The organism is Adlercreutzia mucosicola DSM 19490 (genome assembly GCF_000422625.1).
GTDB classification, from domain to species: domain Bacteria; phylum Actinomycetota; class Coriobacteriia; order Coriobacteriales; family Eggerthellaceae; genus Adlercreutzia; species Adlercreutzia mucosicola.
This window is the reverse complement of record NZ_AUGK01000003.1, coordinates 115,344-229,819: the sequence shown is the minus strand read 5'-3', so window position 1 is coordinate 229,819 and position 114,476 is coordinate 115,344. Positions and strand designations below refer to the sequence as shown.

The window sequence follows — 114,476 nt, the reverse complement described above, 5'->3', positions numbered from 1 at the left end:
CGGGGTCGCGGTCCAGAGTGCGCAGCACCATCTCGGAGGAACCGAGCAGCTCGATGATCTCCTCGCGGGTCTCGGCCAGGCCAAGCGCGCGCACGAGCAGAGTCGCGGGTTGCTTGCGCTTGCGATCGATGCGCACGGAAAGCAGGTCGCGCTTGTCGGTCTCGAATTCCAGCCACGCACCGCGGGAAGGGATGACCTTCGCGTTGTAGATGGTCTTGTCGGAGGTCTTGTCACGCTCGGCGGCGAAGTACACGCCCGGGCTACGGACGAGCTGGGACACCACGACGCGCTCGGTACCATTAATAATGAAGGTGCCGCGAGGGGTCATGAGCGGGAAGTCGCCCATGAACACCTCCTGCTCCTTGATCTCGCCGGTCTCACGGTTGATGAAGCGGATCTCGACGAAGAGCGGCGCCTGGTAGGTGACGTCCTTCTCCTTGCATTCATCCACCGTGTACTTGGGCTCGCCGAACTCATGCTTGCCGAACTCGACACACATGTCCCCGGTGTTGTTCTCAATGGGGCACACGTCGGCGAAGGCCTGGGCCAAACCTTCGTTCTTGAACCAATCGAAGCTTTCCGTCTGGATAGCGATCAGATTGGGGACGTCCATAACGTCCGGAATCTTCGCGAAGCTTCGGCGATCCCTGTAAAGGCTGGTGGGAGCGGATTTTTTTCCTTGAGCCACGAGGCTGTTCCTCCTTCACGTCCATCGCAAATCTGAAAAAAGTTGCAATTCGCTAAAATACTATTGCGCGATGGCCGAGTCAAGAAAAATTTTTAGCAGCTATGGAAATTGTCTGGAAAATGCCCCTGGAACGGGGCGTTGTTCGCCCGCGCCGCGGAGCGTCCCGGAAAGCTTCCCGGCTGCGCCTTCGACGGCTATCCTGTGGTACCATGCAGCAACAGCGGCGCACGAGGGGGCCGCGCTTCGTCTACCCCTAAAGGCAGATCATGGTTGGAAGTCCTACAGTGAGCAATGCCCGGAAAACGGCCCGACTTTTCGCGGCCATCTTCCTGTGCGCCATCGGTACCACCCTGCTCAGCCTATGGTTCTTCCGCTTCTATGCCGAAATCGACGGAGGGCGCTCGCCCCATTCCCTTTTCGTCGTTATGGCCAGCATCTTCGTCATAGCGGCCGGACCGCGCCTCGTGGCATCATTCACTGCGAAACATCTCGCCTACCTGAGCCTCATCGGCATCTTCATCGGCGCCTTCCTCGCCGTCGCGGTGCCCACCTGGGCCCCGGTGGGGAGCGGCATCACGGCCATCGCGGGCACGTTTCTCGAGATATTCGTGTACAAATCGCTCCTCTCCCTCTCCAATGTCGCTATGCGGAAGGTGTTCGTCACAGCGACCGTGGGAGGCATCTTCACCGGCTCCGTTCTCCCCTTCGACGCCCCCACGGCGCTGTTCGCCGCATCGGTGTGCATGGCCCTCGCCGTCGCCCTCGCCGCTTCCCACCTCGATCCCGATCCTGCGACGGGCGAGGGCCGCTTTGCCCTCTCCGTGCATGTTCGTCGACAGATCATCTTGCGGGCCCGACCGGCCGCAGGCCTCATCGTGCTGGCCTTTGTAGCGCACCTCGCCTCGGCCAACGCCATGCCCCTGGGGCCCGGCCTCACCGGAGGGGCCTACCTCGCCGCCCTGGCCCTGTTGTGGCTGAGCGCCATCGCCCACGACGATACGAGCCACATATCCCTCATCCGCTGCCTCGTGCTTATTTCCGCTGTCGTGTGTGCCATGCGCCTGTCCGGCAGCTTCGGCGCCGAGGCAGTGGCGTTCGTGGAAACCGCCCTGGGCATTATCGTGTGGACGGGCATCATCGTCGTCGCGCTCGATCTGGCCACCTACGCCGAAATTCCGTTCTCTACCATCATGGGCGGCGTGTACCTGCTGCTCACGGGCCCGGCGGCCCTCATCTACCTGGTGAGCCTGGCCGCCCCCTCCCTGCCCGCGATGCTCTCCTCCAGCCTCGCCGATGCCGTCATCATCTGCCTTTTGGTGTTCTGCGGCCTCTACCTGCTCAACGAGCAGAGCCTCGACGACTTGTTCTGGGGCGCGCACGACGACGAGGGCAAAACCTCGAACGATGGCGAGGCCCTCCCCGCGACCGACGAAGGAGAAGCCTCCGCCACCTTCCACAACCTCGACTTGTCGGCGTCTCCCTCCGCGACCGCTTCCGAGTGCGAAACCGTCGACGCCATCGCCCGCCTGGCCGCCGAAGCGCAGCTGACGGCCCGGGAGCAAGAGGTGCTCGGACTGCTTGCCGAGGGAAGAAGCGCACCGTTCATCGCCGAGTACCTCTCCATCGAGCGCAGCACGGCGAAGACCCACGTGGCCCGCATTTACGCGAAGCTCGGCGTGCACACCCGTCAGGAGCTCATTTCCCTCGTTCTTAGCGCGAAGGGCCTTGAAGCCACCGAGCACTAACGAGGCACCCCGTCCGTCGTTGGGGTAAAACCCCTGGTCATCGCTGCGCATACACCCATTGGTATGACAGGTCCGCGAGGGAAATTTCCGGCATAAATCAATCCAAAGGCAGGTTTTCCGCCCTCCCGGCGTGGCCTATCGTTCTCTTACCGCCGCAACGCCTTGCCCGAGGGAACGGAGGCGCGGCGCGTGAAACGCCATCAATTGAGGAGGATGACATGACCATGGAGAACCAGCCGTCTATTTCCCGCCGAGGACTGCTCAAATGGGCCGGCGCCGGGTCGATTGCCCTGGCTGCGGCCGGCGCCCTCTCCGCTTGCGCCCCTGCCCAGAGCAAGCTTGCGAGCACCCAGGGCGAAGCAGAAGAGGGAGCCGACTCGGGCCTGCAGGAGCGCTACGCCGACCTGCCTGTTGAGGAGTCGAGCGCCTATGCCGTCGTCGTGGGCGGCGGCGCCGGCGGTCTTCTGGCCGCCTACAAGCTGGCCAAGGAGGGCAAGAAGCCCCTGCTGCTGGAGAAGGGGCCGTCGTGCGCCTCGTCCAACCTGGCGAACCTGTCCGGCCCGGCCGCCTGCAACACCTCGAACCAGAAGGCCAGCGGCATCACCATCGCCACCGAGCGGGCGCTGTACGACCACTACGTGGAATGGGCCCGCGGCTCGGCCAACACCAAGCTGCTGAAGAACCTGCTGTCCAACAGCACCGAGGCTTTCGAGAGCCTCGTCGATTGCGGCCTGCACTTCTACAACTACGTGGAGTACACCGGCGACCCGCAGTACGGCGAATCGCTGAAGTGGGCGCCCCTGCACAACTTCGTGGAAGTGGGCGAGGAGCGCATCCAGCCCATCGTGAGCGCCGTCGAGGCCATGGGCGGCTCGTTCATCTACAACTGCGAGGCCACCGAGGTTGTGCTTGAAGACGGCGTCGTCGCCGGCGTGAAGGCCATCCGCGACAACAACACGGTGCTGTCCATCGCCACCAAGGCGGTGTTCTTGGCCACGGGCGGCTTCGGCGCCAACGAGGACATGATCCACGACCGCTTCCTCGGCGTGTCGCTCGTCAACATGGGCACGCCCACGAATTCCGGCGACGGCATCCGCATGGCCGAGGCGGCCGGCGCGGTCTGCGAGAACTACTACGCGCTCATCAGCAACGAGATCTGCGGCGCCAACCAGAAGCACGGCAGCGCCATGTACGACGCCGACTGGAACCTCAACAACGAGAACCTGTGCTTCGCCATCTACGGCGGCCTCATGGTGGACGAGACCGGCGAGCGCTTCATGAACGAGCAGAACATGGCCTTCGACCCGCTGGTGTACAGCGGCCAGGCGGGCTTGAACAACGGCAACTACTACGTGCTCGTCGACGGGGAGTACTACGACGCCTGCGTGGCCGAGGGCGTGTACAAGCACCTGGGCGAGCCCGACTGGAATTTCGGCCGCGAGATGTTCTACCCCGTGCTGAGCCACGCCCCCGAGCAGTTCGAGGCGGCCGTGAGCGAGGGCTGGGCCGTCAAGGGCGACACCATCGCCGAGTGCGCCGAGGCCTTCGGCCTGACGAACCTGGAAGAGACCGTGAAGCGCTACAACGAGTTCTGCCAGAGCAAGGAAGACGCCGACTTCGGCAAGGACCCCATGTTCCTCACCGAGATCAAGGACGGCAAGGGCTACTACTTGTTCGAGTACCAGTCGGCCTACTGGGCCACCGTCGGCGGCATCCGCACCAACGACCGCCTGACCGCGCTCGATGCCGACAACAAGCCCATCGGCGGCCTGTTCATCGGCGGTCTCAACATGGGCAGCGCCTTCTGCCGCCCCTACTACGACATCCCCGGCACCGCCTGCGGCCTCTCCATCGCCTCGGGCGTCACGGGCGCCAAGGAGATCATCCAGTACCTGGAGGCCTAGCATCCCGCGATCATCTCTCTGGCCCCGGCGCGTTTCCTCCCTCCCGCCGGGGCCTCTCCCACACAGGGCCGAGAAGACATCTTCTCGGCCCTGCGTCGCGTTCCGGGACAAAGTGTTGCCCGGCACACACCTTCGTAGAGGCGACCTCCCGGTCGCCCACCCCCGCGAAGAGCCCCAACCTCGCCGGCCCCAACGACTTCGCAACCGAGGGGTGCCGGCGATTGCCTTGACCTTTCCGTTACGTCATGCTGCATACTGCGAGGCGCAGCGCGAAAAGCGCACGGCTGACAGCGGACGGCAACCGACAGACGGAACGAGGATGAGAGTTATGACCACTGAAGACAGCTTCGAGGCCATGAATCGCGAGGGCCTCCAGCAGTTCGAGGAGACCTACGGCACCGAGGCCCGCGAGCGCTACGGCAACGACGCCATCGACGCCTCCAACGAGCGCATGATGAACCTGACCCGGGACGAATGGGACGCCAAAGAGCTGCTGGAAGAGGCCATCAAGGTGCAGCTACGCCTGGCTCGGGCCACCGACGACCCATCAAGCCCCGAGGCGGCCGAGTTGGCGGCCATGCACCGCAAATGGATCACCGTGCACTGGGGCCCCGGCTTCGACACCGCCACCTACCTCGCCCTCGCCCACGGCTACCTCGCCGACCCCCGCTTCACGAAGTACTACGACGATGCCGCAGGCGTTGGCGCCACCGAGTTCCTCGTCCAAGCCGTAGAAGCCGCCAACACGTAAGAACGGTTTAACTTCCCATTTCAAAGTTAAAAGTTTAAATGCAATGGTGTAAAGGGTTAAATCCGCCGCACGAAACGGGCTGGAAAGATGTTTTCCCAGCCCGTTTCCGCATTCTGTCTTATTGGATCGTCGCTTGACGATCTGCAGCCCAGGCAACATCTTGCATCCAGGGTTTCCAGAAAGGACATTCCTGCCAACCGGGTCTGAAACCCATGGACAGCATGTCCATCTCCGTTCGCCCTTCGAGTTGCGCGAACAGGCGGCAGCGCCATGATGTGTCTGGCGCTATCACCTCCAAAAGGCAGCTCAATATCGTGAGCACGCCAAATATACGGTCGCTTTCCACTTTGTAGGGCTCATGCCATCGCGCATCGTTTTTAGCTCGAGGAATCATCGGCCTCGTGCCAAACGGCCGATTCCAGAGCCTGCTGTGATGAGCACATATATTGCGAACGGTATTCAGAGCAACCAGCCATGAGTCGAGCACCGTTGCCGTCACGCCTACTTCGGACGCAATCTCACCTCGTATGTCGCAGGAAGCACCCTTGTACAGCCGGAGCAACAGCCCCATCTCCATGAGGTTGACCATCACCCAATACGGCGGCATGCCGCACTCATCCCCGTACACTTTGCGGAAATGATCCGCGAAGGGCTCCCTTGATCGACCATAGCAATCCATGCACCGCTTGAGAAAGGAAAGGTATTCCTCTTGACTAAGACGAGGAAGCGCCGGCCTTTCCAGGTAGCCGAATACGCCCGTCTTATCGGCAAGATAGTATGCCAATCGCGAGCGCATGAATACTTCAACCCGTTCGATGGCGTCAAGAGTAGTAAGCCGCAACTGCCTGTCGAAGACATACAGGCCCCAAACACGATCGAACGTTGTCCCAGGCCTGAACGAGTCATCTTCGTCCTTGAAAACGTGCCAATATCCACTCAGGCGATAGTAGCCAACGTCTCTCAGATGCTCAATAACAACGGCCCTATCCCCCTCGAGGCTGCGCTGAGCCAGCAGATCGGCCTGTTCTTCCAACGAAAGCCACGGCTTGTCATATCTCATCCCCCGCACCCCCCCAAATAAAAAACCACCCGGTAGTGTGCATGCAAAGCAGAGGCCGACCGGGTTTGCTGGCGCTCATTTTAGCATGAAACCACCCAGAGGAGAGTGACCCACTGACATTTTTCGCATCCTGGCCAGAACAAGAGAGCGCAGGAAGACTTGAGGAAGCAAGATGACCATTGTGCCTAAAGAGCGCCGACGAGCCTTTCTTTCCGGGGGCGGATGGAGTCGGGTATAATGAGGGGCGTTCCGCGGCGGTGCGGGAAGGGGAGCCCGGCCGTGCGGAAGGCGGCAGCGTGCCCGTAGGTGCGGGCAGCGACGATCGCAGCCACCACAGGGGAATGCGCGACAAAACGGTTTGCGGGGAGGGAGCATTCCCATGACGACACGGGAGATTCGGTTTATCGGCGGCTTCGGCCTGTTCCACGGATGGCTCATCGCCTTACTGACCTATACGGGCACAGAACCGCTCGGCGGCCCGGGCATCTTCGCGCCCATCGCGCTGGTGCTGGCGGGCGGCATGGTCTCGGCCGTGGCGTTCATCGCCGTGCCCCAGCGGCACCTCAAGGCGCTCTCGGCGGCGACCGACGCCCTGCTCGTCGCTGCGGCATGCCTCGTGTTGGCCGCCTTCCTCGCCCCGAGCCCCGCCGTCATCCTCGCCTGCTGCGGGGTGTGCGGCCTGCTCTGCGGGGCCCTGCACTGTCTCTACGGCCTGGCATCCCTCGCCTTCCCCAAGCACGACTTCGCCCGCATCATCGCTCTGGCCACCATCGTGGCCTCGGCCATCGCCATCGCCGCCCTGCTCGTCGGCGAGCATCTGGCCGCGTTCTGGCAGGCCCTCGTACTGGTGGCGCTGCCCCTCTCGGCGGCGTTCATCCTGAAGGCCGCGCCCGCAGCAAGCCCCAGCGCAACCCCAAGTCCCGCCGCGACGGCGAAAGTCCGGACCGCCGCCGCGCCCGATGCGCCCGAGAAGGTGCCCGGGCGTTTCCTGCGCCTGCTGCTGGCCATCCTGCTCCTCGGCATCGTGTGCCGCACCTGCGACGTGTTCACGAGCGCCCGCTTCACCGGCCTCACCCTGTCGAGCGTCGCCCTGTTCGTCAGCCACATCGCAGCAGCAGGGCTGCTCATGGCAGCTCTCGGCTTCGCGCGGAAGCACGGCGGCCTGGCCTTCTTCTACCGCCTGGCCCTCCCCTGCGCCGGAGCCGGCTTCGTCATCCTGGCACTGCCCGACGGGGGCGCGAGCGCCTTCTGGGTGGCGGCGGTGCTGCTCGTCGGCGCCGGCTTCGAGGTCATCAACCTGGTGGCCTGGGTGCTCACCGCCTTCGCCGCCCAAGTGTCGGCGCGGCCGGCCCGCTACTTCGGGCTCTACGCCCTCGTCACCTACACGGCCATGTTGGCGGGACGCCTTGTGAACCTGGCCATTCTCCCCTATGCCTCCCATCACGCGGCCTTCCTCGGCCTGGCCTGCATCGTAGCTCTTGTGGTGGTGGCCCTCGTGGTGCTCCCCGAGGACCAGGTATGCCTCTTCGAGGAATCGCTGCGGCTGTCCCAGGAAGAGCGGGCCGAAGGGGCCGTCCACCGCGAGCGCTGCGCCGCCTTCGCCGCCGCTCACGGCCTCACCGAGCGCGAGACCGAGGTGCTGGAGCTGCTCGCCCGCGGACGCACCCTGAAGGTGGTAGCCGAACGGCTGACCATCTCGAAGGGCACCGCCGGCACCCACATCGCCAACATCTACCGCAAGTGCGACGTCCACGCCCAGCAGGATCTCATCGACCTCTTCGAGAAGTTCGCCGGATAACAAAAAGAGGACGCCCCGGGAATGCAGGGGGCGTCCTCCATCCGAAACGGCGCAGGGAGGGGAGTAGCGCCGAAGATCGGCGTTCCCGTCGTTGCGTCAGCAACGACGGAACTTAGATGGCCCGGGCGCAGAAGTTGCCGGCGCGGATGGCGTACTCGATGTTGTAGGGATCGTCGCAGTCGCCCACCGCGTAGGCCTCGATGCCGGAAAGCTCGTCCAACATGGCCTTGTTCGGCAGCATGTCCATGGCCTCGATGACTGTGTCGCAGGCATAGGGGGTCTCGGTGCCCGTGGCCGTCTTCACCGTAGCCACACCGCCGGCAGCGCTCACGAGCTCGGACTCCTGCCACACCTTCATGCCGTGGGCGTACAGGATGGGCAGCGCGAACCGCTTGCACCAGATGGACTGGCCCTTCGCCAGCATGTTGGCGTTCTCCGGCGTGACGATGGTCACGTTCTTGCCCTGCTCCATGAGGTAGGCCGCCACGTCGGTAGCCTGCATGTTGCCGCCCACGATGGTGACGTTCTGGCCGATAGTGTCGGCGGCGTTCACGATGTCGTCGATGGAGATGACATTGGTCTCGCCGTCGCCCTCGAGCCCCAGGCTGTCGCGGGCGCCGCCCAAAGCGAGGATGGCCACGTCGGGCGCCTGCTCCTTGATGAAGGCGGCGTCCACCTCGGTATCGGTCACGATATTCACGCCCTTGCGCTCCAAGTCGGCGCGGCTCCAGACGCTGTAGTCCTCCAGATTCTGGTGCGGGCCCTTGATAGCGGCGGCGAAGCTCAGCATGCCGCCCGTGGAGCTCTTCTTATCGTAGAGCGTCACCGTGTAGCCGCGCTCGGCAGCGATGCGAGCCGCTTCCATGCCGGCAGGACCGGCGCCCACAACCATGACGTTCTTGCTGCCCTCGCCCGCCGGCGGATCGAACCAGCCGGGCATGCCCTTCTCTTCCTGGCCCACGTTGTCGCGAATGGGATCCAGGCGACAGCAGTAGCAGGAGCCGCCGAAGCCCTCGGTGGAGTAGGGGTCGCCCTTCACCGTGTCGTTCCAGCAGTGGCAGCAGCGGGTGCAGGGGCGAATCTCGTCGATCTTCCCTTCCTTCAGCTTGTTCACGTACTGCGGATCCACGGTCAGCGGGCGGTTCATCATCATGAAGTCGCACATGCCGTCGGCGATGGCCTGGTTCATGAAGTCGGGCGCGTGGGCCGGGTCGAGGTAGGTCACGGTGCCCACGGGAATGGACACGGCGTCCTTGAACATCTTCGACAGGTTCAGCATGAGGCCGCAGCCGTCGTGGTTCGCCACGAGCTTGCCCTGGAAGTGGCGGGTGAAGTCGAACTGGCCGCCGAAGCTGGTGGAGCCGATACCGCCGCGGGTGTCGAAGTACAAGTCACCGAGGAACTGCGTGGCGTGCTGCTCCTGAGGCCCGAGGCGCATGTGCAGGCTGGCCACGCCGGCCTTCTCGAGCAACTTCGCGATCTCGATGTTGTCCTCCACGGTGTTGAACTCGGCGTTCTCGCCGATGAGCTGGTCGGACTCGTTGATGGCGTCCATGAGCACCTGGATGGGGAAGTCCTCGCCCACCTCCTCGTGCACGGCGTCGATGACGCGACTGATGAAGCGCACGCGGTTCTCGAAAGTCTGGGAGCCGTACTCGTCGTCGCGGTGGTTACGCGACTTCGAGAAGAACCACTGGGTCTGGTTGTTGCCGGCGCAGTTCAGCTCCCAGGCATCGAAGCCCCAGGCCTTGAACTTCTTGGCGGCCGCCACGTAGGAGTCCACCATGTAGTCGATTTCCTCCAGGGTGAAGTACTGGGCGTCGTGGCCACCGCGGGCCGACACCTCCTTGTAGAAGGCCGAGCCCATGATGTCGGTCTGAGTGCCGCACTTCGCGCCCTCGGCGTGGATGGCGTCGGTGAGCTGGCGCACCTGCTCGTCGGTGAACTCATCGATGTTGGCGTTGATGGCGTTCTTGTAGGGCAGGAAGATGTGGGCGAAGTTCTCCACCCAGATCATCTCGGTGCCGCCGGCCGCCAAGCGCCGGTAGTACTCCACGAAGGCGTCCCAGCCGCCGTTCTCGTAGTTGGAACCGGCCGCGGACTTCACGATGCGGTTGGAGAACTCCATGTTCCCGAGCTTCCAGGGCGACAGCACCTGGGACAGGTCGCCGGAGTTCTGGCGGTAGTCGTAGTCCTGGGGATTCAGCTGTTCGGCGATGGAAACGTAGACGTTGCCCTCGCCGGCGGTTGCGGCGCCCTCGCCCGTGGCGGCCAGGTCGTCAGCGCCCGGCGCGGCGGCCGGCGCCTGCGGGGCGCAACCGACGAGCCCTGCGCCCGCCGCGGCCGCAGCTGCCAAGCCGCTGCCGAGGAGGAAGTTTCGACGTGAAATTCCCGGAGTGCGTGAAGAGGTCATGGTATCCCTTTCTCCCTCTGCGGAGGCGTGCCGCCGGCCGTCCTCTGCGGCGCGGTCGGCCCCTCCCCTCTTGCCTGAGCCGTGGACGGAGCGGTGCGCCCCGCCTCGCGGCGAGAGCCATTGTGGAGCCGGCGCGGCGCGGGCGCATCCCGTCGAGAACTGCAAATTGAGGCCCAGAAGCCATATCATGCGCAGAACATGAGAGAAAGAAATACCTGGTAGAAGCGTCGCTGGCGCACTGAGGCGCAAAAAAGCCCGGGAACGTACCTTCCCAGGCCAAATTTTGCTGTTAAACCAAATTGACACAGGCCTTGTAGGGCGGGGGCTCTGCCCTTGTCGCGGCGGGGGCAGAGCCCCCGCCCTACAGGGGGAACGATATAGCATGTCAATTCTGGCTTAACAGCGGGGCGCCGCCCCCTTGATGCTAGCTCGCAGTGCTTCCTCCTCGCAGCGAAAACGGCCGCACCCGGAGGTGCGGCCGTTGGCTTTCGGGCCCGTTTCGTGCCGGTTAGTTTCCGGCGGCGCGGGCGGCTTCGTAGGCTTCCACGAGCTTCTTGGTCACGTCGTGGGGAGCGGCCTCGTAGCCTTCCAGCTCCAGGGTGTAGGAGCCGGAGCCGCGGGTCATACTCCGCAGGTCCTTGGTGTAGTTGATGACCTCGGCGTAGGGGGCGCGCATCTTGATGATGGTCTCGCCGGCGGCGAACCCGGCGTCGGTGCCCACGATGCGGCCGCGGCGGGTGGAGATGTCGCCCATGATGGTGCCGGCGTACTCTTCGCCCACGGTCACCTCCAGGGTGGCCCAGGGCTCCAGGATGATGGGGTCGGCCTTCTCGCAGCAGGCGCGGAAGCCGATGCGGGCGGCCGTCTTGAAGGCCATCTCGTTGGAGTCCACGGAATGGTAGGAGCCGTCGAACACGGTGCACCGGATGTCCACCATGGGGTAGCCAGCGAGGAAGCCTTCCTCCATGGCCTCGCGCACGCCCTTGTCCACGGCCGGGATGAGGCCGTTGGGGATGGCGCCGCCCTTGATCTCGTCCACGAACTCGTAGCCCTCGCCGGGAATGGGGGCCAGGCGCAGCCAGCAGTCGCCGAACTGGCCGGCGCCGCCGGTCTGCTTCTTGTGACGGCCCTGGGCCTCGGCGCCCTTGGTGATGGTCTCACGATAGGGAATGCGCACGGGCACGAGACGCGCCTCAACCCCGGACTGATCGCGCAGGCGGGCAAGCAGCATGTCCACCTGGGCCTCGCCCATGGCGTGGATGATGGTCTGGTGCGTGTCCTCGTCGCGGGTGATGCGGATGGTGGGATCGGCCTCGGCGGCGCGGGCGAGGAAGGTGCCGAGCTTGTCCTCTTCCTTCTTCGACACCGCCTCGATGGCCACCGGGTACAGCGGCTCGGGCAGGGGCAGCGGCTCGATGGCGATGGTGCCCTCGCAGGACAGGGTATCGCCGGCGCGCACGTCATTCAGCTTCGGCACCACCACGATGTCGCCGGCCTTCGCGCTCTTCACGTCCATGGCCTCTTTGCCCATCATCACTTGGATCTTGCCCAGGCGCTCCTTCTTGCCCGTGCGCCCGCAGACCAGCTCTAGACCGGGCTCCAGGTAGCCGGAGATGACCTTCAGGAAAGTAAGGCGCCCCACGAACGGGTCGGAGACGGTTTTGAAGGCAAAGGCACAGGGAGGCTTCGTCTCGTCGATGCGCACGGTGACGTCGTCGGCCATCTGGAAGCGGCCGTGGCTGCGCGGGTGCGGGAAGTAGGTGCAGATGTCCTCCATGAGCCCCTGCACACCCTGCATGATGATGGTGCTTCCTACGAACACGGGAATGACGAGCTCCTGGGCGATGGCCTTGTCGAGCAGGCTCTCCAGCTCCTCTTGAGTGAGCTGCTCTTCGCCGTCGAGGTACTTCATCATCAGCTCATCGTCGGCCTCGGCCACCAGATCGCACAGCTTATCGCGGGCGATGCGGGCCTCTTCCTGGTACTTCGCCGGCAGGCTTTCCACGTCTTCTACGCGCTCGGCGGTGCCGCCCGGCTCGAAGTAGCGGGCCTTCATGCGGATGATGTCGATGACGCCCGCAAAATCGGGGCCCTGGCCGATGGGAATGGTCACGGCGCCCAAACGCCCGCCAAAGCGCGCGTGCAGCAGGGCCATGGCGGTATCGAAATCGGCCCCTTCGCGGTCGATGTGGTTGATGTACACGGCGCGGGACAGGCGCATGTCCTCGGCCTCGCGCCACAGCTTCCCGGTCATGACCTGGGGACCGTCCACGGCATCCACGACGAACAGAGCCATTTCGGCGGCCTGCATGGTGGCCAGGGTGTCGCCGATGAAATCGGGGTGGCCGGAGGTGTCCAGCACGTTGATCTTGTAGTCCTTGTAGGGGATGGGCGCAATGGAGGTGGAAATAGTGAACTTGCGCTTGATTTCCTCGGGGTCGTAATCGAGATACGACTTGCCGTCATGGGTGGTGCCCATGCGCGGGGTCTTGCCGGAAACGAAGAGCATGGCCTCGGCCAGTGAGGTCTTGCCGGCGCCATCTTGCCCCACAAGGACGATGTTTCTGACGTGTTCGGGAGCCGGAGCTGCCATGAGCGACCACCTGCCTTCCAGATAGAGGGACACCCGCACCCCTTGCGCGGGCACTCCCTGTGCACCGCTCAGGCCCATCGCTTACTGACACACTGACAGCGAGCGGTCGCCTTTGAGCGGCGAACGGCATTTTCGCGTTGGCATCATCTTAGCAAAACCCACGGCTCTCACGACCCACACCCTCACGATATTTTGCCCGCCCCCCCGCCACGGGACGCGAGCGATCTTCCGACGATTTGCCAGCGACTCTGGCACGATTTCCCGGCGGCTGCTTGGTGGCTCTCGAGCGAATTCCGCACGGCGCTCAGTCGGTCATTCCCGAGACATGTTCACGACACCACGATGCTACGCTACACCCCGGCGCCCGCTCTTATACCAGGAGGCCCCATGAGCAAGCTCGTCCTTTTCGGCACCACCGCCTTGGAGTACTACGCCCACGTCCTCAGCCGACCTGCCAACGCCATCGCGCTCGGCGCAACCGACGACCCGTCGACGCTCGCAGCTCTTGCGCCCCTCGCAAGCGGAACAGCCCATATCGGCGCGTGCTTTCCCCATCTCACCGCGCCCTACCACGTCACCGTGTTCTCCGAACGAGAACGCCGCCAAAAGGTGGCCCGGTGCCACGTCGCGCCTCGCTCGCTCCGTGCCGCCCCTTTCTTCCCCATCGCCCACGGCGTCTATGCCCCGTCGCCCGAACTGGCCCTCCTTGAATTCTCGCGAGGCCGAACCATTCCCGAGGTGGCCTACGGGGGAGCCTTGCTGTGCGGCACGTTCGCTCTCTCAGAGAACGGCGGCGCGGCACGATCCGCGCCCCTTGCCACCATCAAGCACCTCGAACAAGCAACCCGAATGTACGCGGATGTCCCCGGCCGCAAAACTCTCCGCGCCGCCCTTCCCTGGATACCGCCGGCAACGGCATCGCCGCGGGAAGCCGCCCTGGCGCTTGCCCTCACCCTCCCCACGTGCTGGGGCGGCTGCGGACTGCCGCAACCTCGCATCAACTATCGTATCGACATCTCCGTTCGCGGCAAGAACCTCGCTCAACGACGCTATTACGTAGCCGATCTCTGCTGGCCAGATCGCCGCATTGCCGTCGAGTACGACAGCGACGAGTTCCATCTCAGCCCGCACCAGCACTACCTTGACACCATGAAGCGCACGACTCTGGAAGAAATGGGGTATCGCGTCATCACCGTGACCCGGCAGCAGCTGAGCGCACCTTCGGAATTCGCAAAAGTCGCCGTGGTCGTTGCCAAGGCGCTGCGTAGGCCGTTGCGCATCCGCACGCAAGACTTCCACGCACGCCAAAGAGCGCTCTGGCGAACCCTCAGGCTCTCCTTCGCCGTTAGCGAACCAGATGAGCGCACGTTTTCCTCGTCGCCCGAGATGGCCCACTCCCCCCAGGGAACCAAACCAGTGTTTTAAGACACACCTTCGAAGAAAAATGGCGTAAATGCCCACTTTGGTTCCCACGACGATGTCGCAAATAAGCAGTTTGGTTCCCTGGAGATGCAAAACGCCAGGTCAGATAATCTGCCATTTGCCCTCTTGGGAACCAAAGTGGGTGTTTGCGACAGAAAACTTCCCGAGCGAGAGCCCCGGCTCGCCCCACCGGCCGTCGCCGGGTGCGGCCCGGGCGGACTGAAGCCCAGCCCCTACGGAGGCGCACGAAGGGTGAAGGGAGGCGCTGCGGAGGGGCAGCGGGCGGTCGCGGGCGGCGGCGGCCGTCGCCGGGCGCGGCCTGGACAGTGGCGGGCAGGCGCGGGCGGCGGCGGGCGCGGAACGGCGCCTTGCAGCTCGCCGGAGCGCACCCGGCGGTCCCTGCCCGGCGGCCGTCGCCGAGGCGCACCCGGCGCTCCCTGCTCCTACAGCTCGGCGATGATGCGGGCGGTGCGGGCGGCGCACTCGGTCTTGGCCTGCTCCAGGTCGATGGTGGGCCACGTGCCGTCGCGGTAGATCACCTGGCCGTCGCACATCGTGAGCACCACATCCGACCCATCGCCGGCATACACGATGTTGTACACCGGGTCGGGAGCGGGACACCACTGGGGACCCGTCGTGTCCAGCACGCACAAATCAGCGCGCATCCCCTCGGCCACCACGCCGCAGTCGGCGCGCCCCTGCGACAGCGCGCCTGCGCGCGTGGCCGCCGTCAGCGCCTGTTGCGGCGTCACCGCCGTGGGATCCAAGTTCGCACCCTTGTAGATGAGCGCCTGCAGGTACAGGTCGTGGAACAGGTTGTGGTTGTTGTTCGATGCCATGCCATCGGAGCCCAAGCACACGTTCATGCCCCGCCGCAGCATCTCAGGGATAGGAGCAAACCCGCTGCCCAGCTTCATGTTGGACGCGGGGTTGTTGGCCACGAACACGCCGCGCGCCTCCAAAATGTCCAGGTCGGCCTCATCCACCCACACGCAGTGGGCCGCCGTCACCGGCACGTCGAAGATACCGATCCGATCGAAGTAGGCCACTGGCGAGAGCCCCCCGTGGCGCTCGCGGCATTCGCGCACTTCCTTCTCGGTCTCGGACAGATGGATGTGCAGCCGCAGGTCGGTGCCGCGCACGATATCCAGAATGTCGCGGCACACTGGCTCGGTGGACAGGTATTCCGAATGAATGTTGTAGTCGATGTGGATACGCCCATCGCCCGCCCCATGCCAGTCGCGCACCAAGGCCTCCATCTGAGCGCAGATGGGGTATTCCGCGTAGGGCTTCTCCTCAAAGGCTACCAGCCCCTCGCACATGTTGGCCTTCATGCCCGCCTCCAGCACCGCGCGGCAGCGCTCCTCCGAAGCGTAGTACATGTCCGAGAAGCTGACCACGCCGTAGCGCGCCATCTCGGCGCAGGCGAGCACGGTGCCCCAATAGCAGTCCTCGGCGGTCATTTTGGCCTCGAAGGGGAAGCACTTCTCTTCCAGCCAGCGCTGCAGGGGCAGGTTCTCGGCGAAACCGCGCAGCAGGGTCATGGGGGAATGGGCATGGGCGTTGTACAGCGCCGGCATGAGCAGCTTGCCACAGCCGTCGTACACCTCGCCGAAGGCAGCGGCCTCCTCAGGGGCCGGAGCCGCATCCCCGACATAGGCGATCATTCCGTCGCGCACACCCACCCACTGATGCGGGCGCACAACTCCCTGCTCGGTCAACAGGTCGATATCGGAGAAGAGCATGGCGAAACCTTTCTGAACTGCAAACGACCTACAAAAAGGGACCGGAGGCCCACACCTCCGGTCCCGGAAACGGTGCGGCCCGCAGACCGCGCCGTTGCGCGCTGGGAGCTGGCCTAGATGTCGGCCAGGGTGAAGTCGCGCTCGCCGTTGAACACGGCCAGGGCATCGGCCACCGTCCAGTCGGCCAGGGTGATGGCGGAGATGGCCTTGGTCAGGCGCACAGCCTCGTCCAGGGAACGCTGATGGATGTTGCGGCCCGTGGCGTTGCCGCAGGCACCGCCCACGTGAATCTGGTCGTAGAGCTGGGTGAGGAAGGTCTCGGCGTCCACCGTGGAGCCGCCCGCGCACACCAGGCCGCAGCGACCGGCAGCAGTGGAGGCGATCTTCAGGGCCTCGGCGGCCGGGGTGCCGTCCTCGGGCTTCGGCGGGTTCACCTTCACGAAGTCGGCGCCGAGGCACAGGGCCACGCCGGCAGCACCGGCGATGAGGTCCGGGTCCTTCTCAGCGGTGACAGCCTTGCCGCGGGGGTAGATCCACAGCACCACGATAAGACCGTTGGCATGGGCCTGGGCGATGAGCTCGCCGGCCTCGGCCATCATGGTGGCCTCGTACTCGCTGCCCAGATAGATGGTGTAGCCGAGGCCCACCACGTTCACGCCGGCCTCCTTCATGGCCAGCACGGCATCCAGATCGTACAGCTGCGGGGAGTAGGGATCCTCCTGCTTGGTGCCCACGAGGTTAGTCTTGGAGTTCATCTTCACGAGGTAGTTGATCTCCGGGTAGTCGGCCGCGTACTGGGCCACCAGGCCGCGCTGGCCGGCGAGCACGCCGCAGACGCCCTCGGAGCCGATCTTGAACAGATGCTCCGGATCCAGGTCGGCGATGTCGATACCCTCGCCGTAGAAGTCCTTGTTCAGGTGCTCGATCTTCTGATCGCAAGCGAACAGCATGAGACGGCCGGTCTCACGCGTGGCCTTCATGTAGTTAGAGATGTACTCGTCACGGGCCTCCGGCATGACGTCGGCGGGCACGCGCACCTGATCGCGGGTGATCTTCGGCATGGAAATCCTCCTATGGGTTGATAACGCTCGTGCCGACCATTGTACAGAAAGGAAGCCTGACCGCCCATTCTTTCACAAAGAAAGCGACGGGGGACCGCCGCGCGAAACACCTCGCGCAGGGCGCCGACGGCCGCATCGGGCGAGGCGGCATCGCGCGCCAGATGCTGCATCCCGCCGTGGGAGCGCGGGATGGCTACTGCTTCGGGTTGGCGGGTTTTTTGGTCATGCGGCTGTACACCACCAGCGCCACAATGGCGATGAGGGCCGTCACCGCGAAGATGACGATGGACTCCGCGATGTTGCCCGACACGAGGCCGGCGGCGGCGTAGGTGGACAGCACGATGCCGGGGATGCGGGCGAAGTTCGAGATGAGTACGAAATTGCGCATGGACATGTGCGTCAGCGGCGTGATGTAGGTGAACACGTCCTTCGGCAGCCCCGGGATGAGGAACAGGATGAACACGATGACGTTGAACTTCTCGGAGGTTTCCCATTCGCGGAACTTGCCCATGTACTTCTCGGGCACCATGGCCTGCACGAACGGCGCGCCCAGCTTGTGCACGAGCACGAAGATGAACGAGCTGGAGATGATGCAGCCGAGCCAGATGATAAGCGCGCCCACCCAGGGGCCGTAGATCATGCCGGCGGCCACCTGCACCACCTCGCCGGGAATGAAGGCCACCACGATCTGCAAAAACTGAATGGCCAGCAGAATGAGGAAGCCCCAGGGGCCGGCGTCGCGGATGTCGGAGGTGACGCGGTCCACCCCGCCGGGCTCGAACAGTTCGTGGATCATGGGCCAAACGGCCACGCACACCACGATCATGATGACGAAAAACGCGATGAGACCCGCGAACTTGAAGATGTTCGCCGCGGGCATCTCGCGGCCGGCGACGGACTTCTCCTGGTGGGCCTTGGCCTCCAGCTTCTGAAGGCGCTTCGAACGGTGGGGGGTTTTGTTGTGAGTATCCATGGCTCCAGTTTAACGGAGCGCCCCGACCAGCGGGGCGCTCTTCAGCAAGTCTTTATCTTAGTGACGGAATTGTAAGGGCGCCTAGTCTTCCTTGCGCGCCTTATCGTATTCCTCCTTGAAGGCGGCGAACATACCGCTGGCTCGCTTGATCTGGCGACCCGTGGCATAGGCGCCGGCGTTCACGGCCTTGCCCGCGGCCTTCGTAGCCCCCGACACGGCGGGTTTCACGGCCTCCACCGTCTCGCGAGCGCGCTCGGCCACCACGGCCGTGGCCTCGCCGGCCTTCGCGGCCAGACCGCCCTCGGCATCCAGATCGGCCACCTCATCGGCCACGAGGATGGCGCCGAGTACCGGCTCCTCTCCCGTCTCGCCGTTCACGGCCAAAGCCGTGCCGATGCCGCGCTTGAAGCCGCGGATGAGCGACCCGGGAATCTCCCTCACGCCGAGCAGCGCGTTGGCCGTGGCACCCTGGGTGACCTGGAGCGTTTCCACCTCGCCGGTTTCCTCGTCGAAGGCGACGTCGCCCACCGAGCCGTACACGGTGCCGTCCTCGCCGATCACCGGCAGGCCGCCCCACAGCACGCAGTCGTCGTAGTTCACGCCGAGGGCCTTGCAAGCGCCCTTATCGGTAGCCTCGGGAGAACGACTCACGACCACGCGGCCATCCACCATGGTATAGCCGCCCAGGGCCACGAACACGTCCTTGCGGCGGAACATCCACAGCAGATCGGGGCGCTTCACGATGAAACCGACGCAGCGGCGCTGGCTGGGATGAAACACACAGTGGCGCACTTTGCCCAGCTTGCTCACGGCTTCGGGCTTCTTGGCCGAGCTTTTGTCGGCAAACACGCGCTTGCCGACCAGCTCGGACATCGAGGTGAGGTTACCGCCCATGAGACTACTTGTCGGCCTTGTGCTTGGCAGCCTTGTCAGCCACCTCTTCGGCCTTCTCCGCCACATCGTCGGCCTTGTCGGCCACGGCATCGGCAGCGGTGGAAACCGCGTCGCTCACGGCATCGTCATCCACGTTCTTGGCCACCTGGTCGGCGATGCGCTGACGGGCAGCTTCGATCTTCTCGCGCAGCTCGTCGCCCTTCTCGTTGATGGTGGGGGAGATGTTGCTGGCGACCTCCTGGATGGATGCGGCCATATCGGCACCGCGGGCAGCGGCCTCGGAGGCGATCTCCTGGCCCTTGGCGGTCACGTTGTTCACCACTTCGGCGCCCTTGCTGGCAGCCTCCTGGTAGATATGCTGGGCGCCGGCCGCAGCCTGGCCGCCCCACTGCTGGGCGTCGCCCAGGATGTCGTTGGCCTTGTCGGCCACCATGGCGCGGGTCTCAGCACCCGGACGCGGCGCGGCCAGCAGGGCTGCGACGGCACCGACGACGCCACCGATCAGAAACATTCCAAATTTGTTGGCCATAACTGCCTCCTTTATCGACGGAATATCAAGTTCGCTCATTATAGGGGGCGCAAGCGGCAAAACCGTCTGCACTTTGCGGTTCTCACCTTACGGTAAACAAGCTGTCAAACATCATCGATGAGGAAAACTCGCATAAAAAACCGTAGCCTGTGCGCAATATGGTCACAGGCTACGGAAACAAGCGGGGTCGAAAGCACGAGCGGTCGCCATAGCGATCCTTGCGAAGGTGCATCGCCGAAAGCGTCTTGGCCTGGGTCGGCCGCGAAACCCCTACCTGGCTCGCAGGTGGCTCGGATGCGAAAAATTGCGTTATCGCGAGCCCTACTTCAACGACGGACCATTTCAGACTCGCGATAACGCAAATTTCCGCACATTCAGATAAACAAACCTCGCGATAACGCAAATTTCCGCACTTGGGGAAGCTCGGCCGCAGCCTAGAACTTGGCGCCGCGGGCGTAAGCCTCGGTCACCAGGGTGTCCATCACCTTGGGCAGGGTGAGTCCGGCGGCCCCGCAGGCCATGGGGAACAGCGAGTGCGGCGTCATGCCCGGGGACACGTCCAGCTCGAAGCAGCGCGCCTGACCGCCGTCCCATACCAGGTCGACACGGCCGAGGTCGCGGGCGCCGTAGGCCCGATACACTTCCAGAGCCGCGCGCTCGATCTCGGCGCGGATGGCCTGGGCCGCGGCCTCGTCGGGCGACAGGGACGCGGGGCGCACGGGGCAGAAGAACTCCACGGCGTCATCGGCCATGCGGGCCGCTGCGTCGAAGAACTCCCCCTCGCGGGCCACGATCTCCACGGGCGGCAGGGCATAGGCGTCCCAGCCGGTGCCGAGCACCGCCACGGACACCTCCACGCCATCGACCCACTGCTCAATGTTCACGGCCTCGTCGAAGGACAGGGCATCGAGCACGGCCTCGCCCAGCTCGTCCTGGGAGCTCACCTTATGCACGCCGAGCGCGCTGCCGCCGTGGGCCGGCTTCACGCAGACGGGATAGCCGCCGATCACGCGGTCGGCCACCATGTCCAGCGCTGTGGCAGCGCCCATAGACTTGAAGGCGTCCTTGGCCAGGTACACGCCCTGAGGCCAGCTTGCGATGCCCTCCTCGCCGGTGATGTCGCGATACTTCTCCAGGGAGGAGTGCAGGGCATCCTTGTTCCAGGCGCGGTGGCACACGCTGGCCGGCGAGCCCACGAAGGGCAGGCCGAGGAACTCCAGCAGACTCTGGATGGTGCCGTCCTCGCCGTCCTTGCCGTGCAGGGCGTTGTAGACCACATCGGGCCGCTCGCTGCGCAGCGTGGGCACCAGATCGGCGTTGGTGTCCAGCGGCACCACCTTGTGGCCGGCCTCTTCCAAGGCTTCGCAGACCACCTTGCCCGAGGCCAGCGACACCTCGCGCTCGAAGGACTTGCCTCCCATGAGCACTGCTACTTTCATGCACTTCTCCTTTTCGTAGAAACTCCCCGCAGTACGACGACGCGCTTGCGGGCGGGTTGAAGGCCGGCCCTGCGAGTTCAATCGGAAGCCGATGCCCGTGCTCGACGCACCCCAGCCGCCAGCCCTCCGTAGGGACGGCCTTTAGGCCGCCCGTCCGCGATCGAACGCGGACCGAAAACCACCCGACCGGCCGACGCCTGGTTTACTCGGCGGCTTCCTCCTGGGCCTCGGCCACCTTCTGCTCAGCGATCTCGATCTGGGCGGCATCGCCATCGTGGGACTGCATGACGGCCTCCTCGTTCTCCTCGGACGCCACGATAACCTCGTCCCAGTTCTCGCGCTCGTTCTCGGCCATGACGGCCTCCTTTCCGTAACCCGGCAGCGCGCCGGCGTTGATGAACACGCGGTACAGTTCCAGGCGCTCCTCGATAACCCCGGCCAAACGTCGCACCGCTTCGGTGATCGATTCGGGCGTCTCGAAGCTGAAGTTGACGCGCATGGAGTTCTTTCCGGTTACGCCGTCGGGGAAAAACGAATTCCCCGGCACATAGGTTACGCCCGCCTCCAGCGCTTCGGCAAGCATCGAATCGGTATCCATATAGTCGGGCAGCGTGATCCAGAGGAACATGCCGCCCTCGGGATGGGTCCAGCGAGCCTCGGGCGGGAAGAACTCCTCCAGGGCCGCCAGCATGGTGTCGCGGCGCTCTTTGTACACGCCGATGAACTTCTGCAACGTGCGCTGCCAGGGGATGTCGGCGAAGTAGTGCTGCACGATCAGCTGGTCGAAGGCGCTGCCGCACAAGTCGGCCCCCTGCTTCACCAGATTGATGCGCGCGAGCACCGCCTCGGGGGCAGCTACCCAGCCCGTGCGCAGGCCCGGACCCAGCATCTTCGAGATAGTGCCCAGGTAGATGACCGAGTCGTCCATGGCCTTCAAGGGCACCTGATGGCCGCCGTCGTAGCGCAAACGCCCGTAGGGGTCGTCTTCCACCACCATGAAGTTGTACTCGGCCGCCAGTTCCAGCAGGCGACGGCGGCGCTCGGCGGTCATGGTGACGCCGCCGGGGTTCTGAAAGTTCGGGATGGTGTAGCAGAACTTCAGGCGCGGGTTGTTCTTGCCAATGCGCTTAAGTTCCGCCTCCAGCAGGTCCATGCGCATGCCCTCGTCATCGAAGGGGATGGCGCGCACATCGGGCTCGAAGGCGGAAAAAGCCTGCAGCGCCCCCAGATAGGTGGGGCCCTCGGTGATGATGATGTCGCCCGGATCGATGAAGGCCTCGGCGATGAGCGTGAGGGCCTGCTGGGCCCCCGATGTAACGAGAATCTGGTCAGCCTTCACGCGAATGCCCAGGTCGCGCATCATATCGGCGAGCACGGCCCGCAGGCCGGCCAGGCCGTCGGTGGGCCCGTACTGCAGCGAGACGGCGCGGGCGCGCTCGGTCTCGATGGCGGCCAGGGTGGCGCGACGCACATCTTCCACGGGCAACAGCGACACGGCGGGCATGCCGCCGGACAGCGAGATCACATCGTCGCGGGTGGCGGCGGCAAAGAGGTTGCGCACCGCCGAGGGGCGCATCTTGCGGACGCGGCGGGCGATCTTGTCGCCGGTGGTGTCGAAGGTGATGTGAGCTGATGACATGGCTAATCCACCATCCCTTCCATAAGCGCGCAGGCGGCTTTCAGGGCCGCCAGAGCGATGAGGTCATCGGTAAAGTTTACTGCAACCCGCGCCAGCCCCGCACGCTCGTCCAACCATTCCGTTGTACCGACAAAAGTAGCCGCCGAACGGTTGCGAGCGGTTGAGAAGGTCGCGGCGGGGCGATGTGCGCCGCGGGCGGCAGCCTGGGCCTGGGCCTCGGCCTGAAAATCGATGACGAGATGCTCCAACACATGGGGCAGCGAGGTGCGGTCCAGGATAGCGCCGAAGGAAGCCCCCTCGGCGTTCAAGCAGGCGTGCCGGGTAAGGAAGGGGCGCGCGGCGCTCAGGCGAGCGGCCGCGGCAGGACCGAGGCAGGCTGCAGGGCCGCCGGCCACGCGCACGAGCAGCACCATGCGATCGCGCTCGAAGGCGATGCGCTCGACAGCCAGGGCGCTCACGACTGATCGGCCGCCGATGCGGGGTCGTCGGGGCGATCGGCACTGCGGGACGAGGCGTCGCCAGCAGCGGCATCGTCGGTGCCCGCACGGGACGTCGCGCCATCGCCCTCGTCGCCCTCGTCCGCAGCGCCGCTCGCGCCATCACTGTCGGCGCCCGTCGCATCAGCATCGCCTGCGCCCCCAGCCTGCGGATCATCGGACCCTCCCGCTTCCTCGGCGGGCTTGTCGCCAGGCGCGCCCAGGATGCCGTCGCCGCCATCGGGATCGGACAGGTCGCCCAAGGTCTCGTCCTCGATCACCTGGACATCATCGCCAGCGCCTTCTCCATCGGCATCGAGACCATCAGCTGCGGCATCGGGATCGGGGGCCTGGGCTGTGGGCGTGCGCGACAGCAGCGTGACGCCCTTCCCCGCCTTCTCGGCCGGGGCCAGGGGCGCGCCGCGCAGGTTTTCCCACAGCGCCTGGATGGTCCAGCCGATATCGCTGCTCAGGGTGTCGCCGCCACTGAACTTGCCGTCCACCAGAGCCAGCTGGTTGCGGTCCAGAGAAAAGCGGTAGCGGCCCGAGCCAGCCAGGTTGCCGAAGGTGAACTCGATGGTCTTGTCGCCGGTGTCCATGGTGTACTTGTAGGACACGTCGTCGGTCAGGTGGATGCGGTCTTCGGTGATGATGATGGGCGTGGATGTGCCCGCCAGGTACCACGTGCCGCGAAAATCGCTCGCATCGTCGGCGGAAAACCAGCGCAGCCAAGTGAAACCGCAAACCAGGGCCACAGCCAGCACGACGAACAGCGCGCCCACCGACGCCGCGGCGATCTTGCCCCGGGTCCAGCGCGGCTGCTTCACCGCCGGCCGCGCCGAGGGACGGACCGCGCGATTCGCCCGTGGGGCACTCTGCGCTGCGGCCGCATCCTGACCGTCGGCCGCCGCCTCGCCTTCGGACTCGGTTGCGATTTCCGGGGCGGGAGCGCCGTCGGCTGAACCGTCCGCTGACACGCCCGTCGCGGAGGCCGCTGAGGTGATCTCGGCCGAAGCCGCGGCGGTCGTCTCGGCCGAGGGCGCCGTCTCAGCTCCGGGAACCACACCCGACACCGAGGCGTCAGCCGCTCGCCGCGCGCCCGCCAAGGGCCCGCTCGCAGAGGGCGGCGTGGATGCTGCGTGGCGCGCCCGCTCCCTTTGAGCGCGGCGCCGGGGGTTGTTGCGCCCCCCCAGCTCGCGCGACTGCTCGTCCATGGGTGTGCTAAACCTCTTCCGGCCCAATCACCGTTTTGCCGCCCATGTAGGGTACGAGCACCTCGGGCACCGTGATGGTGCCGTCGGGGTTCTGGTAGTTCTCGATGACCGCGGCCATGGTGCGGCCCACGGCCAGACCCGATCCGTTCAGGGTATAGGCGAAGCGGGTGCCCTTGAAGTTGGCCGGATCGCGGTACTTGATGTTGGCGCGGCGGGCCTGGAAGTCGGTGCAGCAGCTGCACGAGGAGATTTCCTTGTAGGCGTTGTAGCTGGGCAGCCACACCTCAACGTCGTAGGTCTTGGCGGAGGAGAAGCCGATGTCACCGGTGCACAGGCTGATGACGCGATAGGGCAGCTCCAGCTTCTGCAGGATGTTCTCGGCGTCTTCCACCATGGACTCCAGCTCGGCAAAGCCGGTCTCGGGGGTGGCGAACTTCACCATCTCCACCTTGGAGAACTGGTGCACGCGGATGATGCCGCGGGTATCGCGGCCGGCCGAACCCGCCTCCTCGCGGAAGCAGGGGGTGAAGGCGCAGTAGTGCAGCGGCAGCTGGTCGGCGTCGAGCACCTCGCCGGCGTGCAGGTTGGTCAGCTGCACCTCGGCGGTGGGAATGAGGTAGAGCCCCTCGGTGGTGTGGAACAGGTCTTCCTCGAACTTCGGCAGCTGGCCGGTGCCCGTGAGCGTGGCGGCGTTGGCCATGGCCGGCACCCACCACTCCTTGTAACCGCGCTCGGTGTGCTGATCCAGCATGAAGGAGATAAGCGCGCGCTCCAGGCGGGCACCAGCGCCACCGAGCACGTAGAAGCGGCTCTCGGCCAGCTTCACGCCACGCTCGAAGTCGATGATATTCAGGGCCGGCCCCAGATCCCAGTGAGCCTGGGCCTCAAAGCCTTCGGCCGCGAAATCGCGCGGGGTGCCCCAGCGGCGCACCTCGGGGTTGTCGTCCTCGTCCTCGCCGATGGGAGTAGAGGCGTCGCACAGGTTCGGCACGCTCATCAGCAGGGTGTTCAGAGCGTCGTCGGCCTCGGTGCGGGCGGCGCTGGCCGCCTCCAGCTTCTCGTTGATCTGGCGCACCTGCTCCTTGGCGGCCTCGGCCTCGTCCTTCTTGCCCTGGCCCATAAGCGCGCCGATCTGCTTGGAGATACGGTTGCGCTCGGCCTGCAGGGCCTCTTCCTCGGCGATGACCTCGCGGCGTCGCACGTCAAGGGAGGCAAACCGCTCCGGGTCGAAATGCGCATGGCGATTCTTCATGGCCTCGGCCACTTCGTCAAGATGATCGCGTACATATTTGACATCCAGCATAAGAGTGCTCCTTGGATCGTGCGTTTTGCGTTCGACCAGTATAGCGCAACCAGTAGGCATGGAGATTGCGTTTGCGGTGAAGAAGCATAGTATACTTTCACCTGCACAACACCGATACCACCGCCGCCACAGCCGCGGCGTTCGCAAAGACGAGGAGGGCGCCCATGAATATCGAGGAGTTGTACCACTTCCTGTTCGAGACCATGCCGGGCATTGGCATCCTGGTCGGCGGCGGCCTGCTGGTCAGCGTCATCGTCTGCCTAATTCTGGAGCGGAAGACCCGCAAGCAGTTCAAGAACCACGAGAAGACCGAGGACGACTGGTCCCTGTTCGATGACGACGAGGAAGACGAGAAGTAGCGCCGCACTTGCACGAGAGTCGAATTACCCGAGCCCCCGCCCGGCACCATCGCCCGGCGGGGGCTTTTTTTCGCAATCACGTCGCCGAAAGTGGCACTGGATTGCGAAAAGTTCACCGAGAGTGGCACTGGATTGCGAAACACCAGCTATCATTTCGTCAAGCACTTTTTTCAAGCGCGAGGGATCGAAAATGACCCCGAGAGCCGCGTTGACGAAACATGAAAGATCGCTCCCGCCCGGGGACGGCCCCCTGCATCGCACCAGATGAAGCGCACGATCTCACGGAGCAAACTGCGCGTCAAGGCGAGGAAAACTTTTTTCATCTTCAACAAAAGGACAGCGGAAAAAACTTTTCCTCCGAGAAGCCTTGACGCGCCGCCCGCCCCGTGAGCCGGACGCCCCATCAGGAGCGAGGCAGAGGGCCTGGCTCCACGGACGAAAGGGGCATCCCATGGCACTGTACATCACTGCAACCGTCGAAGATCTGACCGCCTACGAGGGCCTGAACTGCTTCAGCAAGGCCGCGCTGGCCGCCATAATCGACTGGTATGACGCGGACGGCACCGATGAGGAGGTCGACCCGGGGAAGCTCCGGGGAGAGTGGACGGAATACAGGAGCGCCGCAGACATGTGGAATGACTATCATTACTTCGACAAAGGACTGCCGACCGTATACGAACCCGACCAGCTGGAAGACCTCGTAACCGCCATCGAGGACGTAAAGGGGAACGTCATTCAGACAGAATCCGGAACCTGGCTCGTCCAAGAGCTCTAGCCAACCTCAACCGGAGAGGCCCCCTCGGGGGCTTCTCCCTTTGCCGAATGCCGCTCGCGGCTGTACTCCTCGCCCGAGCGCATGAGCGCCCACACCACGCAGAGCATCTTGCGGGCCACGGCGCAGACGGCGCAGCGGTGCGACTTGCCCCGGGCGCGCAGGCGGTCGTAGAAGTCGCGGAACTCGCAGTCGGAGCGCAGGGCGGCCTGGGCGGCGATGTAGAGGGAGCGGCGCAGGTAGGCGCTCCCGCGCTTGGATATGCGCGTGCGCTCCGACTCGAAGCCGCCCGACTGGAAGCGCGCGGGGTCGAGGCCCGCGAGCGCCACCAGCTTGCCCGGCGACTCGAACCGCGAGGCGTCCCCCACCTCGGCGGCGATCTGGCACGCGAGCGCGGGGCCGATGCCGGGGACGGTGCGAAGCGTCGGGGCCGCCGACTCAAGAAGCGGGGCCATGGCGGCATCGGCCTCGGCGATCTGGGCCGCCGAGAAGTCCAGCTGGCCGAGGAGAAGGCGCAGCTCCAGCAGATGGGCTGGGGACGCGGGCACCCCGCAGGTGGAGGAGAGCGAGGCCGCGACCTCAGAGGCCTTGGCGGACCCGAAGCGGCCGCGGCTGGCGCCGCCCAGGGCGTCGGCCAGCGAATCCAGATCGCCCGAGCCCTCCGAAAGCCAGCGCAGGGAGGCCAGGGCCGAGCCGCAGAAGCGGTCGGCGAACAGCCGCGCGAACTCGGGCCACACCTGGTCGAGGAGCGCGGTCAGGCGGAGCTTGCAGCGGGCGGCGTCGCCCGAGAGCGAGCGGCGCAGGCGCGCCAGCTCCCGCAGCTGGGCGAGGTCGCCGTCGGGCGAGACGGTGGGCGCGGGGCGCTCCCTGCGCGCGAAGTCGGCGATCACGAGACAGTCCACCGCGTCGGTCTTGGCGCGGCCCAGGTTGGAGGACTTCCGCGCCGCGCAGGTGCGCACGGGATTCATCACGGCCACAGGGATGCCCGCGAGGGAGAGGGCCCGGTGGCACGAGCGCCAGTAGCATCCCGTGGACTCCATGGCGGCCTCCACCTCTCCGCCAAGGGACGCCAGATCGGCCACCATGGCGGCCAGGCCCTCCGAGTCGTTGGCGTAGGCCGTCGGAGGCAGCACCGCGCGCCCCTCCGCGTCCACCACGGCCATCCAGTGCTCGCGCTTGGCGATGTCTATCCCCGCGAACTTCATTCGAAACTCCGATCTCCCCGCCCCGGGACACGGGGCCCGCGCGGCTCCGGCAGCCGCACCTTTCCGAAAGAGACACGCGGTCGGCGCCGCATCCAGCTCATCGGCGGTCTCGCCTCGCCCGCGACGGGCCGCGCAGCTTTTCGCACGCGGTCTGGCCGCAAAGTATTCGGCGCGCTCCCGGCCCGGAAGGGGTGTCCGAGCCGCCCTGGAGGGCGGCGGTCTGTCAGTTGCTACCTCTCGATGAATATCTGGCTCACGGACTTCGCGCGCCCGCACTCGCCCGCCAGGAACGAGGTCTCCGACTCGCTCACCAGGTAGACGTTGGGAGAAGAGGCGTAGGCGGCGTAGTCCTCCCACGCCACGCGGGCATAGGTCGGGCGGCAAAGGCCGCGCGAGCAGTTGAAGAGCCGGATGCCCGACTCGTAGTTGGCGAGCCTCGCGCCCTTCTTACCCGCGGCGTCATCGTCGGTCAGGTAGGCGCAAAGGTAATTGCCGAGGTTGTTCACGTCGCCCGAGAAGCCCCGGACGTTAACGAAACCCTGGCCCCATGCGTCGCGCACGGGGTGATCGTCAGCGTCGTTGGGCATATAGGGCGCCTCGCCGTCGAAGAACATGACGCAATGCACGTGCCACGCCCCCCGTGCCTGTCGCTCCTTAACGTAGACGTACTCGAAGGGCCCGTAGAGCGAGCGCATCCGCTTGAAGAAGCGGCGCAAATCAGGGGTGAGGCGGGAGTTGTCGACCATGTTCTCCGCGTAGGTGAGCGTGACGAAGCGCACCCCCTCGTTGCACGAGACGTTGGCGTTGATGAGCGACTTCAAGCGGTTGAACGACTGACGGACGCTGCGCAGGTTGTCCCCCTTGACCTCGGAGCGGGGCGCGTAGCGGCGCACCTCGCGGGTGCGCTTGACCAGGTAATGGCACTCATCGAGCCTCTCGATACGCGGCTCCTCGGGCGGCTCGAAGGGGCAGTGCCGAAAGATAACCGTGTTGCCGCAGTCAACGGCCTTAATGTACTTCGAGGGCGGAACAATTCCCATAAGAAACATCCTAAATCTCGCGACCCCGTGACCTGGGGCGGGTTCAATTGTGTGACTTAATCAAGTTAATAGGGGCGCGGGAGCGCCCCTCGCGGCCCTGCGGGCCGCCCCGGGGCCGCCTCCCGCCGCGCGGGGGCCCCGGAGCCCCGCGCGTCAGGAGGCGGCCCCGACCTGACGGAAGCGGCTGTAGGAGTCGTAGAGGCGGAAGTACGCGCGGCGCGGCAGAATCCACGACGAGCCGACCCTCTCGCGCAGGCCGTAGTAGTACGAGACGGCCAGGAACAGCCGCCCCCGGAAGGGCAACGAGAGAAGGAGGCCCTTAAGGCCGAAGTTGCCCAGGCGACGGTGGCTCACCTCTATCTCGATGAGGCAGCGTATCTGGCGGTCTATCATGCGGTCGAACTGGGCGATGAGGACGACCTTGTACCCGAAGTGGCGGTGCTGGCTGAAGAACTCTATCCACTCCATACGCTCGCCCTGCTGCCAGGCGCGGGAGTTGAACACCAGCTGGGCCTCGTCCACGACGAGCAGGATGGAGTCCTCGCGCACCCGGCGGCCCTCCCAGTAGGAGGAGGCGAACTCCACGAGCCAGTCCGGGGAAAGGCGGTCGTTGGGCATCCAGGTGAAGCGCTCCTCATAGCCCCTTGCCGATGGGTTTATGTCGAAGTTGGCGATGACGGGGAGCCCCTTGGCGCCCAGGTGGTCGCGTATGTCGCGGGCCACATGGAGGCTCTTGCCGCTCCCGGGAGTGCCGCTGTAAAGATATATCACGCCGCATCACCTCGAAACTATGGAGACGACCTGGGCGACGGCCAGGGCGACGTTGAGGGCGAGGACGAGGCCGATCCACACCGTGAGGATGCCGACGAGGTCGCCGAAGGGGACGAACCAGTTGAGCGTGGACAGGACGCCGCGCACCGAGTCGGGAACGGCCACGGGGAGCGCCGAGACATCGATGGTCGGGAGCAGCCCCAGCACGAGGAGGACGAGCTGGACGGCGGAGCCGAGCAGAGTGCCGACTATGGCAGAGATCACGAGGAACCACCTCCGTTAAGCGAGAACACGAACTTTCGGGTGTTGGCGAGCAGGGCGAGAACGAGGCCGACGCGCGAGAGCCAGGACGTGCAGTCGGCTACCAGCTGGAACCCCGAGAAGTCGCACACAAGGGGGTGGCCGCATATGTCGAACTCCCAGACGGGGGCAGAGCCCTCGTAGGCGAGAAGCCCGAACACCTGCTTGACAACGGCGGGAACACAGAAGGGAAAGACGCTCTCCATAGCGCCCTGAATGGCCCCCGTTGCCGCAGCCTGCCCGATGCCCGAGAGGTCGCCGATCAGCAGATCGAGCAAGTCCTTGGCGTTCTCGGCCATGCCAGCGGCGAGGAGAAGCCCCCTGATATCGTCCAGGCGCGACTCTATGCCCGACACGTCGAGGGAAAGGCCGTCGCCGAGCGCCGAGAGGACGGAATCGCGGTAGGCCTCCCATGCATTGCCCCACTCGACCATCATGCGATCCTGAACGTCCCATCGAGCGCCCCATTCCATCAGCACACGGTCTTGAACGTCCCAGCGGTCGGCCCACTCCATCAGCACACGGTCTTGAACGTCCCAGCGGTCGGCCCACTCAGCAAGAAGGCGACTGATACCCGTATCGGAGTCGAGGGCGAGGAAGATATCATCCAGGCGAGCCGAAGCGCCCGCCAAATCAGCGGCAGAGAGCAAGTCCTTGACGGCCAGAAGCTCGCTCCTGACCAACGCGATTCGGGCGCTCACGTCAACGACGTTGTTGAAGATGGGGCCGATATAAGTTTCAACGGCCTGCCTGATCAAGTTGGTGCGCGCGCTGATATCAGCAAGGGTGTTGAAGCTAGCGCCCAGATAGGTCTCAACGGGAACTCTGATCAAGTTAATCCGCGCGCTAATATCGGCCAAGCTGTTATTCATTGCGGGGAAGAAGGAGTTTACCTTGCCACTGACGTTGTTCAGCCAGCCCGCAGGCGAGTTGCTGAAGAAGGAGGGCGTGCCGTCATAGTTGTAGCCCCAGGCCGTCCATGTGGAATTGTAAATCCACTGGAGGAAGTAGTACGGCGAATTGTTCTCGGAGACCCAGGCGGTGCCCACTTTGTAGCCCCACTGAGTGCGAAGAACAGATTGAATACCCTTAGTAGCGGTATCAATAGCCTGAAAATAATTATTAGCAACAGTCATTTTGGAATCGATCGATTCAAGAATATCGGCAGCAGCTAGAACCGCCCATATGACAGTGCCATTTCTCGCGGCAATTTTATTGCCGCCGATGACGAATTGGGTGCCCTCGCCAGACCATGCCGAGCCAACAAGAGTGTCAATCACCGAAAAGGATGTGGCATAGGGGGAAATGTCAATATCGCCAACCGGAGAATCTACTCCCCCATCAGCTGACGAAGAAGCCTCTGTCTCTCCAGGTCCCTCTGGCTCGGGGCCAACTCCGCCTCCTGCTGCTCCCTCATCTGCTGCATCAGGCGCGAATTCGAACTCACCAGGCGCTGCTGAAACTCCGCCTCCGTCAGATCGGAGGACTTCCGAATCTTCTTCCTCAAGAACATAGGCGCTCCCCTCATCTGCATATGCCAGAGTATAGCACGGCAGGCACGACGAGAGGGCCAGCAGCGCCGACAGGGCGAGGGAAAACGCGCGAGTGCAAACGGACAAAGAATCACCTCCTAAAATAGAAAAGGGAAGGGCCGAAGCCCTCCCCGAACGGCCCGATTCGCCGCCCCGAGCCGAAGGGCGGGGCCGATTAGCGACTAAAGCGCTTGACAAACCCCCAGACGGCGGGAACCACGATGAAGATGGCGGCGACGCCAAGGATGGCGGGCAGGTTCGCACCGATGGCGGTCTGAAGGTTGGTGCTCAGACCGGAGATCGCGGTAGACATAGCGGTACTGATGGTCTCCATGGTATCAACTCCTTTCTACTCAATCATTTGGACACGAGACTACGAACGAGCCTGAAAAGCCCGAACACTCCGAAGCTGAGGAGACCTAGGAACATCCCCAGCAGGAAGCCAACGGGAACGGCTGCGGTGAGCGAGACGACGAAATCAAGCCAGCCGTCAACTTGATACGCATCTAAAATCCCCATCGAAGATCACCTGGAGCGAAGCTCAAGAAAGAGAATCAGGCACAGGCAGACAACGGAGAAAAGCTGAAGAGAAGCGTTGGCCAAGACGCAAGCATCGCTCACAAGACCACCGCCAGGAACGCCAGAGCCAGGACTGCCGACAAGGCGCGGGGCGGCAACTTGAGAAGGAGGGGCGGCTTGCCCCAGCCGTCGTCCCAACGGGCCTTGGCCCACGTAAAGGCGATCTTCAGCGCCGCATAGACAGCGAGAGCGTAAGCAACAACGCCAAGCAGAGACAGAACAACGAGAACGTTAAGAACAGCATCCATTAAGACCTCCATTTGTCGGAAAACGCAAGCCAGAGAGTCGCGCCCAGGTTGAGCAGGAGCGCCAGCAGCATGAACACGAACAGCGCCGTGTGCATGTACTGGAAGGACATGAGATCGGAAAAGAACTCGGCGGGAACCTCGGTCGCGGAGTGAACCTCGGTCATCCAGTCGGCGGAATCACCGGGGAGGAGGTTCTGGGCCTCGGGGTCGGCGGGAACCTCGACGGAGAGGCCCTTGGCCTCCATCTGCTCATCGACCCTCTGAATCTGCGAGTTGAGCAGATCGAAGGTCTGGAGGTTCACGTCCCTGATCTGGGCCACGTCCTGGCGGAGTGCGTCCAAAGTGGAAAAGGCGTCCAGGGCCAGGCCCGCGGCAGCCTGCTCGTCCATCTAGGCCACCTCCCCGTCGGCGGCCGCCATCAAGTCGGACATGAGAGCGTCGTTCCAGTCGGCGGAGGGGCCGTGGACGTGGTAGGACTGTCCCACGATGTTTCCGAGCTGGTCGATGTGGACGCCGATCACGACGGCGGCATAGGCCTCTTCGCGGTCGCGGTCGCGCCAGTAACCGGCGACGTAGGAGGCCAACTCGAGGGCCGAGGGGCCGAGGGCGCCCGAGGGGTTCGCGGAAGCCACGGGAACCGCCTACTTGGAGGCGGCGGCAACGGCCGCGGCCTTGAGGGAGGAAACGGCGGGCGACTCGTCGAACAGCTCGGCGGGGATGTCGTTGTCCACGGTCGCGGCATCGAAGAGGGCGCGAGTCTCGAACACGTCCACGATGTAGCCCTTCCAGTTGCGGAACTTGGAGTCGTAGCGGAAATCGACCATCAGGTAATTCGCCTTGTACGGCTTGAGGCGGTTGGGATCCACCTCGTCCAGGCGAACCTTGAGCAGGAAGGTGTCGGCGGTGCCGGGGACGGAGAACGCGGCGTTGCACCAGTCTATCTTCTCCCCTCCCTCGGCCACGAAGTCGCCCTTGGAGAAGCCGGTGAACACTGAACAGACCTTTGCGAGCATAATCTACCTCTCTAACGAATCTCGGCGGCGGCATCCCGTCGCCCTTGCGATTCGAAATGGTAGAAAGTAAGCGCATGCGCACCGCTCTACCACTTTTGCGGAAAACCCGTCGAAGCTGACCCGTGAAAGCACCGGCCCGTTATCCAGTGTTTCGCATGTTGCGCATCCCAGGTGCCTACTTTTCGCAATCCAGCGCCACTTTCAGCGATTTTTTCTCAGATCGCACAAGCCCTCGTCAGAAACGCCCGTTGAGGCGGCCGTGGTCCCAGAATCCCGAAGGCGGAGGGAGAGCGCCCTTGGGGGCTGCATCCTCGCTGCGATCTAGACCGCCTCGTCGTCCAGATACCACTCTTCTTCGGCCCAGCGGGCTCGGTCGGGGATGTTCATGGCGGCGGCGATGATGCCGATGACGCCGGGCACCAAAGCGCCGAGCAGGGCCGAAGGAGCGGGCAGCCACGAACCGCCGAAGTTGGTGAGATGGGCCGCCGCGCAGGCACCGGCGATGAGCACCACGGCCGCGATCACGGCACCGGCCACGTCGAAGGCCTTGGTGCCGCGCACGCAGCAGAGGCTGTAGGCAGCCGCGGCCACCACCCAGCTGATGCCGATGACCCAGGTGCCGCCCTGGGAGATGAGGGCCACGCAGGCCGCCTGGGGATTGTTACTGAAGCTGAAGTGCAGCAGCGCATCCCAATTCATCACGTCCATGGAGCCGCAGGCCGCCATGATGAGGGCCACGAAGAAGGCGAAGGCCGCCGTCAGAGCCGACTGGATCACGGGCAGAAACACGCCCGCGCCCACCGGAGCCAAGCCGCCGAAACCGATGGAGCCGAACAGCGGCTGCAGCAGCGCCACCGTGGCCTGGGACGTGCCGCGGCATCCCACGAGATACCACCAGCCCGCCACCACCGCGGCCAAAAGCAGGGTAAGTGCCCAAGCGCCCGCCCCAGCCAGGCCCGCGGCCAGCATGGCGTAGCCGAACAGGATGCCGATGCTGGGGCGCACCGCCGCTACCGCCGCGCACACCGCCACCAGCACCCAGTACACCACAGTCGCGTCGTCGAGCAAGCCGCCCGGCGAGCCGGCATTCAGGTGAATGTTCGCCAGACCCACGGCGGCCAGCAGGCCCACCGCAAGGGCACTCACAATGCGAGCAACGATGGCGGCCCCGCGCAACCCCAGGCGATCCACGAAGGGGGCCAACGGCTCGCGGGGCCGCTCGGGCTCGGGGTCGGCCTCGGGCAGATCGACGCCTTTCACGATGTCGGCCAGGGCCTTCTTGCCCTTCTTCGCGTTGCCGAGCAGCGGCGTGAGCGCCTCGGCGAACTCCGTCACGGTGCCGAAACGCTCGTCCATCTCCGGATCCAGGGCCATGAACATGATGTCGTCGGCCTCGGCGTCAAGCTCGTCCCAGCACAGCGAGGGCAGCACCAGCTCGGCGTCTTCGATGAGCTCCTCGGCGGCGCGCAGAGTGGAGGCGAAGAACGGGTTGGAGCCAGTGAGCATCTCGTAGGTGAGGCTCGCCAGGGCCCACTCGTCGGTGCGCACATCCAGAGGCTCCTGGCGCATCTGTTCCAAGGGCATGTAGCCGATGGTGCCGCCTCCGGTGGTGCCCGAGCCGGTGGCATCCATCAGGGCGGCCAGGCCGAAGTCGGTCACCTTGGCCACGCCCTTGGAGTTCACGATGACGTTCTCGGGCTTGATATCCAAGTGCAGGGTCTGCTCGCCGTGGGCCACTTCCAAAGCGTGGGACACGGCCGTGAACACAGCGGCCACAATGTCGAGGGTGATGCTGTCGTCGATCTCATCGATGATCTCGGCCAGGGTCTTGCCCTCGATGTACTCCATGATCACGTAGGCCGTGGAGTCCTCCACGGCGCAATCGTACACCGTGACGATGTTGGCATCGGACAGCTTCGCGACAGAACGGGCCTCTTCCAAGCCGGGAATGTGCTCGAACAGATCGGCGTCGTCGGGCTCTTCGAAGTCGGTCGAGGGAGCCGGCCGCGAGACCACCGGCGCACTGGCTGCCGCGGACTCGGTGCGGACGGTGTGGCGGCCGCCGCGGCGCCGGCGACGCTCGGTAGCCCCGTCGATGGTGCGCGAGGGGCGAATGCCACGCAAATGGCGCACGTCCACGGCGCTCTCGTCGAAGTAGTCGCTGATGGGCGCGGCTTCCTGCACCTCCACGGGCGGTACATAGGCCGCCTCGGGGGCGTGGCGCGTCTTACGCGGGATGGCGCGGCCGTCAACCCCCGCGCCTGCTGCGGGACCCGCGTCGAAGCCGGCCGTGCCGGCGCCCCAGGGCACGATCGTCGCCTCCCAGGGAGCCTCGGGCGTTGCAACGGCATCTTCCCAGGGGGGCACTTCATCGGCCGCCGTCGGCACGCTGCGCCGGGACGCCACGCCGGCGCGCCGCTCGTCCACTCCGCGCAGGAAGTCGGGGTCGGAAGGGAACGACGGAGCCGCCGGGGCGGCAGCGCTGGCTGCACGGCCGGCGACGGCAGAACTCGCGGACGCTCCCGAGCGGCCGCGAGCCGCCGACCCCGCCGATCCCACCGCACCAGCCACTCGGCCTGCGGCCGCGGCGGCTCCTTGGCCGCCTTCCAAATCGGCGGCCATGCGCGCCTCCAAGGCAACCAGGCGCGCGCGGGCCACTTCGTCTTCCGACAACTCGATGCACTTGATAGCCACATCGCGCTTGAGGTGGGTGTCGAAGGCGTGCACAACGGTGCCGTAGCCGCCGGCGCCGGCCTGGCCGACGACGCGATAACGATCCAATATGAGGGGGGAGGAAGCCATAGGGCAATAACCTCTTCTTCTTCGTTTGGGCTGCATAGTTTGAGGTAGGACAATTCTACCATCGTAGCGGCATCGGCGCGATGGCAGATCGGCGGCCTCCACGGGCAAGAAACACCGCTCGCGCATCAACGGAATCCCGTACGCAACAGCGACCGGCAAACACGCTGCGCTCGAGTCCATCAAGCCCACAACCGCAAAATAACGGGGAATAGGAGAGCACTTTTCCGTTTTGTGGCCAAAAAGCCGTCGAGTGAGCTCTGCGGGTCTCCTCAAGCCGCGTCCGAAGCCCGAAATGTGCGCAAAGCAACGGATTCTTGAACGAATCCCCCCACTATCGGCCGCCCAAGAGCCCCTGAACTATGATTTTTCTACCAACTCGAGCTCACTCGACGGCTTTTTGGCCACAAAACATAAAACCTCTCGCGAAAGGATCCCCCCCCATGTTGACCATCGGTTGTCATCTGTCGAAGCACCGCGGCTACGCGGAAATGGCGCGGGAGGCCGCGTCCATCCATGCGAACACCTTCCAGTATTTCACGCGCAGCCCGCGCGGCAGCAAGCAGGCCGATCTGGATGCCAAGGATGTGCAGGAGTACCGCGCCCTGGCGACCGAATACGGCATCCACGATGTGCTGGCCTACGCGCCCTATGATACCGATCCGGCCACGGCCAAGATGAGCGAGCGCGACTTCGCCCTGATGACCTACGCCGAGGACCTGGCCCAACTGACCGAGCTGGCCGTGCCGATGTACCTGGTGCGCCCCGGCAGCCGCCTGGGCATTTCCGTGGATGAGGGCTTGACCGATGTGGCCGACGCCCTGAACAAGGTGATCACCCCCAGCCAGACAACACTCGTGCTGCTGGACACTATGGCCGGAGAGGGCAGCCAGGTAGGCACCTCCTTCGAGCAACTGGCCGCCATCATCAGCCAGGTGAAGCTGGCCGACCACGTGGGCGTCTGCTTCGACTGCGCCGGCGTGTGGGCCGAGGGCTACGATGTGGTGAACGACCTGGACGGAGTGCTGTCCCAGTTCGACCAGACCATCGGGCTGGGCAAGCTGAGGGCTGTGCACTTGAACGACGCTACCCACGAGCGCGGCAGCCATGTGGATCGCCACGCCCGCATCGGCGAGGGCAAGATCGGCTTTGACGCCCTGGCGGCCCTGGTGAACCATCCGAAGCTGGCCGGCGTACCCTTCTACCTGGAAGAGCCCGACTCCACCTTAGTGATCTACGAGCACGACGTGGCCCGCTTCAAGCAGGCGTATACGGGGAAGTAAAGGGCTCGGGGCAATCGGGCGCGGGCCATGCGGAACGGGAGCCGCACGGGATGAAGTGCAGTCCCCGCAGCTTTGCACCGAAGACGGGCCGAGGGCAAAAACTGCTCGAGCTGCGGCGCGACGGCCCCGACCCGCCTTGCGGTGGCGCCTCGCGCCAACCGGCGGCCCGCCCCCCCCATCACCGTCGCCCCTATAAAAGAAGGGGCCGCCAGCGCGATGTTGGCGGCCCCTTCGGCATTATCCGCTCTAGCGGGCGTGGCGACCGCGGCCGAGCGGCGCCTGGGGCGCGCCGGCGGGGGCACCATACTGGTCGGGGAACCCGCTGCCCCCGCGGGCCACCGGGCGCGTGCCCGGCACGGGCGCCGGCGCGTGGGAGCCGCGAGTGGGGGCCGCCGGGCCTCCGTAGGGACGAATACCCTGTTGGCCCTGGGAGCGCGCCGGCGGTGCGGCCGAGGCAGCCTCGGCGGCGCGGCGGGCCTGACGGGCCTCCAGCTCGGCGGCGGCGCGGGCGGCGAAAGCGCGCTCGGCCTCGCGGCGAGCCTTGCGCGACATCTTCTTGTCGGGCACCACAATGGGCTGCTGGCCGAACCCGCCGCTCTGGACCCAGGCCTCGGCCATCTGCTCGGAGGCCACCTGGAGCTGCTCGTCGGGCGCCCATCCCCCACCGCGGCGCCGCGACACGCCTTGGGGCGCGCGACCCGCCGATGCGGGAGTCGGACTGCCGACGGTCGGCCGCGGGGCCGGTGCAGGCCGCGGGGCCGGCTGGGGCGCTGGGCGCGAAGCCGGCGCCACAGCCGGCTGGGGTGCCGCCGTGGCAGTCGCCGCCGGCGCACCTGCCATGCCCGGGTGGCCCATGGGCATACCTTGCTGCGGAGCCCCTATGGGCATGCCGCCCGCCGCAGGCGCAGGACGCGGGGCTGCCTGGGGCGCGGGCTGGCCGGCCCGCGGGCGCCCGCCATAACTGCGGGCGGCGTTGTTGCGACGGCCGATGACCATCTGCATCTCGGCTACCTTGCGGCGTTCCGCTTCCAAGCCGTCGGCCATACCGCGCATGCGGCGATCCAGGGTGGTGATCCACAGGCACAACGCCAGCACAGCCACCGCAAGAACGCCCAGGCCCACGGCGACCAGACCAAAAGGCGACGACAAGAATTCAAACACGGAAACCCCTCACAGCTACAGGCAAATCGATAGTTACTGGGATGATATACGACCCCGACGACGTTGTCGATACGAAAAAGCCACGCTTACCTGCTCGAAGGGCGGAAAGTTCGGCGGGCATTTACTCGCCGTCAACCTGGGCCACCAGCTCGGCCAGCTGCGCCACCGTAGCCTCGTTGCGCGCCGCGGCCTGAGCCACCTCATCTTCGGCTGCCGAAGCGCTGGACACCTCCTCCACGGGCACCGTCACCTTGGCGCAGCCGGGGCAGCGCAGGGTCACCTGGGTGCCCACGCCCAACTCGCTCGTATACACCATCTGGGCGTCGGGACCGAAAAAGCCGATCATGCGGTCGTGCACGTTCTTCACCGCGATCCCCAGGCCCGTGGACGACTCCACCTGAGTGATGTTGGCGCAGGTCTCCTCGCTCATGCCCACGCCGTTGTCGCCCACCACAATGACCACATCGTCGCCATCGGCCACGGCCTCCACGGTGATGACCAGCTTGCCCTCGGATGGCATGGCATGCTTGATGGCGTTCTCCACCAGGGGCTGCACCAGAAACGGCGGCACCATCATGATCTGCAGGCCGGGGCTGGCGTTCACCTCCAAGCCCAGGCGCGCCTCGCCGAAACGGGCCAGCTCGAAGTTGAAGTAGCGCTGCACCTGGTCGAGCTCGCGGGCCAGCGAGATGCGCTCGGTGGAATCCTCCAGGGTGCGGCGGTAGAACACGGCGAACTCGCGCAGCAGAGTGCGGGCCTTCATAGGGTCGGTACGGATGAACGAGGCAATGGTGTTGATGGTGTTGAACAGGAAGTGGGGGTTGATCTGCGTTTGCAGCATCTTCAGCTCCATGGCGGTGGCCAGCTTGCGCTGGGTTTCCATCTCCACGGCGGCCATCTGGGTGGAGAGCAGCTGAGCGAAGCCGTGGGCGATCGATCGCTGGGTCTCGGTGATCTTATTCGCGTTGCGGTAGTAGAACTTCAACGTGCCCTCTACGCGGTCGCCCACCCACAACGGCTCCACGATGGCGGCCTTGATGCGGCACTCGTCGGCGGGCACGGGCAGGCCGATGGCCTCGGGGCTGAGCAGCACCAGGGTCTCGCCGTCCTTGATGGCCTGGTGAGTGGCGGTGGTGCGGATGCGGCTGCCCGAGGGATTGTTTGCCTCCTGGTAGCCGGCATAGCCCAGCACGAATTCGCGATCGGTGATGGCCACGGCCACGGCCGAGGTGTTCGGCAACAGTAGCTCGCACACCTCCTGGGAGGCCTTTTCCGTGAGGCCCTCGCCCATGGAGTCGATCATGGACGAGGCCAGCTGCAGCATGGCGTCGGATTGCAGGGCGCGCACGGAATCGGGGTCCATCATCAGGCGGATGACCACGACCACCGACACGGTGAACACCACACCAGCCGCCCCCAGAATGGGCACCGGCGCCTCGGGCATGAGAAAGGCCCACACCAGCGTGACCGCGGCGATGGCCGCAATGGTGACCGCCAGCATTTCCTGGTTGAATTTGGGAATGCCCATCCCGCGCGTCCATGCGCTTTGGGTCTCATGGGTTGCCACGGCGCCAGCCTCCAATCATCCAGGTTGTTGACGTCAGTATAGCAAAGCTGCCGCGCGCGAGCGCTAGCCCCACAGCCCCAGCTGGTTGACGACCAGCATGAGCGCAGCCACCACGAGAAATCCCGCGAACAGGAAGCGTAGCTGGCGCTCGGGCACACGAGGCACCAAGCGCGCGCCCAGGGCGGCGCCGGGGATGGAGCCGCAGGCCACGGCGATGCCGGCGATCCAGTTGATGTTGCCGAGCAAGGCCTGGGCGATGGTGCCGGGCACGGCTAAAATCATCACGGCGATGAGCGACGTGCCCGAGGTGACGCGCATGGAGATGTGCGCGATGGAGATCATCATCGGCACCATGATGAAGCCGCCGCCCACACCCACGTAACCCGAGGCGAGGCCCGCCACCAGGCCGATGGCCACGCCGATGGCCAGCTCGCGCGGGCCCACGGTGGCGGCGTCCTTCTCGGCCGCGAGGGAGGGGGCCAAGGGGCGCGCAGGCGCAGGAGACGCGGGTTCGGCAGCGGCGGAAGCGGAAGGGGCGCCGGCATCGCTCGGCACCGACGCAGCCGCAGCCGCAACCGCATCGCCGACCGCGCCCGCCTGCTCCCCCGCCGATTGGGCCGCGAAGTGCTTCTTGCGCCAGGGCACTTTCGGGGCCGCCAGCGCCTTGCGAAACATCGTCGTGGCCGAGTACACGATGATGAGCGCCGCGGCGCCCATGATGGCCCAATCGGGCGACTGAGTGGCCAGCCACACGCCCAGAGGCGAGGTGACCGCGCCGCCCAAACCGGCGGCCAGACCGAGCCGCGGAATACAGGTCTTGTTCCGAAGATGGGAAAGAGCCCCGGAAACCGAGGTGGGGATGATGGTGAACAGCGAGGTGGCCGTGCACATAATGGAGTCCATGGCATAGCCCAGCTTGAAGATGGGCACGAGCAGCGTGCCGCCGCCCACACCGAGCAAGCCGGCCAGCACGCCCACCGCCAGTCCCACCACCAGTGAGACGGCAGCCATGATCAAAGTGGCATCCACGTTCGCGCGCCGCCCTGCTAATCGGCCAAGTCGAGGCGGATCTGCGTCGTCGCACCCGCATCAATGGACGGCCGCGGCACGGCCGGTGCCGGAATCACGGGCGCCACGCCTGCCCCAGTCCCCGGCGCGAGAGCCGCGCCCGGCGCTCCTGCCGGCATCGCCGCGCCCGCTTCCGCCCCCGCGGCGGCCACGTCGGCCGCGCCGGCCATCTCCGCTTCCACATCCTGCACGCGAAGCATGCTGGAGCGCACCAGCGCCGAAGACAGCAGCTGGTCGGACTCCAGACGCTTCATGGCCTCGGGCCATACGTACTGGAACTCGAAGTACTTCGCGCAGTTCGCCTCGGCGTAGGCGCTGGCAGCGCCCGCGACGACCTTGGCGGCCTGGCGGTAGGCCCGTTTGTCGGGGCGCCCGAAGCTACGCAGCCAGGCGGTCAGGCGAATGCGACTGCGCAGGCCCGGCTCCAAGAACGGGCCCGGATAGGGCTCCAGCGACGCGGGCTTCACCTGCTGCAAGTCGATGAGGGCGCGGCTGTATTCCAGCTTGCGGTACTCGTAGAGCCAGCGGAAGATGTCCTGGCGGAAACGCAGGCCCTCGCTCGGCGAGGCCGGCGGCAGATGGCGCAGCACCCACTGGTTGTCGAACCAGATGTCCGACCCGTACATGCGCAGGTTCAGCATGTAGTCCAGATCCTCGCCGCGGGCAATCCACGGATCGAAGGCCAGACGGCGGAAGGCCTCCTTGTGGATGGCCAGACAGCCGCCGCACACGTGGTTGGAGCGGGACAGGCGCGGGCCGCGCATGGCCTTGCTGATCCACTCGTTGAAGGCGCGCCCCTGCTGCCAGAAGCGGTTGTACCACTTGTCTTCCCACTTCGACAGATAGGAGCCCTCGTCGTTTAAGTAGTAGCCGGTCTTGGCCACGATGGGCACGCCCTGGCGCGTCAGCTTCCCCAGGCCGTACATGGCCTTCTGCAGAAATTGCGGATCGTCCACCACCTCGTCGTCGTCCAGAAACACCGCGGCGTCGAAGCCGAGCACGTTGGCGATGACCAGGCCCAGGTTGCGGATGGCGCCATAGCCGGCCAGGCCGATCTCCTTGTTCAAACGCTCAATGTTCAGCTGGGCCATGCGCTGCTCGATCAGCGCCAGCTCAGGCGCGCCGATCACCAGCGTGGTGATATCGGGGTGCGCGTTGGCCACGGCCTGCACCTTCTCGGCGGCCTGGGCCTCGATGGACATATCGGCCGACACGAGGATCACCACCAGCCCCAGGCCCTCCACCTTCGCGAGCGATTCAAGGCACCGCCCCAGCTCGCCGGGCTGATTGGGCGCCGTGGGGTGATCGTAGGCGGTCACCACATCGGAGCCGCCCCGATGGCGACGCGGGTAGATGAAGGTGGGGATGATGACAACGGGGTTCATGGGTTTCCTTTCGAGGATGGTAACTCGAACGCATCTATTGTAACGGTTCGGGCGCGCTCGCGCGGAGCCCGTGGCTAAAGCGACAGCAAACGCGGTTAGCCCTTGCGCTTTTTGCGGGACGATCCCCCTTTCGCGCGGTACTGCTTGCTGTAGCGGGCCTTGTCCTTGTTGAGGCGCCGCGCCTGCTCGCGGCGATCCTTCACCGTGGCCATCTCCTGCTTGAGGGCCTGGTAGGACTCGTAGCGCGCTGCGGGCACCGTCCCGGATTCCACCGCCGCCCGCACGGCGCAGCCGGGCTCGGCGTGGTGGGTGCAGTCGCGGAAGCGACACCGTTCGGCCAAGGCCTCGATGTCGGGGAAGGCGGCCTCGATGCCGGTATCGGCATCCCACAGCCCCAGCCCGCGCACCCCGGGCATGTCCACGATGCGGCCGGCCCCGGGCACGGCCACGATCTCGCGGCTCACCGTGGTGTGGCGGCCCTTGCCGTCGCCCTCACGCACGGCGCCCACGTCCAGCACCGCTTCGCCCACCAGCATGTTCACCAGGCTCGACTTCCCCACGCCCGAACGACCGATGAGCACCGTGGTGGTATCGGGGGCCAGCAGCTGCCGCACGGCCTCCACGGAAGCGGGATCGGTATCGGACACCAGCAGCACCTCGGCAGTGGGGCCGGCCAGAGCACGCACCTTATCCATCACCGCGGCCAGAGCCTCATCATCTTCGGCCAGGTCGGCCTTGGTCAGCACCACGGTGACCGCGGCGCCGGTTTCGAAGGCCAGCACCAGTTCCCGTTCCAGGCGGCGCAGGTTCACCTCGCTGACGGGCTGGGCCACGATGACGCGCTCGAAGTTGGCCGCCAGCACCTGGGGCACCGCGCGCTCGGTGGGATCCTTCCGCACGAATTCGCGAGTGCGCGGCGCGATAGCCTCGATGACGCCCTTATCGTGGGCATCGGGCACCAACACCGACACCACATCGCCGATTACCGCGCGCTGGTCGCATCCCTTCACCAGCGCCGTGGCGTGCTCGCAGCGCAGCGTCTCGCCATCGGAGAGACGCACGAGGGGATAGCCACGGTCGAGCTTCACCACTTCGCCGGTGTGCAGCGTATCGGCCATCAACGGCGCCCCTCTCGCATGTGACGGAACACGAGCAGCATCACCAAACCCAGCACCGTGAGAATGCCGCCGGGAATGAAAGCCTTCGGGTCTAAGGTCTGCTGGGTGATGGAGCCCTTTTCCACAGCCGCGACGGTGTCGGCGTGCAGGTCGGTGAGGCCCTCGTGGTCGGAACAGGACAGATGGAAGATGCCGCGCACCTGCAGCGTGGTGCCCTTGCGGCCGTAGGAGCCGTAGGTGTCGATGGGGGCTGTGACATCGGTGGCGATGAAGACGGGCACCTCGGCGTAGGAATCGTCGTTGGCCTGCAGGACGATCCAGCAGAATCCGGGATCGAACTCGGCCTTGATACGATCGCCCACCACCTCGCCGGTCACCTGCACCGTCTGGTTGTTCAGGTAGGAATCGGCGTCCTGCAGCGCGCTGATGGAGGTGTCGTAGATGAACGAGCTGTCAGGCTTCTGCTGGGGATTGATCAGGTTGTCGGGATTGGTGCCCTCACCGAAGACGGGATCGGGCAGCACCGGGGGCGCGACGGGCTTGTCGCCCTCGGCGGCATCAGCGGCATCGCCGGCCTCTGAGCCTGTGCCTGCGTCCTCGCCCTCGGCCGGGGGCGCGGGCGAGCCATCGGGGGCAGCGCCGTCGCCGGACTGGGGCGCCGGGCCCGCGGGCGGCACGGTACCCGCGTTCGCGTCCGAACCGGCCCCCGCACCGCTGCTGTTGCCGTCGTTGCCCTCGGGCTGCTTATCCTTCCCCGCGTTGGGATCCACCACGCCAGTGTCGTCGGTGGGCACCGCCTCGTTGGTGGGGTTGTCGGCCCAGGCCGCCCGGGGCGCGGGCTCGGCCGGACCGGTGCCGTCGTCGCTGACCGCACCGCCCACAGCTACGCAGGTCACGGCCAGAAGCCAACCCGCCAGCGCCGCGGTGACCAGGCCGAGTACGGGGAGGCGCGCCCCTTTTCGCAGCCGACTCATGAGCGCCTCGCCTTCCGACGGGGCACAAGCGATGCGCCCACTTCCACGATCAGCGCCAGCAGCGTCACGAATTCCAGACGGCCGGCCCACATCTGCAGAATGTAGAACAGCTCCAGCGTGGGTGCCATACCCGGATGGGCCATGGAGGTGATGATGCCGCCGTTGGAGGTCATGGCCACCGACTCGAAGATGGCGGGGATGGCCTCGCCGCCATGGGCGATGCCCACGAGCGCGCCGATGACGTAGGTGATCACGTACAGGATGAACACCGTCATGGCCTCTTTCACGATATTCGGCGTGAGCACGCGGCGACCCAGATGGTTGTAGGCCACCACCACGCGAGCCGAATCAGGAGCCAGGGCCTCCTTCACGTTCGCCACAATGGACTTCAGGATAATGCCCATGCGCGAGAACTTGATGCCACCGGCCGTGGATCCGGAGCTGCCGCCCACGGCCATAATGAAGGCCAAGGTGAGAAAGGCGCCGTTGGAGAACGCCGTGGTGATCTGATTGGTGGTGACCACCTGAAAGCCCGTGGTGGTGAAGGCCGAGATGATCATGAACAGGCCGCGGCGCAAAAGCGCCAGCATGTCGTCGAACAGCGACCACGACGACAGCGTGGCCGTGAACACGAAGGCCATCACCGCGATCCACAGCACCATGGTCTTCGTCTCGATGTCCCTGAAGAAGGCGCTGACATTGCCCTTCCCCACTTCCGCATACAGCACAAAGCTGATGGAGCCCAGAATCATGAGCACCATGAGGATGCATTCCAAGGGGAAGGAATGGTAGTACATAATAGAGAGCTGCATCGGCGTGAAGCCGCCGGTGAGAAAGCCCGAGATGGACACCCACAGCGCGTTGAGGAAGGCGCGGGCCGGCTCCATGCCGAGCCCCAGGCACAGCCCCATGATGATCGCTGTGGCCACGGTGACGATGATCAGCGTGATGCGGGCGATGAACTGGGTGGTCTGCACCACGTTGGGCACCACATGCTCGCTGCGGCCCTCCGATGAGAACAGCGACGCGCCGCCGCCCCGGCCGAACAGGCCGAAGGACAGGGCCACCACGATAAGGCCGAGGCCGCCCAGGGCGTGCATGGCGAAGCGGAACATGTTGTCGGCGTAGGAGAGGTGGTCCAAGTCCACGATGACCGAGGCGCCGGTGGTGGTGAGGCCCGACACGCCATCGAACACGGCATCCAGGTAGGTGGCGTAATGTCCCGAGAAGTACAGCGGAATAGAGGCGAACAGCGCCAGCACCACCCAGGCGAAGCCCGTGACCGCCAAAGCCTGGCGGCGCGACAGGCGACCCGGCTCGATGCGCAGGAAGCGCAGAGTGCAGCCGGCCACCATGGTGATGCCGGCCGCCACGAGGTAGCGGGAAGCCGGCTCCCATTCCTGGAACACGAGCGCCGTTCCCAGAGGCACCAACATGAGCACGGCGAAAAAAAGCACCAAGGTGCCCAAATAGTGGCCGATGACCCGCAGGTCATAGAGTGTGAAGCGCAACCACATGCCACTACCCCAGCACGATCCGCGTCAGGGCCATAAGCGCCCACAGCCCGATAATGAAGCAGACAATGGACAGCAACATGAGCGTAATGGCCGCACCCGGCGTGGCGGGCTTGATGTCGGGATGCTTGCGCGCCATGGCTAGCGTCCCCATCGACAATGATATGTAGGCGATTTCGTCATGGGCGTATTCTAGTACAATGAGCAGTGCGGGTCACCACCAGTTACCTACCTGGTATGACAAGCGGGCGCCACGGCCCCGCATAGGCGCCCTGCGCTAGGGCCTCGCGGGGGCGGTCTCGCGGGGGCCTCCGCCGAGGCCTCCGCAGGGGTGGTCTCGCGGGGGTCTCCGCAGGGGCGGTCTCCGTAGGGGAAGGCTCCAATCCTCCCGCAACCCGCGAACCGCCCCCCCCGCCCCGGCCCCGCGCCCGCCAATCGCACGAAAGGAACCCCATGGTCGACGCCACCTTCTCCGATTCTATCCGCACCATCGTGGGCGCGGAAAACCTGCTCGCCGACGAGCCGTTGGCCGCGCACACGACGTTTCGCATCGGAGGGCCGGCCCAATGGCTCGTGCGGCCCCGTACCGAAGACGAGGCGGCCGCGGTCTGTGCCGCCTGCCGTCAGGCCGGGGTGCCCCTGCGCATCCTGGGCGCGGGCTCGAACGTGCTGGCGCCCGACGAGGGACTACCCGGTGTGACCCTGCAACTGACCGATAACTTCGCCGCCGTGGACGTGCTGCCCGGCGGGCTTGTGCGCGCTGGCGCCGGCGCCACCAACGCCGCCGTGGCCGAGGCCGCCTGGGAGACGGGCCTGTCCGGCTACGAGTTCGCCAGCGGCATCCCTGGCACCATCGGCGGCGCGGCCATCATGAATGCCGGCGCCTACGAGGGCCAATTCTCCGACGTAGCTGTCAGCGTGCGCTGCCTCGTACCGGCAAGCGCAGCCGCAGCCGGGGGATTGAACACGGCCGAGCATGCGAAGCAGTGTGAAACTGCCGCCGAGTGCACGGGAGTCGGCGGCGCGGCCGAAGGAGAAGAAGAGGGGGAGGGCCTGGTGGTCGTAGATGTCCCCGCGAGCGAAGCGGCATGGGGCTATCGCACGAGCCGCATGATGCACGAGGGCTGGGTGGTGCTGGGCGCCACGCTTCAGCTGCGGCCCGACTCCCCCGCCGCCATCCGCGCGCGCATGGACGATCTCGCCCGCCGCCGCGCCGAGAAACAACCCCTGGAGGTGCCCTCGGCCGGCTCCACCTTCAAGCGCCCCGAAGGTTACTTCGCCGGCAAGCTCATCCAGGACGCTGGCTGCCAGGGCCTGTGCGTTGGCGACGCCCAGGTGTCCACCAAGCACGCCGGCTTCGTCGTCAACATCGGCAACGCCACCGCCGCCGATGTGCTCGCCCTCATCGCCGAAGTGCAGCGCCGCGTACGAGAGGCCAGCGGCGTTTCCCTCGCCCCCGAAGTGCGCCTTTGGCAGTAGCGGAAACCCACGGGTCGCCCGATTCGCCGGGCGGCCTGAAGGGAGCGCCCCTACAGAGCGCTCCCAAGCCGCACCTCGCACCAACCCATGGCAAGAACCGCAGCCCGAAGGCCGCCCCTGCGAGGCCTCTCGGGCTGCGGTTCTTGCTCCTACGACCTTTCCTTTTCTGGCGCATCAGGGACGCCCTTCTGGCAACGGTGACGAAGGAGGAAGGCGCAAACGAGCACAACGGCTACGGTCGTGATGGCCCAGAGCCAGTCGGAAGAGCAAAAACTAAGGGTGCCGAGAGCAACGGCGGCCAACACGAACAGAGCGTAGAGCAGCTTATCGGACAGCTTCACGGCGGAACTCCTCCCACTCGGCATCGTGGCGGCGGCGCTCCTCGCGCCCCGACGATTCCTGACGCAGGCGCATCAGGGTGTAGGCGCCCGACAGCACCATGATCAGCACGAACATGATGTGCAGCGGACAGGGACCCAGAATGCCGCCCGTCTGGGGCAGCTGGTGAATAGCCGACGCCCATCGGCTGCGCCCCAGACCAGAGCCGTCGCCCGTCAGCGGGCCAGCCTCACTCACGGACACGTTGCCGGTACCGCCATTGGAACCACCGTTGCCTCCATCGGAGATGCCGCCCTGAACGTTGCCCTCGCGCAGCTCATAGGTGAGCTTCAGCGTGGTGGTGTCGCCAAAGGAGTCGGAAAACACCTGCTCAGCGTACCATACGCCGGGCTCCGAGCAGTCGATGACCAGCGCGGGCGCACCCGCGGCGTTAAAAAGACGCACCTCGCTGGCCGTGATACCCGAAAAAGCCGCCGTCGAGGCCCGGGCGCGGGCGCTCGCCGCCGTGAGGACAACGCTCAACGGAGCGGTACCGCCGCCCGACGAGCCCGGGGCAAGATCGTAGCGCGCGCTGATGAACTCGGCCATGGCCTCGGGCGTCAGCAGCAGGTCGGACGTGCGGGTCACCACATGATCGGTCACCACGGTGTGGGTCAGGCCCGTCTCGGAATCAACGTTCGTCTCGCCCGGCGGCAGCGGTTGGCCGCCCGGGCCCACACCCGGACGCTCGGGATCGGGCATCGGCGTCACCGTAGGCGCGTCAGTCACCACCACGTAGCGCAGGTTCACCGTAATGGTATTGCCGCTGGCGTCAGCCACTTTGTAGGTGATGCGCCACGCGCCAGGACGGCCCAGGTCGATGACGGAAACTGGGCTGCCCGCCCCGTCGGCCAGGGTCAGCTTCAACTCGGTCACCGCACCACCGCCCTCGGGCGTGAAGGCGTAGCGGCGCTCCATCAGGCTGCGCGCGTCAGCCGGGGAGAGGGACTTGCCCGGCTGCACTTTCTGTTTCCTGAGATGTCTCCTGGCGTACCACGACGATTGATTATCTTGAACGCGTCCTCGTAATTGGTCGTCCCCGCCAAGGCTTCGGCCTCTTCCACAGCGGGCGTCACGGGCAACAGGGGAAGCAGCCCCGCAGCCAGAATCACCGCCAGCGAGACGCGCAAAAGTCGATTGAAGAAGGAGGGGCGTCGTGAGGTCGACGCGGGATGCAGATCGCGGGTGCTTCGCTTCCTTTCCCGGCTTGCCCAGGGCCGGTTCGCGCCTTTTTCCATGATGCTTCCTCCTCGCGCACTATCGCAATTTACCAGGTGTGGATGAAAAAGATAGGTATTCAAAATCAAACATCCGCCAACCGGGAGAAACGGTTCACCCTTTCCGTTGTTATTTCGTTCCCCCACATCTTCACCACAATTCGCCCCGATGCTGGACCGTCTGCGACCTGCGACCTCCGACACCCGCGAAGCCACCTCCACGCAAGCTCGATGCGACTCCCCACGGCGACCTGACGGCCACGCTCCGACACCGCTGCGGCCAGCAGACGGCTTTCCGACGCAATTCTCCCGACAGCACGACGGCACGCAGACGGTGATTCCCGAGACGAAACCGCGGTTGCCGCCTGATACGCTGCTCATACCATACCCGCCGCGCCGAAAGGACCGCCCATGAGCCGCCCCGTCTCGCCTTCACTAATCGCTGGATGTTCGGCCGCGTCATGCTGGACGAATCGGTCTGCCGCCAATTCATCCGCTGCGTGCTCGGCATCGATGTCGATCGCATCGACTACCTGAACGCCGAGCAAGTGCTGGAACCGGCCGTCGAGAGCCGCGGCGTACGCATGGACGTGTACGCCCGCGAGGGCAACCGGGTCTACGACATCGAGATGCAATGTGCCCCGAGCCCTTGTTGGGCCGCCGGTTCCGTTATTACCAGGCCACTCTCGACATGGCCACTCTCGCGCCGGGCAAGGACTACGACGAGCTGTGCGAGAGCTTCATCGTGTTCCTGTGCACCCACGATCCCTTCGATCTCAATCTGCCCGTTTACACCCTGGAACGACGCTGCTCGGAGGTGCCCGACCTCTCAATTGACTGCAATTCCCATTGGATTGCCCTGAATGCACAGGCTTGGGACACTTTGCCCGATGGGGTCTTGCGCGATCTGCTACACTACACGCAAAATGGCTGCATCGGCGCAAGTTCGCTCGTTCAGCGCATCGACGAGATCGTCGCCAAGGCAAACAACGACCGGAAGTGGGTGGACAAAGTGTTTTACTGCGTGAGCACCATCGAGGAGAACGATGCCCGTCGTGCCCGCATCCTGGAACGCCTGGCTCGAAAAAAGGGACTGGAGGAGGGACGGGAAGAGGGTCGCGAGCAGGGACTCACCGAGGGGCGCGCCGAGGGTCGTGCCGAGGGCGCAAAAGAGGCGGAGGCTCGCTACAGTTTCCTGGTCGAACACCTTTTGGCTGAAGGGCGCCTTGACGACCTGCGCATGGCGACCTCCGACGAAGCGCGACGCACGGCCCTCTTCGAGGAATTCGAACTGTAGAGGCGCAAGCGAATGCGGGAAACGGACCCCTACGAACACCTCGCCCATTTGGTTGCTCAGGCGCAAACAGGCGACCGGAACGCCTTCGAGGAGGCCTATCGGCTTACCGCTCAGGCGCAATTCTTCTCCATCGCCGCGAAAACCAATGCAGAGGTCGCCCCCGACCTGCTGCAAGAAGTGTATCTGACCGTTTGGAAAAACATCGCCAAGATTCGTCCGCGCTCATTCGTGGGCTACCTGAACACCGTTACGCACAATGTGTGTCTGCGCCACTATGAGCGGACGAGCCGTCCGCGCGAGATCCCCGCACCGGCGGACGACCTGGAAGCGGCCGAGCGCGACGAGAAGCACGAAGCTCGGGCAGAGCACACCGCCGATCCCGCCATTATCACGAACACCCGCGACGAGCAGGCATTGCTAGCCCGGGCGCTGCGCGAGGTGCTGGACGATCGCGAGCGCGACGCGGCGGCCGAAGGCTCTGGAGTCATTTGTCGCTTCGACGTTCCCTCTGGCGCCTACACGCTCACCGCCACCGACCTTTGCGGCAACATCGCCGAGGGAACCGTAACCATATCGCTCCCACCCGCCGAGCCCACCTCTCTTTCCGATCTCTAGCCGCAAGTCCCTTAAGACCGCTGGGCGGGCCGCGGCCATGTTGTCCTCAAGCGCTCATTGTGCGGGCGTGCACTCATCCTGACACGACGAAGGGGCCTTACGGCCCCTTCTCGGTTGATGGCACTGATGACGCTCGTCTAGCCGCTTCCCTACCCGCGGAAGTAGTCCACGCCGCCTTCGAACAGGGGCTGGTAGGTGTTGCCGAAGGCGTTCTTGTACAGGCCAGCGCCCGAGCGCTCCGTGTGGCCCATCTTGCCGAGCACGCGGCCGTCCGGGCTCGTAATGCCCTCGATGGCGAGCACGGACCCGTTGGGATTCGCCGACAGGTCCATGGAGGGCACCCCGGCCCCGTCCACGTACTGGGTGGCCACCTGGCCGCCGGCAATCATCTGGTCCAGCAGCGGCTGCGGCGCCACGAAGCGGCCCTCGCCGTGGCTGATGGCCACCGTGTGCACGTCGCCCACGTTCATGCGGCTCATCCACGGCGAAAGGGTGCTGGCCACCCGGGTGCGCACGAGCGTGCTTTGGTGACGGCCGATGTGGTTGAAGGTGAGCGTGGCGCAATCCTCGTCCATGGGACGGATGTCGCCGAAGGGCACGAGCCCCAGCTTCACCAGGGCCTGGAAGCCGTTGCAGATGCCGAGCATGAGCCCGTCGCGGCGCTGCAGCAGATCGCGCACGGCCTCGGTCACCTGGGGCGCGCGGAAGAAGGCGGTGATGAACTTCGCGGAGCCGTCGGGCTCGTCGCCGCCGGAGAAGCCGCCGGGGATCATGACGATCTGCGACTCGCCGATGAGGCGCGCCAGCTCGGCGGTGGACTCAGCCACAGCCTCGGGCGTCAGGTTGTTCACCACGTACACCGTAGGCACCGCGCCTGCGCGCTCGAAGGCGGCGGCGGAATCGTACTCGCAGTTGTTGCCGGGGAACACCGGGATGACCACGCGCGGGCGCGCCACGGCCGGACCGGGGAACACCGCCGGCGCGCTGGCCGCGAAGCTGATCGCGGGCACCTCCTCGGCCGCCGCGCGATCCTCGGCGCTGGTGCGATAGGGGAACACGCCCTCGATGCCGCTCTCCCAGGCCTCCTGCACGCACGCCAAATCGGCCACGGCGCCGTCGCAGGAAAGCTCGTAGGCCTCGGTCACCGTGCCCAGGGCCACCACGTCCACGTTGGCGGCAAGGCCCGCGTCCTCCAGACGCGTCACCACCGACTGAGCCGTCTCGCCGGCGGTCAGCTCCACCACGAAGGTGCCGTAGGCCGGATCGAAGAGCTGGCCGGTGCCCACGGCCGCGTCCACCGCCACGCCCAGGCCGTTGCCCACGGCCATCTTCACGAGGGTCTCGGCCAAACCGGCCGCGCCGCCGCTCGCACAGGCCCGCACCACGCCGGCGCCGATGAGATGCTCCATAGCGTCGAACGTGGCGCACAGGCTGGAAGCCAGGGTGTCCTGGCAGGAGATCCACACCAGGTTATCGCCGGCGGCCTTCAGCTCCGGCGAGGTCACCCGGTCGATGTTGCCGATGGCCGTGGCGAAGGACACGAGCGTCGGCGGCACATCCAAATCCTCGAAGGAACCGGACATGGAGTCCTTGCCGCCGATGGCACCCACGCCGAAATCGACCTGGGCCATAAGGGCGCCGAGCACGGCCGCCATGGGCTTGCCCCAGCGCTCCGGATCCTGGCGCAGCTTCTCGAAGTACTCCTGGAAGGTAAGGTACATGTTCGCCCGCTCGAAGCCCGTGGCCACGAGCTTCGCCACCGAGTCGAGCACGGCCATGTAGGCGCCCGCGTAGGGGTCCCAGGCCGACAGGTAGGGGTTGAAGCCCCAGGACAGGCCCGACACCGTGGTGGTCGCCCCGCCCAGCACCGGCAGCTTCGCCACCATGGCCAGAGCCGGGGTCAGCTGACGGGAGCCGCCGAAGGGCATGAGCACCGTGGCGGCGCCAATGGTGGAGTCGAAGCGCTCCACGAGGCCCTTGTTGCAGGCGTGGTTGATATCGCCCATGAGCGCCGCCAGGCCCGCCTCCAGGGAATCGGCCGCAGCGGCAGCCTCCACAACCGGATCGGTCAGGCTGGCCGCCGCTTCAAAGGCACGGTCGCAGGGGGTGGCGGCACAGCTCTCGTCGGCCGGAGCGGGCACGGCCACGGCGGCGTGCTTCGGTGCGCCGTTGCTGGCCAGAAAGTCGCGGCTCACATCCACGATGGTGGTGCCGCGCCAGTGCATGCGCACCCGCGGCTCCTCGGTCACCACGGCCACGGGGGTGGCCTCCAGGTTCTCCTCGTGGGCGAGCGCGATGAACGCCTCCACGTCCTCGGGGGCCAGGGCCACGGCCATGCGCTCCTGGGACTCGGAAATAGCCAGCTCGGTGCCATCCAGCCCGTCGTACTTCTTGGGCACGGCATCCAGGTTGATGTCCAGGCCGTCAGCCAACTCGCCAATGGCCACCGACACGCCGCCGGCGCCGAAGTCGTTGCAGCGCTTGATCATGCGGCAGGCGTCGCCGCGGCGGAACAGGCGCTGGATCTTGCGCTCCACCGGCGCGTTACCCTTCTGCACCTCGGCCCCGCAGCTTTCCAGCGATTCCACGGAATGGGCCTTGGAAGAGCCCGTGGCGCCGCCGATGCCATCGCGGCCCGTGCGACCGCCCAAGAGCACCACCACGTCCCCCGGTGCCGGGGTCTCGCGGCGCACGTGGTCGGCCGGCGTGGCGCCCACCACGGCGCCGATCTCCATGCGCTTGGCGGCGTAGCCGGGATGGTACAGCTCGTGCACCTGGCCCGTGGCCAGGCCGATCTGGTTGCCGTAAGAGGAATAACCCGCCGCCGCCGTGGTCACGAGCTTGCGCTGGGGCAGCTTGCCGGGAATGGTGTCGGCCACGGGCACCGTGGGGTCGGCAGCACCGGTGACGCGCATGGCCTGGTACACGTAGGAGCGGCCGGACAAGGGGTCGCGGATGGCCCCGCCCACGCAGGTGGCCGCACCGCCGAAGGGCTCGATCTCGGTGGGATGGTTGTGGGTCTCGTTCTTGAACAGGTACAGCCAGTCCTCTTCCACGCCGTCCACATCCACCTTGCACTTGATGGTGCAGGCGTTGATCTCCTCGGACTCGTCGAGCCCGGTGAGGATACCCTGCTTCTTCAGCCACTTCGCGCCGATGGTGCCCATGTCCATGAGGCACACGGGCTTCTCGTCGCGGCCGAGCTCGTGGCGCAGCTCCAGATAGCGGTCGAAGGCGGCCTGCACGTTGGCGTCGGCGATGGCCACGTCATCGAGCACAGTGCCGAAGGTGGTGTGGCGGCAGTGATCGGACCAGTAGGTGTCGATCATCTTGATCTCGGTGATGGACGGGTCGCGCCCCTCCTTAGCGAAGTACGCGCGACAGAATTGGATGTCGGCCAAGTCCATGGCCAGGCCGCGCTCGGCGATGAAGGCGGCCAGCTCGTCGTCGGAAAGCTCGGTGAAGCCGTCGATGACCTCCACGTCGGCCGGACGCTCGAAGGCCATGGCCAGGGTGTCGCGGGTATCCAGCGAGGCCTCGCGGGCCTCCACCGGGTTGATGACATAGCGCTTCACGGCTTCCACGGCGGCCTCGTCCAGATCGCCCTCCAGGTAGTACACCACCGCCGAGCGCACCAGCGGGCGCTCCCCCTGACTGATGAGCTGGATGCACTCACTCGCGGAATCGGCGCGCTGGTCGAACTGGCCGGGCAGAAATTCCACGGCGAACACCGCGGCCCCGTTGGCTTCGGGCAGCTCGAAGGTGGCCACGTCGGACTGCGGCTCGGAGAACACCGTGGGCACGCAAGCAGCGAACAGCTCCTCGCCGATGCCCTCCACGTCGTAGCGGTTCACCAGGCGCACGGCCGTGAGCCCCTGAATGCCCACGATGTCGCGCAGCTCGGCGGCCAGCGCGCGGGCCTCGCCGTTGAATCCGGGCTTCTTCTCAACATAGACGCGAGATACCATGAATCTGCCTCTCTCTTTACCGTGAAGGTACCTGTTCTTGAGCGGACGGTAAAGCCCGCCCCTACACCATTCCGTGGGCCAAAGGCCGCCCCTGCGCCATTCTGTGGGCCGAGGCTCGTCTCCGCGGGACGCCCCTGCGCCCCTGCAGCGCGGGCGCTTGCTACTCGGCGGACTCTTTCTTCGCGGCAGCCTTGGCCTCCTTAGCGGCCTTCTTCTCAGCCTGCATCTTCTCGCGGTTGGACAGACGGAAGCCGCTGCCGAACAGACCGCGGCGCGCGGGCTTTACGGGCGTCTCGTCCGATGCCGGCGCCTCTTCGGCGGCCGGGGCGGCCTTCTGGGCCGCGTGGCGGTTCTGGTTCTTGCCCGATCCCTTCTTAGTCGTGCCCTTCTTCTGCTGGGCAGCGGCGCGCTCGGCCTTCTCGCGCTTCAGCTCCACCTGGCGCATGCGCTCCTGGTAGGCGTTGCGCTCCTTGCGCACCGGCCACAGGTCGATGACGAAGGCGGCGATGAGGAACACGTAGGTGAGCACAAGCACCACCACGCCCGCCGGGCCGGACAGGAAGTCCTGGCCCATAAAGGCCAGCGCGCAGCAGCCGATGGCCAGCACAAGGCAGACCCACCAGGCGATGCGCAGGCGCTTATAGCGCAGGGTATCGGGCTTGTAGTAGCGGTTGTTGAACTCGCGGCGCTTGCGATCCTCCTCGCGCTGCTCGGCCTTGATCTGCTCCTTGGTCTTGGGCTTCTTGCCGCCGGGCACCACGGTGACCGACGAGGCGGCCTTCGACTTCGGCTTGGCGGACGCCGCGCTCTTGCGGGTGGTGCCGCGACGGTCGTCGGAGGTGTACCGTTCGTTCATGGGGTTGCGCTGGGACATGGTGCTGTGTTTCTCCTTTAGATGGCGTGCGGGTCGTGCGGTGGAACGCGACGGGCGCGATCGGCCCTAGAACGTCGCGGGGTCGAACTTCTTGCCGGTGATCAGCTCGAAGGCCTGGATGTACTTGGCGGACGTGGCATCGATGACATCCTGGGGCAGGCGCGGCGGCGTGCCGGTCTTGTCCCAGTGAGCCGTAAGCCAGTCGCGGACGAACTGCTTGTCGAAGCTGGGCTGGTCGGCGCCCTCCTCATAGGCATCGCCCGGCCAGAAGCGGGACGAATCGGGGGTGAGCACCTCGTCGGCCAGGATGATCTTGCCGTCGATCACGCCGAACTCGAACTTGGTGTCGGCGATGATCACGCCGCGGGCCGCCGCATGGTCGCGGGCGGCGGTGTACACGGCCAGGGCCAGATCGCGCAGGGCAGCGGCATCGTCGTCGCCGATCAGCTCGGCGCAGCGTTCAAACGAGATGTTCTCGTCATGGTCGCCAATCTCGGCCTTGGTGGACGGGGTGAAGATGGGCTCGGGCAGCTTCGAGGAATTCACGAGGCCCTCGGGCAGCGCGATGCCGCACACGGTGCCCTCGCGCTGGTACTCTTTCAGACCGCTGCCGGCCAGATACCCGCGCACGATGCATTCCACGGGAAACATCTCGGCCTTCTTCACCAGCATAAAGCGGCCGCGCAGGTAGTCGGCATAGGGCTGGAACTGCTCGGGCAGGTCGGCCACGTCGGTGGAGATGAGATGGTTGTCCACCACGCCGTCCAGAAGCTCGAACCAGAACTTAGACAGCTGGGTGAGCACCTGGCCCTTGCAGGGAATCTCGTCGTCCAGCACGTAGTCGAAGGCCGAGATGCGGTCGGTAGCCACCAGCAGCAGCTTGTCTCCCAGATCGTACAGGTCGCGCACCTTGCCCTGCGCGTCGGGGGTGATGTCGATTCCCGTCATGGGCGCCCTTTCTCCTTGCGTGTCCGCGCCCGTCTATGCCCCCCAAAACGGCACTTCGAGCGCGATTTTGCGTACCGCTCATTATGGCATAAAAAGTGGGGGCGCTCATGCACAAGCGCCCCCACGGCAAAGGTTTCAGAATGACCGCACGGTTTGGCGGCAACAGGGCCCCGGCGGGGCGGTTACTTCCCCGACTTCGCCGGCTTTTTGTGACCGACGCGGGGAAGGGCGCCCTTGCGGTCGCGGGCCGAGGCGGCCTCCGGGTCGAACAGCGGGATGTGGATGGTGAAGCAGGCGCCCTTGCCCTTCTCGCCTTCCACCTGCACCCAGCCGCCGTGGCGATCCACGATCTCCTTCACCACAGCCAGGCCAACGCCCAAGCCGCCGCTCTCGCGGGTACGGCCGGCGTCGGCGCGCCAGAAGCGCGAGAACACCATGCGCGCCTCTTCCTTGGAAAGCCCGATACCGGTGTCCTTCACGGCGATGGACGCCATGATGTCGCCCTTGCGCACGCTGACCTGGATGTGGCCGCCCTCGGGGGTGTAGCGCACGGCGTTGGAGATGAGGTTGGCCGTGGCCTGGCGGATCATATCGGCATCGCCCACCACTTCCACGTCAGGCTGAGCCTGGTATTCCAGGGTGAGCCCCGAGTCGGACACGAACATCTCGTGGGTGGCGACGATGCCGGCGATCAGCTCGCCCACGTTCACCACTTCCTCTTTCATGGGGTCGGCGCGGTTCTCCAGACGCGACAGCTTCAGCAGGGCGTTCACCAAGCGCGACAGGCGCTGGATCTCGGAGTTCACCGTGACGAGGCGCTCTTCGTCGGCCTCGTAGACCCCATCCACCATGGCCTCCACCGTAGCCTGGATGGCCATGAGCGGGGTGCGCAGCTCGTGGGCCACGTCGGTGGTGAGGCGCCGTTCCAGGTCGCGGTCCTTCTCCACCGATTCGGCCATGGCATCGAAGGTCTCGCCGAGGCGCGCCACCTCATCCTCGCCGTGCAGGTTGGTGCGGGCCGACAGGTCGCCCTTGCCGATGGCCCGCGCCGCGCCCATGATGCGGTTGATAGGCGCCACCAGGTTGCGCGCGAACAGAAAGCCGATGCACGAGGCCAGTACGATGGCCACAGCGGCGGCGATGAACATGGCCTGGTAGGAATTGTCGCGGAACTCCTGGTCGGGCTGGCGCATGAGGGCCTCGCTGCCGTACACCCACAGGCGCACGTAGCCCACCACCTGGCCGTTATGTATCTCGATGGGCGCCACAGCCACCTGAGATCGGTCGGGCGGCTCGAAAGAGCGCATGGTGCCCGACTGCTGCTCCTCGATGACCACCGACGAGTCGAAGGGCACCTCGCCCTCGTCGTCGATCACCTTCACGCCCACACCGCTCGTCAGCTCGGCGGCCTGGGCGGCGGGCTTGGTGGTCTCGGGATCCCAGAGGCTGCCCGACTGCTCGTAGAGCATGGCGATACGGTCGGCCGTAGTCTGGCAGACCGTCTTCATGTTGTCGGCCGTATAGGTGCGGAAGTGCTGCTCCCACACAAACGACACCACGCCGATGGCCACCAAAGCCGTCATGGCGGCGATGAGCGCGAAGGCCAGGGTCACGCGCGTAGTGTAGGAAAAGTCCGACCACCGCAGGCGGCGGTGCTTCCTTGTTTTGCGCGCCGGAGACGGCGAAGAGGTCGCCGGCGGGGCGACCTCTTCAGCGGTTTCCAGAATGCGCGGCTTTGCTTCCGCTTCAGTCATGGAGCTCCTTCAGAATCGGGGGTTTTCCCGGTTGTTGCAGGATGCGGCGAACCTTCGTTTACGACAGTGCGTTGGCCTCGGTTGACGGGCGGGCTGAAGCCCGCCCCCACGGGGAGTGCCGCAGGTCGAGGCGCCACGAAGCCACGGAGCGCCGCGGGGGCGATCGGAGGGGCGGCCTTCAGCCCGCCCGGAGCGCCTTACTGCTTGGTGGGGTCCTCGAAGCGGTAGCCCACGCCGTGCACCGTGTGCAGCCACTTCGGGCTGCGGGGGTTGTCGCCGATCTTGGCGCGCAGGTTCTTCACGTGGGAGTCGATGGTGCGCTCGTAGCCCTCGAAGTCGTAGCCGAGCACCTTCTCCACCAGCTCCATACGGGAGTACACGCGGCCGGGATAGCGGGACAGCGTGGTGAGCAGCTTGAACTCGCTGGCCGTCAGATCGATCTCCTCGCCGGAGACGAGCACCTTGTGACCGGACACGTCGATGGTCAGCTCGCCGAACTCCAGCACCTCGCGCTGGGGCTCGGAATCGGCGTGCACGCGGCGCAGCAGGGCGCGGGCGCGGGCCACCAGCTCGCGGGGGCTGAAGGGCTTCACCAGGTAGTCGTCAGCGCCCAGCTCCAGGCCGATGATGCGGTCCTCCACCTCGCCCTTGGCCGTGAGCATGATGATCGGCACATCCGACGTGTCGCGGATGACGCGGCAGACGCGCTCGCCCGGCACGCGGGGCAGCATGAGGTCCAAGATGACCAGATCGAAGTGGTGCTTCTGGAACTCTTCCAGAGCGTCCTGGCCATCGCCCACGGCGGTGACCCAGTAGTTCTCGCGCTCCAGATAGGCGGTCACCGCGTCGCGGATGGCCTTCTCGTCTTCGACGAGCAGAATGCGTCGTGTTTCGTTGCTCATAAAGGTACTCCTCGTCATTCGCCGACGTACGCTTTCGTTCGCCTCAACCGACACTATGTATGACCTGCGGATTCTTCCCGGTCACGATATATATCAGCCCGGCGGTCGTGTTTGCGTTTATTGTAGCGTTTAGCGCCATACGGTCGCCGAGGCGTATGCGAAATGACACAATACACCCATGCCACAGAAACGAACCCCCCGCACCCGGTCGGCCGCCTCCGTGCCCCGTCGCCCCCGCGGCGGCGCCCCGAAGCGTTCCGGCGGTGCTTCTCTACCAAAGTCCCCTTCCCATACCCGCGCCAGCGCCTCGGGGAAAGCCCGTGCTGCCCACCAGCGCGCTGCCTCGCGCGCCGCGGCCTTTCGCGGGTCGGCCCCGCGCGGCTCGGCGCCCCGCGACATCGGCAAGGGCAACGCCGCCAAGGTGAAGGTGCGCCGCACGCCGCCGGCGCCCACCCCCCGCGCCCAGGCCGAGGAAGGCCGAGAAATCACGCTGCCCGGCGGCCATGAGGTGCTGCTGACCCGCCGCCACTTCCTGTACGGCGTGGCCGGCATCGCCACCTTGGCCCTCATGGGCACCGGGGCCGCCTGGGCCTCGGGCCAGACCAAGGGCGACGACGCCCTAGCCACCCTCTCGGTACCCGCCGAGGCGGTCACCTCCTCGAACGATCTGGAGGAAATCGGGGACTCGTCCACGGTGATGGCCATCGCCTCCACCATCAAGCTGCCCTTCGGCTCGCTCGTGTGGAGCTGCGACGACGCCGTGGCCGCCTGCCTGCTGCCCACCGAGGTGGCCAAGCCCCTGGCCCAGATCGGACTCATCTTCCCCGAAGCAGGCACCTACCTTACGGTGCTGGAACACGCCGTGGGCGAGGCCGAGGGCTTCGAGATCTACGACGTGCGTGCCAACAGCGCCGGCGTCATCTGGACCGAGGCCGACATCATGGACGGCGTGTGGCGCGTGTATGGCGCCACCCTGTCGGGCGAGACCCTCGGCGAGCCGCAGCTGCTCGACGAAGGCGACGTGAACTGGGAGATGCCCACCTTGGCCTGCGCCGCGAACTACGGCTACTGGCAGCGCCTGCCCCAGCTGGACGGCAACGCCCGCGTTGAGGACTCGCTGCTGAAGCGCGCGGCCTTCGGCACAAGCAACGCGGAAGTGGTCTACGCCTCCCAGGGCCGCATGGCCTGCGCGCCCACCTCCTGCGGCGACGCCATCATCGCGGTGCCCCGGGCCCGCACGAGCGGCACCTACTACCAGCTCACGCGCATCGACGGTGCCAGCGGGGCCGTCACCGACGCGATGGTGCTGCCCGCTTCCATGAAGCCGCTGGAATGCGGCTACGGCAAGACCGGCTTCAACTTCGCCTTCGACGGCATCTACAATTACGGCGACGGCATCGCGAACCTGGGCACCTACATGCCGCTGGCCCCCTTCGAGCATCCCCCGCTGGACGCCGGCGAAGGCGCCGAAGATGAGGGGGATGACGGCGCAGAGGCCAACCGCTTTCTGCCCGTGGCCCAGGCGAACGGAGGAACCAGGGCCTACAGCGACCAGCCGTGGTTCCACTACGTGCGCAACCCCCTGTCGGCGCCGGCCTGGTGCGGCGATTGGGTGCTGATGCGCGGCCAGAGCGGCATCTGCGCCGTCGACCTGGCCGGGAAGCGCTACACGTCGCTGCCCCTGGAGAACGGCGCCAGCAGCTACGGCGAGTTCTTGGCCTCCACCAACATGGGGGCGCGCACCATTACCTACAGCAACATCGACCACACCTCCCTCGAGGGCGACCAAACGAAGCTCTGCCTCGTCCGCGTCTGGCAGCCGGTTTAGGGCGTAGGCGGCCCGTGGCGAGCGGGGTGCGCGGCGAACGGACGCACCCATGCCTTCGCGAACGGGCACGCCCGGACCCTCGCGAACGGTCGCACCCATGCCTTCGCAGGGGCGGGCTCCAGCTCGTCCACAAGAGGGGCGATCCACGGGTCGACGGGCGGCCTGAAGGCCGCCCCTACAGGCGTATCCCCACGAAGGCCCCTGCGAGATTCGCCACCCCTACAAGCCGATATATCGCTGCTTGACCTTCAGGATGCGGGTGACCGACTCGTCGATGCGCTCTTCGGTGAGCTCGCCGGCAGCCACGGCATCCAGCACGCCCTGGTAGGCCTCGCGGAAGTTCTCGGGCATGAGCGGCACGTCGCAGCCAGCCGCGAGCGCGGCCACGGCGGCCTCGGCGGCGCTGTAGCGGTCGGTAATCGCTCCCATGGCCAGCGAATCGGTGACGATAATGCCCGTGAATCCCAAAGTGTCGCGCAGCATCCCCTGGGCCACCGCGCTCGACAGCGACGCGGGCACCGCCCCTTCCACGATGTTGGGCAAGTCCACGTGACCCACCATGATCATCGGCACCCCGGCCTCGATGGCGGCCTTGAAGGGCACGAAGTCCACGGCGGCCAATTCCTCGGCGGTCTTCTCCACCGTAATGGCGCCGGTATGGGAGTCGCCGGGTGCCGATCCGATACCGGGGAAGTGTTTCGCGCAGCATAGCATGCCCGCCCCGAGAAAGCCCTGCACCTCGGCCTTCACCGTGGCGGCACACACGTTGGCGTCCGACGAGAACGACCGCAGACCCATGGTGTCGCTGCGCAGCGGGTCAACCACATCGCACACGGGCGCGAAATCCAGATTGAAGCCGAGGGGCTTCAGGTAGGCGGCGATCTGCTCGGCGGCGCTCTTGGCTGCGGCCTCGTCGCCCGCCGCCCCCAGAGCGCTCGCGTCGCCCACATCCTGCACGCCGAAGGCCTCGTTGTCGGCCACGCGCACCACGGTGCCACCCTCCTCGTCCACGGCAAGGAAGGGCGCCACGTTGCCGTCGTCGGCGTAGAACTGGCGCACATTGGCCAGCATGGCAGTGACCTGGTCGGGGTCCACCAGGTTCGCGGCGAAGTACACGATACCGCCCACGGGCCAGGTGCGCACGCCCTCGTGAGTGGCATCGCCCGCCTGAGTCACCTGGGACACGCCTTCCACCAATGCCTCGGGGGCCACCACGAACAGCTGGGCCACCTTCTGTTCCAGAGTCATGGCCTCTACGCGGGCCATCAGAGCGGCCTCGGCCTCGGCGGCCGCGCTGTCGCCGCCGTTGTCGTCGCTGGCCCCGGCACCTTCGGCCGGCGTGTCGAAAGCCGTCGCCGAGGGAGCCTGCCCCCGCGGGCCGCTCTCGCAGCCGCCCAGGGCCACTGTGCCCGCCCCCAGGGCCGCCAGCCACACAAACCGCCGGCGCGTCACGCTTTCCACCAAGCCGCCCATAGGGCCTCCTTTTATCAAGCGCCGCGGCGCAAACGTCAGTTTCCCCAGCATAAGCCCGCACCCCCGCTTTGACAACCAACAGATTGACGGAGGATTGCAGGAGACGTCCTCGCCGCCGCTGCGGGCGGAGCCGAAGCCCACCCCCCCAGCCGTTCCCGCGAGACGACCCCCTCCCCCGCGAGCCGTTCCCGCGAGACGCCCTCCGCGAGCCCCCTCCGCGAGACGCCCCCTCTACACCGACGGGAGAGACTCTGAAAACCGTCATTTTCCTCTCAGCCTATGACCTGGTATTTCTCGAGAATCACCTGATCAAACTGGGTATCTGAAATGCAACGAAAATGACGGTTTTCAGAGTCTCAGAGAGCGTGGCCATCTTCCGGAAGCTCACCAAACGCGACGACGGCCAATGAGAGCTGCGCCAGTGCGCCGTCGTCGCATTAAACCCGCCCGCTTTGCACCAGCTGAGTTCTTAGTTTTAGAGAAAGACGGCATCTTCAGCGTAACGGCCGCGCGACTTTCTGTGGAGGAGGTCGCGCGACTTGCTGTTTTCGGGAATAATGGTGCCGAAGGTAAAGAACCGCGCCGAGGGCGCAGGCGGCATGCGCCACGGCAACACCCACGCGCCGCGCAGCACCTCTCGGCAGCACGAACGGCACGCGCGGCCCGCACGGCGCGCACGGCAATGGCGACGACGGCTTGGAGGGCCCATGACCTATCTCATCACGTTCCTCGAGGGCATCATCACCTTCGTGTCGCCGTGCCTTCTGCCCATGATACCTATCTACGTTACCTATTTCGCCGCGGGCGAGGAAGTGCGCACGAGCGTGGTATTGCGCAACGCGCTGGGCTTCGTGCTCGGCTTCACCTGCGTGTTCATTGCCCTGGGAGCCCTGGCCTCCACCGTGGGCGCCTTCTTCATCGAATACCAAACCATCGTGAACGTGGTCTGCGGCCTGGTGGTGATCCTCTTCGGCCTGTATTTCCTCGGGTTCATCAAGGTGAATCTGTTCCGCGGCGGCAAGAACCCCCTGGCCGGACGCCAGCTCGGATTCTTCTCGTCGGTGCTGTTCGGCATCATCTTCTCCATCGGCTGGACGCCCTGCGTGGGGGCCTTCCTCGGGTCGGCGCTCATGCTGGCCTCCCAGCAGGCCTCGGTGGTCCAGGGCGTCATACTGCTGCTGTGCTACTCGGCCGGCCTCGGCATTCCCTTTGTGGCTGCCGCCGTGCTCATCGACAAGCTGAAGGGCGCGTTCAACGCGATCAAGCGCCATTACGATATCATCAACAAAGTGTGCGGCTGGCTCCTCGTCGCCGTGGGCGTGCTGATGGCCACGGGACTGCTGGGCGGCTTTCTGCGCCTGCTGAGCTAACCGCCAACGAGAGAAAGGTTCCCCATGAGCGACCACGAGAACGAGATCAACGGCGAGAGCGCCGCGCGCAGCGAAGGCACGGCCGGGAGCGAGGCCGAGACCAAGACCTTGACCCACGAAGAGCGCGGCGAGCGAATCGGCGAGGCCCTAGCCGCCGCCGAGCAGGAAGAGACCCGCGCGGCCGCCACGCCCGAGGGGCAGCAGGCCGACCGCAGGGCCCACCGGGGCATCATCATCGCCGCCGTGGCCTTTGCCGTGCTGCTTATCGGCGCCGGCATCGCCTACAACGTGCTGGCGGGCGACGAGAAGCCATCTATCTCCGGCCGCGACGTGGTGACCACCACCGAGGTGCCGACCGACGACACCTCCACCAACGGCAACGGCGCCAACGCTGCCGAGGGCGACGGCAGCGGTGCGAGCGACAGCGCGAACGCCACCGCCGCGCCCGAATTCACCATGGCCGACACGGAAGGCCAGACGCTCACCCTGGCCGACTTCCGCGGGAAGCCCGTGCTGCTGAACTTCTGGGCCAGCTGGTGCGGCCCCTGTGCCAGCGAGATGCCGGCCATCCAGAGCGCCTACGAGCAGTACGGCGACCAGATTCAGTTCGTGGCCGTGAACATGACGGGCATGGGCGGCGAAACCGAGACCTCGGCGCTGTCGCTCATCCAGCAGAACAACTACACCTTCCCCGTGTACTTCGACGTAGATAGCAGTGCCGCCGTGGCCTTCGGCGTCACGAGCATTCCTCAGACCTACCTCATCGATGCCGAGGGCAACATCATCGGCGGCCTGCGCGGCGCTATGAGCGACAACGTGCTCGCCGAGGGCATCCAGATGCTGCTCGGCAGCGAGTAGGATCGGATCGAGGGGACGAAGCCACGCGAAATCGCTCAAGGACCTCACCGCATTCGTCAACCAATTCCCGCAGGTGAAAACCATGGTTGTCGGATCGCGCGAATGGCCGCTTGAAGCATTCCTGCAGGAAGACGTGCCGCTTTTCTCATAGAGTCGAAACCCATCTCATAGCCCACAAAAAAGCGCCGGCCCGCGAAGGGTCGGCGCTTTGCGTTGGAGGCAGGGGGATGGCGCTCGGCGCGAGCCCCTAGAACTCCAGGGCCTCCAGGCGGTCGAAGACCACGTCCTTGCGGGTGAGGAAATCCCAGGGGTCGAAGATCTCGTCGAGCTTCTCGGCCGTGAGCAGCGCGGCGGCCTCGTCGTCGGCCTCCAGGCGCTCGCGGTAGGTGGGGCCGTCCACAGCGTTCTGGATATCCTCCCACACCTTCATGGCGTTGCGCTGCACGATGACGTAGGCGTCCTCGCGGGTGATGCCGGCGTCCACCAGGGCCAGCAGCACCTTGCTGGAGAAGATGAGGCCCTTCGTGCGCCACAGGTTGTGCTCCATCTTGGCCGGGTAGGTCTGCAGGCCGTCCAGCATCCACTGCATCTTCGCGAACATGTAGTCCAGTGCCGTGAAGCTGTCGGCCAAAACCACGCGCTCGGCGCCGGAATGGGAGATGTCGCGCTCGAACCACAGGGCCACGTTATCGAAGGCCACCTGGGCGTTCGCCTTCACCACGCGGGCAAGGCCGCACACGCGCTCGGCCGTGATGGGGTTGCGCTTGTGGGGCATGGCGCTGGAGCCCTTCTGGCCCTTGGTGAACGGCTCCTCGGCCTCGATGACGTCGGACTGCTGCAGCAGGCGCACCTGCATGGCGATGGATTCCAGGGTGGAGGCGGTCACGGCCAGGGCGGCCATCACCTGGGCGTGGCGGTCGCGGGCCAGCACCTGGGTGGACAGCGGGTCGGGGGTAAGGCCCAGCTTCTCGCACACGTACTGCTCCACATAGGGGTCGATGGAGGAGTAGGTGCCCACCGCACCGGAGATAGCGCCTGTGGCGGCCACGGCGCGGGCCTCCTCCATGCGGGTGAGGGCGCGCTTCAAGGCCCAGGCCCAGCTGCCGAACTTCATGCCGAAGGTCATGGGCTCGGCGTGGATGCCGTGGGTACGGCCCACGCAGAGGGTGTTCTGGAACTCGAAGGCACGGCGCTTGCACGTCTCGCCCAAGCGCTTGATGTCCTCGATGATGATGTCGCAGGCCTGGGTGACCTGGTAGGAAAGCGCGGTGTCGCCCAAATCGGAGGAGGTCATGCCGTAGTGCACCCAGCGGCTCGGCTTGTCGCCGCCCTCGGGGATGTCGGCGTCAATGTAGTTGGCCATGCACGTGGTGAAGGCGATGACGTCGTGGTTGGTCACCTTCTCGATCTCGTCGATCTCCTCCACGGTGAAGTCGGCGTGGTCGCGGATCCACTGGGCCTCTTCCCGCGTGATGCCCGCTTGGCCCAGCTCGGCCTGGGCCTCGCAGGCCAAAACCTCGATTTCCTTCCAGATGGCGAACTTGTTCTCAAGCTCCCAGATGCGGCCCATTTCCGGACGGGTGTAGCGACCAATCACGTGCGTTTCCTTTCCTCGTGCCTGCGCGACCGCCCGCGCGGCCCGCTTCAATGCTCTGTGCGTAGGGTACCAAAAACTGCGGCCGCCAGCGGGGCTTTCCCGCCCAATCGCCCCTTTCCGCAGCCGTAGGGCCGCCGCAAAGGGCAGTCTTTGCGAAAGTGGCGAATATGCCGTTGCAGAAAACGCGCCGCTCGGGTAAGATACGAACTTACGCGGAGGAGTGACCGAGAGGCCGAAGGTGCTCGCCTGCTAAGTGAGTATGCCCCACAAGGGCATCTAGGGTTCGAATCCCTACTCCTCCGCCACTTTGCCTGCTACGCTCCCAACTGGGGGCGTTTTTTGTTGCTGAGCAGGCGGCGTCGTGGGGTCGCAGGAGCGACGGGAGCCCAAGCCTCAGCAGAGGCCCGTCGCAGCCCTCGTGAACCGCGATGCGATGCGGCCGTGGCCGTTTCGCGGCACAGCGCGGAACCAAATCGGCGGTTTGCGCCTTGGGCGAGAAAATTATTGTCGCAAACACCGACTTTGGTTCCCTTCGGGGTGCCGCAAAACGCCGGTTTGGTTCCCGACTCCCACAAAACCCCTGGTCAGATTTTGCCGAACCAGACCCTCCGGGAACCAAAGTGGTCATATGAGACAGAAAACATCCATCGTCTGCCGGAACGGCGCGTTTGGTTCCCTGGGCTCGCCGGTGGCGGCATGCTTGGCGCAAGGCGACGCGTTTTCGATGGCAAGCTCGCCTCCCGCCGAGGCACTGGCAGCTATCGTTGCCAGGGCCAGCGGCGATGGGTGGTGGCGGCCAGGCGCTTTTTGCGGTAGTGGGGGTTATGCTTCAGAAAGCGATGGTTGCACAGGCGCGTGATGGCCAGGCCCACCAGGCCCACGGCCATGAAGCTCAGCGTGAGATCGAGCACCGCCGGCGCGTTGTCGAAAAACGCGTACACCGATGCCGCGCCGAAAAGCGCGCTCAGCACGCCACAGACCCAGGAGAACACCTGAATGAGCACCTCTTTGGCCCGCGCCGGCGAATGGCGGTAGGTGACCACCAGATAGATGATGGCAGCTACCACCGCCAACAGGATGACCAGGGGCACAATGCGAGAGAGGCGAGCGATAAGTCCCATGGCATGCTCCTTTCGGCGAGCGCGGTTGTATTCGCCCATTTTATCGGCAGCCCGACTGTTTTGGCGCGACAACCGCCGCTCTCCAAAGGTTCGTTACGTTCGCGGCAGAGCAGAGCGGAGCCGAGCCGGCGTACGGCGGGGTAGCGCGCTACCGGCGGCTGGGAACGATGGCAGCACGCAGGGGCGCGACGGCCGCGACGGGGTTACCGGCGGCTGGGAACGATGGCGGCGCGCAAGCCCGACAGGCTCGTTGGGCGCGCCCACCAGCCTTGCTTGCTGGCCGCCACGGCCAGGGCGCTGGCAGCTTCGAAGGTGTCGACCAAGGCGAAGGTGGCCGACCCGCTGCCGCAGAGCAGCACCTTTTCGGCGCCCACCTGATCGGCCAGCCACGCGCGCACCTGAGCCAGCTCGGGCAGCAGGGCCTCGGCCGCAGGGGCCAAGTTGTTGGCCAGGGGCACGTCGGCGGCATCGGCAGCAGCGCAGGCCGCATCTAGCACCGCCGGCTGCACCGGCGTCGGCTGCTCGTCGAAGCGGCGGTATGCCTCGGCGGTAGACACGCCCGCTGCGGGCTTCACCAGCACCATCGCCTGGCGCGACGGAACCAGCGCGCGTTCCAGCGCATCGCCGGTGCCCCCCAGCTGAGCGCACCCTCCCTGCAGGAAGAACGCCACGTCGGCACCGAGCGAGCGGGCCACGGCCACCACGCGATCGTCATCAGCGGAAACGCCCCAAAGCTGAGCCAAGGCCACCAGCATCGCGGCGGCGTTCGACGAGCCGCCGCCCAGGCCGCCTTGGGCGGGAATCTGCTTCTCGATGCGCACCGCCACACGCTGCGCCTCTTCGCGGCCAAGGGCGCGGGCCAGGGCGTCGGCCGCCTTGAACACCAGGTTGTCGGCGGCGGGCACCACCAAGTCCTGGCCCGTGCGATCCGACAGATCGATACAAGCCAGCAGGTTGTCCGCAGGGCCGCCCACGGCCGCATCGGGACGCGCGGCCGTCGCAGCCGCCGCAATCTCGTCGGCCGTCGCCGGCGAGGCGGCCACGTACATCGTGTCATGCAGCGCCAGGGCGTGCATGATGGTGCGCGCCTCGTGGTAGCCGTCCGCCCGCGCAGCCCCGATGGCCAGCAGCAGGTTCACCTTCGCCGGCGACACCAGCTTCAGTGAGCCGGGCCCCAGAAACGTCGTGGGCGACCACTGGGCATCGCGGGCCGCGGCCAGCAGGTTCACCTCGGCCTCGCGGTTCCGCTGAACATTGTCGGTCATTCGTCATCCTTTCCACGGGCGGAGCACTTGCGTGTAGTCGCCTTGACCGTCCTACCCTCAACCTAGCCCATCCAAAGATTCTTCGGCCCCGCACTACGCGCTTCGCTCGAGACGACAAAGAACCCACCACCCATTATTCGAGGTTCGCTGTCGGCTTCTTGCGGCGGCTGCGGAAGAAATCGCGCAGCAGGGCCACGCACTCGCTCTCGCGCACGCCGCCCACTGCCTCGAACTGGTGGTTCAGCCGCTCGTCGGCGTGGATGTTATACAGCGTTCCCAGCGCGCCGGCCTTCCGGTCGGGCGCGCCGTACACGCAACGGCTCACCCGCGCCTGGTGCATCAGACCCGCGCACATGATGCAGGGTTCCAGCGTGACGTACACCGTACAGTCAGTCAGGCGCCACGCATCCAGCACGCGCGCGGCCTCTTTCAGGGCGATGAACTCCGCGTGACCCGCCGGGTCGCGATCGGTTTCGCGGCGATTATGGGCGCGGGCGATAACCCGCGGCGGCGCCACGGGTCGGCGCGTCCCGCGATCGATGGGCTCGTACACCACCACCGCCCCGATGGGCACCTCGCCAGCCGCAGCCGCAGCCCGGGCCTCTTCCAAGGCCAGGGCCATGTACTGCTCGTCCAGAGCGCGCTGTTCCTCGGGTGTGCGATGTTCGTTCATAGCGGGAATTATAGCGAATGAGGCAAACGGCAGCCCCGGGGGCAGCCCGATCCCCTAATTTCCACGTGCCGAGGCGAAAATCGGGCGCGATTTCCGGTTTTCCACCGTTGTACCCCTCCAAAACGTGGAAATCGGGAAATCGCGCCCTGTTTTCAGGCCGTAACGGTGGAAAAACGGAAATCGGGGCAGTTTTTCGCGAAGCCACGGCCGACGGGGCGCCTACTATTCTTCCTCGACGTCGTCGTATTGGTGAATCTTGCGGTACAGCAGCCACGACCAGAAAATCACGATCAGCACCGTGGCCGCGGCCCACACCCAGTCGGCGGCGCAGAAACCGACACTGGCCAGCATCACCGCGCCGAGGCCGACGGTGATATACAGCACTACGTCGAAGGGTTTCACGAGCAGCTCCTTCCCCACCTGCGGCGCGTGTCATCCTCGCCGCGGGCGCGCGCCTCTTGGCGCAAGCGCATCATGGTGTAGGCGCTGGTGAGCAGAATCATCAGCGCGAACAGAGGGTGCAGCGGGCAGGGGCCCAAAATGCCGCCGGTTTGGGGAAGGGCATGGATGCGGGAGGCCCAGCCAGAACCGCTGCCCGCGCCGTCACCCAAGCCGTTGCCCGCGCCCGAACCGTTGCCACCGTTGCCGGAACCCGAGCCATCGCCGCTGCCGTTTCCTGTACCGCTCATAGAGCCGCCGGCGGTACTCTCGCGCACTTCGTAGGTGAGCCGCAGCTCGGTGGTGTTGCCCCACGCGTCGGCTATCGTCTGGTCGGCATACCACAGGCCCGGAGTCGAGCGATCAATGGAACCGACCGCCTTGCGATAGGCGTCGAACAGGCGCACCTCGCCGCGCGTGAGCGCGGCGCGCGCTTTGCCTGCGGCGCCATCATCGGCCGCAAACGCATAGCGGCTCGCGATGAACGCGCTCATGGCCTCCGGCGTTACCCGCTCGTCGGCTGTGCTCACGATCACGTGGTCTTCCACCACAGATCGGGTCAGGCCCGTGTCGGGATCCACGACCACCTCGGAAGGCGTCAGCGGCGTACCCGACGGCGTGCCGCCGGGATTACCGGGGTCGCTGCCACCCGGCCCCTCGGGCCCACCGGGCTGCGAGGGCGTCACCGAGGGCGAGCTGGATGTGACCACATAGCGCAGGCGAACGGTGACCGTGTTGCCGTTCTGGTCGGCCACCTTGTAGGTGATAAGCCAAGAGCCGGGGCGGGAAAGGTCGATGGACGAGACGCCCGTGCCGGCCCCGTCGGCCAGGGCCAGTGCCAGCTCGGTCACCGCACCGCCGCCCTCGGGCGTGAAGGCATAGCGGCGCAGCATGAGGCTGCGGGCGTCGGCCATGGTCAGGCTGCTGCCGGGCCGCACCTTCACGTACATGGCGTCCTCGATCACCGCGTGCTGGGTGCCGTCGGGTGCGACGGTGGGCGGATAAGCCGGATCGATGGGGCGCGGACGCGGATTCAGCGGGTCGTCGCCCGGCTGCGGATTCGGGTCGGTGCCGGGGTCGGGCGTGACGATGGTGCCGGGAATGCTGGAGCTGACCAGGTGATAGGTAAGGCGCACCGTAGTGGTGTTGCCCTTCGCATCGCGCACGAGGTAGGTGATGAGGTAGTCGGCTACGCGGGAGGTGTCGATGGTCGACAGCTGATTGCCGGCGGCGTTCTTCATCGACTGCACGGTCACCGTCACTTTGTCGCCACCGTCCACGTCGGTCGGCAGGAAGTGGCGGCGCAGCAGGGCCTCGGCACCCGCAGCATCCATGGTGCCGTGGGTGACGGCCTCGGTCACCGAGCAGTCCACCTCGACGGACTGCGTGCCATCCGCGCCCTCCGTCACCGGGCCCGAGGGCTCAATCGGCTCTCCGGGCTTCTGCGGTCCCGTTGGGTCGGCAGGGTCGATCGGCTCCAGCGGCCGGATCGGCGGGCACTCGTCGCGGAACACCTCGTAGGTAAGGTTCACCGTCGCGGTGTTGCCATCGGCATCGGCCCGCGTGCAGGAGATCAGGTAGGTGCCGGGCTTCGACAGGTCGATCGATCCCACGGGATTGCCGTTGGCCGTTGCCATCGTCAGCGACCGCTCGGTCGTGGCACCACCCCCGAGGGCGGCGAACGTATAGCGGCCCTCCATCAGCTCGCGCGCGGCCTGAAGCGAGAGCGCCTCGCCGGCGCGGGCGGGCACGCGCAGCTTGTCGGACATCACCGCGTGGTGCGTGCCGTCGGGGTGGATATGGGGAGGATCGCTCGGCTCGAGGGGCGCGGGGTTGGGATCGGTGGGCGTGGGGTGCGGTTTCACTTCCGGAGCCTTGGTCTTAACCAGATGATACGTCAGGCGCACCGTGGTGGTGTTGCCCTCATCGTCGGCGGCCAGATAAGTAATAAGGTAATCCGCTGGGCGGGAAAGGTCGATGGACGACACATCACCGCCCGCGAGCTCCTTCATGGACTGCACCGTCAGATGAGCGCGCGCGTCAGCCAGCGTCGCCACATCGAAGTGGCGCTGCAGCAGGGCGAGCGCGCCAACTTGGTCTATGGTCCCCGGGCCCGTCGCCTCGGTGGCCTCGCAATCCACCGTGGCGTGCTGGGTGCCGTCGGGATCGGTGGTCACCGGCCCCGAGGGGGACAGCGGATCGTCGGGCGCCTTCGGCCCGTCGGGGTCGTTGGGGTCGACCGGCACAATCGGACGCACCACGGGGCAGTTATCCCGGATGGTGGAATAATGCAGCAGGATGGTGGTGGTGTTGCCCTGGGCGTCGGTGATCACGCGCTTGACCGTGCACTCGCCGGGCACCTTGGTGTCGAAGGAGGCGATCGGGTCGCCCGCGTCGTCCAGCAGCGTGTCCACCTTAGTGGTGGGCGCCGCCGTGGAGGACGCCGCGTAGCGGTAGTCCATCATGGCGGTCGCCTCGTCCGGCTCCAAAAGGCCCCCGAAGGGAGGAGCCGCCGGGTCGATCATCTCGGAGACCGTCTCCTCGATGACGGCGTGGCGCAGGCCCTCGCCGTCCTCCTTGACGGTCGGGCCGGGCACGGGGTCGGAGCCCGGGCCCAGGGGCGGCCCCACGGGCGGCGCGTAGCCGGGGTCGCCCGGGTCGGCCAGGCTGCCCGCGGGCCGATCCACGGCGGGCGGCTCGGTGGAGGACACCCTCAGCGGCGCCGACAGGTTGCCCGCGGCGTCCTCGGCCCGGTAGTAGCCGTTCGGGAGCGCTCCGACGGCTTGAACCTCGTCGCCCCTCTTGTCGTTGTCGGCGCCCGTCAGCGGAAACTCTCGGAACGCGGTTGCTCGCGCGCTTGCGGCGACGGCGCCCGTCGCATCGGTGCGGTGCAGCCGCCACACGCCCGAGGTGGCCTTGGCTGCGTCGGTCGGTTTGTCGGTCAGCACGTATCCCAGCGCCCCGCCGCCCTCGATGCGCGGCGCCAAGGTGTCGATCTTCACCTTGCCCGCCTTCTGCACCGACACCGCGCCCGTGGAGCTGTTGCGCGCCTGGGCGCCGAGGTCGATGCCGGCGGTGTCGGGCGTGCGCGTCCACGACGGGTCGGCCCTCGTGAGCGACTTCGCGCCGCCCTCCGAGGGAGTCAGCTCCATGACGTCGTAGTCCCCGGGGTAGAAGGTGACGGTGACCGGAGACGTGTTCCACCCGTTCTCATTGGCCGCGGGCAGCCGCGTGTAGTGGTAGTCGTGTCCCGGCGTCCCCCACGACGACGGGTCGTCGGGGTCGGCATCGCCGGGAGCGGCGGTCAGGGGGTGCTCGTTCACCAGATGAACCGTGTGCCAGCGCTCGCCTCTGAACGAGTCCTCGGAGAGCCGGTTTGAAAGCTCCACCTCAGTACCGTCGGCAGAGACCCGCGCCCAATAGGAAACCTCCACGCCATCATTGCCGACCAGCTCTACGGGAACTCCCCCATCGCTCCATGGCGTGGCCTCCTTCAAGGACGTGGCTACCACGCGACCGCCTACCTTGACCGGATGGCTCGAATCAACCTCACCCTTGAGCCCCACCGTGGGATGCCCCTCATCGCCGAGGGCTCCCAGGTGCATCTCATAGCGTTCCTTATAGCCATTGCGGACGGCCCCACCGTCCTTGTTGCGCACCGTGCAGCGGACTTCCACCCACTCCCCCGACAGAAGTGCATCGTCTTGTCCCACCCGCGAGCCATCCCCGCGATACACAGCCACTCCCGATATCTCGGGATCAAGATAGGGAAGACTCATGGAGTTGAAGGTGACCGTCGACTCCAGGTTACCTGGCGGTCGAGGAGAATTGGGATCAAGGCCATAGGGAAACCACTCGAACGCTCCCCCGAGGTAGAGCCATCCCTTGTCACCCACCGCCTCGCGGACATCGCCCGCTGAAACCGTACTACCCCCAATAGTCAAGGTTCCCGTGTTCGTAGAGGCATCGTAGGTGAATACCCCAGACCCGTTCCTCCACCACCGGACAGATTCCTTGTTATAAATAGTATTATCCTGGACATATCTGAGTTTCGTAAAACCCTCCGTGCGGCGGGGAGAGTTGTAGGCGAGGCCATCGTAGTCCCACGACCACACCGGGCTATTGGCAAGCGTTGGGGTTGCAACCAGGCTCAAACCTACCCCAATAGTGTGCTTAGTGTAGTTTATCGACTCATTAAAGACCGGGTCAGGACAGTTATACCCCAACGTCACGGTCCAACTGTGCCGAAGGGAGACCGGGAACTTGCTTACAAAGATGGCACAACTCTCCCAGTAGGTATCATTGTACCGCGTGATATAGTGATCGCGCTGTAGCGTCGACGCGATGCGCAGGGTGTTCCCCGTGATACGGCCCGGCTTACCGCTATAGTTGAGCACCTGGAAAAAATCTCCGTAATTCGTCGTGCCTGCGAATCCGGCATCTGCTGCAGCCTCTTCCACAGTGGGCGCTCCAGGCACCAGCGGCAGCAAGCTCGAGGCCAATAAAACAGCAAAGGCGCCTCTCAGCACCTTGCTCAGAAGCACCCACCCCCCAGCGCGTTTTCGATCCCCGGAAGTCTCCCCTTCTTCCCAGTCGTCGACAGTCGTCTTGCCCCTGGTCAGCGAGATAGCACGGGGCGCGTTTTGGGTTCTCATGGCCGTCTCTCCTCGATTAGCCCGCCGCCTCTCTCACGCCGGCCGGGCCCATAGGAACACTTCATCACAAGAAGAATCGCGTCAAAAGGGAAAACGGCCCAAAATTTCCCCCACCACCCCGAAAAACCACGCCAACCATCAAAACCAACACCCCAGCAAACCCAACCGCACAAACATTTGCCAAGAAAATCGCAGTCTGCTTATGCAAGTCCACATCCTTGAAAATCTGAGGTATACTTAATAATACTAAGTTTACTATCTTACCGAGGAGGTTTCCATGAGCGCAACGGTAATGGAGCCCATTAGCTCAAAGCTTCGTAGCGACGAAAAATCAACGTTCATCGCCACCTGTGACAGCATTGGCACAACACCGAGCAATGCCATCCGCATGTTCGTCAGTGCCTTCAACAGATGTGGTGGTTTCCCCTTCGACCCTTCAAACCCCTACGGCTTCAGCGACGAGACCCTACAGGCCATGTCAGATGCAGCTGGGGGACGAAACCTCATCGGTCCTTTTGCAAGCACTGATGAGATGTGGGACGCGATTCTCGGCGACGACAATGAATAAATACCAGCTCGCCATCACTTCTCAGTTCAAAAAAGATATCCGACGCGCTCTTAAGCGAGGCAAGAGCAAGAAGAAACTCGATGCAGCTATTAACCGCCTTCTCGCCGGCGAAGCTCTCCCCGCAGCCATGCGAGATCACGAGCTGTCCGGATGCTATCGAGATCATCGAGAATGTCACATTGAACCCGACTGGCTCCTCATCTACAGAATTGATCGCGGGCAACTCATTCTCACTGCGGTTCGTGCAGGATCGCATTCCGACCTTTTTGGGGAATAGCGGCCGATTGGGCGCTTTCGCTGGGGATGGGTTCACGCTATGATAGGCGCCACGAAACGCAAGCGAGGCGGAAGGCGGTGGCGCAGTGGCGCGGAATCAACGGGATCGCGAGGCGCTGGCCCAGCTGGTCATGCGGGCGCAAGCCGGCGATCGCGCGGCCTTCGAGGAATTGTATCGCCGCACCGCCCAAGCGCAGTTCTGCCTGATCGCGGCCAAAATCGGCTACGAGGCGGCGGCCGACGTGCTGCAGGAGCAGTACCTTATCGTGTGGCGCAACATCCAGGACGTGAAGCCCACGGCCGTGCTGGGGTATCTGGGGTCGGTGGGACGCAATCTGTGCCGCCAGCACCTGGAGCGCATCAGCGGGCCGCGGCGCACGGTGCCCCTGGATGCCGACGCGCTGGAAGGGGCCGACGACGCGCCCGACGAGGTGGCTACCGCCCTGCACGACACCAGCGTGGACCCCGCCAATGTGGTAACGGCGGCCGATGAGCGCGCTCGGCTGGCCCGTGCGCTGCGCGACGAGCTGACCGATTTCGAGCGCACCTGCGTGGTGATGCGCTACTACCAGGGTGCGAAGATCGACGAGATCGCCGAGGCACTGGAATCGTCGCGCAACACCGTGAAGCGCACCCTGTCGCGGGCGCTTCTGACCCTGCGCACGAAAATGGGCCTGGCGCCGTGGGGTGCCCTGGGGTTGTCGGGCGCGTTGGCCGATGCCGTGGAATCGCGCATGGCCGCCGGCGCACGGGCGCTGGAACGGCGGCGACCCTGGCTGTCGCTGGCCACCGGCGCCGTGGGCGCGGCCACCGTGGGCGTGACGGCAGGGGCCATCGCGTTTGCCGTCATGGCACCCCCTGCTGCGCCGGCGCCAGAACCGGAGTCCGTCACCATTGACGAGGCGGCCGTGCCGGCGGCCTCGTCGGCCGAGATCGACACCGCCGCGCCCCACCTGGAAAGCGTGCGCGTGGAGGACAACCTCACCGTGCTGCGCTTCACCGACGAGAGCGGCGTGCGCGACGTGTGGTGCGTCGGTGCCGATGGCACCGAACATCGCGCCGTATCCCACGAGTCGCACCCCAGCGAGCCCCCGTATAGCACGTGGCGCTTCGACCTTGCCACCGGCACCTACGAGGCCCACGCCCTCGACAACGAGGGCAATGAGGCCGTCGGGGAAATCACCACCGAGATCTATCCCGCCGACCCCGCCCCCTGGCAGCCAGAGGCGTAGCGCAGCCGCCCCTATATTCGCGATTCGCTCTACCTGCCGAAGAACACCGTCGCCACCCACATCCGCCACACCTACGAGAAGCTGGGCATCCATTCCCAACAAGAGCCCATCGATTTGGTGGAGGGATAAGAGCTTGGCAGCTTGCGGCACGTCATGGGCACGACGGTGCCAGGCACAGCCCTCTACACGAAGCGAATCTCCAGCTTTTTACCGAAGCCTTGGGCGAGCTTTCCCAGAGTTCTCACGGTGGGGTTAGCGTTGCCTGTTTCGATGCGGCTGATCACCCGTTGGTCAATGCCAGAGGCTTCAGCCAACTGAGCTTGGGTCATATCTGATTCCATGCGCGCCTCAATGATTGCTCTTCGGGCAGCAAATTCGGCCTCGTCCGCTTGCCAACATGCCCGAAACTCTGGGTCGGTCAACTGCCGTTCCAGGTAGCGGTCAAAATCATCTTTCGCTTTGGCCATCATCAACCTCCCTATTAGAACGAGATAAGAAATCAGCCCTATAACGTTCCGCCCGCTCAATTTCCCGTCGAGGTGTTTTCTGGGTCTTTTTCAGAAACCCATGGGTAAGCACGGCGGTGTCACCAACGACAAAGAAGTACAACACCCGCCCCGCTGCTGAGCCGACCGACGTCCTTAATTCGAAGAGGCCATCTCCCAATGGCTTCGAGTCTGGCTCGCCGATATGCGGACCATACAACTTGAGCAGTTGGATGGATCGCAGCGTCTTGCTTCTTAGCTTCTTGTCAATAGCATCGAGATACTCTTCCATAGGAACCGAGCCCGACGGCCGCCGATACCATACGATTCTCATAGGGTATCAACTCCTAGAATAATGATACTACTTTTATATAGTATTTTATAGGTCTGCATGGAAAATCCCCCTTGCCTGACTCCCCTTCTCTCTCTTCTCCTCTTTTACTGAGAATCCTATCACAAACATATGTTCTTATCAATTCATTTTTACGTGCAGATAAAAGTATAACTTTTGGATACTAAGTATTTTTAAGCATAATAGTCACAGTTTCATTGCACAACCGATAAAAGAAATTCTATGCGAAAGAATGGGCGCTGTGGTATCCTTAGGGCTTGCTGGGAGGCGTGGCCGAGTGGTTGAAGGCGGCAGTCTTGAAAACTGTTGTGCCGCGAGGTACCGTGGGTTCGAATCCTACCGCCTCCGCCAGAAACTTAACGGCTCCCTTCGGGGAGCTTTTTCGTCCCCCCTGCTTGATCTGCGAGACAATCCTGCCGTCAAGGGAGCGAGGCCGGCCAACCGCCCCATCACTGCTGCGCTGCAACCGGCGCGTTCCCCTCCCTGAGGGCCTTTACGGCTTTCGCCAAAAAGGCAGCCGTAAGGGCCGTCGAAGCAAGATCGGCAGCGAACATGCCCCAGAATACGGCGATGAGCGGGCCGACGCCGAGCAGGCCGAGCAGCACGAGCGGAGCCACTGCGATAAGGGGCAGCAGGAACACGAACTGCTGGCAGAACGTGAGCACCGTGGCCTTCCCCGCGCCGCATTTCTCCGCCAACTTAGTGACATATCAATAGCGCATCATAGCACAGGGAACGACCTCTCCTGCTCGCAGGAGACCGAAGACGGCCGTATGGGATCGAATGACATATCACCGTTTAGTTGCTGTTGTCCACCTCCTGGGTGATGAGCCCCTTGGCCTCCAGGCTCTTCGCGACGCGGTTGATCAGCGCCGGGTCGCGATGCTGGCGCTTCGCGATGTCGCGCTGGCTCGATCCTTCCAGGTTCACGCCGTCCAGCTCGCGATGGCGCAGCGTGATCAGCACCGGGTATTCCGACGCGCCGATCCCGTAGGGCTTCACCGCTTTCACGATCTGCGCCTGATAGCGGTTCACCGTCAGCACCAACCGCTGCGGTAGCCGCGCCGACAGCGGAATCTCGTTCACGAAGCCCTCGGGCTGTGCCGTCTCAGGCAGCGGCGCCCCGGCCGCCCCCGTCGCGACCGGGCCCTTCGCCATCTTCGACACCTCGGTCACCACAGCCGTCTAGCGCTGCTCGATGGGCAGGTAGGGCTTCATGCCGCGGACGGTGTTCTTGTAGGCGGGGCGGATGATGCGCTTGCCGGCGCCAATCTCCTCGAAGCGGTGCGCCGCCCAGCCGGCCATGCGGGCACAGGCGAACAGCGGCGTGAACAGGTCCTCGGGGATGCCCATCATGGAGTAGATGAAGCCCGAGTACATGTCCACGTTGGCGCACAGCTCCTTCGTGGAGCCCTTCTCGCGGGCGAACACCTCGGGCGTGAGCCGCTCGATGGCCTTCAGCAGGTTCAGCTCGGCCTCGTATTCGGTGCCGGCGGCCAACGACTCGGCGAAGCGCTTGCCGATGATGGCGCGCGGGTCGGACAGGGTGTACACCGCGTGCCCCATGCCGTACACCAGGCCGGTGCCGTCGTAGGCCTGCTTGTTCACGATCTTCGCCAGGTAGGCGGCCACCTCGTCGTCGTCTTCCCAGTTCTGCACGTTCGCCTTAATCTCGGCCTGCATGGCGCGCACCTGATGGTTGGCGCCCCCGTGGCGATGGCCCTTCAGCGAGCCGAAGGCCGCGGCGTAGGCGGAATAGGGGTCGGTGTCCGACGAGGACAGCACGCGCGTGGTGAAGCTGGAATTGTTGCCGCCGCCGTGCTCGGCGTGCAGGCACAGCATGATGTCGAGCATGCGGGCCTCTTCGGCCGTGAACGCGCGGTCGGGGCGCAGCATGGACAGGATGGTCTCCGCCGTGGACTGGCCCGGCGTGAAGCGGTGCATGATCATGGAACCATGGTTAAAGGTGGCCTGCTTGGCATAGTAGGCCAGCACCATGATGCGCGGCAAGCGGCTGATCAGCGACAGGGCCGTGTGAATCTCGTGGCCGGGCGAGCGGTCCTCGGCGCATTCGTCGGCTGCGTACAGGTGCAAGATGGACCGGGCCATCATGTTCATCAGGTCGGGCGCCGTGTCGCGCATAAGAATGTGAGCGGTGAAGCCGTCGGGCAGCTCGCGCTGGGAATCGATGACCTCCACGAAGCGGGCCAGGTTCTCGCTCGTGGGCAGCTCGCCCATGAGCAGCAGGTAAGCCACCTCTTCGTAGGCGAAGCGGCGCGCGGGATCCAGATCGCCCAGCAGATCGTAGATGTCGTAACCGCGCAGGCGCAGGCTTCCCTCGGCCGGCATCTTCTCACCGTCGGACACCACATATCCGTGCACGTTGGACACGTTGGTCATGCCCGCCAGCACGCCGGTGCCGTCGGCGTTGCGCAGGCCGCGCTTCACGTCGTAGGTGCGGTAGCACTCCGGATCGATGGAGTTCACCTGGTAGAAGTTCTCGTACAGGCGCACGCGACGCGCCTCTTCTTCGCTGATCTCGATGGGCTCGGCGCCGTCGATATCCGCATGGTTGTCCACGCGAATGACCGCCTCGTCAATTTCCATAGCCATGGACGCATCCTCTCAAACGCGGGCCTGGGCACGTATCGGGCTATTGTACCGTGCCCCTGCCCAAAAACGCACTAAATTGCGTTTCCGCGAGTCCAGCGTGCGCGATTTTTCGTTTTCGCGAGCTTTGGAATCGCAGGCAACGGGAAAGACTCGCGAAAACGCAATTTTTGAGCATCTATGGCCGAACGCCGTTGCTAACGTAGCGCAGAGGTGCCCCCCCCCTGCAGTCAGCACCGCCCTTGCGGAGGGGCGGCCGGCACTCTTTCAAAAAATTTCGAAAATGTCGTTGACAGGATTGGTAGTTGATGGTTTAATAATCGAGCTGTTTGAAATGCGCCGTTACCTCAGCTGGATAGAGGGACTGACTACGAATCAGTACGTCGGGGGTTCGAATCCCTCACGGCGCACCACTTTGCATCTTGAACCGCTTTCGAGCGGTTTTTTTGTAGGCCGACCAGAAAGGAACACCGTGAAGGTTCGAAAATCGAAACCTCACAGTATGTAACCTTCCGGCTTCTCCCCCGTGGCAGTAGTCGGAAGAAGCGACTACTGTGCGCTGGACGCCCGTGGCAGGCGACGCGATCGAAAGCCCCCGCCCGCATGGCTGCCCCAGCGCTCACCAACGGAGGAACATCTATGCTCTATCTGTCCCAAATGATCGGGGAGCCTGTCGTCGACGCGACCGGCGAGCGCCTCGGCACCATTTCCGACCTGGCCATTTCCACGGGCGAGGTCTTTCCGCGCATCACAAGCCTGGCCTTCCAGGGCCCCGGGCGCGTGCCCTTTATGATCTCGTGGCGCAAGTACGTCGACACCTTCGACGACGACGGCATCGTGCTTTCCGTAGACGCCCACGACATCCGCTTCAGCTACCTGCAGCCCGACGAGGTGCTGCTGGCCCGCGACCTTATGGACCGCCAGATCGTGGACACCCAGGGCATGAAGGTCGTGCGCGTGAACGACCTGAAGCTGTCCCAATCGGGCACCCAGCTGCGCCTGCTCGGCGCCGAGGTGGGCGTGCGCGGCATCCTGCGCGGGCTGCACCCCCTGGTGGAGAAGGCCGTGGTGAACGTAGCGAAGCTGTTCCACAAGAAGGTGGACGAGCAGCTGATCGCCTGGAACTACATGGACCTGCTCGATCGCGACCTGTCGGAAGTGCAGCTGTCGGTGACCCACCGCCGCTTGGACGAGCTGCACCCCGCCGACGTGGCCGACATCTTAGAACAGCTGGATCCCCAGCAGCGCGCCAGCGTGTTCGAGCATTTGGACGACGCGAGGGCCACCGAGGCCATCTCCGAGATGGAAGACGAGTACCAGGCCGAGTTCATCGACGACTTGCCCGACGCGCGGGCCGCCGAGCTCATCGGCAACATGGACCCGGATGATGCCGCCGATATCGTGCGCGACCTGCCCTACGAGAAGGCCGAGACGCTGCTGCGCCTCATGGGCGTGGAGGACGCCGCGGAGATTCGTCGCCTGCTCGGCTACAAGGACGGCACCGCTGGCGGCATGATGACCACCCAGTTCGTAGCCGTGCCCCGCACCTATACCGTGGGCGACACCATCGAGGTGCTGCGCGCCCTGCCCGAGGACCACCCCACGGTGCACTATGTGTACGTCACCGACGAGTACGGCAAGCTGCTCGGCGTGAATTCCCTGCGCACCCTCGTTCTCTTCAACGCCGACCGCCTCATGGGCGACATCATGTTCGACGAGATCATCAGCTGCCTGCCCTCGGAAGAGGAAGAGGACGTGGCCGCCGACATCTTCAAGTACGACATCCCCGCTATGCCCGTGGTGGACGAGCACGGCACCCTGCTCGGCATCGTCACCACCGACGACGCCTGGGACGCCATCGAGGACGACGTGGCCAGCGACAAGACGAAGATGAGCGCCCTGTCCATCGCCGGCATCACCGTGGCGGGCTTGATGGGCCTGTTCCTCTACTCGCTCATTCTGCTGCAGCTGGCCGGCTCGCTGCACCTCGGCGGCCTGCACTACTAAGCGAGCGAGGTGCCATTCATGAACGCGAAGAAAACCTCGCTGACCGCCAACGAGCGCGAGATGGCCCAGGCCGCCTCCGAGCTGGCCGAGACCGGCATTCCCGCCAGCGAACAACCGGGCACCGGCCCCAAGCGCGCGCCCAGCCGCCTGCTGCTCATCTTGGCCGCCATGGGTCCCGGCATCATCACGGCCATGGCCGGCAACGACGCCGGCGGTATCTCCACCTACTCCACGGCCGGCGCCAACTTCGGTTTCGGCACGCTGTGGGTCATCCCCATCATGTGCGTGCTGCTCATCGTGGTGGAGACCACGGCCGGGCGCATGGGAGCGGTCACCGGCAAGGGATTCGCGGCCCTCATCCGCGAGCGCTTCGGCATCCGGCTTGCGGCCTTCGCCATGCTGGCCCTGCTCGTGGGCAACGTGGCCACCACCTTCTCGGAGTTCGCCGGCATCGCGAGCGGCATGGAGATGTTCGGCGTGTCGAAGTACATCTCGGTGCCCGTGGCGGCGCTCGCCGTGTGGCTGCTTGTGGTGGGCGGCTCCTACAAGCGGGTGCAGAATGTGTTTCTGGCTCTGTCGCTCGTGTTCATCACCTATATCGTAGCGGCGTTTCTGGCCCAGCCCGACTGGGGCGCGGCGGCTCACGACACCGTGGTGCCCACCTTCGTCGGCGATGTCGGCTTCATCTCGCTCGTCATCGCCATGATCGGCACCACTATCGCCCCCTGGATGATGTTCTTCACCCAAAGCAACGTGGTGGAGAAGGGCCTGACCACCAAAGACCTGTTCTCCCAGCGGGTGGATGCCGTCTCGGGCACTATCGCCGCTTGCATCGTGGCCTGGTTCATCATCGTGACCACCGGCGCGGTGCTCTTCCCCGCGGGCATCTCCATCGACTCGGCTGCCGACGCCGCTGCGGCCCTGGCCCCCTTCGCCGGCCCCTACGCCGAGGCCCTGTTCGCGGTGGGCCTCATCGCCGCATCGTTTCTGGCGGCCTGCGTGCTGCCGCTGACCACGGCCTTTGTCATCTGCGAGGCCTTCGGCTGGGAGGCCGGCGTGTCGTTCAAGTGGCGCGAGGCCCCCACGTTCAAGTCCATCTTCACCTTCGTGATCGCGTTCTCGGCCATCGTGGTGCTGCTGCCCGATATGAACCTCTTGGCCATGATGCTGACGGCCCAGTTCGTCAACGGCGTCATTTTGCCCATTCTGCTGGCGTTCATGGCCATCATCTCGGCGGACAAGCGCATCATGGGCGCGTACCGTTCGCGCCGCGTGTCGAAGGTGCTGCTGTGGGCCACCGTGGGCGTGGTGGCGGCCCTGACTGCGGTTCTGCTCGTCATGCAGGTGTTGGGGCTGGCGTAGCGCGGACTTGGCGACATTGATCCCCGACAGGAAGCTTATCCCTCGTAGGCGCGAGCTGCAGCGCTCGGTCCGTCCCACCAGAGCTTAAGCGAGTCATCGAAAAGCTGAACGCCCGTTTTCGACGAAAGAAAATCCACGAGAACAACCGTGGGCGGCTCGCCGCTCTCTCGGGAGATTTGATCGATGGCCATCGTGGCCGTCAAATCTATGGCATTGGAAATGGCGGAAGCAGCCGGGGTCATACGCGCTCGCCCCCCTCGTAGGCAAGATGGGCCAGAGCTTTCTCGCTTCGGAAGCAGAACTGGTCCGTCAGGCGTTCCGGCAAAAGCAGGCTGATGCATATCTCATCTGCTTGAGAGGATCCGAGCGGGCCGAAGGCCCCAGCCATATAGGTTGTAATGGTCGCGTTCGTGGCATCGTTGGCAATTTTTCCAGCAATTACATCAAAGGCAATGCATTCCGCAAGAACCTCTGGGAATGCGCCCTCTTTTCTATGGGCGACAACACAGTGAAGCCAAGGTTCATCAGCTTCGTCAAATGCCAAAATACTCAGGGGCTCTCCCTGGTCATGATACAAATAACTGGACACCCATCCCCGCTTATAGCCAGATTCCACCAGTCCGTTCGCCTTGGCTTTTCTCAGGGAAAGGGAGGCGAAACTGCGTGCCTGTTCCAGCGAGCTTGTGAGGTAGAAGCCTTGGCCAAAGTCCTTAAACTTTGCGCACTTGGCAATATCGGGGCACTCCACAAGGGTATAGCTGCCATGATAAAGGCGGAGTCCATCAACAAGTTGCTGCATCGGCCATCGCCCCTCTCCGCTCCATCAGCTGGGTAATGTCCGCAAAAATAGCCTCGTCGCCCTCCATGTGAAGCAGATCGTAGTTGTCCTCGATATATTGGGGTACCTGAAATGCTGCAAGACGCTTAACCGCCTCATCGATAGGAACCCCCCACGCTTCCGCCGCCTTACGCACAAGGCGAACCTGCATATATATAATCTGCTGCCGCCGCTCCATAACAAAACCTTCCTCGGAATGGCGCTTTTAGCGGGCCTTTTATCTACGAGAATTATACCTTCTTCTTCACTTTCCGAATGGGGCATCAAGCAAGTATATAGAAAACTGCTTACCTGAAGATTGAGCCAAATGGGCGACCTTGTGTTCGGCCTGGTAACGCTTGGCTCTCTTGTGCTGGCAGCTTTCAATCTGTGTCCCGTTGATTGGCTCTGGGCCGCCCTCACCATCGCCGTGGCCGCCTTCTGGACGTTTGCCATCTACCGCCGCGCACGCCGCGCGCAGCGCTCGCGCGAGCGCTAGCCCCGTCACGCCCCACCGCGTCGCCCCCGTTGCCCACGTTGCGGGCGGGCTTGAGCCCCCCGGCCGCAACCGAGGCGGCGCCGCCTGCGGAGAAGCCCCAGCCCGGTCGTTTCTCACGAAACGGCAACGTATGCGAATCGGCCCGCTCATCGTTTGGTACAACCCTTGTATAAGCGGTTTCCCCATGGCTACACTGCAAGTGTCGGATGGCAAAACAGACCGCCTCCGGCACATCTTCGGGTGACGCGCACCGACGGCACGTCGGATGCGGCTGTCGATGCGGCGCACGCTGCAGCCCGGAGGTGTCGGCAAGATAGGAGGCTGCAGTGCAACTGAAAGCATCAACAGATTATGGACTGCGCGCCGTTCTGTACCTGGCCGCGCAGGAGCAAACCTGCTCGTCGAAAGATATCGCCCAGGACATGTCGATTCCTCGCGACTATCTGATCCAGCTGGCGCAGCTTTTGCGCAATGCCGGCATCATCGAGGCACGACCCGGTAAGCACGGTGGGTATCGACTGGCAAAAAGTCCCGCCGACATCACGCTTTTGCAGGTGGTGAACGCCCTTGACGACGATGCCAAGGACACCACACGTGCACGGCGCAAGGATCGCGCCGGCGCTCCCATGGTCCAGGGCATCAAGCGCGCCTACGACTTGGTTCTCGACGGCTACGACGCCTACTTCGACAGCATCACGCTGGACATGCTGCTCAACTGTTCACGCGACGAGAAGATGGGCAAGGAGTTTTTGGCCGGACGCCTCATCGCCGAGAGCCAACGCCTGCTCGCCGAGGCCGCAGCCGCGGCCTAGACCGCGCCGCTTCCGTAATCACCCACAGAAAAAAGCCCCTGAACAGGGGCTTTTTCATGATTTGAGTCAGTGTCGGGAGCGCAGGCCACCCGCAGGGCCGCCAACGGCCACGGCCCCCGCAGCCCCCGCAGCTCAGCCCGCGTCACTCCACGAAAAAGGCTCCCCACGGGGAGCCTTTTCGCGTTCGCGGAAACGGGAAACCCGCCAGGCAGCCTACTTCTCGGCAGCAGCCCGCTTCGCCTCCATCTTGGTGAGCACGAGCACAGCCACCACGATGAGCACAAGGCCCAGACCCAGGGAGATCCACGGCGTCTTGGTGATACCGGCGATGATGTAGCCCACGAAGCACACAACCATGACCAAGGTGGCGTAGGGAATCTGCGTGGCCACGTGGCGCAGGTGGTTGCACTTGGCACCGGCTGAGGACAGGATGGTGGTATCCGAGATGGGCGAGATGTGATCGCCGTACACCGCACCGGCCAGAGCCGAGCCCACCGCCACGAGGAACAGCGGGTCGCTTGCATCGAACACGCCGATGATGATGGGCAGGATGAGCGCGATAGTGCCCCAGCTGGTGCCCATGGCGAACCCGATGAACGCCGCCACCAGGAAGATGATAGCCGGCAGCAGGTCGAGGCCCACACCCAGGCCGTTCAGGAAGCCGGACACGAACTCGCCGGTGCCCAGCAGGTAGCGGCAGCAGCCGCCGAGGGACCAGGCCAGCACGAGGATCATGATGGCGCCGATCATGGAGCGCACGCCCTCGGACATGGCCTCCACGAAACCGCCGAGGTTCATGAGCTTGCGGGGCAGGAACATAATGGCGGCGCACACGAGCGCCACGCAGGCGCCGATGCACAGGCCCATGACCGGGTTCTCGCCCACGGCCGTGGCGAAGTCGACGCCGCTGAAGAAACCGCCCATGTACATCATGCCCAGGATAGAGAACACGATGAGCACGAGAATGGGCACGATGAGATCCCAAATGGTGCCGCGGTCGGAGATGTTGAGGCCCTTGTACTCCTCGATGGCGCCGGCAGCCGCATCGTCCACGTCGCCTTCCTCGGTCACCACCGTGGGGATGTTCGGCGCGCCTTCCAGATCGACCTGGGCCTTGTCGGCAATGCGGGCCAGCGACACGGCCTCAAGGGCCGAGCCGGCCGACGGAATGCGATCATTGGCCACATCCTGAGCCGCCGCCATGGGACCGAAGTCCTTCTGGATGAACAGCATGAAGAACACGAAGAAGATGGTGAGCAGCGCGTAGAAGTTGTAGGGAATGGAGGCCACGAAGGTGTTGAAGCCGTCCTCGCCCATGTAGCCGCCCACGGCCACGGCCCACGAGGACACCGGCGCGATGATGCAGACCGGGGCCGCCGTGGAGTCGATGATCCAGGCGAGCTTCTCGTGGCTGACCTTGAACTTGTCGGTCACCGGGCGCATGACGGCGCCCACGGTGAGGCAGTTGAAGTAGTCGTCCACGAAGATGATGATGCCCAGAAGCGCCGTGAGGATGGAGGCGGCCCGGGCGTTCTTCACGTGGGTAGTCACCCATTCCGCGTAGGCCCGGGAACCGCCGGCCGTGGCGATGACCACGGTGAGCGCCCCCAAAAGCGCAAGGAACAGCAAGAGCGCCCCGTTGCCGGCAATTTGCTCGGCCATCATCTGGGGCACCATGGTGAAGGAGGCCACCAATTGCTCGGCACCGGCGCCATTCAGCGTGAACTGGTAAATGATCATGCCCACGAACACGCCGACGGTCAGCGACGAGTACACCTCCTTCGTGATCAGGGCCAGTACCAGCGCCAGAATCGGCGGCACGATAGACCACAGGCCCGTGGCTATAAGATCGAATCCTTCCATAACTCTCCTTCCGTTCGCGCCCTCCCCTGCGAAGTGGCCGAACGCTCGGACTACAGATGGGCATAAGTATATCCGAGTTGGTAAAGTTTGGCGGCGCTATCGCCCAGGCAATTGCGCAGAATGGGCCGAACCGGCTCTCGAGAGCCCCTCCCGCGACCCCGAGCGATCCCGAGCAACCCCGCAAAGGGACCAAAGTGGGCATTCGCGACACGGCACAGAAGAAAACTGTCACAAAACCCCGGTTTGGTTCCCCCGAGTATGCCCCAAAAGAGCACTTTGCTTCCGAAACTCAGCAAAACACCAGGTCAACTTTCCCCTATAAGCGCCCAAAAAGGCGGTGAGGGAACCAAAGCGGGCTTTTGTGTCAATAATCCGGGAAGAGGTGTCGCTAAAAGGCGCTTTGGTTCCCGCGAAAGGCGGCCCCGAGGCAGCGCACCTCCTGCACGCTTGCGGTAAACGGTGCCGTGGCGGCGGCGCGTCCCTACACGTCAGTTGCAGCACCCACCTGGGCGCTGGCGAGCTCCTCCTGCGCCAGTTCGCGGTCGTACTCGCGATCGATGGCGCCATCGGGCGTGGGCGGCTTGATCTGGAACGGCACCGCTGGCGTGAACAAACTCACCACCGGCACGATGGCCAGGGAGATCAGCATGCACAGCGCGCCGCAGTTGATGGGACTCGCGATAAGCGGCGTGCCACCGAACAGCCCCAGGCCCATGTTCACCGCGGTCAGGCCCACGCCCACAGCGAACGAGCACCACACGGCCGCCTTCGAGATGCGGCCCGAGTACAGGCCCCACAGGAAGGGGCCGAGGAACGAGCCGGCCAGCGCGCCCCAGGAGTAGCCCATCAGCTGGGCGATGAACACGATACTGGAATGGTACTGGAACAGCGCGATAACCGCCGAAATGGCGATGAACACCACCAACAGGCCGCGCATCCAGGTCAGCTGCTGCTTCTCGGACATATTCTTGATGAGATTGCCCTTGATGAGGTCGATGGTGAGCGTGGACGACGACGTGAGCACGAGCGACGACAGCGTGGACATGGACGCTGACAGCACCAGCACGATCACCAGGCCGATAAGCACATCAGGCAGGGTTGACAGCATGGTAGGAATGATGGAGTCGTAAACCGGCGTGCCGTTGGCCGCGTACTCGATCTGGCCCTCGTAGAGGCGCCCGAAGCCGCCGAGGAAGTAGGAGCCGCCCGCCACGACAAACGCGAACACCGTGGAGATGATGGCGCCCTGCTTAATGGCGGGACCCGTCTTGATGGCGTAGAACTTCTGTACCATCTGCGGCAGGCCCCAGGTACCGAGCGAGGTAAGGATAACCACACCGAGCAGGTTGAACAGATCGGGCCCGAAGAAGCTGATGAAAGGCCCTTGCATAGCCGTACCCTCGGCGGGGATTTGCGACAGACTGATAATGGCCTCGGAAAAGCCGCCGTTGTTCAGAATGACCGCCACGATAACCGCGATAATGCCGAGCAGCATCACGATGCCTTGGATGAAGTCGTTCATCACCGTAGCCATGTAACCACCGAGCACCACATAGAGGCAGGTGACCACGGCCATCCCGATCACGCAGGCGTCATAGGGCAGGGCGAAGGCCATGCCGAACAGGCGCGACAAACCATTGTACACGCTGGCCGTATAGGGAATGAGGAACACGAAGATGATGGCCGCCGCCGCAATGCGCAGCGCCCGGGAATCGTAGCGCTTCCCGAAGAACTCCGGCATGGTGGCGGCTTTCAGGCGATGAGTGATCTCGCGGGTGCGCGGGCCTAAGATCCACCAGGCGAGCAGCGATCCCAAAATGGCGTTGCCGATGCCAGCCCAGGTGGCCGACAGGCCGTACTTGAAGCCGAATTGTCCAGCATAGCCCACGAACACCACGGCCGAAAAATAGCTGGTGCCGTAGGCGAAAGCGCTCATCCACGGGCCCACGTTGCGGCCGCCCAAGATAAAGCCGTCAACCGTACCGGTATGACGTCGGCAGTAGATGCCCACGGCCACCGCAACGGCGACAAAGGCCACTACTAGAAGAATTTTCGCGATCATCTTTTTCTTCTTTCTCGTCGTGCTTTTCCTGCCCACCGTCGCTTTCCCCCGACGGCGCGAGTTTCGCGCGCCCTGCGGCCCGCACCAATTCCGCACACGACTTTTCGCCTGTGGCTACAAAAAAATAGCCACGGGCGAAAACCCGTGTGCTAAAGGTATCGAAACTCAAATTGTGGGGAGATCTCGCGCGGGGACTGCTGGGCCAAGTGCTGGCTGGCCACAGCGCGGGCGGCCTCGGCGATACACTGGGCGGCCTTGTGCGCACTAGTCAGGGCACGCTCGACCGACTCGGTGCAACACTGGGCGGCCTTATGCGCGCTCATGAGAGCGCAGGCCACCGCGCCGCACGACTGCTGGGCGATATGCTGGCTCGCCACGGCCAGCGCCGCGTCGTCCATGCCGCTTTTATGTCCCTGCACGAAATTCATGGCCGCTACTTTAGCACAATAAAGAAAGTTTGCAGGTCATAATTTATCGAAATGTCCGCCAGCGCGTTTTTGGCTTGGAATCGACGGTTTGGGGGACGAAGGCTTCAGTTCGAAGTAGTGGGACCTGGGGTTTTGGAGCGAAGCGACGGTTTTTGCCCCTTGTTTTGCTGGATTTTCGGGCGTTTTGTCCCCCAAACCGTTCTTTCTAAGCCAGAAATGGGCCAAGTCCACGAAGAAAGGCCTCAGGTTGCTCGAGATGTGTGTTGTGGCCAGCCAGCGGGATGAGGACAACGGGAAGACCGACAGCGCGCACGCGATCGGCCATCGCGGCGTACTTGGCATCGCAAGCGCCGGCCAGGTAGCGCACGGGAAGGCCGGCCTGGCGAACGGCGACCAGGGCGGCCAGGGTTTCGGCCTCAGCAGCCTGATGGTGAGCGCCCCAGGCTTCCAGGGAGCGGGCAAGGGACTCAGCGTCGTGGGCCTCGCGCTCGGCGCGGATGGCGGCGCGGGCAACCGGGGGCAGGTCGCGCTGGGTGGCGAACAGGGGCAGTGTCTCCCACCAGTCCATGAAGGCCGCGACCCCCTCATCGCGCAGCCGTGCGGCCCATTCCCCGTTGCGACGCGCCAGCACGGCGCGGGCAGCCTCGTCGGTCGGCCCCAAACCGGCACTTTCCAGCACAAGACCGACCAGGGGAAGGTCGGGGTGACGCACGAGGGTCTCGGCGGCAATACGGCCGCCCATGGAGTAGCCGACGAGCACCGGGACTCCTTCCGCCCGTGCCACCAGGTGCACAATGGCGGCCACGCGGTCGCACACCGCCCCCAGCGAAGCGAGGGGGTCGGCGATCGGATGGTCGGCCGGATCGCTGGTCGGACTGGCGGCGACGTCACAAGCCGGGTCGGCGACCAGATCACCCGTTGGGCTGCCGGATCGGTCGCAAGCCGCGTCGCCAGTCGCCGTCAACTCTTCCCCGCAGTCGCACGCACGAAGGGCAAGGCCACTCTCTGGCTCAAACAGGTTCGGGGCATAGGTGCGCCGAACCTGCTCCTGGAGGACCGACGCGATCCCATTCCACGATGCGGGGGTTTGGGCGAACCCGTGCAGCAGAATTACCGGAGTCTTCTCCGGCCGCCCTGCGATCGGCGTCTTCCGCCAGCTCAGCCCGGCTATCGGCATCTTCCGCCGCTCTTCTGGCACAGCGCTCTCCTCCTCCCGTATTGCGGCCGCCTAGGCCTGGTAGGGAGCGTAGCGGTCGCGCACACCGCGCAGGGGCAGGGCGACTTCGATGAGGCTGATGCCCGGGTGTCCCAAGAAACCCGCATAGGCCTCACGAAAGTCCCGCACCGAGGTCACCCGGGCCGAGGGCACCATAAAGGCATCGGCAGCTGCCTGGAAATCCACGTCCTGGGGCGCCAGGAACAGACGCTCGAAGTAGGGATCGTCGGAAGCTTGGGGCAACATGTCGAAGATGGCTCCGCCGTTGTTGTTCAGAAGCACAACGACGATGGACGGCACGGTCGCCTCGGGCTCGCCATCGTCGAGCAGGGATCCCTCGTCAACGGCAACAGGAGCAGCGACGGCTCCGACATCCATGGTCCCGTCACCGGCCAGCGTGACATCGGCGATAGGGTCGAAGGCCACCGTGGCATCGGGGTCGGGCGCCGCATGGGCCCCGCGACGCGGTGCGAAGGCACCTGCGGCGCGGGCCGACGGCACGGCCGAGGGGCATGCCGCGGCGCTCTCGGCCTCCGCGATGTTTGCCGCGGGCACCGCGGCCTCCCCTTCCGCAGCGCTCTTGTGCATCTGCTTAATCTCGCGCTGGAGCGCCAAGGCATTCAGGTCGTGCAGCAACGTGAAATCACCGGTGAGAAACGTCGTCTGAGCGAAGTGCTGGGCCACGCCCAAAGCCGTGGACACCACGCCGTCGATGCCGTTCTGGCCCCGATTCGCCATTACCGCGATGGGCTTTCCATCCTTCAGATAGAACGTGTCCAGAGCGCGAATGGGCATGGAGTTGGCCGAGAACAGGCACGACCCCTCGGGAATCAGCTCCAGCAGAGCGCGCACATAGGCGCCCTCCACCTCGCCGGCCTTCTCCACCGCGAGCACCCGCAGGCGCGCCTCGTCGTTGGCGGCCACCCAGGCCTCGGCGAAGTTCCGCTGCACCTTGCGGCCCTCGCCGTGCCAAGAGCTGCGCACGAAACCGAGGGGCGTGGTGCCCACGAACACGTCGGTAGCCAGGTTGAAGTCGCGTGTTTCGGCCACATCCACCACGATGGACAGCGGACGCGCCTTCTCAAGGAAGGCCGTGGCGGCCTTCGACACGGGATAGCGGCCGAAGCGGATGACCACCTCGGGGGCCGGGCAGCTGGCGCGGCGGCAGAGGTTGTCGTAGTTGTCGATGACGAGCGGCTCGTCGAGCGAGCGCAAACCCGAGAGCGGGTCGGCCAAAAGCGGAAACGACCAGCGGCGCGCCCAGGCCACGATCTCCTCGGCCTCGGCCAAAGTCTCGCAAGCCCCCTCGCCCACGAGCACGAGGGCGGGACGCTTGCGCAGGGCCTCTTCGATGGCGGCCACACTGGCAGCCGACAGCTGGCCGGTGGAACCGAACAGCGGTCCCACGGTCAGCGACACCGCGTCATCGCCCTTGCGGCGCGCGGGCATGACCGCCCGGGCCCCCAGCGAGAAGCAGTCGCGTGCGCCGCGCAGCACTGCCTGCATATCGGCGCCGGGGAAATCGGGCTTCAAGGGCGCGGCCAGGGGAAAGTTCAGGTGCACGGGACCGGCGTAGTGACCTGAGGCCCGCGCGGCAACCTGGAGGTTCGGGTCGTAGTTCGCCAGCTCGCCGAAGTTGTCAAGGCCGGATCGCAGACCGCCCGCAGCCAGGTCGTCGGCCACGGTGGCCGAGGGACCGAGGGCCGCCAGCACCGCCTCGCGGGCCGCCTGGCGCGCAAAGGCGATATCGCGGTCGCGGCCAGCCGGCAAGGGCATGGCGCGGAAGGCACGCACGTGATCGCCGTAGGCCTTCAGCTGGTCGGTGGTCTGGGGGGCGCCGAGCCCTTGCAGCTGCGGCGGCCGATCGGCCGACAGCACAATGAGAGGCACCCGGGAGGTAGAGGCCTCGATGACAGCTGGATAGTAGTTCGCCAGGGCCGTACCCGACGTGCACACCAAAGCCACGGGCCGCCCGCTCGCCTTCGCCATGCCCAGCGCCAGGAAGGAGGCGCCGCGCTCATCGATATCCACGAAAAGACGCAGGTCGTGGGGGCGGCGACAGGATAGTTCGTGGGCCGCCATGGCCAGGGCCGTCGAGCGCGATCCGGGGCTGACCACCACGTCGCGCACGCCCCAGCGGGTCAGCTCATCGAAGAAGGCCGCCACGAACAGGGCGGTATCCTGCTGATGAGTGGTCGCAGCGGCCAGAGCCGGGGAGGTGGTCGGGGTCATCATGCGTCCTTTCCGAAGGCCGACAGAATGGTCTTCAGCTTCAGGTCAATTTCCTCGTACTCGGCGTCGGGGTCGCTCTCGGCCACAATGCCGCAGCCACCGTAGACCCAGCCGCCCTCGCCGTCGAACACGCCGGTGCGCAGGGCCACGGAGAACTCACCATCGCCGGCGGCATCCACAAAGCCGCAGGCCCCGGCGTAAAATCCGCGGCTGTAGGGCTCGATGGCCCGCAGCAGCATGCGCGCCTCGCCCACCGGGGTGCCGGCCACGGCGGGGGTGGGGTGCAAGTCTTCCATAAGATCAGCTAGGGTGATGCCCGCGAGCACTCGAGCCCGAGCCGGCGTGAACAGATGCTGCACGTGGGCCAGCCGCATGATCTCGGGCGCCGCGGGCACGGCCACGTCGTAGCACACGCGGTCGAGCACGCCGCGGATCAGCTGCACCACGTAATCGTGCTCGGCGCGGTTCTTCCCGTCGGCCATGAGCGCGGCGGCCAGCGCATCTGACGCCTCGGGCGTGGCGCCCACCGGGCAGGTGCCCGCCAGACACATGGACTCCACCCGATCGCCCTGCTTGCGCACGAGCAGCTCGGGCGTGCAGCCGCAGAAGAACACATCGGCGTAGCGGTACAGCAGCACCGTACCGCGCCCGTCGCCATCGATGAGATTCACGAGCAGGTCCTTCGATGAGAAGGGATGGGCCGCTGTCAGACGCTTGCGCCGCGACAGCACCACTTTCGACACACGGCCGGCGGCAATGGCCCCCAGAGCCGCGACCATCTGGGCGTCCCACTGCGCCCGGGAATCCGGCTCCAGCGTGAACGGGATGGCCACCGCCTCGCGCGCCGGCGCCTGAGCGCAGAGCCGCTCGAAGCGCGCCACGCGTCCCGGGTACACCGGCCCCAAGGAATTCACCTGGAGAAAGCGTCCACGCTCGTTCTCGATGAGCACGATTTCCGGCAGCATGAAGCGCAGTCGGGGGAAAGAAGCCATCAGCTCGTCGGCGGGCGCCGGATTCGTGCTGTCGAAGCGGTTGAAAGAGAAGAACACCGGCGGCTGCTGGGCGGCAGCGTCGGCTGTCCCGTGCGTCCCGGCACCCTCGCTGCCGTACTCGCATTCCACCTCGCGCAAACTCGGTAGCGCGATGCAGCGGCCAAGCCCCATATAGCGGCAAGCGCGCTGCTTGTCGTAGTACACGAACTGGTCGGTAAAGCCTTTCTGCAGCACGCAAAAGGCATCCACCAGATCCGCTTCGATGGGCACATTGCAGGTGTAGATTTTCGTCATAGCAACCTCGCGCTCCAACCGCTCAACCGCTTCACTCGCACATCATGTTACAGCCGGCACAATCCGGGCTTATCCGAAGACATCTCGCGCACAACTTCGCCGGTGACAGATTGGGGGATAAAAATGCACGTTTTTCGAGATATATAGCAAACCCATCTCAGCCAAACACCGCATTTCCCTCATCCGTATTGGAATTCCCCAGATCAAACGCACCACGAACCTCTGATCGGCCCCGCACCATGCAGCCCGCGGACGCAAATTTGCTGCATAAGTCGAATTACGCGCATTTCCCATCCGGTTTTTGTCACCAGCTTTGCCGGCGGATTCGAGCGGATTGGCCTACGCCCACCCCCCCGTCTGCATCGGAGCAGCACCGCCCGCAACACAAAGCGAAGCCCTCCCTTACGGGATCTCCTTTTGCGCCGCTTAAATCTGGTACATGGCCTGGAAGACGTCCTCGCGCTGGATGAGCACTTGCATGCCGAGGCTCTCGCCGGTGGCGGCCAGGCGCTCCTGCACGGTGTTGAAGTCGGCGGTGGCCACGTCCAGCGACACCATCATGGTCATGGAGAACATGCGGCCCTCACCCAGAATGGTCTGGGAGATGTCGTCGATGTTGGCGCCGCACTCGGCCAGCACGCCAGCGATGGCGGCAACGACACCGGAACGGTCCTTGCCCAGAACGGAGATAACGCACTTCATAGGGGACTTCCTCTCTATTAGCGGAAAATCAGCGACAGCGCTTCGGCGCGGGCGTCGGCGTCGGTTGTAAAGCAGCCGCGCACGGCCCGGGTCGTCGTCTTCGCGCCGGGCTTCTTCACACCGCGCATGGACATGCACAAATGCTCCGCCTCGATGACCACGATGACCCCGGCCGGATTGAGCGCCTCCACCAGGGTGTCGGCGATCTGGCCGGTCAGGCGCTCCTGCACCTGGGGACGCTTCGCGAAGCCGTCCACGAGCCGGGCCAGCTTCGAGATGCCGCAGATGCGGCCGTCCTCGCCGGGGATGTAGGCCACGTGCGCCCGCCCGAAGAACGGCGCCAAGTGGTGCTCGCACATGCTGTAGAAGGGGATGTCGCCCACCAGCACAATCTCGCTGTGGCCCTCATCAAAGGTCACGTCGAAATGGCGCGACGGGTCTTCCTCCAGGCCCCCGAGCACTTCCTCGTACATACGGGCCACGCGCGCGGGCGTTTCCAGCAGCCCCTCGCGGTTGGGGTCTTCTCCGATACCTTCCAAAATCAGGCGCACGCCTGCTTCAATCTTCGCTGTATCCACGGTTGTCGTAACTCCTTGTAAACGGTTGGGGCCATGTTATCACGACGCTATAGACGCGCGGCGAAAGAGCGGGATAATACCAAGACAGAAGGCATCACACGAGAAGGGACTGCCCATGAAAGGCCTCCTCGCCGAGTTCAAGGAATTCATCAACCGCGGCAACGTGATCGACATGGCCGTCGGCATCATCATCGGCGCGGCGTTCACCGCTATCGTCACGTCGCTGACCGAGGACATCATCAACCCGCTCATCAAGCTCATCACCGGGGGCAATGGCACCGACGTGGCCGGCCTCACCATCCCCGTGGCAGGTACCGCCAACGGCATCGACTTCGGGGCCTTCATCAGCGCCATCATCAACTTCCTCATTGTGGCCTGGGTGGTGTTCATGATCGTGAAGGCCTTCAACAAGATGAAAGACGGCACGGCGAAGCTGCCCTTCCTCAAGAACGCCAAAGGCGAGGAGGTCATCGAGCACGCTCCCACCTGCCCCTTCTGCCTGGAGGAGATCAACGTGGGCGCCACCCGCTGCCCCCACTGCACTGCCGAGCTGCCCGCTCCTGCCGCGGTGACCGTGGAGGTCGTGGCGAAATAGGGCTGCGGAACGGCGGCGCAACGGACGAGGGAGGCTTCCCGGAAGAGCTACCGCCATCTCCTATGGACAAAAAACGACGGTTCTCGTAGTCTGGGCAAGTGACCGGCGAGCGTTTTCCCTGGTCTCGTTCAATGATCGCGCCCCACCGTGCCTTCTAAACTACGATAACCGTCGTTTTTTGTCCACACAAGCGCCCCTACTTGTGATACGGCTCGCCGCGGGAGATCTTAAAGGCGCGGTAGATCTGCTCGAGCAGCACCACCCGGGCCAGGTTGTGGGGCAGCGTGATGGGACCGAAGGAGAAGGTCTCGTCGGCCCGGGCGCGCACAGCCTCGCTCACGCCGTCCGAGCCGCCGATGACGAAGGCCAGGTCGCTGTCCCCGCGCAGGGCCAGCTCGTCCAGGTGCCGGGAAAAATCCACGCTGGAGCGCTGCTTCCCCTCGATGGCCATGAGAATGATCCGCGCCCCTTCCGGCACCGCTGCCAGAATGCCCTCGCCCTCGCGGTCGCGGGCCGCTTCCACGCCCCCAGCCCGGGCCGGATCCACATCCGCGATCTCGGCCACGGCCACCTTGGCATAGGGCCGCAGCCGCTTCAGGTACTCGTCGCAGGCCGCCGTCCAGAACTTCTCCTTCAGCTTGCCCACGGCAATAACGGTAATGCGCAACATGACGATCCTTTCGGAAGGGGTTGTGACGAGCCGGCTGCCGCAAGCTCGGCGGGTGGCCCGCAGGCCACCCCTACGGGAAGGGAGTGCGACTTGGCGGACGGACGGGAGGGCGAGTGGGCGGGCTGAAGGCCGCCCCTACGGGACCACGAGGGCGCAGCCGGGACAGGGCGCCGGTCGAGAGGGCGCGGCCGGGGCAGGGCGCGACGAGCGCCCGACCGTCCCTTTGAAGCCGCGGGAGACGCAGACGCCCTTACGCAAGATCCAGATCGAGGCCCACGGGGCAGTGGTCGGAGCCCTCTACGTCGTCGTAGATGCTCGCGGCCACCACCGCATCACGCAGGGCGTCGCTCACAAGGAAGTAGTCGATGCGCCATCCCGCGTTGGTGGAACGGGCGCGGAACCGATAGCTCCACCAGGTGTAGCGCCCCATCTCCTCGGGATGCAGCAGGCGGAAGGTGTCGGTGAAGCCCGCATCCAACAGCTCGGTGAACTTCCCGCGCTCCTCGTCAGAAAAGCCCGAGGCCCCGCGGTTGGGACCGGGGTTCTTCAGGTCAATCTCCTGATGAGCCACGTTGAAGTCGCCGCACATCACCACAGGCTTCGGGTCGCTCGCCTCGCCGCTCGGCAGGATGCCGGCCTCCAACCCCTTGCAGAAGTCGCGGAAGGCGTCGTCCCATTCCATGCGGTGGTCGATGCGGGCCAGCTCGTTCTGGGAGTTCGGCGTGTACACGTCCACGAACCAGAAACCGGGGAACTCGCAGGCCACAATGCGCCCCTCGGCATCCAGATAGTCGTTGCCCAGGCCGTGCAGCACGCGCAGGGGCTCCTCGCGGGTGAACACCACGGTGCCCGAATAGCCCTTCTTCTCGGCGGCGCTCCAATACTGGTGGTAGCCGGGCAGATCCAGCTCCACCTGGCCTACCTGGCACTTGGTTTCCTGCAGGGCGAAGATGTCGGCGTCGAAGGCATCGAACACTTCCAGGAAGTTCTTCTTCAGCACGGCGCGGATGCCGTTCACGTTCCACGAAACGAATCGCATGGGTCTCCTTTACTGACAAGAGGGCCCCGGGAAACCCCGAGGCCCTCTGCGGTCGCTCACGTGCGAGGCGCCTACTCCCAGTCCGAACCGATCAGGATAAGGAAGTCACCCTCGTACATATACTCGCCGCCAGAGTTCTGCACAGCGCGGCCGCAACCCAGGGCATCGATGAGCTCCTCGGCGTACACGCGCTGATCCGGTGTGTCGAAGACGACCACCGTCTCCTCGTAGTTGAAGGAATTGGCGTTGCTGGCATCGGCCGTGTAGCCCAAGGGCTTGATGCGCTCGAGCGCCTCAGCGGCCACGCCGTTGACCCCGTTACCGTTCTTGATGGTGACCACGCCGGTGCGCGTCTCGCCGAAGGTCTTGCCGCCGGCATTCGACGACTGCACCCCGGTCTCGTTGTCGCTACCACCGCCGGCGCCATCGCCCGCGCTGGCAAGCACGGTGCCGTTCAGCTCGTCCACCACGTCTTCCTCCGTGGGAGGCAGGCCCTGCTTCACGCGGTTCATCATAGTCGTCCAGGCCTGCTTGTCCAGCTTCTCGTACCAGGTGTCGTTACGGTACTCGCTTTCGGTGGGCTCCATGGCCGAATAGATGTCTGTTGCGGGGTCGATGTCCTTCAGGGAGTTCGCCAGAGCCAGAATATCACCGATCTTGAAGTCGGTGGTCACATACTGGGAAATGGTCTCCACGGTATTCGCGATGGTGGTCACGTCCGACGACAGGATCTTCTTGGCGATAGCGGCCAGCACGAGGCGCTGGTTGGCCGCACGGTAGCGGTCGCCGTCGCCGTACTCGTCGTAGGCATGACGGGCGCGGCACAAAATGAGCGCCTGCTCGCCGCTCAGAGTCTGCAGGCCCGCATCCACATGGCCGCCGGCCATGTCGTCGTTAATCTCCATGGGCACATCCACTTCCACACCGCCCAGGGCATCGACGACGTCCTTGAAGCCGTCGAAGTTGATCTCGGCATAGTGGGAAATGGGCACGCCGGCCATCTGGGACACGGCCCTGATGGCGCCAGCCGGCCCGTCAATGGCGTAGGAGGCATTCAGCTTCTGGGCGCCGTAGCCATCGATCTCGATCTCGGTGTCGCGATGGAGCGACACCATGGTGACCTTCTTGTTCTGCGGATCGACGCGGGTGAGGATCATGGAGTCGGAGCGATAGGAGTCGCCGTACTCGTTGGCGGCATCGCGCTCTTTGGACTTGTCGGTGCCCAACAGCAGCATGTAGAAGGTGCCACCGTCGTATTCCGCCGGCTTCTCGAGGGCTTGCTGAACTTCCTCGGTGACGCCCACGTTGAGCTGGGACTCGATCTTGCCGATATAGGCGAAGGCCATGCCGATGCCGCCCAAGGCTACAGCCAGCACCACAGCCAGCACGCCCAAAGCGATGCGGCGGCGCTTCTTGCGGCGGCGGTCGTAGGCGTAATCGTCACCGGCCGCGGAACGCGAATAGGGATTCACCTCGGCCGCCGACAGCAGGGGCGCGGAATTGGCCTGTCGGCCATCCAGGGCCGGCTGGCGATTGCCCACCGGCTGGGAGTGATGAGGCGAACGGGAGGAAGATACGGGCTGGGAATGACGCGGAGCGCCCTTGCCCACCGGCTGAGAGGCGTGTCGCCCACGCTGAGCGCGGGGGTTGTGATTGTTTCCTGATGGTTGGGCCATCCTGTGCGGTCTCGCTTTCGTTGGTATTTCTGCCATGGCGCGCAGCCACAGACCTCTTCATCGAGGTTACATTTTGGTAAAAATGGATTCACCGCGCAAGAAAAGACGGCCCATTACCAGCGAAAAGCCATAGGACAGTGGCAGTATATCCATAATTTTGCCACGATAATCGCGCCCCTACGACAGGCGGCGAACCATCACCTCGTTGGCGGCGACTTCCGCCGCATCATCGAGAGGCTCCCATGCGGGAGCAGCGCCACCCGTGCGCTCAGCCCAGTGCTCGAGGGCCCGCGCGAGCAGCCAATCGGCCACTTCGGGGTTCTTCGATAGCAACGGGCCGTGGGAATAGGTGCCCACCACATTGCGATAGCGCACGCCTTCCACACCCTCGCTGTCGTTGTTGCCGAAGCCCGCCTTGCCCACCACGCGGCCGAAGCACTCCACGCCAGTGCCCAAATAGGTGCGGCCGGCATGGTTCTCGTAACCGATCACGGGGCGGCTGGCCAAGGGCGAGGTCAGCATCATGTCGCCGATGAGGCGATTGGCCGACGTGCCCGGACGACGGGTCTCCATATCGATGAGGGCCAAACCTTCCACCAGCTCGTCGCCCCACAACCACTGCGTGCCGAGAATCTGATAACCGCCGCAAATGGCGAGCAGAGGGCCATCGGCCTCCACGTAAGCGGCCAGATCGTCGCGCATGGCCAGCAGCTGCTCGCTCGCCAGCTTCTGCTCGCGATCGGGACCGCCTCCCATGAACACCAGGTCAACGGTGGAGAAGTCCACGGTCTCGCCATGGGTGATGCGGCGCACCTCCACCGGAATGCCGCGCCAATGCAGACGTTGTTCCAGTATGCGCACATTGCCGCCGTCGCCGTAGAGATTCAGCAGGTCAGGCAGCAGATGGGCGATCACCACAGATGCCGTTGAGCCGGCCGGCTGCGCGAGCTCGGACGCGGGCACGGCCCCAGCGACCTCGGCGGGCCCGGCGATCCCGGCAGCATCCTTCGCCGCAGCACCAGCCACCTCCCCGGCTACCGCCCGCGGCTCTTCCGTTCCCGCAGCCGCTTCCGCAGCCCCAACCGCTTCGCGCCCCGAGCCGCCCTCGGCCGCCTCCATGGCATCCAAGGCCGCGTGCACCGGCGGCAGGGCCGTGTAGTTCGCGATGGCGTAGACCGCCGCATCGGCCGGCATCACACCCGCCGCCGTCAGCGCTCCCAGGCGCATAAACGCGTCTTCGATGTTCTCGATCACCGCCGCCGTAATGCCCGCGTACTTCAGGCGCACGGCCAGATCATGGGCTCGCGAGCCCCCGGCGAACACCACAGTGTCTTCCTGGCCGACCAGCTCTTCGAAATCGATATCCCAAATCCAGGAGATGTCGCGGCCGTCGGCCACCTGGTCGTTGATGAAGAAGGCCACCATCTTCGGCCCGCGGTCCACCTCCACGATCTTCAGGTTCTGATTGAAGCCCGTGGGGTTCTTCGCCAAGTTCAGCAGCACGTCGCGACCGCCGAGACGGTAGCGCTGCAAACGTCCGTTGCGCGGGTCGAAAGCGTCCACCGCACGCTGGAAGGCCGGCGTCGGGATGCCCGCCTCGCGACAGAGCGCGTAGGCCGCCACCAGGTTGTAAGCGGCATAGGGCGTCGCCTGGGGCGTGCGCACCTGCTCGCAGGCCGCAGGCCCGCACACCTCCATCGACACCCCCGCCGGCGTGAGGCGAACGGCGCGCCCGGCGTAGTCCAGCGCGGGCCGCGCGAAATCGCAGGCCGTGCAGTAGTAGTCGCCCAGCTGGCCGTACTGGCGGTAATGGTACTGCACCATGCCGTCGCACTTCTGGCACATCTGGGCATCGGCCACGGTGTTCTGAGCCAGATTCATCGACTCGGCCAAGCCGAAGGCCACCGTGCGGTTCGCCACCGTATCGGCGATGCAGGCGCACAGCGGATCGTCGGCGTTGTATACCAGCACGGTACCCGGCGAGGCCGCCAGCGCCCCGGCAATGGACGTCTGGATGCGGTCGATTTCGCCGCAGCGATCCAGCTGATCACGGAACAGGTTCAGCAGTACCACGTAGTTCGAGCGCAGGTGCGGCAGCACGTGGGCAAGCCACAGCTCGTCGCACTCGAACACACCCCACTGGGCGGCCGGCTGCTGCAGCAGGGCCGAGGAGATGCCCGCCGCCAGGTTCGCTCCCGTGCGGTTACAGATGATGGTGCGCCCCGCCGATTCGAAAGCATCGGCCAGCAGGTTGTTCGTGGAGGTCTTCCCGTTGGTGCCCACGGTGATGACCGAACCCTCGGCGCACTTGCCGCGCAGCTCGTCCAGCAGCGCCGGGTCAATGGCCAGGGCCATGCGCCCCGGCAGATTCGCGGCCGGTCGATGGGCCACATGCTTCAGGCCCCAGGTGGACGCAGCCCCAACGGCCCTCGCGAGCGTAAACCTCAAGCTCATGGACGCACCTCAACGTTTATCGGGAGGGTAACGGTTCCCCTCTGCGGATTTTCCAATGCCGATCAGTATACCGTGGGCGGCGCGACCCACCCTATAATCCTTCCCAGATTCAAATGACCCCCGCAACCCGCCCACCACGGAGCTGGCCGCAGCCCACCTTGTGCTGCGCTTTCCCAGATAGCCGCTTGCGCCACGCCCGCGCTTTCGCTATACTAAGCAGCCGCTTCGAAAGAAGTGTTTCGCCAACGTGGCTCAGCTGGTAGAGCAACGCACTCGTAATGCGTAGGTCAGCGGTTCGAATCCGCTCGTTGGCTCCACGAACTTGAAAGCGCCCCGCATCTCGCGGGGCGCTTTGCATATCTTCCGCGAGAATCGAGCCCCATGGAACACGTCGAAGCCGCCATCACACCGCACGAGAACCCCGCCGTCTCCGCCACCTTCACCGAGCCGACCGCCATCGAGGTGCGCGGGGCGCGGGTGCACAACTTGAAGAACCTCTCGCTTGAGGTGCCGCTGCGTCAGCTCGTGGCCATCGCGGGCGTGTCGGGATCGGGCAAGAGCTCGCTGGCCCTGGGCGTGCTGTACGCCGAGGGCAGCCGTCGCTACCTTGAAGCGCTGTCCACCTACACGCGACGGCGCATCGCCCAAGCGGGCCGCGCCGAGGTAGACGAGGTGCTGCACGTACCCGCCGCCCTGGCCCTACGGCAGCGGCCGGGCACGCCCGGCGTGCATTCCACCTTCGGTACCTCCACCGAGTTGTTGAACTACCTGCGGCTCATGGTCTCGCGCCTCGGCGCCCATTGCTGCCCCAACGGCCACCGCAACGCGCCGACCCTGAACGTGGCGGCCGAGCAACCCATCACCTGCTCTACCTGCGGCGTGGAATTCTACGGTCCCTCTGCCGAGGACCTGGCCTTCAACAGCGGCGGTGCCTGCCCCGCCTGCGGGGGCACGGGCGTAGTGCGCGACATTGACGAGAGCACCCTGGTGCCCGACCCCACCCTCAGCCTAGACGAAGGCGCCGTGGCTCCGTGGCGACAGCTCATGTGGTCGCTCATGCCCCAGGTGGCCCGCGAAATGGGCGTGCGCACCGACGTGCCCTTCCAAGACCTCACCGACGCCGAGCAGGACATGGTGCTGCGCGGCCCCATGGAGAAGCGCCACATCCTCTACGTGCCCAAGAACAAGGACCACGCCACCGAGCTGGACTTCACCTTCTACAGCGCCGTGAACACCGTGAAGAACGCCCTGGCCAAGGCCAAGGACGAGAAGGGCATGGCGCGGGTGGCGAAGTTCCTCTGCGAGTCGGTTTGCCCCGCCTGCCACGGCACGCGCCTGTCGGAGAAGGCCCGGGAAAGCCAGATCGACGGGCTGAACCTTGCCCAAGTGACGGCCTTCACCCTGGATGAGCTGCGGGACTGGCTGCCCACGGTGGCCTCCTGGCTGCCGGCCGATATGCGCTCCATGGCCGATGCCATCACCAGTGAGATGGCCGAGCCCATGCAAAGGCTGGAGCAGCTGGGCCTGGGGTATCTCACCCTCGACCGCGCCAGCGAGACCCTTTCCAATGGCGAGCGCCAGCGCGTGGCCCTCACCCGCGCCGTGCGCAGCCGCACGACCGGTGTGCTCTACGTGTTGGACGAGCCCTCCATCGGGCTGCACCCGGCCAACGTAGAGGGGCTGCTGGGGGTCATGGACGACCTGCTGGCCGACGGGAACTCCGTCGTGATGGTGGACCACGACGTGGCCGTGCTGCGCCACGCGAGCCACCTCATCGAGATCGGGCCCGGGTCGGGAGCCGACGGCGGCCGCATTATCGCCCAGGGGCCGGTGGCCGCGGTGGAGGCGAACCCGGCCAGTCGCATCGGGCCCTTCCTGAGCGGCACCGCAAAGGTGCGGGTGCGCACTCCCGTGGCCGCTCCGCACCTGTTCGACGAGGGCTCCATCCGCCTGACCATGGACGGGCTTCACACGGTGAAACCCTTGGAAGTGGCCATTCCCCAGGGACGCCTCACCTGCGTCACCGGCGTATCCGGATCGGGGAAGACCACGCTCGTGCTGGAGAGCCTTGTCGTGGCCCTGAAGGCGGCCCTAGCCGGACAGCCCCTGCCTGGTCATGTGCTGGATGTGGAAGCGCCCGGCATCGCCCGGGTCGATCTGGTTGACGCCACGCCCATCGGCGTGAACGTGCGATCCACCGTGGGCACCTATTCCGGGGTGCTGGACGACCTACGCCGCGCTTTCGCGAAGCTGCCCGAGGCCCAGGCTGCGGGGCTCAAGGCCGGCGATTTCTCCTACAACACCGGGTCTCTGCGCTGCCCCACCTGCGACGGCACGGGGCAGATCTCCCTGGATGTGCAGTTCCTTCCCGATGTGGACATCCCCTGCCCCGACTGTCGCGGCAGCCGCTACGGCCGAGCCGCCGACGCCATCCAGATGGCTGTTGACGACTACCCGGGCAGCAGTGCCGAAGGCGGGTCCGACGCATTTCCCAGCGCTCCCGCCACGGAAAGCGCCAACCCTGGCGCATCCAGCCGCGCCGACGACTTCCACGCCATGGCCACCCTGTCGCTGCCCGAGCTGCTGTCGCTCACCGTAGACCAGGCCGCCGCAGCGCTCGCGCCCCAGAAGAAGGTGCGCGCCAAACTGGAAACCCTGCGCGATCTGGGCCTGGGCTATCTCACCTTGGGCGAGGCCACCCCGGCGCTTTCCGGCGGCGAGGCCCAGCGCCTGAAGCTGGCCAGCGAGATGCGCCGCGACCAGAGCGACACGCTCTTCATCTTCGACGAGCCCACCATCGGGCTGCACCCGCTGGACGTAGCCACGCTCATCGCCGTGCTGCAGAGCCTCGTGGAGCAGGGCGCCACCGTGGTGGTCATCGAACACGATCTAGACATGATCGCCAATGCCGACTACCTCATCGACATGGGTCCGGGCGGCGGGGAGGCTGGCGGCCGTATCGTCGCCACGGGCACGCCCACCCAGGTGGCCGCCAACCCGAAAAGCATCACCGGCCGCTACCTGGCGCGCGAACTGGAAGGCTAGCGACCCGCGGGCCAGCGCAACCCGCAAGTCGCCACGGGCCCCGCGCCACGCCGCGACCCGCTTCCTACCGCGTCGCTTTCAGCTCGGCGAGCCGGGCGCGGGCTGCATCCAGGTTCGCTTCGATGTCGGCACCCACCACATCCAGGTTCTCGGCAGCGGCGAAACGGGCCTCGGGAATGCCGAACATGCCGGCGATGCCGCGCAGGTACTCGTAGCCGAAGTTCGCGGCAGCCACGTTGCCGCCGCCCGTGGTGATGTAGGTGAGGTGCTTCGCGCGGCACAGGCCCTCGCAGCGGCCCTCCTCGGTATAGTGAAACACCATACCCATAACGGCCACGTGCTCGATGTACACTTTCAGCGCCGCGGGAAACGACAGATCCCAGTAGGGCGCGCCGATGACGATCTCATCGGCCGCGGCGAACTGCCGACCCAGATCGAACATCGGGTCATCGAACTGGCCGTCCTTCTCCAGCTGGGCGCGGTAGGCCGCCGACTCTCCGTAGTAGGGCTCCAGCCGAAGCTGCGCCAGATCAACCTCCTGCACCTCTTCCAAGCCTTCCAAATATTCCCGGCACAGCTTCAGGGTACGCGATTCCTCGCCGCGCAAGCAAGCGTTCACGAACAGTACGGTCATGGGGTTCCTCCTTTTCCGAAATCTTCCCCATTGTAGCGCCGCTAGGCCGAGCGACTCTCGACGACCGTCGCACTGCACGGCAAAAGAGACGCAACGGCCCCGAACCCCGTTGCCCAAACTGGCGCCATCCCGTCCCGCAAGCACCGCTCAGCCGCTACATCCTCTGCAATCCAGAAAGCGCGCCAACCGGCCGCCACGCAGAACGGGGAGCCCCGCAACGAGGCTCCCCGTTTGCCATGCGCTCTCGGCGGGAGGGAGAACCGAAGCGCTCGGATGAAGACAGTGCGCCCCTAGGCTTCCTCGAAGGTGATCTTCTCGCCCTTGGCCAGCGCCTCGCCCAGCACGCGGCCGAACGTGATGTCGCGACCATGGCTCACGCCGGGGGTCAGCAGCGGGTAGTCGCAGGCGAAGAAGTTGCCGCAGGTATTGCCCGCCGCGTACAGGCCCTCAATGGGGTTGTCGTCCGCGTCGCACACCTGCAGCTGGTCGTTGCAGTTGAGGCCGAACTGGATCGTCATGGTGATGGCCGTCACCTTCGTGGCGTAGAACGGCGGCGTGACGATGCTCGACTTCATCCACTTGTCGTCCTTGCCGAAGTCGCGGTCATGGCCCTCCGCGCACAGCGTGTTGTAGCGCTCAACGGTGGCGAGGAACGTGTCCGTGCCCTTGATCCCAAGCTGCGCCGCCAAATCCTCCAGGGTGTCGGCCTTCCACATAACGCCCTCTTCCACACCGGCCTCGATGGCAGCGGGAGTATTCTCGTCCACAAAACGACGACCATCGCGATTCACCATCAGCCAGCCGATGTCCTGGCAAGACAGAACCTGACCGGGGCCGGCGACCGCATGGGTCATGGGAGCGGCAGGATCATGCTGGAAGTCGGCGCCGCACCAGAGGGCCATTTGATGGCCCAGCGCGTCGTTGCAGCCGTCGGGCATATAGAAAATACCGTCGGGGCGCAAGGACACCGGGGGAAACGTCTCGACCATCTCCTCGTTGCCGCCGATGTCTCCCGTGCACAGCACCACGCCCTTGCCGGCATTGTACTGGCGGTAGACGCCGTCCTCGCCCTTGGCGATAGCCCCCACAACACGGCCGGCGTCGACCGTTTCCGCGATGTCGGTAATGGGCTCGGGCTTGACCTCCCAGGAATGCTTGACCGTGGTCGTTGCGCCGCTCTCGCCCGATTCCGCAGTGGAAGACAAGGGCTCGCTCGGCGCGCAACCTGCCATACCGGCAGCGGCCGCGATGCCAGCGACGCCCACGCCAGCCAACCTCAATCCTGAGCCCCGAAGGGGCAGTCGAGGCGAGACGCCGCGAGGTTTTCCGCTTATTGCGCTTGCGCAACGCCGCCTCCCTTATAATGAGGGGACGTTGTATGAAAGGGCTTTGGAAGGCGGTGAGTCGATGGCGACTGCCCACTACACGCTTATGAACAAGAACACGCCGGTGCTCTCGTTCGATTACGACCTGGACGACCACAAGGCCGTGCGCATCCGCACGGTGATCGCTCCCGAGGCAGCGCCCTTCGGGCTTACCGACCGCCACGGCGAGATCTCGAAGGCCGAGCTGAACTACTGGTGGCACCACCGCGCCATTCCAGCCTCGCGTGCGCAGATCAAGCGTCTGCTCGAGAACCTGCAGCTGGAAAGCACGCTAGTGCTGGCCGAGAAGAGCTTCGGGCTTTCGCTTTCCGACCGCTACTGGCTCAACGACGAGGACGACCCGAAGCGCTGGGACGACGTCAACTTCTTCGACAACGACTTCTCCGACGATTTGGGCTTCCTCACACTCGGCCAGGATTCGGCGGGCTCGTCCCCCGATGCGCCCGACTACCACACGGTGAACCTGTCATCGCCCAACAGCACCCTCGGCGGCGACCTCCTGAAGAAGTGGAAGATCGTGAACGGGAAGCGCGTGCTGCTGAAATCGGGGGTGGGCTTCGTTAATCAGGAGCCCTACAACGAGGTGGCTGCCACGGCACTGCACGAGCGCATCATGGAGCCCGGCACGTTCACGCCCTACGAGCTGTTCGAGGACGGACGCCGCATCTATTCCGCCTGCGCCAACCTGCTGGGACCCGACGAGGAGCTTATCGCCGCCTGGGATGTCATCCGCAACGTGAAGCAGCCGAACAACCTGTCGGACCTCGGGTTCTACGTGAAGCGGCTGGAAGATCTCGGGCTTGATCGCGACGAGACCATGACCGCGCTCGCCCAGATGTTCGCCGGCGATTTCGTGCTGGCCAACCGCGACCGCCACTACCGCAACTTCGGCATCATCCGCAACGTGGAAACCCTGGAGGTGACCGGCATCGCACCGGTGTTCGACACGGGGTCGTGCCTGTGGTCCAATGCCGAGCTGCTGGAAGTTCCCGGCGACTTTCTGTACATGGCCAAGCCCTTCAAGATGAACGGCATGAAGCCGGCTGACCAGCTGCGCCTGTTCGACGGCTACTTCGACTGGTACGACGCCGCCCTGCTGGACGGCTATGCCGAGCAGGTGGGCATCATCCTCGCGAAGAACCCCAACATCCCCGAGCGCCGCGTTGCCACCATCGTCGACGCCGTGCGCAAAAAAATAGAGCTACTCGACCGTATCGCCCAATAGAAAGGACTTTCATGGAGAACTTCGAATTCGTCTCCCCCACCCACTTCGTGTTCGGCCGCCGCGCCGAGGAGCAGGTCGGCGCCAAGCTGTCCGAAGCCGGCGCCCGCCGCGTGCTCGTGCACTTCGGCGGCGAGAGCGCCCGCCGCTCGGGACTCATCGATCGCGTCTGTGCGTCACTCGACGCCGCCGGTATCGAGCATATCGAGCTGGGCGGCGTACGCCCGAACCCCGAGATCACGCTGGTGCGCGAGGGCGTGCGGCTGTGCAAGGAGGGTGGTGTGGACTGGATTCTGGCCGTGGGCGGCGGGTCGGTCATCGACTCGGCCAAGGCCATCGCCAACGGCGCCTGCGTCGACTGCGACGTATGGGAGCTCTTCGAGACGAAGGCCCTCGATCACGACGTGCTGCCCATCGCCGTGGTGCTCACCATTCCGGCCGCCGGCAGCGAGGCCTCGAAGAACACCGTCGTCTCCAACGACGAGCTGGGCCTGAAGACCGGTTATGCCAACAACGCCCATCGCCCGAAGTTCGCCTTCATGAACCCCGAGCTCACCTTCACCCTGCCGCCTTTCCAGACAGCCGCGGGCCTCACGGACATGTACTGCCACCTGCTGGAGCGCTTCTTCGACGACGTGGGCGCGGTGCCCGTGACCGACAACCTGAACCTGTCGCTCATGAACACCATCCGCGCCGAGGCGCCCCGCGTGCTGGCCGATCCAGAGAACTACGACGCCCGCGCGAACATCATGTGGACGGGCATGCTCTGCCACCAGGGACTCGCCGGCGTGGGACGCCACGAGGACTGGGCCACCCACGGACTTGAGCACGAGCTGTCGGCCTTGGACCCGGCCATCACCCACGGCGCGGGCCTGGCGGTCATGTTCCCCGCCTGGATGGAATATGTGTACAGCGAGAACCCGACCCGCTTCGCCTTCTACGGCCAGGCGGTCTTCGGGCTCACCCCCACCGGCGACGCGAACGCCGACGCGCTGTCGGCCATCGACGAGACCCGCAGCTTCTTCGCGAGCCTGGGAATGCCCACCACCTTGGCCGAGCTGGGTGTGGAGGAGGCCGACATCCCGAAGATGCTGCCCACCCTGGCCCAGAACAAGGGCGTTCCCTTCGGTAGCTTCAAGAGGCTGACTCTGGAGGACGCGGCGGAAATCTACCGCCTGGCCCTGTAGGGCACCGTCACGCAACGTCACCGAGCGAGGCGCGGTGGATCGGTTTTCGAGCCGATTCCGCCGCGCCTCTTGTTTTGAAGCCCTACTTGCCGAGAGCACTTCCATAACAAGAGAAGGGCGGTTTGCTTACAGGACCCGCAGAGCGACGCCGCGAGACCGGGGCATGCGCGATAATCGGAGTTGACTCACCAGCATCTCAAGGAGGCATCCTCGATGAAAATCCAGATCAAACGTGTATACGAGCCCTACGAAGAAAGCGACGGCTACCGGGTGCTCGTCGATCGACTCTGGCCTCGCGGCCTGACCCGGGCCCGTGTGCACTACGACGAGTGGGCGAAGTTCCTCGCTCCTTCAACGGAGCTGCGGAAGGCCTTCGGTCACGACCCCGCCCACTGGGCCGCCTTCCAGGAGAAGTACGTGAAAGAGCTGAACGCCAACCCTGAAGCGCTGGCCTTCGCAAAGAAGCTGGCAGGTCCCGAAATGGCCGCCTACCCGCGCGTCACCTTGCTCTACGCGGCCCGCAACAAGCAGGAGAACGAGGCGGTAGTGCTCGCCCAATGGCTCCGCGACCACGAGGCCGCGCCGGCACCCGAGCCGCAAGCCCAATAACGCAGGAGTGTCCCGGGGAAGGCCCCCGCGCGCAGATTCCGCAGTCTCGGAAAAACGGGTGTATCCTCGTTACACCCGTTTTTTCGAAAGCGAGGACCTGACCGAGCACGGGGGCCTTCCCCGGGACACTCCGGAGAGATGCGCGCGTCCGCCTACCTCTCAGCGATGGGCAAGTTCGTGACCTCGGCCTCCAGGGGCAGGGGCACGTCGTCGGCCTCGGCCTCGGCGGCCAGGCCACCATCCCAGCCCTCCTCCTTTCCCGGCAGAATAATGTTCAGCGCAATGCCCACGATAGAGCCCACGGCCAGACCCGACAGCGCTACGGTCACGCCGCCCACCTCGAAGGTGATAGCGCCGGCCGCGCTGTAGGCGATGCCCAGCGACAGCACCAGAATCAGGGCCGTGATCAGCACATTGCGGCTCATCATGAAGTCCACGTGATTCTCTACCAGGTTGCGGATGCCCACGGCCGAGATCATGCCGTACAACACGAGCGACACGCCGCCGATCACACAGGCCGGCATGCAGGAAATGACCGCCGCGAACTTCGGGCAGAACGAGAACAGGATGGCGAAGCAGGCGGCGATGCGCACCACGCGCGGATCGAACACGCGGGTCAGGGCGAGCACGCCGGTGTTCTCGCCGTAGGTGGTATTGGCCGGGGCGCCGAACAGCGACGCCACGATGGTGGCCAGGCCATCACCGAGCAGGGTGCGGTGCAGGCCGGGCTCGGCGATGTAGTTGCGATTGCAGGTGGAGCTGATGGCCGACATGTCGCCGATGTGCTCGATGATGGTGGCGAAGGCCAGCGGCATGATGGTGATAATGGCCGTGATAGCCAGGCCCGCGTCGAAATCGGCGCCGAACAGCGAGAACACCGTGTTATCCCACAGCACCGGCAGGCCGATCCAGGCGGCATCGGCCACGGGCGTAAAGTCCACGGCGCCGGCGAAGGCCGCGGCCAGGTAGGAGCCGATCACGCCGAGCAGAATGGGGATAATACGGATCATGCCGCGGCCCCAGATGTTGCTGATCACGATAATAATGATGGCCACCAGCGCCACAGGCCAGTTCGTCTCGCAGTTCGCAATGGCCGACGAGGCCAGGATCAGCCCGATGCAGATGACGATGGGGCCGGTGACCACGGGCGGGAAGAAACGCATGATCCGCCGGGGCCCGAACACCTTGAACAGGGCGGAAATCACCAGATACAGCAGGCCCGCGCAGGCCACGCCCAAGCAAGCGTAGGGCAGAAGATGCGCCTCCCCGTTCGGCGCGATGGCCGCGTAACCGGCGATGAACGCGAAAGAAGAGCCGAGGAACGCCGGCACCTTCCCCTTGGAAATGAAGTGGAACAGCAGCGTGCCCAAGCCGGCGAACAGCAGGGTCGCCGACACCGACAGGCCCGTGAGCGTCGGCACCAAAATAGTGGCGCCGAACATGGCGAACATGTGCTGGACGCCGAAGATGGTCATCTTCGGCGCGCCGAGGGTGCGTCCGTCGTAGACAGCATCATCGGCATCGGGGGCGCCCATGGTGGGCACGGTCTTGGTATCGCTCACAGAAACCTCGAATCGTCGCGTTGGGCAGAGGACCGCCCCGGGAGGCAGCGCGGTCGGCACCGCGCCCGCCTTCCCCAGGCCGCCGCCCATTATGGCACGACCCCCGTTGCGAACGGGTTTCACATCCGCGCGCGGCACAGGCACCCCGCAAGCTGCCGAGCACCTGCACAAAAAGCGGGCCCCTAGGGAATAAGGTCGTAGGGCATCTCGCGTTTGATGGCGTAGAAGATGAGCAGGATCAGGGCCGCCTCGGGGAACCAGTAGCAGACCGCCACCAGCGTAGCGGACCGCGCGAGGTAGAACAGCACGCGGCACCAGAAAGTGCGCGGATGCATCTCGCAGGTCATGCGCACGAAAGAGCCACCAGGGGTGGAGCCGTCATGGCACCAGGGAACAACCACCTCCACGATCACGAGAGCTGCCACCCCGCAGCCGGTAATCGCGAAGTTGGCCACCTGACTGGCCGTGAAGCCAGGCAGCACAGGCGCGCCGAAGCCGGCGAATTCCATCCCCAGAGCCACAATGCCGTAAGGCACCACGGCCGCAAGCCACACAATGACCAGGTCGATCCACAGAGCCACGCAGCGGCGCACGAACCCCGGACGATCGGTGGGCTCGGCGTCGGCCAGCTTTCCCGGCGGCACCACGCGGGCCAGCAGCCAAGCGCACAGCCAGCCCGCGGCCGCACCCAGGGTGTTCGTGATGAGGTCGTCCACATCTCCGCAGCGATAGGCGAAGGGGTACAGTCCGAACAGCCCCGTCAGCTGCGCCACTTCGATGAGGGCCGAGACGGCAGCCCCCAGCAGCACGGCCGTCGGAAAACGCAGGCGCAGCAGGCGACCGGCGATGAAGCCCAGGGGCATGAAGAACACCACGTTGAACAGCAGCTGGAACACCGCCTTCAGGCCGTCCTTCTGAATGTCGCCAATAAAAGCTAGCGGATTGTAGTTGGGCGGCACGCCGTAGGTGATGCCGAGGCCCCTATCACCGGAGGGCAGCGGATACAGCGTGAAGCACACGATGCCGATGGCGTACAGCACCGTGAGGTAGGTGCCCACGAACGATCCGAAGCGCAGACGTCCGTCGCGATGGTAGAGGTAGGCCAAAATGGGCAGTGTGAGCATGAGCGACACCACCGGCCACAGCAACAGGGCCAAGGCGAAGTTTTCGCCGTAGCTCCCCAGAAATTTCTTGATCGCACCCATGGGCCGCCTCTCTCTCGCCGCGTTGAGTGGCCAGCATAGCGCGGGGAAGAACGCCGCGCAGCAAAAGTGACAGCAAAGTAAGTGAAGTGATTGGCCTCCGTAAGAGTACGCGCCGGCCGGCTTCGCGCTGGTGCCGCTGCCAGTTCGGTTTGCCCCGCGAGAACATCGGTGCTATGCTTCTAGGTTCTCCGACCAGCTGAAACGTACTTAGGAGGAGAGTCCTATGAACATCACCGTGTATTGCGGGTCGAACTTCGGCGACGACCCGCTTTTCGAAAAGGCCGCCCGCGAACTGGGCGCCTGGATCGCCCGCGAGGGGCACGCCCTGGTCTATGGCGGCAGCTCCGTAGGGCTGATGGGGGCGGTGTCCCGCGCCGCCATCGAGGGCGGCGCTCCCGTGATCGGCGTGGAGCCGGCGTTCTTCATCGAGGCTGGCGTGGCCCAGCACGACCTGACCGAGCTGATCGTGTGTGACACCATGGGCGAGCGCAAGGCGAAGATGATCGAGCTGGGCGAGATGTTCGTAGCACTGCCCGGCGGCGTGGGCACTCTGGAGGAAATCTCAGAGATCTTCACCCGCGTGCGCTTGGACATGGGGCCCCACGAGTGCTTCCTGTTGAACGTCGACGGGTTCTACGACCCGCTGCGCACCTTTCTGGCCTCCATGGTCGACCACGGGTTCTTTGACCAGTGCGACCTGGACCGCTGCCACTTTCCCCGCTCGGTGGACGAGCTGGCCCACCTGGTACGCAGCGCCCCGC

Annotated in this window: 102 protein-coding genes and 4 tRNA genes (2 of these 106 cut by a window edge); 32 read left to right on the top strand and 74 right to left on the bottom strand. The window is 65.2% G+C overall.

Annotation, left to right across the window (positions count from 1 at the left end; translation table 11 throughout):
• Positions 1–688: the 5' portion of a DNA-directed RNA polymerase subunit beta gene (gene rpoB / locus G503_RS0101035; protein ID WP_028026119.1), read on the bottom strand. It extends 2,846 nt beyond the left edge of the window; only the first 688 of its 3,534 coding nucleotides appear in the window; the start codon lies at positions 686–688; its stop codon lies off the left edge, out of view.
• Between the two features lie 266 nt (positions 689–954).
• Between rpoB and G503_RS16180 the strand changes: the two genes are divergently transcribed.
• The 3 genes from G503_RS16180 to G503_RS13000 all read left to right on the top strand — a co-directional run bounded on the left by G503_RS16180 (position 955) and on the right by G503_RS13000 (position 5,088).
• Positions 955–2,433 carry a response regulator transcription factor gene (locus tag G503_RS16180; RefSeq protein WP_235715457.1) on the top strand — a complete coding sequence of 493 codons (1,479 nt, stop codon included), beginning with the start codon at positions 955–957 and terminating at the stop codon, positions 2,431–2,433.
• A gap of 218 nt (positions 2,434–2,651) precedes the next feature.
• Positions 2,652–4,337, top strand: coding sequence for an FAD-binding protein (locus G503_RS0101025; protein ID WP_028026117.1), 1,686 nt, complete (start codon positions 2,652–2,654; stop codon positions 4,335–4,337).
• 328 nt (positions 4,338–4,665) lie between these two features.
• Positions 4,666–5,088 (top strand): TipAS antibiotic-recognition domain-containing protein, encoded by a 423-nt coding sequence (locus tag G503_RS13000; RefSeq protein WP_035021254.1) that lies wholly within the window; start codon positions 4,666–4,668, stop codon positions 5,086–5,088.
• 118 nt (positions 5,089–5,206) lie between these two features.
• Here the strand turns inward: G503_RS13000 and G503_RS12995 are convergent, their stop codons facing one another.
• Positions 5,207–6,148, bottom strand: a complete 942-nt coding sequence (locus G503_RS12995) for an Abi family protein (protein WP_084636186.1) — start codon at positions 6,146–6,148, stop codon at positions 5,207–5,209.
• Between the two features lie 379 nt (positions 6,149–6,527).
• Between G503_RS12995 and G503_RS0101010 the strand changes: the two genes are divergently transcribed.
• Positions 6,528–7,946 carry a helix-turn-helix transcriptional regulator gene (locus G503_RS0101010; RefSeq protein WP_028026116.1) on the top strand — a complete coding sequence of 473 codons (1,419 nt, stop codon included), beginning with the start codon at positions 6,528–6,530 and terminating at the stop codon, positions 7,944–7,946.
• Positions 7,947–8,058: 112 nt separating this feature from the next.
• Here G503_RS0101010 and G503_RS0101005 read toward each other — a convergent pair whose 3' ends face one another.
• Together G503_RS0101005 and G503_RS0101000 are read right to left on the bottom strand one after the other, a co-directional pair.
• Positions 8,059–10,359 carry an oxidoreductase gene (locus G503_RS0101005; RefSeq protein ID WP_028026115.1) on the bottom strand — a complete coding sequence of 767 codons (2,301 nt, stop codon included), beginning with the start codon at positions 10,357–10,359 and terminating at the stop codon, positions 8,059–8,061.
• A 508-nt stretch (positions 10,360–10,867) separates the two neighbouring features.
• On the bottom strand, positions 10,868–12,952 hold the full coding sequence (locus G503_RS0101000) for an elongation factor G (RefSeq protein ID WP_028026114.1): 2,085 nt from the start codon (positions 12,950–12,952) through the stop codon (positions 10,868–10,870).
• Between the two features lie 387 nt (positions 12,953–13,339).
• Here G503_RS0101000 and G503_RS15385 point away from each other — a divergent pair, with 387 nt between their 5' ends.
• On the top strand, positions 13,340–14,377 hold the full coding sequence (locus tag G503_RS15385; protein ID WP_051190798.1) for a PDDEXK family nuclease: 1,038 nt from the start codon (positions 13,340–13,342) through the stop codon (positions 14,375–14,377).
• Positions 14,378–14,817: 440 nt separating this feature from the next.
• On the opposite strand, the gene G503_RS0100990 is transcribed toward G503_RS15385, so the two are convergent.
• The 10 genes from G503_RS0100990 to serS form a co-directional block, all read right to left on the bottom strand.
• Complete coding sequence (locus tag G503_RS0100990) at positions 14,818–16,119, bottom strand: amidohydrolase (protein WP_028026113.1); 1,302 nt, start codon at positions 16,117–16,119, stop codon at positions 14,818–14,820.
• Positions 16,120–16,232: 113 nt separating this feature from the next.
• Positions 16,233–17,180 carry a beta/alpha barrel domain-containing protein gene (locus G503_RS0100985; protein ID WP_028026112.1) on the bottom strand — a complete coding sequence of 316 codons (948 nt, stop codon included), beginning with the start codon at positions 17,178–17,180 and terminating at the stop codon, positions 16,233–16,235.
• Positions 17,181–17,373: 193 nt separating this feature from the next.
• A complete protein-coding gene (locus tag G503_RS0100980; protein ID WP_051190797.1) occupies positions 17,374–18,153 on the bottom strand; it encodes a TVP38/TMEM64 family protein in 780 nt (259 codons plus the stop codon).
• 81 nt (positions 18,154–18,234) lie between these two features.
• Positions 18,235–19,047: a PRC-barrel domain-containing protein gene (locus G503_RS12985; protein WP_051190796.1), complete on the bottom strand. Its 813-nt coding sequence runs from the start codon at positions 19,045–19,047 to the stop codon at positions 18,235–18,237.
• A 4-nt stretch (positions 19,048–19,051) separates the two neighbouring features.
• A complete protein-coding gene (locus G503_RS0100970; protein WP_084636184.1) occupies positions 19,052–19,576 on the bottom strand; it encodes a YtxH domain-containing protein in 525 nt (174 codons plus the stop codon).
• A 434-nt stretch (positions 19,577–20,010) separates the two neighbouring features.
• On the bottom strand, positions 20,011–21,015 hold the full coding sequence (locus tag G503_RS0100965; protein WP_028026109.1) for a D-alanine--D-alanine ligase family protein: 1,005 nt from the start codon (positions 21,013–21,015) through the stop codon (positions 20,011–20,013).
• Between the two features lie 202 nt (positions 21,016–21,217).
• The gene (locus G503_RS12980) at positions 21,218–22,654 is read right to left on the bottom strand and encodes an aminotransferase-like domain-containing protein (RefSeq protein WP_084636183.1); all 1,437 of its coding nucleotides are present in this window, start codon (positions 22,652–22,654) and stop codon (positions 21,218–21,220) included.
• Between the two features lie 2 nt (positions 22,655–22,656).
• The gene (locus tag G503_RS0100955; protein ID WP_035021247.1) at positions 22,657–23,112 is read right to left on the bottom strand and encodes a hypothetical protein; all 456 of its coding nucleotides are present in this window, start codon (positions 23,110–23,112) and stop codon (positions 22,657–22,659) included.
• Entirely contained in the window at positions 23,109–24,344 is a 1,236-nt protein-coding gene (locus G503_RS0100950; RefSeq protein ID WP_028026107.1) for a hypothetical protein, read from the bottom strand. The genes G503_RS0100955 and G503_RS0100950 overlap by 4 nt, the downstream gene beginning before the upstream one ends.
• Positions 24,345–24,351: 7 nt before the next feature.
• Complete coding sequence (serS, locus tag G503_RS0100945; RefSeq protein WP_028026106.1) at positions 24,352–25,647, bottom strand: serine--tRNA ligase; 1,296 nt, start codon at positions 25,645–25,647, stop codon at positions 24,352–24,354.
• A 164-nt stretch (positions 25,648–25,811) separates the two neighbouring features.
• Here serS and G503_RS0100940 point away from each other — a divergent pair, with 164 nt between their 5' ends.
• The gene (locus G503_RS0100940; RefSeq protein WP_028026105.1) at positions 25,812–26,006 is read left to right on the top strand and encodes a DUF6724 family protein; all 195 of its coding nucleotides are present in this window, start codon (positions 25,812–25,814) and stop codon (positions 26,004–26,006) included.
• Positions 26,007–26,457: 451 nt separating this feature from the next.
• Positions 26,458–26,781 (top strand): hypothetical protein, encoded by a 324-nt coding sequence (locus tag G503_RS0100935; protein WP_028026104.1) that lies wholly within the window; start codon positions 26,458–26,460, stop codon positions 26,779–26,781.
• Here G503_RS0100935 and G503_RS0100930 read toward each other — a convergent pair.
• From G503_RS0100930 to G503_RS12970, 12 genes are all read right to left on the bottom strand, one after another.
• Positions 26,778–27,983, bottom strand: a complete 1,206-nt coding sequence (locus G503_RS0100930; protein ID WP_028026103.1) for an IS110 family RNA-guided transposase — start codon at positions 27,981–27,983, stop codon at positions 26,778–26,780. The two genes, G503_RS0100935 and G503_RS0100930, sit on opposite strands and share 4 nt — an antisense overlap.
• 230 nt (positions 27,984–28,213) lie before the next feature.
• A complete protein-coding gene (locus G503_RS0100925; protein ID WP_028026102.1) occupies positions 28,214–29,023 on the bottom strand; it encodes a rolling circle replication-associated protein in 810 nt (269 codons plus the stop codon).
• Positions 29,024–29,176: 153 nt separating this feature from the next.
• Positions 29,177–29,794, bottom strand: coding sequence for a zonular occludens toxin domain-containing protein (locus G503_RS12975; protein WP_035021243.1), 618 nt, complete (start codon positions 29,792–29,794; stop codon positions 29,177–29,179).
• Between the two features lie 6 nt (positions 29,795–29,800).
• Positions 29,801–30,058: a hypothetical protein gene (locus G503_RS0100915; protein WP_028026101.1), complete on the bottom strand. Its 258-nt coding sequence runs from the start codon at positions 30,056–30,058 to the stop codon at positions 29,801–29,803.
• Complete coding sequence (locus tag G503_RS0100910; protein ID WP_028026100.1) at positions 30,055–31,143, bottom strand: hypothetical protein; 1,089 nt, start codon at positions 31,141–31,143, stop codon at positions 30,055–30,057. Before G503_RS0100910 ends, G503_RS0100915 begins: the two co-directional genes overlap by 4 nt.
• A 281-nt stretch (positions 31,144–31,424) precedes the next feature.
• Complete coding sequence (locus G503_RS0100905) at positions 31,425–31,607, bottom strand: hypothetical protein (RefSeq protein WP_028026099.1); 183 nt, start codon at positions 31,605–31,607, stop codon at positions 31,425–31,427.
• 194 nt (positions 31,608–31,801) lie between these two features.
• Positions 31,802–31,960: a hypothetical protein gene (locus G503_RS16175; RefSeq protein WP_156891849.1), complete on the bottom strand. Its 159-nt coding sequence runs from the start codon at positions 31,958–31,960 to the stop codon at positions 31,802–31,804.
• A 283-nt stretch (positions 31,961–32,243) separates the two neighbouring features.
• Positions 32,244–32,453, bottom strand: a complete 210-nt coding sequence (locus tag G503_RS0100890; RefSeq protein WP_028026098.1) for a hypothetical protein — start codon at positions 32,451–32,453, stop codon at positions 32,244–32,246.
• Positions 32,453–32,842, bottom strand: coding sequence for a hypothetical protein (locus tag G503_RS0100885; RefSeq protein ID WP_028026097.1), 390 nt, complete (start codon positions 32,840–32,842; stop codon positions 32,453–32,455). Before G503_RS0100885 ends, G503_RS0100890 begins: the two co-directional genes overlap by 1 nt.
• Positions 32,843–33,085 carry a hypothetical protein gene (locus tag G503_RS0100880; protein ID WP_028026096.1) on the bottom strand — a complete coding sequence of 81 codons (243 nt, stop codon included), beginning with the start codon at positions 33,083–33,085 and terminating at the stop codon, positions 32,843–32,845.
• Between the two features lie 9 nt (positions 33,086–33,094).
• Positions 33,095–33,466, bottom strand: coding sequence for a hypothetical protein (locus G503_RS0100875; RefSeq protein ID WP_156891848.1), 372 nt, complete (start codon positions 33,464–33,466; stop codon positions 33,095–33,097).
• A 321-nt stretch (positions 33,467–33,787) separates the two neighbouring features.
• Positions 33,788–36,268 carry a serine/threonine-protein kinase gene (locus G503_RS12970; RefSeq protein WP_051190795.1) on the bottom strand — a complete coding sequence of 827 codons (2,481 nt, stop codon included), beginning with the start codon at positions 36,266–36,268 and terminating at the stop codon, positions 33,788–33,790.
• 440 nt (positions 36,269–36,708) lie between these two features.
• On the opposite strand from G503_RS12970, the gene G503_RS0100865 reads away from it, so the two are divergent.
• Positions 36,709–37,548: a deoxyribonuclease IV gene (locus tag G503_RS0100865; protein WP_028026094.1), complete on the top strand. Its 840-nt coding sequence runs from the start codon at positions 36,709–36,711 to the stop codon at positions 37,546–37,548.
• A gap of 246 nt (positions 37,549–37,794) precedes the next feature.
• On the opposite strand, the gene G503_RS0100860 is transcribed toward G503_RS0100865, so the two are convergent.
• The 8 genes from G503_RS0100860 to G503_RS16825 form a co-directional block, all read right to left on the bottom strand.
• The gene (locus tag G503_RS0100860; protein WP_028026093.1) at positions 37,795–38,709 is read right to left on the bottom strand and encodes a hypothetical protein; all 915 of its coding nucleotides are present in this window, start codon (positions 38,707–38,709) and stop codon (positions 37,795–37,797) included.
• 121 nt (positions 38,710–38,830) lie between these two features.
• A complete protein-coding gene (locus tag G503_RS12960) occupies positions 38,831–40,237 on the bottom strand; it encodes a histidine kinase (protein WP_084636181.1) in 1,407 nt (468 codons plus the stop codon).
• A gap of 102 nt (positions 40,238–40,339) precedes the next feature.
• Positions 40,340–41,287 (bottom strand): sulfite exporter TauE/SafE family protein, encoded by a 948-nt coding sequence (locus G503_RS0100850; protein WP_156891847.1) that lies wholly within the window; start codon positions 41,285–41,287, stop codon positions 40,340–40,342.
• A 35-nt stretch (positions 41,288–41,322) separates the two neighbouring features.
• Complete coding sequence (locus G503_RS0100845; protein WP_028026091.1) at positions 41,323–42,729, bottom strand: glycosyltransferase; 1,407 nt, start codon at positions 42,727–42,729, stop codon at positions 41,323–41,325.
• Between the two features lie 95 nt (positions 42,730–42,824).
• Positions 42,825–43,847, bottom strand: coding sequence for a ribosome small subunit-dependent GTPase A (gene rsgA / locus G503_RS0100840; protein WP_035021239.1), 1,023 nt, complete (start codon positions 43,845–43,847; stop codon positions 42,825–42,827).
• A complete protein-coding gene (locus G503_RS15380) occupies positions 43,847–44,821 on the bottom strand; it encodes a hypothetical protein (protein ID WP_051190794.1) in 975 nt (324 codons plus the stop codon). Before G503_RS15380 ends, rsgA begins: the two co-directional genes overlap by 1 nt.
• Complete coding sequence (locus G503_RS0100830) at positions 44,818–46,338, bottom strand: TrkH family potassium uptake protein (protein ID WP_028026089.1); 1,521 nt, start codon at positions 46,336–46,338, stop codon at positions 44,818–44,820. Before G503_RS0100830 ends, G503_RS15380 begins: the two co-directional genes overlap by 4 nt.
• A 4-nt stretch (positions 46,339–46,342) precedes the next feature.
• Positions 46,343–46,474, bottom strand: a complete 132-nt coding sequence (locus tag G503_RS16825; RefSeq protein ID WP_257483030.1) for a hypothetical protein — start codon at positions 46,472–46,474, stop codon at positions 46,343–46,345.
• A 314-nt stretch (positions 46,475–46,788) separates the two neighbouring features.
• On the opposite strand from G503_RS16825, the gene G503_RS0100820 reads away from it, so the two are divergent.
• A complete protein-coding gene (locus G503_RS0100820; protein WP_028026088.1) occupies positions 46,789–47,814 on the top strand; it encodes a UDP-N-acetylmuramate dehydrogenase in 1,026 nt (341 codons plus the stop codon).
• A gap of 149 nt (positions 47,815–47,963) precedes the next feature.
• Here the strand turns inward: G503_RS0100820 and G503_RS0100815 are convergent, their stop codons facing one another.
• The 4 genes from G503_RS0100815 to G503_RS0100805 form a co-directional block, all read right to left on the bottom strand.
• Positions 47,964–48,155 carry a hypothetical protein gene (locus tag G503_RS0100815; RefSeq protein ID WP_028026087.1) on the bottom strand — a complete coding sequence of 64 codons (192 nt, stop codon included), beginning with the start codon at positions 48,153–48,155 and terminating at the stop codon, positions 47,964–47,966.
• Positions 48,139–49,155: a hypothetical protein gene (locus G503_RS0100810; RefSeq protein ID WP_028026086.1), complete on the bottom strand. Its 1,017-nt coding sequence runs from the start codon at positions 49,153–49,155 to the stop codon at positions 48,139–48,141. Before G503_RS0100810 ends, G503_RS0100815 begins: the two co-directional genes overlap by 17 nt.
• Positions 49,110–49,430, bottom strand: coding sequence for a hypothetical protein (locus G503_RS16170; RefSeq protein ID WP_156891846.1), 321 nt, complete (start codon positions 49,428–49,430; stop codon positions 49,110–49,112). Before G503_RS16170 ends, G503_RS0100810 begins: the two co-directional genes overlap by 46 nt.
• A gap of 356 nt (positions 49,431–49,786) precedes the next feature.
• The gene (locus G503_RS0100805; RefSeq protein WP_028026085.1) at positions 49,787–50,044 is read right to left on the bottom strand and encodes a hypothetical protein; all 258 of its coding nucleotides are present in this window, start codon (positions 50,042–50,044) and stop codon (positions 49,787–49,789) included.
• Between the two features lie 56 nt (positions 50,045–50,100).
• Here G503_RS0100805 and G503_RS0100800 point away from each other — a divergent pair, with 56 nt between their 5' ends.
• Both G503_RS0100800 and G503_RS0100795 read left to right on the top strand, forming a co-directional pair.
• Entirely contained in the window at positions 50,101–50,706 is a 606-nt protein-coding gene (locus G503_RS0100800; protein WP_156891845.1) for a hypothetical protein, read from the top strand.
• Positions 50,707–50,718: 12 nt separating this feature from the next.
• Complete coding sequence (locus tag G503_RS0100795) at positions 50,719–51,321, top strand: RNA polymerase sigma factor (protein WP_028026083.1); 603 nt, start codon at positions 50,719–50,721, stop codon at positions 51,319–51,321.
• A 149-nt stretch (positions 51,322–51,470) separates the two neighbouring features.
• Here the strand turns inward: G503_RS0100795 and G503_RS0100790 are convergent, their stop codons facing one another.
• The 5 genes from G503_RS0100790 to G503_RS0100770 all read right to left on the bottom strand — a co-directional run bounded on the left by G503_RS0100790 (position 51,471) and on the right by G503_RS0100770 (position 59,767).
• Entirely contained in the window at positions 51,471–55,289 is a 3,819-nt protein-coding gene (locus G503_RS0100790) for a phosphoribosylformylglycinamidine synthase (RefSeq protein WP_028026082.1), read from the bottom strand.
• Between the two features lie 160 nt (positions 55,290–55,449).
• The gene (locus tag G503_RS0100785; RefSeq protein ID WP_028026081.1) at positions 55,450–56,163 is read right to left on the bottom strand and encodes a hypothetical protein; all 714 of its coding nucleotides are present in this window, start codon (positions 56,161–56,163) and stop codon (positions 55,450–55,452) included.
• 66 nt (positions 56,164–56,229) lie between these two features.
• On the bottom strand, positions 56,230–57,111 hold the full coding sequence (locus G503_RS0100780) for a phosphoribosylaminoimidazolesuccinocarboxamide synthase (protein WP_028026080.1): 882 nt from the start codon (positions 57,109–57,111) through the stop codon (positions 56,230–56,232).
• A gap of 182 nt (positions 57,112–57,293) precedes the next feature.
• Positions 57,294–58,865, bottom strand: coding sequence for a sensor histidine kinase (locus G503_RS0100775; protein ID WP_084636180.1), 1,572 nt, complete (start codon positions 58,863–58,865; stop codon positions 57,294–57,296).
• A 197-nt stretch (positions 58,866–59,062) separates the two neighbouring features.
• A complete protein-coding gene (locus G503_RS0100770; protein WP_016310340.1) occupies positions 59,063–59,767 on the bottom strand; it encodes a response regulator transcription factor in 705 nt (234 codons plus the stop codon).
• Between the two features lie 178 nt (positions 59,768–59,945).
• Here G503_RS0100770 and G503_RS0100765 point away from each other — a divergent pair, with 178 nt between their 5' ends.
• Positions 59,946–61,595, top strand: coding sequence for a Tat pathway signal protein (locus tag G503_RS0100765; RefSeq protein ID WP_235715456.1), 1,650 nt, complete (start codon positions 59,946–59,948; stop codon positions 61,593–61,595).
• Between the two features lie 219 nt (positions 61,596–61,814).
• Here G503_RS0100765 and G503_RS0100760 read toward each other — a convergent pair whose 3' ends face one another.
• Complete coding sequence (locus tag G503_RS0100760) at positions 61,815–63,068, bottom strand: glycoside hydrolase family 3 protein (protein WP_051190792.1); 1,254 nt, start codon at positions 63,066–63,068, stop codon at positions 61,815–61,817.
• A gap of 707 nt (positions 63,069–63,775) precedes the next feature.
• Between G503_RS0100760 and G503_RS0100755 the strand changes: the two genes are divergently transcribed.
• Positions 63,776–64,438, top strand: a complete 663-nt coding sequence (locus G503_RS0100755) for a cytochrome c biogenesis CcdA family protein (protein ID WP_028026076.1) — start codon at positions 63,776–63,778, stop codon at positions 64,436–64,438.
• A gap of 24 nt (positions 64,439–64,462) precedes the next feature.
• Entirely contained in the window at positions 64,463–65,296 is an 834-nt protein-coding gene (locus tag G503_RS0100750; RefSeq protein ID WP_051190791.1) for a TlpA family protein disulfide reductase, read from the top strand.
• Between the two features lie 247 nt (positions 65,297–65,543).
• On the opposite strand, the gene purB is transcribed toward G503_RS0100750, so the two are convergent.
• Positions 65,544–66,893 (bottom strand): adenylosuccinate lyase, encoded by a 1,350-nt coding sequence (gene purB, locus G503_RS0100745; RefSeq protein WP_028026074.1) that lies wholly within the window; start codon positions 66,891–66,893, stop codon positions 65,544–65,546.
• A 214-nt stretch (positions 66,894–67,107) separates the two neighbouring features.
• On the opposite strand from purB, the gene G503_RS0100740 reads away from it, so the two are divergent.
• Positions 67,108–67,198 (top strand) — tRNA-Ser (locus G503_RS0100740).
• 453 nt (positions 67,199–67,651) lie between these two features.
• Here the strand turns inward: G503_RS0100740 and G503_RS12950 are convergent.
• The 5 genes from G503_RS12950 to G503_RS16165 form a co-directional block, all read right to left on the bottom strand.
• Positions 67,652–68,014 (bottom strand): hypothetical protein, encoded by a 363-nt coding sequence (locus G503_RS12950; protein WP_035021232.1) that lies wholly within the window; start codon positions 68,012–68,014, stop codon positions 67,652–67,654.
• A 203-nt stretch (positions 68,015–68,217) separates the two neighbouring features.
• Positions 68,218–69,279, bottom strand: coding sequence for a 4-(cytidine 5'-diphospho)-2-C-methyl-D-erythritol kinase (locus G503_RS0100730; protein WP_028026073.1), 1,062 nt, complete (start codon positions 69,277–69,279; stop codon positions 68,218–68,220).
• Between the two features lie 133 nt (positions 69,280–69,412).
• Entirely contained in the window at positions 69,413–69,952 is a 540-nt protein-coding gene (locus G503_RS12945; RefSeq protein WP_051190790.1) for a nucleoside deaminase, read from the bottom strand.
• A 222-nt stretch (positions 69,953–70,174) separates the two neighbouring features.
• Positions 70,175–70,354: a hypothetical protein gene (locus G503_RS0100720; protein WP_028026072.1), complete on the bottom strand. Its 180-nt coding sequence runs from the start codon at positions 70,352–70,354 to the stop codon at positions 70,175–70,177.
• Entirely contained in the window at positions 70,351–74,286 is a 3,936-nt protein-coding gene (locus G503_RS16165; protein WP_169628131.1) for a DUF5011/hyalin repeat domain-containing protein, read from the bottom strand. The genes G503_RS0100720 and G503_RS16165 overlap by 4 nt, the downstream gene beginning before the upstream one ends.
• A gap of 1,036 nt (positions 74,287–75,322) precedes the next feature.
• On the opposite strand from G503_RS16165, the gene G503_RS0100705 reads away from it, so the two are divergent.
• The 4 genes from G503_RS0100705 to G503_RS16620 all read left to right on the top strand — a co-directional run bounded on the left by G503_RS0100705 (position 75,323) and on the right by G503_RS16620 (position 77,250).
• Positions 75,323–75,613 carry a type II toxin-antitoxin system RelB/DinJ family antitoxin gene (locus G503_RS0100705; protein ID WP_028026069.1) on the top strand — a complete coding sequence of 97 codons (291 nt, stop codon included), beginning with the start codon at positions 75,323–75,325 and terminating at the stop codon, positions 75,611–75,613.
• Positions 75,606–75,890: a type II toxin-antitoxin system YafQ family toxin gene (locus tag G503_RS0100700; RefSeq protein WP_084636179.1), complete on the top strand. Its 285-nt coding sequence runs from the start codon at positions 75,606–75,608 to the stop codon at positions 75,888–75,890. Before G503_RS0100705 ends, G503_RS0100700 begins: the two co-directional genes overlap by 8 nt.
• 85 nt (positions 75,891–75,975) lie before the next feature.
• Positions 75,976–77,121, top strand: a complete 1,146-nt coding sequence (locus G503_RS15375; protein ID WP_028026067.1) for an RNA polymerase sigma factor — start codon at positions 75,976–75,978, stop codon at positions 77,119–77,121.
• A gap of 15 nt (positions 77,122–77,136) precedes the next feature.
• The gene (locus G503_RS16620; RefSeq protein WP_156891866.1) at positions 77,137–77,250 is read left to right on the top strand and encodes a LuxR C-terminal-related transcriptional regulator; all 114 of its coding nucleotides are present in this window, start codon (positions 77,137–77,139) and stop codon (positions 77,248–77,250) included.
• A 53-nt stretch (positions 77,251–77,303) separates the two neighbouring features.
• Here G503_RS16620 and G503_RS0100690 read toward each other — a convergent pair whose 3' ends face one another.
• Entirely contained in the window at positions 77,304–77,591 is a 288-nt protein-coding gene (locus G503_RS0100690) for a helix-turn-helix transcriptional regulator (RefSeq protein WP_028026066.1), read from the bottom strand.
• Positions 77,569–77,940 carry a type II toxin-antitoxin system RelE/ParE family toxin gene (locus tag G503_RS15850; protein ID WP_084636178.1) on the bottom strand — a complete coding sequence of 124 codons (372 nt, stop codon included), beginning with the start codon at positions 77,938–77,940 and terminating at the stop codon, positions 77,569–77,571. Before G503_RS15850 ends, G503_RS0100690 begins: the two co-directional genes overlap by 23 nt.
• Before the next feature lie 281 nt (positions 77,941–78,221).
• On the opposite strand from G503_RS15850, the gene G503_RS0100685 reads away from it, so the two are divergent.
• Positions 78,222–78,309, top strand: a tRNA-Ser gene (locus tag G503_RS0100685).
• A 98-nt stretch (positions 78,310–78,407) separates the two neighbouring features.
• On the opposite strand, the gene G503_RS0100680 is transcribed toward G503_RS0100685, so the two are convergent.
• The 3 genes from G503_RS0100680 to G503_RS0100670 all read right to left on the bottom strand — a co-directional run bounded on the left by G503_RS0100680 (position 78,408) and on the right by G503_RS0100670 (position 80,571).
• Positions 78,408–78,656: a hypothetical protein gene (locus tag G503_RS0100680; RefSeq protein ID WP_156891843.1), complete on the bottom strand. Its 249-nt coding sequence runs from the start codon at positions 78,654–78,656 to the stop codon at positions 78,408–78,410.
• Between the two features lie 100 nt (positions 78,657–78,756).
• Positions 78,757–79,116: a MarR family winged helix-turn-helix transcriptional regulator gene (locus G503_RS0100675; RefSeq protein WP_156891842.1), complete on the bottom strand. Its 360-nt coding sequence runs from the start codon at positions 79,114–79,116 to the stop codon at positions 78,757–78,759.
• Positions 79,117–79,143: 27 nt separating this feature from the next.
• A complete protein-coding gene (locus G503_RS0100670; RefSeq protein ID WP_235715455.1) occupies positions 79,144–80,571 on the bottom strand; it encodes a citrate synthase in 1,428 nt (475 codons plus the stop codon).
• A gap of 333 nt (positions 80,572–80,904) precedes the next feature.
• On the opposite strand from G503_RS0100670, the gene G503_RS0100665 reads away from it, so the two are divergent.
• The 3 genes from G503_RS0100665 (at position 80,905) to G503_RS0100655 (ending at position 83,937) form a co-directional block, all read left to right on the top strand.
• Positions 80,905–80,981: transfer RNA gene (locus G503_RS0100665), tRNA-Arg, on the top strand.
• Between the two features lie 226 nt (positions 80,982–81,207).
• Positions 81,208–82,575, top strand: a complete 1,368-nt coding sequence (locus G503_RS0100660) for a magnesium transporter (protein ID WP_028026062.1) — start codon at positions 81,208–81,210, stop codon at positions 82,573–82,575.
• A gap of 18 nt (positions 82,576–82,593) precedes the next feature.
• Positions 82,594–83,937 (top strand): NRAMP family divalent metal transporter, encoded by a 1,344-nt coding sequence (locus G503_RS0100655; protein ID WP_051190789.1) that lies wholly within the window; start codon positions 82,594–82,596, stop codon positions 83,935–83,937.
• A gap of 35 nt (positions 83,938–83,972) precedes the next feature.
• Here G503_RS0100655 and G503_RS0100650 read toward each other — a convergent pair whose 3' ends face one another.
• The 3 genes from G503_RS0100650 to G503_RS0100640 are packed head-to-tail and all read right to left on the bottom strand — an operon-like array spanning position 83,973 to position 84,953.
• Positions 83,973–84,179, bottom strand: a complete 207-nt coding sequence (locus G503_RS0100650) for a hypothetical protein (RefSeq protein WP_035021226.1) — start codon at positions 84,177–84,179, stop codon at positions 83,973–83,975.
• The gene (locus tag G503_RS0100645; RefSeq protein WP_028026059.1) at positions 84,176–84,736 is read right to left on the bottom strand and encodes a DUF3990 domain-containing protein; all 561 of its coding nucleotides are present in this window, start codon (positions 84,734–84,736) and stop codon (positions 84,176–84,178) included. Before G503_RS0100645 ends, G503_RS0100650 begins: the two co-directional genes overlap by 4 nt.
• The gene (locus G503_RS0100640; protein WP_028026058.1) at positions 84,720–84,953 is read right to left on the bottom strand and encodes a DUF3791 domain-containing protein; all 234 of its coding nucleotides are present in this window, start codon (positions 84,951–84,953) and stop codon (positions 84,720–84,722) included. Before G503_RS0100640 ends, G503_RS0100645 begins: the two co-directional genes overlap by 17 nt.
• A gap of 129 nt (positions 84,954–85,082) precedes the next feature.
• On the opposite strand from G503_RS0100640, the gene G503_RS16155 reads away from it, so the two are divergent.
• Together G503_RS16155 and G503_RS0100630 are read left to right on the top strand one after the other, a co-directional pair.
• A complete protein-coding gene (locus tag G503_RS16155; RefSeq protein WP_156891841.1) occupies positions 85,083–85,253 on the top strand; it encodes a hypothetical protein in 171 nt (56 codons plus the stop codon).
• 326 nt (positions 85,254–85,579) lie between these two features.
• On the top strand, positions 85,580–86,065 hold the full coding sequence (locus G503_RS0100630; RefSeq protein ID WP_028026057.1) for an Rrf2 family transcriptional regulator: 486 nt from the start codon (positions 85,580–85,582) through the stop codon (positions 86,063–86,065).
• 213 nt (positions 86,066–86,278) lie between these two features.
• Here G503_RS0100630 and G503_RS0100625 read toward each other — a convergent pair whose 3' ends face one another.
• The 8 genes from G503_RS0100625 to folE all read right to left on the bottom strand — a co-directional run bounded on the left by G503_RS0100625 (position 86,279) and on the right by folE (position 96,432).
• On the bottom strand, positions 86,279–87,928 hold the full coding sequence (locus tag G503_RS0100625) for a Na+/H+ antiporter NhaC family protein (protein ID WP_028026056.1): 1,650 nt from the start codon (positions 87,926–87,928) through the stop codon (positions 86,279–86,281).
• A 481-nt stretch (positions 87,929–88,409) separates the two neighbouring features.
• A complete protein-coding gene (locus tag G503_RS12935) occupies positions 88,410–89,990 on the bottom strand; it encodes a sodium:solute symporter family protein (RefSeq protein ID WP_051190788.1) in 1,581 nt (526 codons plus the stop codon).
• Positions 89,991–90,139: 149 nt separating this feature from the next.
• A complete protein-coding gene (locus tag G503_RS0100615) occupies positions 90,140–90,418 on the bottom strand; it encodes a hypothetical protein (RefSeq protein ID WP_028026055.1) in 279 nt (92 codons plus the stop codon).
• A 205-nt stretch (positions 90,419–90,623) separates the two neighbouring features.
• Positions 90,624–91,595, bottom strand: a complete 972-nt coding sequence (locus tag G503_RS15370) for an alpha/beta fold hydrolase (RefSeq protein ID WP_235715464.1) — start codon at positions 91,593–91,595, stop codon at positions 90,624–90,626.
• A 51-nt stretch (positions 91,596–91,646) separates the two neighbouring features.
• Positions 91,647–93,869 carry a 2-succinyl-5-enolpyruvyl-6-hydroxy-3-cyclohexene-1-carboxylate synthase gene (gene menD / locus G503_RS12925; protein WP_235715454.1) on the bottom strand — a complete coding sequence of 741 codons (2,223 nt, stop codon included), beginning with the start codon at positions 93,867–93,869 and terminating at the stop codon, positions 91,647–91,649.
• Positions 93,866–95,152 (bottom strand): isochorismate synthase, encoded by a 1,287-nt coding sequence (locus G503_RS0100600; RefSeq protein ID WP_028026054.1) that lies wholly within the window; start codon positions 95,150–95,152, stop codon positions 93,866–93,868. Before G503_RS0100600 ends, menD begins: the two co-directional genes overlap by 4 nt.
• A 426-nt stretch (positions 95,153–95,578) precedes the next feature.
• Positions 95,579–95,854 carry an ACT domain-containing protein gene (locus G503_RS0100595; protein ID WP_028026053.1) on the bottom strand — a complete coding sequence of 92 codons (276 nt, stop codon included), beginning with the start codon at positions 95,852–95,854 and terminating at the stop codon, positions 95,579–95,581.
• 17 nt (positions 95,855–95,871) lie between these two features.
• Positions 95,872–96,432 (bottom strand): GTP cyclohydrolase I FolE, encoded by a 561-nt coding sequence (folE, locus tag G503_RS0100590; RefSeq protein WP_028026052.1) that lies wholly within the window; start codon positions 96,430–96,432, stop codon positions 95,872–95,874.
• A gap of 115 nt (positions 96,433–96,547) precedes the next feature.
• Between folE and mscL the strand changes: the two genes are divergently transcribed.
• Entirely contained in the window at positions 96,548–97,027 is a 480-nt protein-coding gene (mscL, locus tag G503_RS0100585; protein WP_028026051.1) for a large conductance mechanosensitive channel protein MscL, read from the top strand.
• A 196-nt stretch (positions 97,028–97,223) separates the two neighbouring features.
• On the opposite strand, the gene rlmH is transcribed toward mscL, so the two are convergent.
• From rlmH to G503_RS0100565, 4 genes are all read right to left on the bottom strand, one after another.
• Complete coding sequence (gene rlmH, locus G503_RS0100580; RefSeq protein ID WP_028026050.1) at positions 97,224–97,694, bottom strand: 23S rRNA (pseudouridine(1915)-N(3))-methyltransferase RlmH; 471 nt, start codon at positions 97,692–97,694, stop codon at positions 97,224–97,226.
• A gap of 253 nt (positions 97,695–97,947) precedes the next feature.
• The gene (locus G503_RS0100575; protein WP_028026049.1) at positions 97,948–98,736 is read right to left on the bottom strand and encodes an exodeoxyribonuclease III; all 789 of its coding nucleotides are present in this window, start codon (positions 98,734–98,736) and stop codon (positions 97,948–97,950) included.
• 71 nt (positions 98,737–98,807) lie between these two features.
• A complete protein-coding gene (locus G503_RS0100570) occupies positions 98,808–100,412 on the bottom strand; it encodes an LCP family protein (protein ID WP_084636177.1) in 1,605 nt (534 codons plus the stop codon).
• A gap of 177 nt (positions 100,413–100,589) precedes the next feature.
• The gene (locus G503_RS0100565; RefSeq protein ID WP_028026047.1) at positions 100,590–102,866 is read right to left on the bottom strand and encodes a MurT ligase domain-containing protein; all 2,277 of its coding nucleotides are present in this window, start codon (positions 102,864–102,866) and stop codon (positions 100,590–100,592) included.
• 241 nt (positions 102,867–103,107) lie between these two features.
• On the opposite strand from G503_RS0100565, the gene G503_RS0100560 reads away from it, so the two are divergent.
• Together G503_RS0100560 and G503_RS0100555 are read left to right on the top strand one after the other, a co-directional pair.
• Positions 103,108–103,183, top strand: a tRNA-Thr gene (locus tag G503_RS0100560).
• A gap of 64 nt (positions 103,184–103,247) precedes the next feature.
• Positions 103,248–105,911: an excinuclease ABC subunit UvrA gene (locus G503_RS0100555; protein WP_169628133.1), complete on the top strand. Its 2,664-nt coding sequence runs from the start codon at positions 103,248–103,250 to the stop codon at positions 105,909–105,911.
• A 64-nt stretch (positions 105,912–105,975) separates the two neighbouring features.
• Here G503_RS0100555 and G503_RS0100550 read toward each other — a convergent pair whose 3' ends face one another.
• Both G503_RS0100550 and G503_RS12920 read right to left on the bottom strand, forming a co-directional pair.
• A complete protein-coding gene (locus G503_RS0100550) occupies positions 105,976–106,545 on the bottom strand; it encodes an NAD(P)H-dependent oxidoreductase (protein ID WP_028026045.1) in 570 nt (189 codons plus the stop codon).
• Between the two features lie 290 nt (positions 106,546–106,835).
• Positions 106,836–107,810 carry an FAD-binding protein gene (locus tag G503_RS12920; protein WP_156891840.1) on the bottom strand — a complete coding sequence of 325 codons (975 nt, stop codon included), beginning with the start codon at positions 107,808–107,810 and terminating at the stop codon, positions 106,836–106,838.
• 142 nt (positions 107,811–107,952) lie between these two features.
• Here G503_RS12920 and G503_RS12915 point away from each other — a divergent pair, with 142 nt between their 5' ends.
• The 3 genes from G503_RS12915 (at position 107,953) to G503_RS0100530 (ending at position 110,948) form a co-directional block, all read left to right on the top strand.
• Positions 107,953–109,155 (top strand): hypothetical protein, encoded by a 1,203-nt coding sequence (locus tag G503_RS12915; protein ID WP_051190784.1) that lies wholly within the window; start codon positions 107,953–107,955, stop codon positions 109,153–109,155.
• An 11-nt stretch (positions 109,156–109,166) separates the two neighbouring features.
• Entirely contained in the window at positions 109,167–110,339 is a 1,173-nt protein-coding gene (locus G503_RS0100535; RefSeq protein ID WP_028026044.1) for an iron-containing alcohol dehydrogenase, read from the top strand.
• A 213-nt stretch (positions 110,340–110,552) separates the two neighbouring features.
• Positions 110,553–110,948, top strand: a complete 396-nt coding sequence (locus G503_RS0100530) for a DUF488 domain-containing protein (protein WP_028026043.1) — start codon at positions 110,553–110,555, stop codon at positions 110,946–110,948.
• 152 nt (positions 110,949–111,100) lie between these two features.
• On the opposite strand, the gene G503_RS0100525 is transcribed toward G503_RS0100530, so the two are convergent.
• Both G503_RS0100525 and G503_RS0100520 read right to left on the bottom strand, forming a co-directional pair.
• Complete coding sequence (locus G503_RS0100525) at positions 111,101–112,483, bottom strand: uracil-xanthine permease family protein (protein ID WP_306812420.1); 1,383 nt, start codon at positions 112,481–112,483, stop codon at positions 111,101–111,103.
• A gap of 209 nt (positions 112,484–112,692) precedes the next feature.
• Positions 112,693–113,715 carry a VanZ family protein gene (locus G503_RS0100520; protein WP_028026041.1) on the bottom strand — a complete coding sequence of 341 codons (1,023 nt, stop codon included), beginning with the start codon at positions 113,713–113,715 and terminating at the stop codon, positions 112,693–112,695.
• A gap of 223 nt (positions 113,716–113,938) precedes the next feature.
• Between G503_RS0100520 and G503_RS12910 the strand changes: the two genes are divergently transcribed.
• On the top strand, positions 113,939–114,476 hold the 5' portion of the coding sequence (locus G503_RS12910; protein WP_051190783.1) for an LOG family protein. Its footprint extends 53 nt past the window's final position; the window shows 538 of its 591 coding nt (coding positions 1–538); its start codon is at positions 113,939–113,941; its stop codon lies beyond the right edge, outside the window.

Bases quoted from the DNA above. Each gene is read 5' to 3' on its own strand.
- G503_RS0100865 (WP_028026094.1), top strand. From the start codon at position 36,709: ATGTTGACCATCGGTTGTCATCTGTCGAAGCACCGCGGCTACGCGGAA.
- G503_RS0100830 (WP_028026089.1), bottom strand. From the start codon at position 46,338: ATGTGGTTGCGCTTCACACTCTATGACCTGCGGGTCATCGGCCACTAT.
- G503_RS0100890 (WP_028026098.1), bottom strand. From the start codon at position 32,453: ATGGATGCTGTTCTTAACGTTCTCGTTGTTCTGTCTCTGCTTGGCGTT.
- G503_RS0100985 (WP_028026112.1), bottom strand. From the start codon at position 17,180: ATGCCGAAGATCACCCGCGATCAGGTGCGCGTGCCCGCCGACGTCATG.
- G503_RS0100950 (WP_028026107.1), bottom strand. From the start codon at position 24,344: ATGGACGAGCAGTCGCGCGAGCTGGGGGGGCGCAACAACCCCCGGCGC.
- G503_RS0100615 (WP_028026055.1), bottom strand. From the start codon at position 90,418: ATGAATTTCGTGCAGGGACATAAAAGCGGCATGGACGACGCGGCGCTG.
- G503_RS15380 (WP_051190794.1), bottom strand. From the start codon at position 44,821: ATGAGTCGGCTGCGAAAAGGGGCGCGCCTCCCCGTACTCGGCCTGGTC.
- G503_RS12995 (WP_084636186.1), bottom strand. From the start codon at position 6,148: ATGAGATATGACAAGCCGTGGCTTTCGTTGGAAGAACAGGCCGATCTG.
- G503_RS16170 (WP_156891846.1), bottom strand. From the start codon at position 49,430: ATGGAAAAAGGCGCGAACCGGCCCTGGGCAAGCCGGGAAAGGAAGCGA.
- G503_RS0100795 (WP_028026083.1), top strand. From the start codon at position 50,719: ATGCGGGAAACGGACCCCTACGAACACCTCGCCCATTTGGTTGCTCAG.
- G503_RS0100790 (WP_028026082.1), bottom strand. From the start codon at position 55,289: ATGGTATCTCGCGTCTATGTTGAGAAGAAGCCCGGATTCAACGGCGAG.
- menD (WP_235715454.1), bottom strand. From the start codon at position 93,869: ATGATGACCCCGACCACCTCCCCGGCTCTGGCCGCTGCGACCACTCAT.
- G503_RS0100755 (WP_028026076.1), top strand. From the start codon at position 63,776: ATGACCTATCTCATCACGTTCCTCGAGGGCATCATCACCTTCGTGTCG.
- G503_RS0100785 (WP_028026081.1), bottom strand. From the start codon at position 56,163: ATGTCCCAGCGCAACCCCATGAACGAACGGTACACCTCCGACGACCGT.
- G503_RS0100820 (WP_028026088.1), top strand. From the start codon at position 46,789: ATGGTCGACGCCACCTTCTCCGATTCTATCCGCACCATCGTGGGCGCG.
- G503_RS0100850 (WP_156891847.1), bottom strand. From the start codon at position 41,287: ATGGCTGCCGTCTCACTGGTGGTGGGACTGGCGGTGGGCGTGCTGGCC.
- G503_RS16180 (WP_235715457.1), top strand. From the start codon at position 955: ATGGTTGGAAGTCCTACAGTGAGCAATGCCCGGAAAACGGCCCGACTT.
- G503_RS0100965 (WP_028026109.1), bottom strand. From the start codon at position 21,015: ATGAAAGTAGCAGTGCTCATGGGAGGCAAGTCCTTCGAGCGCGAGGTG.
- G503_RS0100705 (WP_028026069.1), top strand. From the start codon at position 75,323: ATGAGCGCAACGGTAATGGAGCCCATTAGCTCAAAGCTTCGTAGCGAC.
- G503_RS0100550 (WP_028026045.1), bottom strand. From the start codon at position 106,545: ATGACCGTACTGTTCGTGAACGCTTGCTTGCGCGGCGAGGAATCGCGT.
- G503_RS0100780 (WP_028026080.1), bottom strand. From the start codon at position 57,111: ATGACGGGAATCGACATCACCCCCGACGCGCAGGGCAAGGTGCGCGAC.
- G503_RS0100775 (WP_084636180.1), bottom strand. From the start codon at position 58,865: ATGACTGAAGCGGAAGCAAAGCCGCGCATTCTGGAAACCGCTGAAGAG.
- G503_RS12985 (WP_051190796.1), bottom strand. From the start codon at position 19,047: ATGGGCGGTAACCTCACCTCGATGTCCGAGCTGGTCGGCAAGCGCGTG.
- G503_RS0100670 (WP_235715455.1), bottom strand. From the start codon at position 80,571: ATGGCTATGGAAATTGACGAGGCGGTCATTCGCGTGGACAACCATGCG.
- G503_RS0101010 (WP_028026116.1), top strand. From the start codon at position 6,528: ATGACGACACGGGAGATTCGGTTTATCGGCGGCTTCGGCCTGTTCCAC.
- G503_RS0100925 (WP_028026102.1), bottom strand. From the start codon at position 29,023: ATGGGAATTGTTCCGCCCTCGAAGTACATTAAGGCCGTTGACTGCGGC.
- G503_RS0100640 (WP_028026058.1), bottom strand. From the start codon at position 84,953: ATGGAGCGGCGGCAGCAGATTATATATATGCAGGTTCGCCTTGTGCGT.
- G503_RS0100970 (WP_084636184.1), bottom strand. From the start codon at position 19,576: ATGGCCAACAAATTTGGAATGTTTCTGATCGGTGGCGTCGTCGGTGCC.
- G503_RS0100690 (WP_028026066.1), bottom strand. From the start codon at position 77,591: ATGATGGCCAAAGCGAAAGATGATTTTGACCGCTACCTGGAACGGCAG.
- mscL (WP_028026051.1), top strand. From the start codon at position 96,548: ATGAAAGGCCTCCTCGCCGAGTTCAAGGAATTCATCAACCGCGGCAAC.
- G503_RS0100770 (WP_016310340.1), bottom strand. From the start codon at position 59,767: ATGAGCAACGAAACACGACGCATTCTGCTCGTCGAAGACGAGAAGGCC.
- G503_RS0100930 (WP_028026103.1), bottom strand. From the start codon at position 27,983: ATGAAGTTCGCGGGGATAGACATCGCCAAGCGCGAGCACTGGATGGCC.
- G503_RS0101025 (WP_028026117.1), top strand. From the start codon at position 2,652: ATGACCATGGAGAACCAGCCGTCTATTTCCCGCCGAGGACTGCTCAAA.
- G503_RS12960 (WP_084636181.1), bottom strand. From the start codon at position 40,237: ATGGGCATTCCCAAATTCAACCAGGAAATGCTGGCGGTCACCATTGCG.
- G503_RS0100565 (WP_028026047.1), bottom strand. From the start codon at position 102,866: ATGAGCTTGAGGTTTACGCTCGCGAGGGCCGTTGGGGCTGCGTCCACC.
- G503_RS0100760 (WP_051190792.1), bottom strand. From the start codon at position 63,068: ATGGGCGGCTTGGTGGAAAGCGTGACGCGCCGGCGGTTTGTGTGGCTG.
- G503_RS15385 (WP_051190798.1), top strand. From the start codon at position 13,340: ATGAGCAAGCTCGTCCTTTTCGGCACCACCGCCTTGGAGTACTACGCC.
- G503_RS0100700 (WP_084636179.1), top strand. From the start codon at position 75,606: ATGAATAAATACCAGCTCGCCATCACTTCTCAGTTCAAAAAAGATATC.
- G503_RS0100600 (WP_028026054.1), bottom strand. From the start codon at position 95,152: ATGACGAAAATCTACACCTGCAATGTGCCCATCGAAGCGGATCTGGTG.
- G503_RS0100750 (WP_051190791.1), top strand. From the start codon at position 64,463: ATGAGCGACCACGAGAACGAGATCAACGGCGAGAGCGCCGCGCGCAGC.
- G503_RS0100575 (WP_028026049.1), bottom strand. From the start codon at position 98,736: ATGCGATTCGTTTCGTGGAACGTGAACGGCATCCGCGCCGTGCTGAAG.
- G503_RS12950 (WP_035021232.1), bottom strand. From the start codon at position 68,014: ATGGGACTTATCGCTCGCCTCTCTCGCATTGTGCCCCTGGTCATCCTG.
- G503_RS0100595 (WP_028026053.1), bottom strand. From the start codon at position 95,854: ATGAAGTGCGTTATCTCCGTTCTGGGCAAGGACCGTTCCGGTGTCGTT.
- G503_RS0100660 (WP_028026062.1), top strand. From the start codon at position 81,208: ATGCTCTATCTGTCCCAAATGATCGGGGAGCCTGTCGTCGACGCGACC.
- G503_RS12915 (WP_051190784.1), top strand. From the start codon at position 107,953: ATGGCGACTGCCCACTACACGCTTATGAACAAGAACACGCCGGTGCTC.
- G503_RS0100570 (WP_084636177.1), bottom strand. From the start codon at position 100,412: ATGGCCCAACCATCAGGAAACAATCACAACCCCCGCGCTCAGCGTGGG.
- G503_RS12970 (WP_051190795.1), bottom strand. From the start codon at position 36,268: ATGGCTTCCTCCCCCCTCATATTGGATCGTTATCGCGTCGTCGGCCAG.
- serS (WP_028026106.1), bottom strand. From the start codon at position 25,647: ATGCTGGATGTCAAATATGTACGCGATCATCTTGACGAAGTGGCCGAG.
- G503_RS0100555 (WP_169628133.1), top strand. From the start codon at position 103,248: ATGGAACACGTCGAAGCCGCCATCACACCGCACGAGAACCCCGCCGTC.
- G503_RS12980 (WP_084636183.1), bottom strand. From the start codon at position 22,654: ATGTCATCAGCTCACATCACCTTCGACACCACCGGCGACAAGATCGCC.
- G503_RS0100535 (WP_028026044.1), top strand. From the start codon at position 109,167: ATGGAGAACTTCGAATTCGTCTCCCCCACCCACTTCGTGTTCGGCCGC.
- G503_RS0100625 (WP_028026056.1), bottom strand. From the start codon at position 87,928: ATGGAAGGATTCGATCTTATAGCCACGGGCCTGTGGTCTATCGTGCCG.
- G503_RS0100530 (WP_028026043.1), top strand. From the start codon at position 110,553: ATGAAAATCCAGATCAAACGTGTATACGAGCCCTACGAAGAAAGCGAC.
- G503_RS0100655 (WP_051190789.1), top strand. From the start codon at position 82,594: ATGAACGCGAAGAAAACCTCGCTGACCGCCAACGAGCGCGAGATGGCC.
- G503_RS0100645 (WP_028026059.1), bottom strand. From the start codon at position 84,736: ATGCAGCAACTTGTTGATGGACTCCGCCTTTATCATGGCAGCTATACC.
- G503_RS0100980 (WP_051190797.1), bottom strand. From the start codon at position 18,153: ATGGATACTCACAACAAAACCCCCCACCGTTCGAAGCGCCTTCAGAAG.
- G503_RS0100990 (WP_028026113.1), bottom strand. From the start codon at position 16,119: ATGCTCTTCTCCGATATCGACCTGTTGACCGAGCAGGGAGTTGTGCGC.
- G503_RS16825 (WP_257483030.1), bottom strand. From the start codon at position 46,474: ATGGCGCGCAAGCATCCCGACATCAAGCCCGCCACGCCGGGTGCGGCC.
- G503_RS0100905 (WP_028026099.1), bottom strand. From the start codon at position 31,607: ATGTTCTTGAGGAAGAAGATTCGGAAGTCCTCCGATCTGACGGAGGCG.
- G503_RS15370 (WP_235715464.1), bottom strand. From the start codon at position 91,595: ATGCCGATAGCCGGGCTGAGCTGGCGGAAGACGCCGATCGCAGGGCGG.
- G503_RS0100520 (WP_028026041.1), bottom strand. From the start codon at position 113,715: ATGGGTGCGATCAAGAAATTTCTGGGGAGCTACGGCGAAAACTTCGCC.
- G503_RS0100845 (WP_028026091.1), bottom strand. From the start codon at position 42,729: ATGAACCCCGTTGTCATCATCCCCACCTTCATCTACCCGCGTCGCCAT.
- rsgA (WP_035021239.1), bottom strand. From the start codon at position 43,847: ATGGCCGATACGCTGCACACCGGCGAAGTGGTGAAGCTCGACCGTGGC.
- G503_RS0100940 (WP_028026105.1), top strand. From the start codon at position 25,812: ATGAATATCGAGGAGTTGTACCACTTCCTGTTCGAGACCATGCCGGGC.
- G503_RS12945 (WP_051190790.1), bottom strand. From the start codon at position 69,952: ATGAACGAACATCGCACACCCGAGGAACAGCGCGCTCTGGACGAGCAG.
- G503_RS0100800 (WP_156891845.1), top strand. From the start codon at position 50,101: ATGGCCACTCTCGCGCCGGGCAAGGACTACGACGAGCTGTGCGAGAGC.
- G503_RS0100730 (WP_028026073.1), bottom strand. From the start codon at position 69,279: ATGACCGACAATGTTCAGCGGAACCGCGAGGCCGAGGTGAACCTGCTG.
- G503_RS0100675 (WP_156891842.1), bottom strand. From the start codon at position 79,116: ATGGCGAAGGGCCCGGTCGCGACGGGGGCGGCCGGGGCGCCGCTGCCT.
- G503_RS12935 (WP_051190788.1), bottom strand. From the start codon at position 89,990: ATGATCGCGAAAATTCTTCTAGTAGTGGCCTTTGTCGCCGTTGCGGTG.
- G503_RS0100650 (WP_035021226.1), bottom strand. From the start codon at position 84,179: ATGACCCCGGCTGCTTCCGCCATTTCCAATGCCATAGATTTGACGGCC.
- G503_RS16155 (WP_156891841.1), top strand. From the start codon at position 85,083: ATGGGCGACCTTGTGTTCGGCCTGGTAACGCTTGGCTCTCTTGTGCTG.
- G503_RS0101005 (WP_028026115.1), bottom strand. From the start codon at position 10,359: ATGACCTCTTCACGCACTCCGGGAATTTCACGTCGAAACTTCCTCCTC.
- G503_RS0100885 (WP_028026097.1), bottom strand. From the start codon at position 32,842: ATGGACGAGCAGGCTGCCGCGGGCCTGGCCCTGGACGCCTTTTCCACT.
- G503_RS16175 (WP_156891849.1), bottom strand. From the start codon at position 31,960: ATGGAGACCATCAGTACCGCTATGTCTACCGCGATCTCCGGTCTGAGC.
- G503_RS0101000 (WP_028026114.1), bottom strand. From the start codon at position 12,952: ATGGCAGCTCCGGCTCCCGAACACGTCAGAAACATCGTCCTTGTGGGG.
- G503_RS0100765 (WP_235715456.1), top strand. From the start codon at position 59,946: ATGCCACAGAAACGAACCCCCCGCACCCGGTCGGCCGCCTCCGTGCCC.
- G503_RS0100935 (WP_028026104.1), top strand. From the start codon at position 26,458: ATGGCACTGTACATCACTGCAACCGTCGAAGATCTGACCGCCTACGAG.
- G503_RS0100525 (WP_306812420.1), bottom strand. From the start codon at position 112,483: ATGGGCGCCCCCGATGCCGATGATGCTGTCTACGACGGACGCACCCTC.
- G503_RS13000 (WP_035021254.1), top strand. From the start codon at position 4,666: ATGACCACTGAAGACAGCTTCGAGGCCATGAATCGCGAGGGCCTCCAG.
- G503_RS15850 (WP_084636178.1), bottom strand. From the start codon at position 77,940: ATGAGAATCGTATGGTATCGGCGGCCGTCGGGCTCGGTTCCTATGGAA.
- G503_RS0100875 (WP_156891848.1), bottom strand. From the start codon at position 33,466: ATGCTCGCAAAGGTCTGTTCAGTGTTCACCGGCTTCTCCAAGGGCGAC.